The organism is Actinopolymorpha sp. B9G3, assembly GCF_040120725.1.
GTDB lineage: Bacteria > Actinomycetota > Actinomycetes > Propionibacteriales > Actinopolymorphaceae > Thermasporomyces.
The window spans coordinates 1-115,343 of record NZ_JBEEAB010000018.1; the positions used below are offsets into that span (position 1 = coordinate 1).

Annotated in this window: 86 protein-coding genes and 2 pseudogenes; 44 read left to right on the forward strand and 44 right to left on the reverse strand. The window is 68.9% G+C overall.

The window, feature by feature from the left end; all coding sequences use genetic code 11:
- The first annotated feature begins 843 nt into the window (after positions 1-843).
- Positions 844-2,499, forward strand: coding sequence for a glycoside hydrolase family 3 protein (locus ABNF93_RS25855; protein ID WP_349330779.1), 1,656 nt, complete (start codon positions 844-846; stop codon positions 2,497-2,499).
- Between the two features lie 167 nt (positions 2,500-2,666).
- A complete protein-coding gene (locus ABNF93_RS25860; RefSeq protein ID WP_349330780.1) occupies positions 2,667-2,960 on the forward strand; it encodes a mycothiol transferase in 294 nt (97 codons plus the stop codon).
- Positions 2,961-3,069: 109 nt separating this feature from the next.
- Here ABNF93_RS25860 and ABNF93_RS25865 read toward each other — a convergent pair whose 3' ends face one another.
- Entirely contained in the window at positions 3,070-3,585 is a 516-nt protein-coding gene (locus tag ABNF93_RS25865) for a putative immunity protein (RefSeq protein ID WP_349330781.1), read from the reverse strand.
- 567 nt (positions 3,586-4,152) lie between these two features.
- Between ABNF93_RS25865 and ABNF93_RS25870 the strand changes: the two genes are divergently transcribed.
- From ABNF93_RS25870 to ABNF93_RS25880, 3 genes are all read left to right on the forward strand, one after another.
- A complete protein-coding gene (locus ABNF93_RS25870; protein WP_349330782.1) occupies positions 4,153-5,469 on the forward strand; it encodes an MFS transporter in 1,317 nt (438 codons plus the stop codon).
- 45 nt (positions 5,470-5,514) lie between these two features.
- A complete protein-coding gene (locus ABNF93_RS25875; RefSeq protein WP_349330783.1) occupies positions 5,515-5,949 on the forward strand; it encodes a MerR family transcriptional regulator in 435 nt (144 codons plus the stop codon).
- 83 nt (positions 5,950-6,032) lie between these two features.
- Positions 6,033-7,007 carry an aldo/keto reductase gene (locus ABNF93_RS25880; protein ID WP_349330784.1) on the forward strand — a complete coding sequence of 325 codons (975 nt, stop codon included), beginning with the start codon at positions 6,033-6,035 and terminating at the stop codon, positions 7,005-7,007.
- Between the two features lie 3 nt (positions 7,008-7,010).
- On the opposite strand, the gene ABNF93_RS25885 is transcribed toward ABNF93_RS25880, so the two are convergent.
- Positions 7,011-7,727, reverse strand: a complete 717-nt coding sequence (locus ABNF93_RS25885; RefSeq protein ID WP_349330785.1) for a DUF3592 domain-containing protein — start codon at positions 7,725-7,727, stop codon at positions 7,011-7,013.
- Between the two features lie 473 nt (positions 7,728-8,200).
- Here ABNF93_RS25885 and ABNF93_RS25890 point away from each other — a divergent pair, with 473 nt between their 5' ends.
- The 15 genes from ABNF93_RS25890 (at position 8,201) to ABNF93_RS25960 (ending at position 37,751) form a co-directional block, all read left to right on the forward strand.
- Complete coding sequence (locus tag ABNF93_RS25890; protein ID WP_349330786.1) at positions 8,201-8,884, forward strand: SH3 domain-containing protein; 684 nt, start codon at positions 8,201-8,203, stop codon at positions 8,882-8,884.
- 215 nt (positions 8,885-9,099) lie between these two features.
- Positions 9,100-9,228 carry a hypothetical protein gene (locus ABNF93_RS25895; RefSeq protein ID WP_349330787.1) on the forward strand — a complete coding sequence of 43 codons (129 nt, stop codon included), beginning with the start codon at positions 9,100-9,102 and terminating at the stop codon, positions 9,226-9,228.
- Between the two features lie 10 nt (positions 9,229-9,238).
- On the forward strand, positions 9,239-9,877 hold the full coding sequence (locus tag ABNF93_RS25900; protein WP_349330788.1) for a hypothetical protein: 639 nt from the start codon (positions 9,239-9,241) through the stop codon (positions 9,875-9,877).
- Positions 9,874-19,857 (forward strand): DUF6603 domain-containing protein, encoded by a 9,984-nt coding sequence (locus ABNF93_RS25905; protein WP_349330789.1) that lies wholly within the window; start codon positions 9,874-9,876, stop codon positions 19,855-19,857. The genes ABNF93_RS25900 and ABNF93_RS25905 overlap by 4 nt, the downstream gene beginning before the upstream one ends.
- A gap of 5 nt (positions 19,858-19,862) precedes the next feature.
- Positions 19,863-21,908, forward strand: a complete 2,046-nt coding sequence (locus tag ABNF93_RS25910) for a hypothetical protein (RefSeq protein WP_349330790.1) — start codon at positions 19,863-19,865, stop codon at positions 21,906-21,908.
- The gene (locus ABNF93_RS25915) at positions 21,898-22,869 is read left to right on the forward strand and encodes a hypothetical protein (protein ID WP_349330791.1); all 972 of its coding nucleotides are present in this window, start codon (positions 21,898-21,900) and stop codon (positions 22,867-22,869) included. Before ABNF93_RS25910 ends, ABNF93_RS25915 begins: the two co-directional genes overlap by 11 nt.
- A complete protein-coding gene (locus ABNF93_RS25920) occupies positions 22,869-26,777 on the forward strand; it encodes a hypothetical protein (protein WP_349330792.1) in 3,909 nt (1,302 codons plus the stop codon). The genes ABNF93_RS25915 and ABNF93_RS25920 overlap by 1 nt, the downstream gene beginning before the upstream one ends.
- Complete coding sequence (locus ABNF93_RS25925; RefSeq protein ID WP_349330793.1) at positions 26,774-30,577, forward strand: beta propeller repeat protein; 3,804 nt, start codon at positions 26,774-26,776, stop codon at positions 30,575-30,577. Before ABNF93_RS25920 ends, ABNF93_RS25925 begins: the two co-directional genes overlap by 4 nt.
- 236 nt (positions 30,578-30,813) lie before the next feature.
- Complete coding sequence (locus ABNF93_RS25930) at positions 30,814-31,623, forward strand: ATP-binding protein (protein WP_349330794.1); 810 nt, start codon at positions 30,814-30,816, stop codon at positions 31,621-31,623.
- Positions 31,610-32,498, forward strand: a protein-coding gene (locus tag ABNF93_RS25935; protein WP_502877627.1) for an IS5 family transposase whose coding sequence is annotated in 2 segments (ribosomal slippage) — positions 31,610-31,983 and positions 31,982-32,498 — 891 coding nt in all. Because the reading frame shifts where the segments join, the coding sequence is not laid out codon by codon here. Before ABNF93_RS25930 ends, ABNF93_RS25935 begins: the two co-directional genes overlap by 14 nt.
- 111 nt (positions 32,499-32,609) lie before the next feature.
- Positions 32,610-33,989 (forward strand): ATP-binding protein, encoded by a 1,380-nt coding sequence (locus tag ABNF93_RS25940; protein ID WP_349330795.1) that lies wholly within the window; start codon positions 32,610-32,612, stop codon positions 33,987-33,989.
- On the forward strand, positions 33,893-34,168 hold the full coding sequence (locus ABNF93_RS25945) for a response regulator transcription factor (RefSeq protein WP_349330796.1): 276 nt from the start codon (positions 33,893-33,895) through the stop codon (positions 34,166-34,168). The genes ABNF93_RS25940 and ABNF93_RS25945 overlap by 97 nt, the downstream gene beginning before the upstream one ends.
- A 110-nt stretch (positions 34,169-34,278) precedes the next feature.
- On the forward strand, positions 34,279-35,091 hold the full coding sequence (locus tag ABNF93_RS25950) for a class I SAM-dependent methyltransferase (RefSeq protein WP_349330797.1): 813 nt from the start codon (positions 34,279-34,281) through the stop codon (positions 35,089-35,091).
- Positions 35,092-35,266: 175 nt separating this feature from the next.
- The gene (locus ABNF93_RS25955) at positions 35,267-35,845 is read left to right on the forward strand and encodes a dihydrofolate reductase family protein (RefSeq protein ID WP_349330798.1); all 579 of its coding nucleotides are present in this window, start codon (positions 35,267-35,269) and stop codon (positions 35,843-35,845) included.
- Between the two features lie 196 nt (positions 35,846-36,041).
- A complete protein-coding gene (locus ABNF93_RS25960) occupies positions 36,042-37,751 on the forward strand; it encodes an ABC transporter ATP-binding protein (protein ID WP_349330799.1) in 1,710 nt (569 codons plus the stop codon).
- A 63-nt stretch (positions 37,752-37,814) separates the two neighbouring features.
- Here ABNF93_RS25960 and ABNF93_RS25965 read toward each other — a convergent pair whose 3' ends face one another.
- Positions 37,815-38,228, reverse strand: a complete 414-nt coding sequence (locus ABNF93_RS25965) for a hypothetical protein (RefSeq protein WP_349330800.1) — start codon at positions 38,226-38,228, stop codon at positions 37,815-37,817.
- 166 nt (positions 38,229-38,394) lie between these two features.
- Between ABNF93_RS25965 and ABNF93_RS25970 the strand changes: the two genes are divergently transcribed.
- The 6 genes from ABNF93_RS25970 to ABNF93_RS25995 are packed head-to-tail and all read left to right on the forward strand — an operon-like array spanning position 38,395 to position 45,509.
- Positions 38,395-39,936, forward strand: a complete 1,542-nt coding sequence (locus tag ABNF93_RS25970; protein WP_349330801.1) for a phage tail sheath family protein — start codon at positions 38,395-38,397, stop codon at positions 39,934-39,936.
- Positions 39,937-39,961: 25 nt separating this feature from the next.
- Entirely contained in the window at positions 39,962-40,483 is a 522-nt protein-coding gene (locus tag ABNF93_RS25975; protein ID WP_349330802.1) for a phage tail protein, read from the forward strand.
- Between the two features lie 31 nt (positions 40,484-40,514).
- Complete coding sequence (locus tag ABNF93_RS25980; RefSeq protein WP_349330803.1) at positions 40,515-41,252, forward strand: hypothetical protein; 738 nt, start codon at positions 40,515-40,517, stop codon at positions 41,250-41,252.
- Positions 41,249-42,355 carry a hypothetical protein gene (locus ABNF93_RS25985; RefSeq protein WP_349330804.1) on the forward strand — a complete coding sequence of 369 codons (1,107 nt, stop codon included), beginning with the start codon at positions 41,249-41,251 and terminating at the stop codon, positions 42,353-42,355. The genes ABNF93_RS25980 and ABNF93_RS25985 overlap by 4 nt, the downstream gene beginning before the upstream one ends.
- Complete coding sequence (locus ABNF93_RS25990) at positions 42,352-43,608, forward strand: Pvc16 family protein (RefSeq protein WP_349330805.1); 1,257 nt, start codon at positions 42,352-42,354, stop codon at positions 43,606-43,608. The genes ABNF93_RS25985 and ABNF93_RS25990 overlap by 4 nt, the downstream gene beginning before the upstream one ends.
- Complete coding sequence (locus ABNF93_RS25995; protein WP_349330806.1) at positions 43,605-45,509, forward strand: ATP-binding protein; 1,905 nt, start codon at positions 43,605-43,607, stop codon at positions 45,507-45,509. Before ABNF93_RS25990 ends, ABNF93_RS25995 begins: the two co-directional genes overlap by 4 nt.
- A gap of 15 nt (positions 45,510-45,524) precedes the next feature.
- Here the strand turns inward: ABNF93_RS25995 and ABNF93_RS26000 are convergent, their stop codons facing one another.
- The 13 genes from ABNF93_RS26000 to cpt all read right to left on the reverse strand — a co-directional run bounded on the left by ABNF93_RS26000 (position 45,525) and on the right by cpt (position 64,695).
- Positions 45,525-49,310, reverse strand: a complete 3,786-nt coding sequence (locus ABNF93_RS26000) for an eCIS core domain-containing protein (RefSeq protein ID WP_349330807.1) — start codon at positions 49,308-49,310, stop codon at positions 45,525-45,527.
- A 16-nt stretch (positions 49,311-49,326) separates the two neighbouring features.
- Positions 49,327-52,008 carry a DUF6519 domain-containing protein gene (locus tag ABNF93_RS26005; RefSeq protein ID WP_349330808.1) on the reverse strand — a complete coding sequence of 894 codons (2,682 nt, stop codon included), beginning with the start codon at positions 52,006-52,008 and terminating at the stop codon, positions 49,327-49,329.
- 43 nt (positions 52,009-52,051) lie between these two features.
- The gene (locus ABNF93_RS26010) at positions 52,052-54,304 is read right to left on the reverse strand and encodes a phage tail protein (RefSeq protein ID WP_349330809.1); all 2,253 of its coding nucleotides are present in this window, start codon (positions 54,302-54,304) and stop codon (positions 52,052-52,054) included.
- Positions 54,301-56,895, reverse strand: a complete 2,595-nt coding sequence (locus tag ABNF93_RS26015) for a baseplate J/gp47 family protein (RefSeq protein ID WP_349330810.1) — start codon at positions 56,893-56,895, stop codon at positions 54,301-54,303. The genes ABNF93_RS26010 and ABNF93_RS26015 overlap by 4 nt, the downstream gene beginning before the upstream one ends.
- 50 nt (positions 56,896-56,945) lie before the next feature.
- On the reverse strand, positions 56,946-59,531 hold the full coding sequence (locus tag ABNF93_RS26020; protein WP_349330811.1) for a putative baseplate assembly protein: 2,586 nt from the start codon (positions 59,529-59,531) through the stop codon (positions 56,946-56,948).
- Positions 59,528-59,920: a GPW/gp25 family protein gene (locus ABNF93_RS26025; protein ID WP_349330812.1), complete on the reverse strand. Its 393-nt coding sequence runs from the start codon at positions 59,918-59,920 to the stop codon at positions 59,528-59,530. The genes ABNF93_RS26020 and ABNF93_RS26025 overlap by 4 nt, the downstream gene beginning before the upstream one ends.
- Positions 59,917-60,234, reverse strand: coding sequence for a hypothetical protein (locus tag ABNF93_RS26030; RefSeq protein ID WP_349330813.1), 318 nt, complete (start codon positions 60,232-60,234; stop codon positions 59,917-59,919). The genes ABNF93_RS26025 and ABNF93_RS26030 overlap by 4 nt, the downstream gene beginning before the upstream one ends.
- A complete protein-coding gene (locus ABNF93_RS26035) occupies positions 60,234-60,728 on the reverse strand; it encodes a phage baseplate assembly protein V (RefSeq protein WP_349330814.1) in 495 nt (164 codons plus the stop codon). The genes ABNF93_RS26030 and ABNF93_RS26035 overlap by 1 nt, the downstream gene beginning before the upstream one ends.
- Positions 60,728-61,879, reverse strand: coding sequence for a hypothetical protein (locus ABNF93_RS26040; RefSeq protein ID WP_349330815.1), 1,152 nt, complete (start codon positions 61,877-61,879; stop codon positions 60,728-60,730). The genes ABNF93_RS26035 and ABNF93_RS26040 overlap by 1 nt, the downstream gene beginning before the upstream one ends.
- A gap of 5 nt (positions 61,880-61,884) precedes the next feature.
- Positions 61,885-62,190: a LysM domain-containing protein gene (locus ABNF93_RS26045; RefSeq protein ID WP_349330816.1), complete on the reverse strand. Its 306-nt coding sequence runs from the start codon at positions 62,188-62,190 to the stop codon at positions 61,885-61,887.
- 1 nt (position 62,191) lies between these two features.
- Positions 62,192-62,848, reverse strand: coding sequence for a hypothetical protein (locus tag ABNF93_RS26050; RefSeq protein ID WP_349330817.1), 657 nt, complete (start codon positions 62,846-62,848; stop codon positions 62,192-62,194).
- Positions 62,849-63,041: 193 nt separating this feature from the next.
- Complete coding sequence (locus ABNF93_RS26055; RefSeq protein WP_349330818.1) at positions 63,042-63,806, reverse strand: AfsR/SARP family transcriptional regulator; 765 nt, start codon at positions 63,804-63,806, stop codon at positions 63,042-63,044.
- Between the two features lie 355 nt (positions 63,807-64,161).
- On the reverse strand, positions 64,162-64,695 hold the full coding sequence (gene cpt, locus ABNF93_RS26060) for a chloramphenicol phosphotransferase CPT (RefSeq protein WP_349330820.1): 534 nt from the start codon (positions 64,693-64,695) through the stop codon (positions 64,162-64,164).
- Between the two features lie 211 nt (positions 64,696-64,906).
- On the opposite strand from cpt, the gene ABNF93_RS26065 reads away from it, so the two are divergent.
- Positions 64,907-65,728 carry an alpha/beta fold hydrolase gene (locus tag ABNF93_RS26065; protein ID WP_349330821.1) on the forward strand — a complete coding sequence of 274 codons (822 nt, stop codon included), beginning with the start codon at positions 64,907-64,909 and terminating at the stop codon, positions 65,726-65,728.
- Between the two features lie 167 nt (positions 65,729-65,895).
- On the opposite strand, the gene ABNF93_RS26070 is transcribed toward ABNF93_RS26065, so the two are convergent.
- From ABNF93_RS26070 to hisD, 4 genes are all read right to left on the reverse strand, one after another.
- On the reverse strand, positions 65,896-67,263 hold the full coding sequence (locus tag ABNF93_RS26070) for a hypothetical protein (RefSeq protein WP_349330822.1): 1,368 nt from the start codon (positions 67,261-67,263) through the stop codon (positions 65,896-65,898).
- Positions 67,264-67,568: 305 nt separating this feature from the next.
- A complete protein-coding gene (locus tag ABNF93_RS26075; RefSeq protein ID WP_349330823.1) occupies positions 67,569-69,011 on the reverse strand; it encodes a lactate racemase domain-containing protein in 1,443 nt (480 codons plus the stop codon).
- A gap of 68 nt (positions 69,012-69,079) precedes the next feature.
- Complete coding sequence (locus tag ABNF93_RS26080; RefSeq protein WP_349330824.1) at positions 69,080-69,958, reverse strand: NAD(P)-dependent oxidoreductase; 879 nt, start codon at positions 69,956-69,958, stop codon at positions 69,080-69,082.
- 153 nt (positions 69,959-70,111) lie between these two features.
- On the reverse strand, positions 70,112-71,461 hold the full coding sequence (gene hisD, locus ABNF93_RS26085; RefSeq protein ID WP_349330825.1) for a histidinol dehydrogenase: 1,350 nt from the start codon (positions 71,459-71,461) through the stop codon (positions 70,112-70,114).
- Positions 71,462-71,813: 352 nt separating this feature from the next.
- Between hisD and pip the strand changes: the two genes are divergently transcribed.
- Complete coding sequence (gene pip, locus ABNF93_RS26090) at positions 71,814-72,758, forward strand: prolyl aminopeptidase (RefSeq protein WP_349330826.1); 945 nt, start codon at positions 71,814-71,816, stop codon at positions 72,756-72,758.
- A 334-nt stretch (positions 72,759-73,092) separates the two neighbouring features.
- Here the strand turns inward: pip and ABNF93_RS26095 are convergent, their stop codons facing one another.
- Entirely contained in the window at positions 73,093-73,728 is a 636-nt protein-coding gene (locus ABNF93_RS26095) for a DUF2461 family protein (protein ID WP_349330827.1), read from the reverse strand.
- A gap of 390 nt (positions 73,729-74,118) precedes the next feature.
- Between ABNF93_RS26095 and ABNF93_RS26100 the strand changes: the two genes are divergently transcribed.
- Positions 74,119-74,598: an NUDIX domain-containing protein gene (locus tag ABNF93_RS26100; RefSeq protein WP_349330828.1), complete on the forward strand. Its 480-nt coding sequence runs from the start codon at positions 74,119-74,121 to the stop codon at positions 74,596-74,598.
- A gap of 607 nt (positions 74,599-75,205) precedes the next feature.
- Here ABNF93_RS26100 and ABNF93_RS26105 read toward each other — a convergent pair.
- The 4 genes from ABNF93_RS26105 to ABNF93_RS26120 form a co-directional block, all read right to left on the reverse strand.
- A complete protein-coding gene (locus ABNF93_RS26105) occupies positions 75,206-75,643 on the reverse strand; it encodes an OsmC family peroxiredoxin (RefSeq protein ID WP_349330829.1) in 438 nt (145 codons plus the stop codon).
- A gap of 344 nt (positions 75,644-75,987) precedes the next feature.
- Entirely contained in the window at positions 75,988-76,368 is a 381-nt protein-coding gene (locus ABNF93_RS26110) for a VOC family protein (RefSeq protein WP_349330830.1), read from the reverse strand.
- Positions 76,369-76,669: 301 nt separating this feature from the next.
- Positions 76,670-77,284 carry a hypothetical protein gene (locus tag ABNF93_RS26115; RefSeq protein WP_349330831.1) on the reverse strand — a complete coding sequence of 205 codons (615 nt, stop codon included), beginning with the start codon at positions 77,282-77,284 and terminating at the stop codon, positions 76,670-76,672.
- Positions 77,285-77,363: 79 nt separating this feature from the next.
- Positions 77,364-77,531 (reverse strand): hypothetical protein, encoded by a 168-nt coding sequence (locus ABNF93_RS26120; protein ID WP_349330832.1) that lies wholly within the window; start codon positions 77,529-77,531, stop codon positions 77,364-77,366.
- 453 nt (positions 77,532-77,984) lie between these two features.
- Between ABNF93_RS26120 and ABNF93_RS26125 the strand changes: the two genes are divergently transcribed.
- The 3 genes from ABNF93_RS26125 (at position 77,985) to ABNF93_RS26135 (ending at position 80,073) form a co-directional block, all read left to right on the forward strand.
- A complete protein-coding gene (locus ABNF93_RS26125; protein WP_349330834.1) occupies positions 77,985-78,206 on the forward strand; it encodes a hypothetical protein in 222 nt (73 codons plus the stop codon).
- Between the two features lie 303 nt (positions 78,207-78,509).
- The gene (locus ABNF93_RS26130) at positions 78,510-78,935 is read left to right on the forward strand and encodes a VOC family protein (RefSeq protein ID WP_349330835.1); all 426 of its coding nucleotides are present in this window, start codon (positions 78,510-78,512) and stop codon (positions 78,933-78,935) included.
- A 499-nt stretch (positions 78,936-79,434) separates the two neighbouring features.
- Positions 79,435-80,073: a maleylpyruvate isomerase family mycothiol-dependent enzyme gene (locus tag ABNF93_RS26135; protein ID WP_349330836.1), complete on the forward strand. Its 639-nt coding sequence runs from the start codon at positions 79,435-79,437 to the stop codon at positions 80,071-80,073.
- A gap of 209 nt (positions 80,074-80,282) precedes the next feature.
- On the opposite strand, the gene ABNF93_RS26140 is transcribed toward ABNF93_RS26135, so the two are convergent.
- From ABNF93_RS26140 to ABNF93_RS26150, 3 genes are all read right to left on the reverse strand, one after another.
- Complete coding sequence (locus ABNF93_RS26140) at positions 80,283-80,633, reverse strand: ArsC/Spx/MgsR family protein (RefSeq protein WP_349330837.1); 351 nt, start codon at positions 80,631-80,633, stop codon at positions 80,283-80,285.
- Between the two features lie 1,143 nt (positions 80,634-81,776).
- On the reverse strand, positions 81,777-83,027 hold the full coding sequence (locus ABNF93_RS26145) for an RNA polymerase sigma factor (protein ID WP_349330838.1): 1,251 nt from the start codon (positions 83,025-83,027) through the stop codon (positions 81,777-81,779).
- An 11-nt stretch (positions 83,028-83,038) separates the two neighbouring features.
- Positions 83,039-83,431 carry a YciI family protein gene (locus ABNF93_RS26150; RefSeq protein ID WP_349330839.1) on the reverse strand — a complete coding sequence of 131 codons (393 nt, stop codon included), beginning with the start codon at positions 83,429-83,431 and terminating at the stop codon, positions 83,039-83,041.
- 610 nt (positions 83,432-84,041) lie between these two features.
- Here ABNF93_RS26150 and ABNF93_RS26155 point away from each other — a divergent pair.
- Entirely contained in the window at positions 84,042-85,160 is a 1,119-nt protein-coding gene (locus ABNF93_RS26155; RefSeq protein ID WP_349330840.1) for an epoxide hydrolase family protein, read from the forward strand.
- Positions 85,161-85,195: 35 nt separating this feature from the next.
- The gene (locus ABNF93_RS26160) at positions 85,196-85,732 is read left to right on the forward strand and encodes an RBBP9/YdeN family alpha/beta hydrolase (protein WP_349330841.1); all 537 of its coding nucleotides are present in this window, start codon (positions 85,196-85,198) and stop codon (positions 85,730-85,732) included.
- Positions 85,733-86,554: 822 nt separating this feature from the next.
- Here the strand turns inward: ABNF93_RS26160 and ABNF93_RS26165 are convergent.
- The 3 genes and pseudogenes from ABNF93_RS26165 to ABNF93_RS26175 form a co-directional block, all read right to left on the reverse strand.
- Positions 86,555-86,854 carry a helix-turn-helix domain-containing protein gene (locus ABNF93_RS26165; protein WP_349330842.1) on the reverse strand — a complete coding sequence of 100 codons (300 nt, stop codon included), beginning with the start codon at positions 86,852-86,854 and terminating at the stop codon, positions 86,555-86,557.
- Positions 86,851-87,204, reverse strand: a complete 354-nt coding sequence (locus ABNF93_RS26170) for a type II toxin-antitoxin system RelE/ParE family toxin (RefSeq protein WP_349330843.1) — start codon at positions 87,202-87,204, stop codon at positions 86,851-86,853. Before ABNF93_RS26170 ends, ABNF93_RS26165 begins: the two co-directional genes overlap by 4 nt.
- Before the next feature lie 1,163 nt (positions 87,205-88,367).
- A pseudogene (locus ABNF93_RS26175) lies at positions 88,368-89,803 on the reverse strand (ISNCY family transposase).
- Between ABNF93_RS26175 and ABNF93_RS26180 the strand changes: the two are divergent.
- A complete protein-coding gene (locus tag ABNF93_RS26180; RefSeq protein ID WP_349330844.1) occupies positions 89,773-90,516 on the forward strand; it encodes a helix-turn-helix domain-containing protein in 744 nt (247 codons plus the stop codon). The pseudogene ABNF93_RS26175 and the gene ABNF93_RS26180 overlap by 31 nt on opposite strands.
- Positions 90,516-90,731: pseudogene (locus ABNF93_RS35030) on the forward strand (integrase core domain-containing protein); the annotation flags it as partial. The gene ABNF93_RS26180 and the pseudogene ABNF93_RS35030, both read left to right, overlap by 1 nt.
- 64 nt (positions 90,732-90,795) lie before the next feature.
- Here ABNF93_RS35030 and ABNF93_RS26185 read toward each other — a convergent pair.
- From ABNF93_RS26185 to ABNF93_RS26200, 4 genes are all read right to left on the reverse strand, one after another.
- Positions 90,796-91,455: a hypothetical protein gene (locus ABNF93_RS26185; RefSeq protein ID WP_349330845.1), complete on the reverse strand. Its 660-nt coding sequence runs from the start codon at positions 91,453-91,455 to the stop codon at positions 90,796-90,798.
- Complete coding sequence (locus tag ABNF93_RS26190; protein ID WP_349330846.1) at positions 91,448-92,884, reverse strand: arylsulfatase; 1,437 nt, start codon at positions 92,882-92,884, stop codon at positions 91,448-91,450. Before ABNF93_RS26190 ends, ABNF93_RS26185 begins: the two co-directional genes overlap by 8 nt.
- Positions 92,885-93,016: 132 nt before the next feature.
- Positions 93,017-94,231 carry an ROK family transcriptional regulator gene (locus ABNF93_RS26195; protein WP_349330847.1) on the reverse strand — a complete coding sequence of 405 codons (1,215 nt, stop codon included), beginning with the start codon at positions 94,229-94,231 and terminating at the stop codon, positions 93,017-93,019.
- An 82-nt stretch (positions 94,232-94,313) separates the two neighbouring features.
- Positions 94,314-95,417: a mandelate racemase/muconate lactonizing enzyme family protein gene (locus ABNF93_RS26200; RefSeq protein ID WP_349330848.1), complete on the reverse strand. Its 1,104-nt coding sequence runs from the start codon at positions 95,415-95,417 to the stop codon at positions 94,314-94,316.
- Between the two features lie 195 nt (positions 95,418-95,612).
- On the opposite strand from ABNF93_RS26200, the gene ABNF93_RS26205 reads away from it, so the two are divergent.
- The 5 genes from ABNF93_RS26205 to ABNF93_RS26225 all read left to right on the forward strand — a co-directional run bounded on the left by ABNF93_RS26205 (position 95,613) and on the right by ABNF93_RS26225 (position 102,351).
- Positions 95,613-97,211 (forward strand): ABC transporter substrate-binding protein, encoded by a 1,599-nt coding sequence (locus ABNF93_RS26205; protein ID WP_349330849.1) that lies wholly within the window; start codon positions 95,613-95,615, stop codon positions 97,209-97,211.
- Between the two features lie 2 nt (positions 97,212-97,213).
- On the forward strand, positions 97,214-98,164 hold the full coding sequence (locus ABNF93_RS26210) for an ABC transporter permease (protein ID WP_349330850.1): 951 nt from the start codon (positions 97,214-97,216) through the stop codon (positions 98,162-98,164).
- The gene (locus ABNF93_RS26215; protein ID WP_349330851.1) at positions 98,161-99,030 is read left to right on the forward strand and encodes an ABC transporter permease; all 870 of its coding nucleotides are present in this window, start codon (positions 98,161-98,163) and stop codon (positions 99,028-99,030) included. The genes ABNF93_RS26210 and ABNF93_RS26215 overlap by 4 nt, the downstream gene beginning before the upstream one ends.
- A gap of 9 nt (positions 99,031-99,039) precedes the next feature.
- On the forward strand, positions 99,040-101,085 hold the full coding sequence (locus tag ABNF93_RS26220) for a dipeptide ABC transporter ATP-binding protein (RefSeq protein ID WP_349330852.1): 2,046 nt from the start codon (positions 99,040-99,042) through the stop codon (positions 101,083-101,085).
- Between the two features lie 99 nt (positions 101,086-101,184).
- On the forward strand, positions 101,185-102,351 hold the full coding sequence (locus ABNF93_RS26225) for a cellulase family glycosylhydrolase (protein WP_349330853.1): 1,167 nt from the start codon (positions 101,185-101,187) through the stop codon (positions 102,349-102,351).
- Between the two features lie 646 nt (positions 102,352-102,997).
- Here ABNF93_RS26225 and ABNF93_RS26230 read toward each other — a convergent pair.
- Positions 102,998-104,575, reverse strand: a complete 1,578-nt coding sequence (locus ABNF93_RS26230) for an arylsulfatase (RefSeq protein WP_349330854.1) — start codon at positions 104,573-104,575, stop codon at positions 102,998-103,000.
- 50 nt (positions 104,576-104,625) lie between these two features.
- Positions 104,626-105,045, reverse strand: coding sequence for an SMI1/KNR4 family protein (locus ABNF93_RS26235; protein ID WP_349330855.1), 420 nt, complete (start codon positions 105,043-105,045; stop codon positions 104,626-104,628).
- Positions 105,046-105,535: 490 nt separating this feature from the next.
- Between ABNF93_RS26235 and ABNF93_RS26240 the strand changes: the two genes are divergently transcribed.
- Positions 105,536-105,757: a bacteriocin immunity protein gene (locus ABNF93_RS26240; RefSeq protein ID WP_349330856.1), complete on the forward strand. Its 222-nt coding sequence runs from the start codon at positions 105,536-105,538 to the stop codon at positions 105,755-105,757.
- A gap of 18 nt (positions 105,758-105,775) precedes the next feature.
- Here the strand turns inward: ABNF93_RS26240 and ABNF93_RS26245 are convergent, their stop codons facing one another.
- Positions 105,776-106,177: a DUF6228 family protein gene (locus ABNF93_RS26245; protein ID WP_349330857.1), complete on the reverse strand. Its 402-nt coding sequence runs from the start codon at positions 106,175-106,177 to the stop codon at positions 105,776-105,778.
- A gap of 413 nt (positions 106,178-106,590) precedes the next feature.
- Between ABNF93_RS26245 and ABNF93_RS26250 the strand changes: the two genes are divergently transcribed.
- Positions 106,591-106,872, forward strand: a complete 282-nt coding sequence (locus ABNF93_RS26250; protein WP_349330858.1) for a hypothetical protein — start codon at positions 106,591-106,593, stop codon at positions 106,870-106,872.
- Between the two features lie 317 nt (positions 106,873-107,189).
- Positions 107,190-107,546, forward strand: a complete 357-nt coding sequence (locus ABNF93_RS26255) for a hypothetical protein (RefSeq protein ID WP_349330859.1) — start codon at positions 107,190-107,192, stop codon at positions 107,544-107,546.
- Between the two features lie 986 nt (positions 107,547-108,532).
- Here ABNF93_RS26255 and ABNF93_RS26260 read toward each other — a convergent pair.
- The 6 genes from ABNF93_RS26260 to ABNF93_RS26285 all read right to left on the reverse strand — a co-directional run bounded on the left by ABNF93_RS26260 (position 108,533) and on the right by ABNF93_RS26285 (position 115,180).
- Positions 108,533-109,162, reverse strand: a complete 630-nt coding sequence (locus tag ABNF93_RS26260) for a hypothetical protein (protein ID WP_349330860.1) — start codon at positions 109,160-109,162, stop codon at positions 108,533-108,535.
- Positions 109,162-109,704: a hypothetical protein gene (locus tag ABNF93_RS26265; protein WP_349330861.1), complete on the reverse strand. Its 543-nt coding sequence runs from the start codon at positions 109,702-109,704 to the stop codon at positions 109,162-109,164. Before ABNF93_RS26265 ends, ABNF93_RS26260 begins: the two co-directional genes overlap by 1 nt.
- A gap of 97 nt (positions 109,705-109,801) precedes the next feature.
- Positions 109,802-110,155: a hypothetical protein gene (locus tag ABNF93_RS26270; protein ID WP_349330862.1), complete on the reverse strand. Its 354-nt coding sequence runs from the start codon at positions 110,153-110,155 to the stop codon at positions 109,802-109,804.
- A 1,206-nt stretch (positions 110,156-111,361) separates the two neighbouring features.
- Positions 111,362-113,443 (reverse strand): AIPR family protein, encoded by a 2,082-nt coding sequence (locus ABNF93_RS26275; RefSeq protein WP_349330863.1) that lies wholly within the window; start codon positions 113,441-113,443, stop codon positions 111,362-111,364.
- 331 nt (positions 113,444-113,774) lie between these two features.
- A complete protein-coding gene (locus ABNF93_RS26280) occupies positions 113,775-114,602 on the reverse strand; it encodes a hypothetical protein (protein ID WP_349330864.1) in 828 nt (275 codons plus the stop codon).
- Between the two features lie 188 nt (positions 114,603-114,790).
- Positions 114,791-115,180, reverse strand: a complete 390-nt coding sequence (locus ABNF93_RS26285; protein WP_349330865.1) for a helix-turn-helix domain-containing protein — start codon at positions 115,178-115,180, stop codon at positions 114,791-114,793.
- Between the last annotated feature and the right edge of the window lie 163 nt (positions 115,181-115,343).

Sequence of the window (115,343 nt, forward strand, 5' to 3'; positions counted from 1 at the left end):
GAATCGCCGCACCCACCACGTCCTACGGCATCGTCTCAACCCGAACCCAGAACTTCCCCAAGGACAACGTCATGTCCCACGGCACCGTGTGGGTCTACATGGACCCCGCCCCAACCAACCCGTGCCAGTACTTCATCGAAGAGCAGTAGGAGCCACTCTGACCCCTGCCGCAGCGGAGCCGCCCTCCGCCGATGGCCAATCTGCCTCCGCGGTGCGCATCCTCGCCTGGTCCGTTGCGTTCTGCGCGTGGGCCGCAGGGATGAAAGTCATCCTCAAGTCGATCGAACGCGCCCGCCAGGCCTAGCTGGCGGTGATCATCTCCGTATCGGACCGCCCGTCATCTGCGACGACAGAGTGGAGCCGCGAGGCCCTCAGCTTCAGCGGTCAGTGCCCGCGTCGTGGTCCATTCCGCCTCTTGTACAACCGGCTTGTTCTCTCGAAACCGCCCTATTCGCCGGTGAATTCCTAGTCGGCGGACCCGAGATCGGACGTCAGTGTTTCGACGCAGGTGGCCGGGCATAGTCCCATTGCTTGAGTCGTCGCGATTAGCAAGGGCCCGAAGTGGTCGCAAGGAATGTGACCAACGAGAACGTCGCCCGTGTTGACGTCCTGGGAGGACACTTCATGCAGCCGGTTCCGTCACCGCGGTCCCATCGGCAGGGACCGTCAGGCACGGCGCGTCGTCGTGCGTTCCTGCTTGGCGCGGCGGGCACATTTGCCGGACTGGGCACGATCCCTGGCGATGCCTTCGCGTCGCCGCGCGTGCTCGTTCCCGGCGCCGATGGCACACCGGGAGACGGTCGGGGACCGACCGAGTCATGGGTGGATCGGATGATCCGTCGCATGTCCGTGCGGCAGAAGGTCGGCCAGCTCTTCGTCACCCGTGTCTACGGCAGCGCCCCTGACACGGTGGACTCACGTAACACCGCGGATTTCGGCGTCCCGACACCTGCCGACGTCGTTGAGAAGTACGACCTCGGCGGTATCTGTTATTTCACCGTCACCGACAACGTCGTCGACCCGCCGCAGGTCGCCAGGCTGTCCAACGGTCTGCAGCGGGTAGCGGTCGCCTCCGGCGCTGAGCTTCCACTGTTGATCTCGACTGACCAGGAAGGCGGAACGATCGTCCGTATTGGTCCACCGGCGACCCAGTTCGCCGGCAACATGGCGCTTGGTGCCAGCCGCGATGTCAAGGCCGCACGCGACACCGCAGCCATCCTCGGCCAGGAGTTGCGTGCCATCGGGATCAACCAGGACAACGCACCAGTCGCTGACGTCAACATCAACCCCGCCAACCCGGTGATCGGTGTTCGGTCGTTCGGTGCGGACCCGAACCTGGTCAGCAGGATGACCGCTGCCCAGGTCAAAGGATTCCAGCGGGACGCGAAGATTCTCGCCACGGCCAAGCACTTTCCCGGGCACGGTGACACCGCGGTCGACAGCCACACCGGTATCCCGATCATCACCCACTCCCGGGAGCAGTGGGAGGCGATCGACGCGCCGCCGTTCAAGGCTGCGATCAGAGCTGGGGTCGGGGCGATCATGACTGGTCACCTGGTGTTTCCTGCGCTCGACCCGTCGGGCGACCCGGCCACCTTGTCGTACCCGATCATGACTGGCATATTGCGTCAGGAGCTTGGCTTCGACGGCCTGGTCACCACCGACGCACTGGACATGCAGGGAGTGCGCGACAAGTACGGCGACGACCGGGTGCCTGTGCTTGCGCTCAAGGCAGGGGTCGACCTGCTGCTGCTACCACCGAAGTTCGACCTCGCCTATGACGCGGTGCTCGAGGCGGTCGACAACGGCGAGATCAGCGAGAATCGGCTGAACGAGTCGGTCCGGCGGATCCTTACCTGGAAGTACACCTCGGGTCTGGTGCGCAACCCGTACGTCGACGTGGACCGGGTGCCCTCGATCGTAGGAACGCCCGGACACCTCGCCCGAGCCGACCAAATCACCAACAAGACCACGACGCTGATCAAGAACGACGCCTCGGTGCTGCCGCTCTCGCTACGGCAAGGATCGACAGCCTTCGTGTGTGGCAACGGAACAGGCACGCAGGGGTTGGCGGACGAGTTCGAGAACCGGAACGTGTCGACGATACCGCTCAACACCGGAACCCAGCCCACTGACGCCGACATCGAAACTGCCGTTGGTCAGGCTCGGATCGCCGACGTGACCGTGGTGCTCACCCAGCGGGCATGGGACACGAACAACACGGACCCGCAGCAGCGCCAGCAGCTCCTGGTCGAGCGGCTCCTGGCCACCGGCAAGCCGATCGTGGTCGTCGCCATCCGGGATCCGTACGACATCGCGCACTTCACCGATGTCCAGACGTTCCTTGCCACCTATATCGGCAACACTGTGGCCATGCGCGCCTGTGCCAAGGTGCTGTTCGGTGAAGTTGACCCAACCGCGAAGCTCCCGGTGGCGATTCCGAGCGTCACCGAGCCGGGCAAGACGCTGTATCCGCTTGGCTGGGGCCTTTCGTACTGACAGACATCGGCGGCCGGTGGGAAGCGCCACCCCTCACTGCTCCACTGGCCAACTGCCCCATGGCTCGGACAACGGTCGGCCAGGCTACAACCGATCCTCGATACTGGAGCGGTGAGCACGGCTGAGGCTCTTGTGCTCGACGCGAAGCCGGCCGAGGAGCTGATGCAATGAACGTGCACGAGTCCGCCCTGCCCTGGACGAGCGATCTGCGGGTGCGGCTCGACGAGCTGCTCGACGAGCACCGCGCAATGCTGCACGACAGTCTCGACGGCCTTACCGAGGAGGAGGCACGCCGATCCCTGGTGCCCTCCCGCACGACACTGCTGGGACTGGTCAAGCACGTGACCGGGCGGGGTCCACGCGCGTTGTGGGCCATCTATGCGCACATGCTGCGAGAACTCGCACAACACTGCGGGCACGCCGACATCCTGCGCGAGCAGGTGCTGGCTGGGCGCGAGTGAATCCGGTGCCTGCCTGGCACAGGCCACTGTGCGCCGGCCGGCTGGTGAGCTTGCCTGTAGCGCTGCTGGGTCCGTCGTCGCGGACCGGTGCTGGCGCCCCGACGCGCGCTCAGCAGTCAAACACCGACCAGCAGATGTCGTTCCGCAACCGCTGGTCGTCAAGTACGAGTTCGCGAATCGCCTCCGGGAGCTGGTCACGCTGCCACTGGCACTCGAGTCGGCCTGCGGCCGCAGCCTCGTCTTCGGGCGCGGCAGCACGTACGCCCTTGATCGCGTAGGCGGCCGCACCTAGTTCGTGCGCGGCGACGTGGGCGACGGCCCCGGCCTGGCCAGCAGCGTACGCGGCATGCCGTGCTGCCCCACGCAGATCTCTGGCCGCGCCCATCGCGTGGCCGCCCGCCGCGCGAGCCTGCATCATCCTGACCTCGCCACGTACCCAGGCGCGGGCCTGCTCGATCGCCTGACGCGGTCTGGGGTCCTTTGGCTGAGCCGACTCGAAGAGGTGAAGGACGTGCTCGGCGCAAGATGCCGCCCAGAGAGCGAGGAGATGGTGGTCCGAGTCAGTAAGGGTCCCGCCGCGGCGAATCGTCACGAAGCGAGGGTCCCGGACCTTCGGGAGGATCATGGTTCGCACTCCTTCTGCTTGTGCATCCGCCCAATGCCCACGGACGCGCACGCGCGACCAGGCACGCCCCAAGTAAAGCCTGCGTACCCGACAAGAGCAGCGCTGGCTCAGGAGACCAGGTGGCAGCTGCTAGACGTCGTTCGTTCGCCTGCTGCACGATCCCATCACCCTGGACTCGGTGGAGACCCTGGCCGATCTCGCCAGTGGCAGGGATGTCCGATGAGGGATCGGCGGATTCTGGCGGTGGTCACAACACACGGTGTGACCGTGACTCACGCCGGCTCGCCGCAGGATCGGGCAGGTGGCGGCGACGCACCCAGGTCAATGCGGGTCACAATCTCCTTTTGAGCTGGCCTGCCGAGGGGCTAATGTGCGGGCAGCGAGTGACCCACGAGGAGCTGAGAGATGCCCGGTCGTCCAAGCGCGCGTTGACGTCGTAGGCCGTGATCGGCCTGTCATCGCGTGCTGCCCTTGATCTGCGGCACAGCGAGCCTTTGCCCGCCTGAACCGTCGGTGCGACCGTCGTGCGTCCGGCGGGCCTCGTCCTCGGCTACCCAAGAGGTCCCTGTGCCGTTCCCTTCATCCGCTGTATCCGATTCCGTCCGATCTGCTCCGCCAAGCCTGTGGCGGAACAGCGACTTCCGCAGGCTCTGGCTTGGCCAGACGGCCTCCCAACTCGGCGAACACACGAGCCTGGTGATCATTCCGCTCATCGCCGTACTGACACTTCATGCGGACGCCAGCCAGCTGGGCGTCCTTCGAGCGGTGGGACAGGCGCCAATCCTGCTGCTCGCGCTCTTTGTCGGCGCGTGGGTGGACAGGTGGCGGACCCGAACCGTGATGGTGCTGGCGGACCTGGGCCGGACCGTGGCACTGGGCGGAGCCGTCCTGGCTGTCCTCTATGGATTCGGCCTGCAGGCGATGCTCGTGGTTGCCTTCACGATCGGGGCCATGTCCGTGTTCTTCGACGTGGCCTACCAGGCCTCGCTCGTACGCCTGGTGAAACGCGATCAGCTGGTCCGGGGCAACAGCGCGCTCGAAGGCAGCCGGTCCGCCGCTCAGATCGGTGGCCCCGCCCTCGGCGGCGCGCTGGTCTCACTGCTGTCCGCGCCGATCGCCGCCGCGTCCAGCGCGCTGATCTTCGCACTGTCGTGTCTGTCGATCCGGCGGATCCGCCGAACCGAGTCGATTCCGGAGCGCTCGGAGCGACCCTCTCGGGTCTGGCGGCGGATCCACGAGGGACTCCGCTTCGTCGTCGGCGACGCCTCGCTCCGGGCCATCGGCCTGGCGTCGGCGGCCTTTCAGTTCGCCTTCGCGGCCATGATGACCGTCTATCTTCTCTTCCTGCCGCGAGAGCTGCAGCTGTCGGGCAGTGCCGTGGGCCTGGCCCTCGCGGCGATAGGGCCGGGTGCGCTGGTGGGTTCGTTGCTTGCCGCCCATCTGCCGAGCCGGCTCGGTCACGGGCTGGTGCTCGTGTCCGCGGCGGCGATCGGTGACGGCGTGATCCTGTGCGTACCTGCGCTGCACGGCCCCTCTGCGGTGACGATCCTGTCGCTCGTGGCGGTCAACTTCGTGTTCGGGGCGTTCGGTCAACTGGTCAACGTCACGCACATGGCCGTCCGACAGGCCGTCACCCCGGACGGGATGCAGGGCCGGGTGAGCGCGACGATCACCTTTGCCGGCATGGGTCTGACCCCGCTCGGCTCGCTGCTCGGTGGCTACCTGGCCGAGGTGTGGGGGTTGCGCACCAGCCTCCTGGTGGCGGCCGCCGGCATGATGCTGTCCCCAGTGCTGATGGCCCTGTCCCCGCTCGTCCGCCTGGGACGGGAGCTTCCTGCCCCGCATGAAGCGCTGCCGACGGTCGAACACCCAAGACCCACATGACCGACGGCTTGACTTCGAGTGCGCTCTAAGGGCCATTCTGGTCGCGTGAACGAGGAACCGGACGTCCAGACCTGCGGCGTAGCCGAGATCACCCCTGACGTCGACGAGCCGCTCACCGTCGGGCAGGTTGCCACACTGACCGGGCTGTCCGCCCACACCTTGCGCTGGTACGAGCGGGTGGGCCTGCTGGAAGGCGTCGCCCGTGACCGGTCCGGCAATCGCCAGTACACGCACATCGACCTGCGGCGGCTGACGCTGCTGATGCGCCTGCGTGCGACCGGTATGCCGGTCAGCGAGATGGTGCGTTATGCCGAGCTTCTCAGGGCCGGCGCCCATACCGGGCTCGAGCGTGCAGAACTGCTCGAGGCGCACCGCGATCGGGTCCTGAGCCACATCGCCGACCTCCACCGCGATCTGGACGTGATCAACAGCAAGATCGCGGGATACCGGCGAGCGCAGCCACCCGCAGTATCGGCGTAGTCGTTCACGCACGTTCCGGGCTTGACGCCGAGCCCCTCTGAGAAACCAGGCGTCGACACCTCACCATCTCAAGGGAGCACTGCATGCTGTATCGAACCATGGGCAGTCGCCGGACCGTCAGCGCTCTGTGCCTGGGCGCCATGAGGTTCGGCAGCGAGACCGACCCCGACACATCGACGGCGATCCTCGACCGTTTCGTCGAAGCCGGCGGAACCTTCATCGACACGTCCAACAACTACAACCAGTCGAGCGGCCACGGTGGCGAGAGCGAGGAATTCCTCGGCCGCTGGATGCGTTCGCGAGGCAACCGTGACCAGCTTGTCATCGCCACCAAGTGCGGCGCCAGGACGACCACGCCCGGCAACCCTGACGATGCGAACTGGGAAGGCCTTGCCGCCTCAACCATCGACTCCGCCGTCAAGGGCAGCCTCACTCGGCTGGGCATCGAGCGCATTGACTTGTACTACGCGCACATCGACAACCGAGCCACTCCATTGGAAGAGACCGTGGGTGCGTTCGGGCGGCTCGCCGCCGACGGCATCGTGGATCTGGTCGGGTGCAGCAACACCACCAGCTGGCGGTTGGAACGCGCACGGCGCCTGGCCGCCGACCAGGGCGTCGCCGCGTATTCGGTGCTTCAGCAGCGGTACACCTACCTGTGGCACAACCCAGTGCGGGGCCACATCGAACGTCTCGGTACCCCGCATTTTCGGCACGTCGGGATAGAGCACCTCGACTACCTCAGGGAGCATCGGGACATGACGCTGGTGGCGTACGCGCCCCTGCTGATCGGCTCGTACGCCCGTACCGACCGCCCGTTTCCGGCCGAGCTCGGGTACGCGCATCCGACTGCGTACGTACGATTCGAAGTGTTGCGTCAGGTCGCTCAGGAACTGGGCGCCACCCCCAACCAGGTCGTGTTGGCATGGATGCTGCACCACGATCCGGTCGTCATCCCGCTCTTTGGCGCGTCGTCGGTGGGTCAGCTCGATGAGGCGTTGGACGCGCTCGAGATCAGCCTGGACGCCGAGCTGATGGACCGCCTCACCAACGCCTAGGCTCTAGGTGGGCCGCGTTCCCAGCTCGAGCAGGTTCCGGTCCGGGTCTGACGGGTCATACAGCACGCGTACGTGCGTTTGCCCGCGCAGACCCGGTCCCGGATCGTGCCGGACGTAGTCACTGGTCGCGGTGTAGGTGCGGCCACTCTGGTCGTCGTGCCAGGTCGCGTGGACGACGTAGGGATGGCGACCATTCACGCGTATGTTGAACTCCAGCCCGATGTGCGCGATCTCCGCCCAGATCTCCCGGCCGTTCCGCCGTAACCACGCCCGCTGTGCCAGGATCCGCCGGCCCTTCACGAACAGCGCCACCCCGATCGGCGTGAACACGATCCCGAGACCGCCGGTGATCAGCGGGACGAAGTACGCCGCGCCGACCGAGGCGAGTCGGGCGTCGTTCGGATCGTCCGGGTCGTAGGCAACCTCGACGGTGTCGCCCACCTCGTATGCGGGTGGGTTCGATCCTTGGGAGCTCTGGAACGAATAGGCCTCGCCGTCAACGGTGAACTCCACCGTCGGGTACCAGGCGGTGCTGGACCCGTTGCTGCCGCTGCTGCTCGAAGTCCGTTCTGTCAGCTCGACGACCTTGCCGTCGAGGCGCTCGGCAGAGCTCAGGAAGCTCACCGTGGAGACCACGACCCAGACGGTGACGACGAGCAGGATGATCCCTACGAGACCAAAGATTCCGCCCAGCAGTGCAAACAACCGACCCTTGTTCATGGACCAAGTCTGCCTCTTCCGGGGCCGGGACAATTGGTCAGGACGTTGAAGTCGCCCTGGTGCCTGTTCCCGCGGCCCCCACCGGTCACGGCTACAGTGCCGCCGACAGTAGCGACCAGGAGCACAACCGGGGACCTCCCCATGTCCGCCCGGCGTCCTCCTACCACGGGCAGCCAGACGACGCACCCGCTGTACTCCTCGACCTCCGCGACCGTCGCCGGGGCCGTTCCTCGTCTACGTGAGGACCGCGAGGACATCCGGGTCGGCGAAGTGTCCGCGACGTCCTCACCAAGATCATCCGCAACACCGGGTACGCCGCGCAGTCGGCACGCCAGCCAGTTCGAGTCGAAGGTGTCCGAGGGCGACCCTGCTGACTGTGGCTGGTGGTACGAGGTCCCGTCGGACAACCTTCGCGGCGCCTCAAGCATCTACACAGTGCCGAAGTGAGGCAACGATTCGGGGAGAGGCACATCATGAGTAATCGCATCGGTATCACCGCCGGCGGCCGCGGCACTGGCCGTGGTGGGCGGTTCGGTCTTGGCTTCCGTGAGCGCGCAGCAGCCCTACGAGCGCGAGGTCACCTCCTCGTGAGGACCCGCCGCGTCGGTGGGATCGGCGCGGCCGCGGCGGCGGTCCTGCTCTCGGCGACCTTGCTGGCGTTCGTACCGACGCCACCGGCTCACGCCGCGACGAGCTACCAGGGCAGGGTCACCGCGACGACGCTCAACATCCGGAGTGCCCCGACGTCGGCAGCCGCCGACGTCGGCACCCTCCGCTACGGGGCGACCATCAGCATCCAGTGCAAGGTGTTCGGGCCGTCCGTGGGAGGCAACTCGCTCTGGTACAAGCTGTCCACCGGGAAGTGGGTGACCGCGCGTTACGTCGCCAACATCGGGTCCGCGCCACGGTTCTGCGGCGACGGGCAGGAGTACGAAGGACGGGCGCTGTCGTTCCTGAACGTGCGCAGCGGTCCGCACACGGCGAACGCGACGGTGTCGTCGGCGCCACAGGGGACGTTCCTGGCACTGGTCTGCAAGGTCGACAGCCAGTCGATCGACGGCAACCCCCGCTGGTACCAACTCACCGGCGACGGCGGCGGTCAGTGGGTCGCCGCCCGGTACGTGTCGAACGTCGGCTCCGCGCCGCCGTACTGCTGACAGCGCCACGAGAAGAGGTGGCGGGGGCGTGCCCCCGCCACCTCTTCTCGTGCACCGCTCGATACGCGTGGGGCCCACTGACGAGTGCAGGGCGGCACGACCGGAGCGTCGCCCTTGACAGCAAGTGCGTGCGCGACGACTCTCTGGGTGCGAGGCCGAGGTGACCTGCATGAGGGAGCACGTGTGGGCGCCGGCCTGCTGGGGGGAGGACTCTCGTGTTCTTCGAGGAGTATCCGATCGTTCTGCTCGGGGTCATCATCGTGGTGATCGAGGTGTGGTTGCGGATCCGCGAGCCGATCTTCCATCTGGTCGCCCGCGCACTCCGCAGGAACACCCCGTCCTAGGCGGTGGGCTATGCCGGGGCCGGGCTCGTCGAAGCCCACCGCGGCCGAAGGACCGCAGCCCACGGTGCTGGGTGTCGCCATCCGCGACGACAGCTGGTTCCGTCGGGTCGACCCGCGTCTCGAACTCGACCCGGGTGCACGCGCTCCGGACCTGTTGAAGGTCCCGGCCGATGGTGCACAGCGGATCCTGCGCCAGACCGTACGTCTCGTCGCTGACATCCCGCGCGGGTCGTCGCCCGACGTCGTGTGGGTGGACGGTGCCAACGAGTTGCTGGTGCGTACCGGCGGGATCGGTCTGAGCTGCCTCACCGGGCTTGTCACCGTGACCCTCCCGGTGACCTGCGACCAACTCCGCGAGGACGTGGCGACCCAGGTCCCGCTCGGGGTCGGCACTGCCGACGCGCCGAGTGGGCTGGTGATGTCGACGCTGGCCCGGCCGGTCGGACCGGACGTCGTCCTCGACGCATGGTCGACGGCGCTGATCGCCTTCGCATGGGAGGCCGTCGTCCACCTGGCGCAACAGTTGTGCGCGGCGGCCGGCAAGGACGCGTCCGGCCGAGCGCTGGTTCCCGCGTCCATCGCGGCGGAACGCGGGGTCCTGCTGATCCAGCCGATGGCTCGGCATCGAATCGCGTGGAGCCGGCCATGACGCTGAACGCCGAGAGCTTGGATGCGTTCGCCCAGCTCGCGAAGGCGATCGGGTTGCTGGAGAGCAACGGCCATCCCAACCCGTCGTGGTTCGGCGACCCGATCGGCGCGGCCGCTTCCACCGGTAACCAGCACGGTCTGCGGCACCTCCTCGCCGACGACGACCAGCGAGAAGCCCTGCTCGGTTTTGTCGACGAGGCGCTCGGCCCGCCCGAGCGCGGCGAGCGGTCCGGGCAGACGTGGGTGCCGCTGTTCACCGAGTCCGACCCGCACCTGACCGTGTACGCCGTGCTGGAGGAGGCAGCGGGTCACGTCCGCCTCGGCGCGGGGCTGGAACACACGACCGCCGGCGGGCCGCCGCGAGTGGCGACCCGCGTCCACGTACCCCTCTTCCGGTTCGCGCGCCGTGGAGAGCCGGCGCCCACCGAGGCCGGGACGATGCCCGGCTGGCTGCTGCTCGGCACGAACGGAGCGCGGGTCGAGATCGGAGTGGCGGCGACGTTCAGCGAGGGTGCACCACCTCCCGGAGAGGCCGCGCTCGCCGGGATCTGCTTCGACCTCGCCATCCCGACCGCCCCGGGTGACCAGCTCGGCGTGAAACTCGAGCTGCGCGGCCTGCAGCTTCCCGGTGCATCCGCGCCACGGGACATCGCAGTCGACGCCTCCAGCCTGGACGAACTCGGCTCGGACGTGCTGCACCTGGTCCTCGGGCTGGTCAGGGCCCAGGCGGACGCGCTCACCGGTCTCGACCCAGCGCTGGAGCCGTTCCGCGCGATCACCGGCCTGCTCGGTCTGCGCGCGGTGGCAGGGTTGCCGCCGCTGCCACTGGCCGACCTGCCGGTGCTCGGCCTGTCCGCCCTGGTGGGCTGGGTGGAAGAGGTGCTGGCCGACGACTCCGCACGGGACGCGTGGCTCGGTGAGCTGGCCAGCCTGGTCGGCGGGACGGTGGTGGCCGCCGACGACGCCGTACGCATCACCGCTGGACGGCTCGACGTCACGGTGGGGATCCGCGTCGGTTCGGGCGCGGCCGGGCACGCGGTCCTGGTGCCGTGGGTGGAGCTGTCGCTCGACACGCAGGCGGGTGCACGGGCACGCGTGAGCGCCGACCTGCTGCGCGCCGACACCGGCACGGGCGTCTGCACGGCGCTGCCCAGCTTCCGTGCGGAGGCGGTCTTCGGCGCGGACGCGGGCGGAACGGCGCTGCTGGCCGGCACCACGCCGAGTGTCGGCAGTCTGCACACCGGTGTCGCGCTCGACCCGACCGGTCGACCCGCCTTCGTCCTCACCCTGCACGACGTGGTCGCGACCAGCGGCGGTCCGCAGCACGACGTACTCGACGTCTCCTCGCCGTCGGCGGCGCTGGACTCCGTGACGACCGTCCTCGAAGGTGCGCTCGCCGACGCGATCGACGGCCTGGGTCCGTCCGGCGCGTTCGTCAACCGGTTGCTCGGCCTCGACCCTCCGGCCGGCATCGACCCGCTCGACGTGTCCGCGTTCTTCACCGACCCGCTGGGCGCGGTCCGGACTTACTGGAGGGACGTCACCGCCGACCCGGCCGCGGCCGCGGACGTCCTCGGCCGGCTGCGTGCGCTGCTGACCGGCGCTCCTGTCGCGTCCGTACCCGGGTCGGGCACGACGACCGCCCCCTGGCGGGTGGAGCTGGTCGACGGCGTCGAGCTGGACGTGTGGCGGGACGACGACCAGGTCCTCGTCGACGTGGTCGGTCGGGTAACCACGCCGGTCCTTACCGAGTACGACGTCGCCGGGACGCTCGGCATCACCTTGCTGCGCGCCGACCTGTCGGGGGGCACCGCCGCGTTCCTCGTGGAGGCGTACGGCTCGCTCTCGCTCCGTCGGCAGGATTCCGAGCCGGCGAGGCTCGCCCTCGGTGCGGCGGCACTGGAGGCCAGGGCGTTCGTCGCCCGGGCGAGCTGGGTGCCGGGACGCGGGTTCAGGGCGACGTTCGGCGCCGAGGATCTCGCCGTCGTCGTCGGCGGATCCGACGAGCGGATCCCGCTCGGCCTGCCCACGCTGGACACCGACGGGACGCTCGTCCTCTCCACACCGGACTGGGACGCGGTCGAGCAGGCCGCCGGGGTGTTGCTTGCGGAGCTTCGCCTGCCGGTGGTCGAAGCACTGCTCGGTCTGGTCGGCTGGACCGGCACGGGCGCCCACCTGCCGCTCGCCGGACTGGTCGGAGCCGACCCGGGCGCGGCGGTACGCGAGTGGCTGGCCGACCTCGTGCTCGACTGCGACCGGATCAGGCTGGCGCTCGGCCCGGTGGCCGCTCTGCTCAACGGATTCCGCTGGTCGGCGCCGCTCGGGACGGGTTCGGTACGCGATCCGTTCCGCTGCCCGGTGGCGGGCGAACCGCGCGCCCCCGGCCTCGCTGTCTGGACCGAACCTGGCTGCCCACCGAACACCGAGGATCTCCTCCGCAGTCTCGGCTCGCTGGCCGGCGGCGAACGCCCCGACCCGGCCGTGCTCGTCGGCGTGCTGCGCGGTTCCGCGCAGGCGCTGCCGGACCTGGCCGACCTGCTGGTGGGGCGGGACTCGCTCGCCGAGGGACTAGGACTGCTCCTCACCCGTTGGGCGGGCACCGACGGGTTGGTCGGTCGTCCCGCCGCGCTGCCGGACGACGTGACCGCCGTCGAGCTCGACGGCCTGAGCTACGACGAGCTGGTCGCGCTCGGCAGTGTGGGTCACCTGGTCAGCGACGTGCTCGACCCCGTTCCCGTGGCGGTGGTCCACGTCGGGTGCGAGCCGACCTGGGTGACCGACCGGCCGGTGAGTACGGCGTTCGACTGTAGTGGGGCGGACTCGTCCGGGACCGTGCCGGCGGTTGGGGGCGGCACGTGGTTCGTCCGGCTGCCCACGCCTGCCGACGCCGCGACCGCCCGTCCCGAGCGTGGTGGCGTCGGCGAGCAGGCCGCCCGGCTGGCCGGCGTCCTCGCCGACCGGAGCGATCCGGTCGTCCTCGTGGGGTACGGCGCGTGCGGTGCCGCCGTGATCCGGGCCGCGTCCAGCCTGCCCGCCGTCACGGGCGTCGTCACCGTCGGAACGCCGTGGGCGGGCCTCGCCGTCGACAGCCTGAACGGCGGCCTCGGTGGAGACGCGTTGCGGCTGCTGCGGCGACTGCGTCGCGCGGACGAGGAGACCTGGCCGGACCCGCTCCTCGCGCTGGAGGCAACCCCGCTGGAGCAGGTCAGAGGAGTCCTCCGTCGCAGTCTCGACGTCCTTGCTCCAGGCCGTGCCCTGCCGTCCGCCGGCGACGAGGCGCGACGGCCCGGGCTCGCGGTGCACGCGGTGTTCGGCAACCTGGACGAGGAGTCGCTCGCGCACGGCCTTGCCGCGTTCGTCGCGGACGGGATCCACGCCAGGGTCGCGGCGTCCGCCCTCGACACGGCGCTCGATTCTGGCCGTGACACCACGCCGACCGCGGTCCACGCCGGCATGGACCTGCCGGTGACCGACCTGGACCTCGGCGGCCTGCGGGTGGGCGTGGGCGCGACCGTCGAGCTGTGCGAGATCGGCCCGGCACCGGACGGAGCACCGGACGGGCCCGGCCTCGCGGCGTCACCGGTCCGCGGCGTGGTCGTCGACGTCCACCTCGGCGTCACCGACGGCTGGCTGGTCGGCGGGCCGGGTTCCGGCAGCACGGTGGGCGAGCTGCGCTGGATGTCGGCGCGGATCGACGTACCGCTCGACGGCCGACCCGGCGAGACCGAGCTCGTCCTGCACGAGGCGCTCGGGTTCGGCGTGGACCGCGAGCGCTGGGTCGTACGGGCGGACCCGACCGGTGTCGCGCCCGACGTACCAGCCGCGGACCTCACCACCGCGGTACCCGAGGTCCGGGTCCTGCTCGCGGACGTGGTGGCACGGCTGTGCGCAGCGTCGGCGGACCTCGCGACCCTTCTCGACCTGCTCGGGCTCACCCGCGGCGGTGGCCTGGACCCGGACGGGCTCGACCGGCTCCTGTACGACACCGCGGTGACGACGCGTGCTCGGATCGCGGACGCTCCCGCCGAGGTCGCGAGCCTGCTGCGTGCGCTGGTCCCGGCGGCCACCGGTACGGGAACGGCGGTGGGTTGGTCGGTCGGTCCAGCGACGATCGGTCTGGACCTGGCCACCGGCTCGCTCACCGGAGCGCTGCGTGTCACGACTTCCGGCCTGCCGGCCTTCGCGGTCGACGTGGCGATGCGTCCGACCGGCGTGGCCGCGACGGCGAGCCTGGGAGCACTGGATCCGTCGGCCTTGGGCGGCGAGATCGGGGGTGGCCTGCGACTCGTCGCCGGGACGAGCCCGGCCGCCGTGCGCGTCGAGTCGGCGGTGCCGGGCGGGAGTGTCCGCGAGGTGGCGCTGGTGCCGAGTCCTGATCCCGGCGCGGTGCGCGACCTCGCGACGGTCCTGCTGCCCGCGGTGACCGCGCACGGTGTGCTCGGTGCGCTGCGACAACGGGTGTCCACGGCCGCCGCGCCGGCGCTCGACGCCGCCCTCGACGCGGTGGGCCTGCTGGCGCCGCCCGACCCGCTCGGCTTCCGGGACGTCGTCCTTCCGGTCGGGTTGATCCAGGAGCCGGGCAGCTGGCTGCGTCACGGGGTGGCGAGCTGGCGGACGAACGCCGCCGCCAGTGCGGTCGCGTTGCTCGACGCCCTGGCGCCGCTGGTGGTGCCGGACCGTGGAGCCGTGGCCGGTTGGCCGATCGCGGAGGGCGCCGTGGTGAGCTACGCGGTCGAGTCCGGCGACCGGCTGCGCTTCGTTCTCGACCTGTCGTTGGACGTCGATGGCGGCGACGGGACGACGGTGACCACGCGCGCCGGTGGCGGCCTGGTGATCGGGCCGGACGCACAGCCGCGGCCCACCCTGGACGTGTCGGTCGAGGTGGACGGGCGGGGCCTGCGGTTGGCGGTCACTCCCGACACCGACCCCGCCGTCCGGCTCAGCCTGCTCCGGCCGCCGGCCGTCCCGCTGCCGCTCTACCCCGACGGCCCTGGACTCGGTGCCGCACTCGCCGCCGCCGGCGAGATGGTCCTGCCGGCGGTGCTCGACGCGATCGCGGCGCACCGCGACGACGCCGGAACGTCGCTGGTGAAGGCCGTCGGCCAGGCGGTCTTCGACCTCGGCGCGGCCCTCGACCTGCGGGACGGCACCGACTTCACCGCCGCCAGGCTGGCCGCGTTCGCCGAGAACCCGGCGGCCCGGTTGGGTGCGCGGCTCCCCCAGCTCGTCTCGACCGGCGTGGCCGCCCTGGCCGCCGCACTCGATCCGGGCGGGTCGGTGGTCGCGGTCACCGCCGGCTCTAGCACTGGCACTGGCTCTGGCACTGGCACTCTGGCGCTCGGGTTCGGCACCGGCGCACCAGTCGTGCTCGTGCTGGACGCGAGTGGTGCGGTGCCTGCCCTGGAGCTTCGCGCAGACGTGGACATCGACGGCGTCGGCCGGTTCGTCCTCGAGCGGCTTCGGCTCTCGGCCGCGGGTGTCGAGGTGGCGGCGCTGCTCGGTCCGGTCGTCCTCGACCTCGGATCGTTCGCGCTGCGGCCACTGCTCGCGATCCAGGCCGGCAGTGCCCTCGGCACGGGTCGCGTGGTCGGAGTCGGGCTCGCCCTCGACGACGACGCCGCCCGGGCGATCGAGTTCCGCTGGGGTCTGGACGCCGACCCGCCGACGCTCACCGCGGTGCACCGTACGGCGGGCGCGGAGACGCTCGGGTCGGCGACCGAGGCGAGCGGTTGGCTGCTGGCGCTCGCCCTGTCCCTCGCCGGTGGCCTTGTGGCCGACGGCCTGAACGACGTCCTCACCGCGGAGGCGACGGCCGTCCTGCAGGGCGTCGTGTTCGGCGACAGCCTGGGCAGCACCGAGGTCGACACCGGTCTGGCGCTCGACCTCCTCGACGCCGATGCGCTGCTCGCCCGCCTGAAGCGGCTGCTCTGGAACGCCGCACAGGACACCGGCCTGTCGGTCACACTGGGTGGCCTGGTCACTATCGCCCTCTCGAGCACCGGCACCACCACCCCGCAGCTCGGTATGAGCGTGTCCGTCGTTCCCGGCCGCCGGTTCACCCTCGTCGAGGGTGACACCCGGGTCGAGCTCGAGGTCGACGCCAGCTGGGTGGATCCCGACGTCCCGGCTGGCCTCGCCATCTACGTGCTGTCCGGCACGTCGGCGACGACGCTGACGATCGACCCCGCCGTCTCGGTCGCCGGCCTCGGCCTGCGGTTCACCAAGGCGTCCGGGCCGCTGCTGTCCCTCGGCGCGGTGACGCTGGACGCCATCGCCACGCAGGTCTACGCCGAGGCGTCGCCGGCCGGTACCGGTGGCGGCGTACGCCTCGAGCTCGCCGGCCTCGCGTTCTCACCAGGCGGCGGTGGCGGCACCAACGCGGTCGCCAACAGCATCCTGAACGACGCCGGCCAGGCCGGCGCATCCAGCCGCCCGGCGTTCTCCCCCTCGCTCGCCGTCCAGCAGCACCCCGGTCTCGACCCGGCGGTGTCGCTGCGGGCCGGACCGCCGCCGGGACCGTGGTGGATCCTGGTCCAGCGCCAGCTCGGCCCGCTCTATCTCGAACGGCTCGGCTTCGACTCCGTCGAGACCGAGGGCACGGTCAGCCGGATCTCGCTGTACTTCGACGGCCGGGTCTCGATCCTGGGGCTGACGGCGGCGGTCGACCGGCTGTCGCTCAGCTGGACCGGTGGCGACGTGCTCGACGTCGACAGCTGGGCCGTGGACCTGATGGGGCTCGCCGTCGCGGCCGACCTGTCCGGCGCGTCGCTGGCCGGCGGCATGCTCAAAACCATCGGCCCACCCGAAGACGGCCCGGTGTCGTACGTCGGGATGCTGCTCGGCCGGTTCGGCGTCTACGGCCTGTCGGTGTTCGGCGGCTACACCGACGACGCCGGCAACCCGTCGTTCTTCGTCTTCGGTGCAATCAACGGCCCGATCGGCGGCCCGCCCGCGTTCTTCGTCACCGGTCTCGGCGGCGGCCTCGGCATCAACCGCGGGCTGCGGGTGCCGGACGACGCCGCCCGCTTCCACGAGTTCCCGTTCATCGCCGCGCTCGACCCGGCCGCGCGGCCGCCCGAGGACCCGATGGACGAGCTTCGCAGGCTCAACACGTACTTCCCGCCGCAGCGCGGCAGCTTCTGGTTCGCCGCCGGGATCAGCTTCACCTCGTTCGCGCTGGTCGACGGGATCGCCGTGGTGGCGGTGTCGTTCGGTGACGGGCTGGAGATCAACCTGCTCGGCCTGGCCCGGATGGCGCTGCCCCGGCCCGAGGCGGCGCTGGTGTCGATCGAGCTGGGCCTGCTGGCCCGCTTCTCCACCCGCGAGGGCGTCTTCCTGATCCGGGCCGCGCTGACAGAGAACTCCTGGCTGCTCTACCCGGACGTACGACTGAGTGGTGGCTTCGCGTTCGCGACCTGGTGGAAGGGACCGCTCGCGGGACAGTTCGTCCTGACCCTCGGCGGCTACCACCCCGACTTCCACCGCGACGGCTACCCGGAGGTGCCGAGGCTCGGGCTGGCCTGGCGGGTCAGCGACCAGATCGCGGTCAAGGGCGGTGCGTACCTCGCGTTGACGTCCGAGGCGTTGATGGTCGGTGTCGACGTCGAGGTCACCGCGAACTTCGGCTGGGCGTGGGCGCGCGTCGCGTTCGGCGCCCACGGCATCGTGTTCTTCGATCCGTTCTGGTACGAGGTCGAGGCCTACGCGCGGATCTCGGCGGGCGTGAAGATCAGCACCTTCTTCGGCACGGTCAGGATCAGCATCTCGACCAGCGGCCGGATCACGGTCTGGGGACCGGAGTTCTCCGGTCGGGCGAGATTCGACGTCGGACCGTGTGGCATCACCGTCCCCTTCGGCAGCGGACGCCGGGTCGAACCTCGGACCCTCAGCTGGCCCGAGTTCGTCGCGAAGTATCTCGAGGACGCCGGCGGCGGGACCGCCCGGGTCCTCTCGGCGATCACGGGGCGGGGCACGCTCCCGGCGGCGACGGGCGGCGACCGTTCCGCGCCGACCTCCGACGGCACGCCGGAGCGGCCGTTCGAGGTGTACGCCGAGTTCGAGCTCACCGTCGTGACCACGGTGCCGACCTCCGCTGTCGACGTCGACCTGGCCGGCGGACCGGTGCCGGTTCCGGTGGTCCGCTCCGACGGCCTGCCGGCGACGCTCGGGCTGAAGCCGATGCGGGCCGGCAGTCTCACCTCGACCCTGCGCATCCGGCTCGCGCGGAGGGACCCGGTCACCGGCGTCTGGACCGCGCTCTCCGACCAGCTCCGGGTGCTCGGGGGCAACCTCGCGGCCGCGCAGCCGCGGCCGGAGGGCAGCACGGTCGGCCGGGAGTCGTTCCCGATCGGGGCGTGGGGCGCTCCCGACGCGCCCGGCCTGCCCGCGGCGCCGCTGCCGAAGGGGGACGTGGTCCGGGCCGGCAACCAGGTCCGGCTCGTCGCCGAGGCGACGACGATGGCGCGCGGCCCGGAGATCGACTACTACCGGGTGGAGGCGTCCCGGCGGCCGCTGCCGTTGCAGGCCGGTGGCCCGTCGCGCGGTGACCTGCTGGCGACGGCCGGGACCGTGGCGGTGCCGCAGCCGACGACCGTCGCGGCGGCACTGCAGGCAGCCGGCGAACGGCTCTTCGCGGTTCCTGTCGAGGCCCTGCCGGCGGGCGTACTGTCCTCCGGCCCGCGCAGCGGCCTGGCGCGGGCGTCGTACCAGGGCGAGGTCGCCGCGCCACCGCTGTTCGGCACCCTCGCCGACGGGATGGTCGAGGAGAACGCCGAGGACGCGACCGCCGCCCGCACTCCACCCGCGCCCGCACCAGAGCCTCGGCCGCTCCGGCCCCCGGTGGTGGTCGGCTACCTGACGGCTGGGAGCGGGGTGGCCGCCCGGGCGTCCGGCACCTCCGTCTCCGACCGCCGGACCAAGCGACGTCCAGCGCCGACCCTCGACTCCGTCCAGGCCCGCCTCGGCACCCATCTCCCCGTACGCCTGCACACCGTCGCCGCGCCAGCGACAGAACGGTCCGGCACGCTCGCCGTCGAACGGGTGCCACGGACCGAGGCGACGGGAGCGGCCCGGTCCTACCCGCTCGGGAGCAGCGGGGTGGACGGGATGGTCGGCGGCCTCACCGGCGGTTTCGAGCCGGTCGGCGCCACCGCCGGCCACGCCCGCGCCGACCGCGCGGAGGCGAGGACAACCGGACGGCCGCTCGCCTCCGGCGAGTTAATCGTGCTCGCGCTGCCGGACGCCTCCGTCGACGTTCCCCGCAGCGGCTCGGGGCCGCGTCCGATGCTGGTGGTCGACGGGCAGGCCAGGGTGACCATCCTGCGGGGTGACGGCTCAGTGGTCGTCGACACCACGACAACGGACCGGCTCCCGCTGCCGGCCGGAGCCGCGTTGGTTGCCGTGCAGGCCGACGGCCTGGTCGATGACGGTGACGGGGTGGCCGGCTGGCACATCCGGTCGCGCGTCTGCGCGCTCGGCTCGCACGCGGCACTGGCCGCCGGTTGCGTCCTGGCCGCCGACGGCGGCCCGACCACCCGCGGCGCCACCTGGCTGACCTCGGGCGAGCTGCTGGCAGCCGCCGCCGCCGTATGCACGCGGTTCGCCCGCCCGGTCCGAGCCGTCGCGATCGTGGTCGAGGAAGGCGACGCCGACCGGGTCGACGCGGTGTCGCTCGACCTGTCCGGCGCGCGCCGCGCGACCGATGCCAACGGCGACGAAGAACCGCCGACCGTCCTGCTCAGCGGTGATCAGGCGGTGCTCGTCTATCCCGTGGAGCCCGACGAGCCCGGCAAGCGGCCCGTCACGGTCCGGGTGCGGGCGGGGGGCGACTGGCAGGTGACCGGCGTACTCGGCGCCGAGCACGGCGTCGACGAGCTGACCAGACAGGTCGTCCGCAACGGCGTCGTCGCGGCCGGCGGCCGGCTGCTCGCGGGCACCGGGAAGGGCTGCCGGATCAGCTGGGACGACCAGGGAACAGGGTGAGGCGCATGGCCGTCGGTGAGGGAAAGTTCGTGCTGTACTCACGGATCGAGCCGCCGTTGCAGGCCGGCGACTACCGCTTCACGACCAGCCAGGTGATGAGCGCCACCGGGCACGACCCGGGCCAGTTGCCGGTCGCCGAGCTGCCGACCCACGTCACCGTCCGCGCGCCGCGCTACACGCTGCCGCCCGACCAGGTGCTGTCGACGTTCCCACCGGCCGGCAGCGAAGGGGCGTACGGGACCCGACTTCCGCAGATCGTGATCCGCCGCCGGACTCTGCCCTGGGAACGCCTGGTGCAGAACGGCGTCCCGCCCTCGACCCCATGGCTCGCGCTGGTGCTGGTCGCCGAGGGCGAAGCCGAACTCCAGCTCAACCAACCGGTGGCCGAGTGCGTGACGCCCGGCCGGACCCTGCCCGGCAAGTCGGACGTCGAGCTCGGCAACTACCTGCAGATCCGCAAGTCGATGGTCGACCGGATCTTCCCCACCCAGCTCGACGTACCACTGCTGGCGCACGCGCGCGAGGTGGACATCCACGACACCGAGCTGATGATGGGCGACGACGACGGCTTCCTGGCCGTGGTGATCAGCAACCGGCTCCCCCTGCAGGGCCACGACGCGGACGGCACCGAGGTCCCCGTGAAGTACCTCGCCTGCCTGGTCAACCTCGAAGGACAGTTCACCAGCCTGCTGCCCAGCGCGCCGCAGCCCGCGCCCTTCACCCCTCTGCCGGTCAAGGTCGCCACGACCTACGCCAACCAGGCCCAGTGGGACCACACCACGATGGGTCGGCAGCCGTACGACGTGAACGTCGCGCCCACCGCCGGCACCGCCGGCACCGTCGGCACCGTCACCGCCGTCCCCAACCCCGGAACGAGTGCCGTCCGCTCCACCCAGCAGGCGAGCTGGTCGGCCCAGCCGACGGTGCGAGAGCACGCGGACGTCTACGCCGAGATGGCCCGGGACTTCCGCGAGGCGGTGATCTCGGGCTATGTCGCGGGCGAGTTCGTCGCCGTGGACCCGACGTTGCGGTTCCCCGTGCTGCTGCACTGGAGCTTCACGTCGTTCGGCACCATGACGTTCCGCTCGCTGATCGAGGGACTGGACTCGGGCCTGCTCGGCACGGTCGCGGACGCGGATGCCGCCGAGGGGACGGGCGCTCCGGGCGTGACGGGGCGGCCGCCGATCGAGGTCGTCGAGACCGGGCACACCGGGCTCGCGCACCGGACCAGACGCGGCGACCCGGTGCGTTCCTGGTATCGCGGCCCGTTCGTCGCGCATCCCACCACCGATTCACCAGGTGACCGACTGCCGCTCGCGCACGCCACCGACCAGCTTCGGATCGTCGTACCCGACGGCCGGGAGGACATCTCGCTCGCCGCAGCGTTCGAGATCGGCCGGCTGCTGGCGCTCGCGCGGCCGTCCATGATCGCGGCGCTGATGCGGTGGCGGCAGAACGGCTACCAGACCGCCCGCCGGAAGGCGGTGTGGAGCGACCACGTGCGCTTCCTCGACGAGGTGCTCGGCGCAGATCGGGTGCTCGGCGCAGACCGGGTGCTCGACGGACACCTCGGTGTGCGGCTGGGTAGGAGCCTGGGAAAGGCCGTCGCTACCAGGCCGGGAGACTTCCTCGGCGACCCCGCGCCGCTGGTGTCGCCCGGCCGACCGCTGCCGGTGGACGAAGGGCCGGAACGCCTGCTGGCCAAGGGATTCGGGCTTCCCGCCGACCTCTTCGACGGTGATGCCGTGACGGTGCTCGACCGGCTGCGCGACACTCCGGTGCTCCGGCCGGACGGTCCCCGCGACGCGATGACCTCGCAGGTGCGGGACGCACTGGCCCGCACCCTCCACCGCGAGGTCGACCGCCTGGTCGCCGACACCCTCGCGGGCGACGCCCGCCGGCGGGACGCGTTGGAACGGCTGCTGGCCGGTCTCGAAGCCGGCGCCACCGAGGCGGCAGAGACGAGCGTGACGGGCGAGCCGGGCGAGGCGGCAGAGACCAGCGTGACGCCGCGGTCCGGACGCGAGGAGGGGGAGACCGGTGAAGGTTGATGCCCGAACGGTGCTGAGGGAGCTGCCGCTTGCGATCAGCGAGCTGCCGCCGGTGGCGATCGCCACCGAGGACGACGGCGACGGCGCGATCCCGGCTGAGCTGCGGGAGTGGCTGGTCCGGCTCCGCCTGCTCGACGGCGTGCCGTTCGCGTATCTGGTCGCCGACTCCGAACTGCTGCCACCGGAGTCGATCCGCTGGTTCTACGTCGACCGGCGCTGGACCGATGCGCTGGTGCAGGGCGCGCTCGCGGTCGGAACGGTCAACAGCGACGACCGGACCCAGCTCTCGAACCAGTACCCGCAGGTGCGCGCCGAACTCGACAACGAGGAACGCAACCTGCGCCGCCAGGCCGGCTCGAACCGGTACGCCGGAGAGGCCGGGCCGATCAGCGGCTTCCTGCTGCGTTCGCAGGCGGTGTCGGGGTGGCCGGCGATGCACGTGCGGGCGTTCAGCATCGATCCGGGCCCGGACGCCGACGAGGCGAGGGTGCCGGAGGACCAGCCGGGACGGATGCGGCTGCTGCGGTTGGAACGCCTCGCTCCGGCGGTGCTGCTGTGCCTGTTCGACGGCGTGCCGACGGTGGTCCATCTCGAAGAGCCCCGCCAGGGCGTGCAGTTCGGCTTCGACGCCACGGGCGAGGACGAGAACGTGCGGGCCACGCTGCGCCCGCGCGACGCGACCACGTTCGACTACCTCCCGGGCGCACCGGTCGACGTGCCGTTCCGGGCCGGCGCCACAGGTGTCGTGGACATCCAGCAGTTGGAGCGGCGGCTCGAGGAGCGGGCGGGTAGCGGCGCGGCCGACGGCCTGGACAGTTCGGAGTACGCCCTGCAGCTGGTGCGGTTCCCGTTCCGGCAGGTGTTCGGCGATCCCGCACCGACGCCGGTGCGGTTCGTGTTCCGACCGACCGTGTCGTACCAGGCGATGGTCGACCAGGTGTTCCGGACGGAGGGCCCCTGATGGTCGATCCGCAGCGGCGCCGCGACGCCATCGTCGACCGCCGGTTCACCGCACTCGTGCAGGCCGGCGCCGCGCTGTCCACGATCGGCACCTGGGACGACGGGCTCTCCCGCCGCACCCGGATCCTCGTCCCCGTCGACGTCCAGGCGTTCGTCGTACCGGTCAACGGCGGCGAGGCGACCGTCGCGATGACCGGCGGGCCGGGTGATCCGCCGCCGTTCGAGCCCGGCAGCGTCCGGCCCGCCGGCATCCACCTGCACTGGGCGATGCCCGACGCCCTGGTCGCGGGCGCGAGCGATCCGACCGGCGAGGCTCTCGACCTGCCCCGCCTGCCCGACCGTTGGGTGGTGGTACGCACTCTCCAGCCCCTCGGGAGTCGCGAGGTACGCCCGCGGGGCTGGGTGATCGACGCCCGCACCGGATCGGTCACCCCCCTCGCGACCTATGTCGGGACACCCGATCCCGCGCCACCCGACACCCCGGTCCTCGAGCCGTTGGACGCCGCGGCCGGTGGCTCGTTGATGTGGACCGCGTCGTACGAAGCGAGCGCGGGCCGGTTCGGCTTCCACGACCCGCTTGACGACCTGACCACCGGAGAGAAGTTCGCCGGCGACCAGGCGGCGTACACGGTGGCCGGCTGGTGGAGCGACCTCGGCGAGGACCCGCTGGCCGCCACGACCGGGCCGAGACGGCTCGACGCGCGCCTCGCCGATCTCGGCTGGTACGTCGTGCACGACGCCGACGACGAGGCGCTGGTCGAGGAGGACCCCCGCCTGACCCGGATCCGCGACGGGATGGGCATGCCCTCGCCGAAGGACGCTGCTCCGGCGAGGATCACCGGCGCCGACGGGAGGACCGTCTCCGGCGCGCTCGACGACATCGCGTTCACGGTCAAGTCCCCGGTGCGGGCCGCCGATCTGGTCGTCATGACCCCGGCGCTGCCGCGTTACGCGACGCTGGTGCACGGCAGCGTGCTCGGCGTACCGGTCACGGGTGCCCTCCCGTCGGCCGACGACCGGCCCGATGCCGCTGACCTCGGACTCGCGCTCGGCCAGGACGTCGACGACGTTGTCTCGGCGTTCGGCGCCGAGGTGCTCGGCCTCGACCCGACCCACCGGCGGTCGGCGGAGACCCTGGTGGCGGCCTTCACCAGTGGCCTGATCGAGCAGATCGGCAGCCCCGACGGCCTGGAGAACCTTGCCGAACGCGAGCACGGCGACGGGTTCTGGTCCCTGCCCGGCGCTCCACTGCCGGCGGCGAAACCGGACCGCCTGCGCACCGAGGACACCGCTCCGCTCGGTCCCACGCGCGTGGGCCGCAAGGGCCGGGCCGCCCAGCCGCCGCACCGGCTGGGCACCAGGCTGGGATGGGCCGACGTCGAACTCACGTTGACATCCGGCACCGGAGCGAGCGCAGCGGCCTCCCGGCGTACCGAGGAGACACTGCCCGCCCCGGGCGGCACGACGCCGTCGGAGTCCCGCGAGGTCATCCGGCCTGCACCTCGCTACTTCCGGCCGCAGCCGCCGATGCTCGCGATGCGCGGCGTACGACCGAACCACCGGCACCACGGCGACGGTCTCTACGACGAGCAGGGCCGGCTGCGCTGCCGCTACCCGCGCGAGTGCGTACCCGCGATCGACGGTGTCGTCACGGGCACTGCCGTGCTCGGCTCGCTCGGCTCGGGCGCGGTGCCCGACGAGGTGCTCACGGTGGTCCGCGAGGCCGTGCTGCTGAACCTGTACGGCTTCCACTGGCTCGCCGAGGCGGGCGCACCGGACGCGTCGATGGTCGAGGTCTACCGGACCAGGCTCGCCGCCGAGATGGTCCGGCTGTACGGCGTCGACGGCCGCTACGACGGCACGAGCCACCTGGCGGCCGCGGCACCCGCGCCGGCCCTGGCGCCGGGCGATCCCTGGGAGGGAAGGTCGACGAGGGACGAGCTGCTCGACCGGCAGATCACCGCCGAACTGGCCGAGCACGCGCTGGTCAGGGGCGCCCCGCCGAGCCCCGTGGCGATCACCACCTGGCGGCAGCCGTGGGTGCCACTGTGGCTGGAGTGGAAGGTCACCCTCGACGGGCACGACTCCACGGCCGGCTGGCAACTCGCCGGGCTCGACCTGGAACCGACCACCGACCCGCCCACGGATCCGGGCGCCGAGGTGAGCCGGACCCTCGTCGGTCGCAGTCCCCTGAGTCAGGGGGTGTCGCGGGCGCTGTACGAAGGAATCCGTCGCTGGCGGGAGGCCGAACTCCAGCGCGACGCGACCGGGAACTCCACCCTGCCGACGTCCGACCAGGACCTGCTGGGGCGCCTCGGAGATCTGCTCGCCCCGCTCGACCTGGTGTCCGCGTCGCTCGACGGCCTTCGCGAGCAGCTCCTCGGCATCCCGTACGTCGGCGTCCTCCACAGTGCCGACGACAACGACAGTGCCAACGACAACGACAGTGCCGACGACAACGACGGCAGCGACGGGGCCGACAGCCTGCCGCGGGCGACCGGCGCGCCCGTCCCGCTCTTCGGTGGGACGCTCCGGATCGACGCTCTCCGGTTGGTCGACGCGTTCGGCCGGGTGCTCGACATCCCGCCGGAGGCGGTCGCCGGCACCGCCACCACGCTCGACCTCGCGGTGGAAGGACTCGCGGGCGGCATCCGGATGCGCCCACGTATCCAGCACCTGGCCAGGGCGCTCTTCCGTCTCGTCGACCCGGGTCAGCCGGCCGGTACCGACCCCACCGAACTGCGGGAGGCGTACGTCGACCAGCTCGACCCCGCCGCCGCGGTCAACCCGGTGGCAGGGTTCCTGCTGCCCGACCACATCGACGAGGCGTTGGAGGCGTTCACCGTCGCCGGTGAGCCGATCGGGCAGCTCGGCCACGACGCCGTGAACGGCGCGGTGACCTGGGAGACAGCACCGGGCCGGCCGCTGCCACCCGACGCCGGCCCCTTGGCCGGCCTCGATGCCCAGACACGGATCACCGGCGAGATCGCCGCCGGCCTCGTGCACGCCGACGTCGCGGCGCGCGACCTCGACCCACCACCCGGCATCAGCGCGTTGTCGGCGCTGCTGCGGGTCATCGACACGACGCTGTGGACCGTCGACACCTTCGCGGCGATCGGTTCGCCGACCGTCGCCGGTCTGGTGGGCAGGCCGGTGACCGTGGTCCGGGCGACGCTGCGGTTGGACGCGCCCGACGACCTGGACGAGGTGGACGTGGTCGCGCCGGGCGGGGCGGCGGCGCGCCGGGCGGCGTACGACGCGATGCGCGAGCAACGGTTCGGGTTCCGGCTGGGTGCGCTCAGCCGGACCGACGACGCGCTGCTCGGGTTCTACCTCGATGACGACTACGCCCTCCTGCGTCTGGTGGACCGGACGGTCGCCGCCCAGGCCATCGACAGCGGCCGCCAGCGTGGGCACCTGGGCCTGCTCGGCCAGGTCGCGGTGCCGGACGTCGACCCGCTCGTCCATCCGTACGTCGTTCCCGACGGCACGATCTGGCTGCGTCCCGGCCAGACGGCGCGCCTCACCCTGCTGATGTTGCCGGTCGGCCGGGTGCACCTCACGTCCGGGGTCCTGCCACGCAAACAGCTCACGCTGTCCGACGAGTGGACCTCGCCCGGGCTGCGACGGCTGGTCCCCTCCGTGCGGGTGGGACCGGTCCTCGTCGACCCGGCCGAGATCCGCCTGCCGCTCGTCACGCTGCTCGGCGACAAGCAGACCTTCACCCGGCGGACCGGGCCGCTCACCTGGCGGGACGACCCGATCGTCGCCGCCACCCAGACCGCCTACCTCCCCCGGCTGCCACACGAGGCGCAGGAAGGCTGGATCCGGGTCACGCCCACCGAACCAGGCAACGGGCCAGGCAACCCAGGCAACGGACCGGGCAACGGACCGGGAGAGACGCCATGACCGAGCCGACGCCTCCCTCCACAGGTACCTCACGACCGTCACGACCCAGGACCCGACGGTCGGGAAGGGCGGCCGAGCGGCATTCGTTCGTCGCCAGCCGGGTCGGTGAGTACGACGCCACCGCACTCGCAACGGCGATGTCCGACCGGCTCGCGGCCGAGGCGTCGGCCGCCGGCGTCCCGATGGAGCTGTTCCCCTCTGGCGACGAACGCCGGTGGGTGCCGATCGGCCCGTCCGTGACCCGCGCGTTCTCGTGGTTCTTCGCGCCGTCGTTCCCCCGCGCCACCGGCCGGGTTCGCGATGTCGCGGTGAGCGGCGACGGCCGCCGGGCCTATGCCGCGACCGCGAAGGGTGGGGTCTGGTACACCGACGACGGTGGCGCCACCTGGTCGCCCGTGGGTGGCTGGGCCGCCAGGTCGGCGGTGGCCGGCGGTGTCCACAACGCGCAGTCCTGTGGCGCGCTGCTCGTCGCGTTCGCCGATCCGCCGGGCCCTGACCCCAAGGCCGACGCCGCACGGGATTTCGTCCTGGTCGGCACCGGCGAGCTGCAGGGCTTCGGCCGTCCACCCGCGCGGCCCGCGCTGGCCGGGCGGGGCGTCCTCGCCGCGTTGGGGCCGGCGACCAAGCCTGGCAACGACCCCACCTGGGAGCCCGAGGCCGGCAGCGGTGTCTTCGAAGGCCTCGGCATCTTCGAGCTGGCGCGGGACCCGGCAGCGACCCCCGGCAGGACGACGGGTCCCGGCCTCGACCGCGTGGCGGCGGGCACCAGCGCGGGCCTGTTCCTCGGCACCCGGCGCCCCGCGGCGGCGCCGCACAACGGGGAGTTCACCTGGACGGCGAAGCCCGCCCTCGGCACCTTCATGGGCCTTCCCGCCGGACGACAGCCGATCGTCACCGAGGTGCTCTGGATCGCCCGCGGCGGCGATCCGGACGGCCGGATCCTGGTGGCGGTCGCGCTCGGACTCGAGACTCCCGCGCGGGCCGGCGTCGCACCGCCCGGCAGCGGGGTGGCCTACACCGACGACCTGGGCGCTACCTTCCACTGGGTGGCGGGTCTCGACCCCACCGCATCCGGAGCGGTTCCCATGGTCGGGCGGATGAGCTTCGCGAACCCCGAGGCGGACCGGGTCTATGTGCTCGGCGACCGCCAGCCCGCCGCGCCGACGGCCACGGTGGCTACCGTCTGGCGGATCGAGACCGCGGCCGCCGCCACCCCGTCGGCCGACGTGATCGCCGGCGTGCCCGTCGTGTGGGTGGCCAACTCGCTCGGCAAGAACCAGCGCGACTACGACCAGGCCATCGCGGTCGACGTGGTGGGCGGAGTGGACCGGGTCTATCTCGGCGGCAACACCGGTCCTGGCGGTGCGTCGCTGTGGTGTCTCGACGTCAGTGTCGGTCCGGCGTTGGTGCCGACCGCGGGAGTCTCCCGCACTGGTTCGCCACCAGCCGGCGACGGTGCGGCCACGGGTGGACACGTCGGCGGCAGCATCCACCCCGACGTCCACATGATCCGGCTGGCCGGCACCCATCCCAACCGTCAGGTCTGGGTGGCGACCGACGGCGGCGTCTTCGTGTCGACCCAGGCCGGTCGCGCCCACACGTTCGCCCCCCGGGCGACGGGCATGGCCGCGCTGGAGGTCAACTTCATCGCCGCCCACCCGACGTCGAGCCATTTCGCCGCCATCGGTACGCAGGACAACGGTCGGCAGTCCCGGGTCGGCGACCAGGTGTGGCACGACACCATGGATGGCGACGGTGGCGGCATCGTGATCCACCCGAACGAGTCGCAGGTCATCGTCTCGCAGGCGTTCTTCGCGGCATGGGACTGCGATCCGTTCGCCGGTTTCGTGAACCCCCTCACCCAGGGAGCGTTCGTCGACCCCACCAGCGACCGGGAGAGCGAGGCGTCAGCCTTCTACTCCGGTGCCGCGGCGGTCCGGCACGGTCCCACGTCCGCCCGGATCGCGCTCGGAACCAACCGCGTCTGGCTCACCGACGATCTCGGCGTCGCCGACCCGAACACCTGGAACGTCCTGCCCTATCCCGGTGGACCGCTCACCAACCCACGCGCGGGCGGGAGCGACCCGCCGGCCAGCCGCAACGTCGGCATCCCGGGAGGCACACCGCTGCCCGTGGTCAGCGGCGGCAAGGGACCCCTCGGCGAGGTGGTCACCATGAAGTGGGTCTCGTGGACCACGATCCTCGTCCTCTTCGCGAACGGGCTGGTGCGCTGGACCGAGGACCCGGTCACCCACCAGTGGACCTCGCGGCTCCTGGTCGCACCAAGCAACGTCACGTTGACACCGCCGGTCATCGACGCCCCGGACCCGGCCGTCAGCATGCTGAGCGACGTCGCGCCCGTGCCTGGGACGGACGACTTCTACCTCGCCACGACCGGCACCCTGGGGAACGCCGCCGACACCTGTCTGTACTTCCACGACGCGAGCAGCCGGTTCTTCGCCACGTCGCTACGTACCCAACTCTCCGCGCTCGATCCGGCGTACGCGGTGGTCGTCGATCCGGTGGAGGTCTCCGAGGTCTATGTCGGCACGGTGACCGGCGTGTGGAAGGGAGTGCGCGGCGCGGGTCCACCCGCGCCCGGCGCACACTGGCCGCACACCTGGGAGACCGACATCAACGGACTCCCACAGGTGGCGGTGCAGGATCTCAACATCTGGGTCGACCCGGACGGCTCCGCCGACAGCCCGCGACTGCTGCGAGCCGCTACACAGTCGCGGGGCGTCTGGGAGCGCGACCTGCGAGCCGCACCCGACCCGAAGCGTACGTACCTGCGGGTGCACGCCCGCGACGACCGGCGGCGGCTGCCGACGCCGATGAAGAATCCCCGGGTCAAGCCGGGCCGGCCGGACGTCGTGCCGTTCGCGAGCCGGGACATCATGATCCGGCCGCGAGCGAACCCTGCCGCGGCGCCACGGTGGCCGCTCTCGCCGGGTGCGTCCATGAACATCGGCAACGCACCCGCGTACCAGCTGTGGACGTTCCAGACCGCGTTCCGCTGGCTCTATCCCTCGGTGCACCCGGACGGCCAGTGGCCCGCGACCTTCGGTGCTCTCCTGGAGCTACACCGCAGCACCGCTCCAGCGCTCGGCCCGGTCGAACCCACGATCAACAAGGCACTGTGGGACGCGGTGGTCGGCGGCGCGCGCCTCGACGCCGCCGGCGCCGTCACCAGCAGCCCCTCCGATCCCCTCGCCGTGTACCGCCCGGCGTGGCAGACGCCGCTCGCGATGGACGCGGTCGCCACGGAAATCGACCTGCTGGAGAACGTCGTCCCGCCGAAGGTCGTGAACGACGTCTTCCACGTGTTCGCAGAGCCCAGCACGGTCGATGTCCTCATCCACCACCGCGACACCGAGCCGGTGCCCGCCGGGAACGCGTTCGCCATGCTGCTCTGGCGTTCCGGCCCCTCCCGGTCGGCGCTTTTGGCGACCAACGTCTCGCCGATCCCCGCCTACGTGAACGGGGTCCTGAGCGGCGGGCCCGTTCCGCCCGCTCCGGCCGGGTGGAACCGCGCCGAGACTCCCGGGGGCTCACCGAAGATTCCGTTGCCGGTGCCGCTGGACGCCCGACTGCCGCGCGCGGTGCCGATCGACGTGGACCTGTCCAGCCCCGGTATTCCGGCCAACCACTTCGTGCTGTTCCTCGCGGTGGCCGGATCCAGCATTGATCCTTGTGGCGAGGCGCCCGTCGGCCTGCCCGCGGTGCCCAAGCCCGCCGACCTGGTCAGGGGTTGGCCGTACGCCGCCCTGCGACTGGTCAAGGTCTCCGCTCGGCCCTGAGCCGCGGGCGAAGTTCGGCGAAACGCTGGGACTGTCGCCCGGCCCCCGCGTGGCGATCGAGGATGACTCTGAGGCGGGCGTGCGCGCCCCCGCCGGCGTGCGGCTCCTGGCGTACGCTCGTAGACAACGCAGCATGAATCAGCGTGGAATCAGCGGGGTCCGAATGCGGTGAGCGGATTGCGTAAACCGCATGGAATCGCCCTTCATCGTGGATATGTACTTGGTGAAATAGGCGCATGCCGACATTGGCAACAGATGCGGCCGACAGCCTGACTCGGGAGCTGGGTGGCCTTCCGGTCGAGGTGACGAGTTTCGTCGGCCGCCGGGAGGCCGCAGCCGGGGTGAAGCACGCACTGGCGCGGTCGCGGCTGGTGACGCTCACCGGCGTCGGCGGTGTGGGCAAGTCACGGCTGGCGTTGCGGGTGGGGCGCAACCTGCGACGTGCGTTCACCGACGGGGTGTGCTGGGTGGACCTGGCGAAGCTGCAGAACCCGGGGATGGTCGATCGTGCGGTTGCGGCCGCCCTGGGCCTGCGGGACCAGTCGGCACGTACGTACGAGACCGTGCTCGCGCACTATCTGGCCGACAAGACCATCCTTGTGATCCTGGACAACTGCGAACACGTGCTCGGCCCCTCCGCCAGCCTGTGCGCCACGTTGCTTTCCACCGCGCCGGGCCTGCGGGTGTTGGCGACAAGCCGGGAGCCGCTCGGAATCGAAGGCGAGCACATCTGGCCCGTTGCACCGCTGTCCCTGTCAGAGGTGGCCGAGTCGGCTCGGGGGATCGACGAACCGACCCGATCGGAGCACGGCTCGTCGGCGCTGAGCGGAGCGGATCGAAGTGTGGTGTCCACATACTCGGAGGCTGTGCAACTGTTCGAGGATCGAGCCAGATCCGTCTTGCCTGGCTTCGTCGTGGACCGGACTAGCGAACGTGTGGTGAGTCGCCTGTGCCAACGGTTGGACGGTGTGCCGCTCGCCATCGAACTAGGGCGTGTCCCGTGGATCTTTATGGGGGGTGGTCGTGTAGTTCATAGGTGTGTTTGATCGTCATGACCTGACTGATGAGGAGTGGCAGCGGCTTGAGCCGCTGCTGCCGGATCGGGCGCCTTGTCGGGGTGGGCGCTGGCAGGACCATCGGCGGCTGATCGATGGTGTGCTGTGGCGGACGCGGACGGGCAGCCCGTGGCGTGATCTGCCTTCCTGCTATGGGAATTGGAAGACCGTCTACAACCGACACCGGCGTTGGTCGGCGGATGGGACGTGGGTGCGTGTTCTGGCTGAGCTGCGCCGTGGCTGTGATTGCGTCGATGCCGATGGTGAGTGGACGACTGCGGTTGACTCGGCGATCGTTCGTGCACATCAACACGCGGCCGGTGCGCGCAAGGAGCTCCCGCTTGATCCGGACACAGGGGGCTCTAGCGAATTACAAGAATCTGGGCGGTGACCGGGAGGCGTTGGGCCGTTCTCGTGGTGGCCTGACTACCAAGATCCATCTCGCTGCCGACCTGCGATGTCGCCCACTGGCACGGGTCACCACCGCTGGTCAGCGACATGATTCGATCGCGTTCACCGCGGTGATGGACGGGATTGACATCAAACGCTGGACCAGCGGGCGGCCACGCACGAGACCCAGCAGAGTCCTTGCCGACAAGGCCTACGCCAACAAGACCATTCGTGCGCACCTGCAGAGCCGAGGCATCAAAGCCACCATCCCGCAGCCGACCAACCGGCTACGCCGTGGCCGGCCACCGGCCTTCGATGTCGAAATCTACAAACAGCGCAACGTCGTCGAACGCTGCATCAACAAACTCAAACACAACCGAGCCCTCGCCACCAGATACGACAAACGCGACTACATCTGGCGCGGCACCATCGACGTCGCGTCGATCAGAATCTGGCTCCGCGACCCAGTTCCATGATCCACGGGACACGCCCTAGCCGCTGTGCGGATGCGCGTGTTGGCGCCGTAGCAGATCCTTGCACGGCTGGAGGACCGATTCCGACTGTTGACCGGGGGGAGTCGTGCCGCCTTGCCGCGGCATCAGACGTTGCGGGCGACGGTGGACTGGAGCTTCGACCTGTGCTCGGAGTCCGCGCGGGAGCTGTGGGCTCGATGCTCGGTGTTTGTCGGCGGTTTCGACCTGGCGGCCGCGGAAGCTGTGTGTGCCGACGATCAGCGCTCCGCCGCCGAAGTGCTGGACGGGATCGCCGGCCTGGTCGACAAGTCCATCGTCATCCGGGACCAGCGCGGCACGTTGGCGAGATACCGGATGCTGGACACGATCCGGCACTATGGCCTCGAGCGACTGGCCGAACGCGGCGAGCGAGCTGCGCTTCTGCGGCGGCACCGGGACTACTTCCTACGGCTGGCCGAGGCCTCCGACGCGGAGTCGTGCGGCTCGGGACAGCTGGAGTGGCTACAGCGCCTGCGGTGGGAACGTGCGAACTTCTGGCAAGCCTTGGACTACTGCTGCAGCACCCCAGGTGAAGGACGAACAGGTCTACGAATGGGTGCAGCGCTCTGGTTCTACTGGGTCGGTTGTGGGTTCGTGCGCGACGGGGGTTACTGGCTCGACCGAATCCTGGCCCTCGACGCGAGCCCGACGAAAGAGCGCGCCAGGGCACTGTGGCGGGCCGGCTGGATCGGATACCTGCAAGGCGACAACGAGGCAAGTTTGGCCCATCTCGAGGAGAGTCTTTCCCTCTCGCGCGCGTTGGGCGACGAGACCGAGACGACCTACGCCATGCAGTTCCTCGGCGAGGCGGAAACGTTCGACAACAACGTGGTCCGCGGTGAGGTGTTGCTGGACGAGGCACTGGACCGCCAGCGCAGCTCCGACCGCTGGACCGCTCCTGGTCTCCTGGTCTTCGCACAACGAGCCTGGGTTGCCGCACACTTAGACATTGAGTACGCCGTGGCGCTTCTGTCCGAGGGTCGTGCCATCTGCGCCGCGTTGGACGAGCGCTGGACACGCTCGTGGATCGACTGGCACCTCGGCGCCATCCTGTGGATAGGCGGCAGGCATCAGGAATCGGGCGTCCACCTGCGAAAGTCACTCCGCACCAAGCGGGAGTTCGAGGATCCACTGGGCTTCCCCTTCGTCATCGAGCTTCTGGCCTTCGTGTCCTCATCGGAGGGAGATGCCGAACGCGCCGGTGTGCTGTTCGGGGCGGCGGAGAAGATGTGGCAACTCATCGGCAGGCCGCTGGCAGGCATCAAGGTTCTGCTCGCAGGGAGCGAGACGTGCAGGACGCGTAGCCGGAATGCCCTCGGAGACCAGGCATTCGAGGCCGCGATCCAAAAGGGCGGTCGATGTCACAGAAGGATGCGATTGCCTACGCCCTCGGCGAGAAGGCGACACCGACCGCCACCGAGCCAACAGGTGCGCACCCACCCCAAGCCGGACTGACCAAGCGGGAGCAAGAGGTCGCCGACCTCATCGCACGAGGCCAGTCCAACAAGGAAATCGCCAACACCCTGGTGATCTCGCAGCGTACAGCCGAGACCCATGTCGAGAACATCCTCATGAAACTGGGACTCAGATCCCGCACGCAGGTCGTGACATGGCTGACCAGACGCCACCGATGACCGCGGGGACGCGCGCACGTCGGACGGCCCGGTTCAAACTGCGCGAGGTTCAACGGTACGGAGGCTTCCCCAGGGTCGGCAGGCGGCGACAGTTTCGGCAGGATGGTGCGATGGCAGAGGCGGATCGACGTGATCTCGGTCGGGTGTTCAACGAGGTGCCGGAACTCTACGACCGAGTTCGACCGAGCTATCCCGATGAACTGTTCGCGGACCTCGTCACTGTCACCGGCATGGACAAACGGTCGTCGGTGCTCGAGGTGGGCTGCGGTACCGGCCAGGCGACGCGCTCGCTGGCGGCGCTCGGGTGCTCAGTGACCGCCGTCGAGCCGGGCGCGGGAATGGCCGCACTCGCTCGCCGACGGCTCGCTACGTTCGGCAACGTCGACGTCGAGGCGTCGACGTTTGAGACGTGGGACGACCACGGTCGACGCTTCGACGCCCTGGTGGCTGCGTCGGCGTGGCATTGGGTCGACCCGTCGATTGGCTGGCGCCGAGCGCACGACGTGCTTTACCCCGGTGGTTGGATGGCGCTGCTCGGCAACGTCGTTGTCCGCCGGCCGGGAGAGCCGGAGGTGTACGCCGAGACCGCCGATCTCCACGAGCGGTTCTCCCCCGGGAACCCCGGCTGGGGTCATCCGCCACTCGAGGACGACGTACGCACCACCGACGAGGGTTGGGGACTCGTCGACGATCCCGGCGGCTTGTTCGGCCCCACGATCGTGCGCTGGTACCCGACCGTTCAGTGGTTCAACGGCGACGGCTTTGCCGATCTCCTTCGCTCGACGTCGCTGTACCGGAGGCTCGACCGCGACGTCCGTGAGCCCCTGCTCGACGCCATCGCCGAACGCATCCGCACGCGGATGGGCGACCTGGTATCACGCCGTTACCTGAGCGTCCTCCGTGTCGGACAGCGCGCCGAGTGACCAAAGAGGTGAAGGATACGTCCTGGAGGTTCTCTTCCGGCATCGGCAGCTATCCGGTGCTGGAGGAACCGGTAGCGGTGCTGCGTGGATCGGCAGCCCGAGACCGATGAGTTCCCTTCTCGCCATCGGTCACCACACTGACACTGCACGCCCGGCGGAAGGAACGGAAAGAACGATGTCGAGCCTCATGGTGGACTTCATCATCTCCCTCGACGGTTACGCGTCCGCGGACGGCTGGCCCGGCTACTGGGGCATGGAAGGGCCTGAGTATCTGGCGTGGCTCAACGAAAGCGCCGAAAGCGAGCACACCGCCCTCATGGGTGCGACGACGTACCGGCTGATGTCCGGGTTCGCCGCCGAGATGGCCGACGATCCCGGCTTTGCCGCGTTGACCGCGCTGCCCAAGGTGGTGTTCTCCTCCACCTTGAAGGCACCACTGTCGTGGGCCAACACGGAGTTGGTCGACGGGGACCCCGTCGAGGCCGTGCGGGACATGAAGCGGCGCGACTCCCGACCGCTGCGCACCTTGGGCAGCCTCACCTTGTGCCGGTCGCTGCTCGAAGCCGGCGTGGTGGACCGCTTCCGTGTGGTCGTCTTCCCTGTTATCACCGGCGCCACCGGGAAGGAGCGCATCTTCGACGGGTACCGCGACATCGCACTCGACCTGGTTGACAGCCGTACGTTCGACGGCCGGCTCCAGTTGCTCGAGTACGTTCCCACGGTGCTGGACGGGCCGCCTGGTGTCGGCGGCTGAACTGGCCTTCCGGCGGTCAGCGGACGCGGTGGGAAAGTTGTTTGTCAGGGTTCCCCGGGCGTTGCTACGGTGCGGGCGTCAGGTGTGGAAGGGGGTGACGATCATGTCCGATCGAGTGACAGCGTCGCCCGAGAGCCGCCACCAGCCCTGACAGAGAGCCTGGGCCTCGCTGCTGACATCACAGTGGAGGCTCCTGATGCATCTTTCCCTTCTGCTTCGCCTGCGCCGTTTCCTGGCCGGACAGCGGTCGAGGCTTGCTCTGTTCATCGCGTTGTTGCTGGCGTCGGCGCTCCTCGCCGTCGCGGTCCCACTGGCATTCCAGCGGGTCGTCGACGATGGACTGGCGGTGGGCGCCACCACGGTCGCGATGACGTGGACCGGCGTAGCGCTGGCACTCGGCCTGATCGCCACCGGGGTGGGTGCCGTTGCGAACGCCTGGGGCGCCGAGGTCGGTGCCAGGATGTCCGAGGCGCTGCGGTTGGCGCTGTTCGACCAGATCACCGCCCAGCCGTACGCGTTCCATGCCCAGTCCAAGGCCGGCGCAGTGGTTTCCCGGCTGACGCGCAGCCCCTCAGCGGCCAACAACCTGATCCAGTCGATCTTCGGCGCGTTGGTCGGTCAGGGAGTGCTGCTGGTCCTGGCTGTGGTCACGTTGGGCAGTATCAACGTGAGCGCGGTCGTCGTCGTGCTGGCGATGGTGCCACTGTTCATGATCCCGTTCCGGGTGTTCACCAAGCGCCTGTTTACGGCCGGGCGCGACCAGACCGCCGCCACGAGCGAGGTCGAGCACTTCCTCACCGAACGGCTCAATGTGGAAGGTGCCGTGTCGAGGCATCTGCTCCATTCACACCCCGCCGAATCCGCGGAATTCGCCGCACGGGCGGCCAAGATCACGGCGGCCGTGATTCGACGTAACAACAACTTCTACGGATCCCAGTTCTTCACCTCCGCCCTTGCCGCTCTGGGCGTGGCCGGCGCCTATGCTGCCGGCGCGCTGCAGGGTGCCTCGGTGGGACAGGTCGTCGCGATGGCCGGCCTGGTGAAGTTGATCTACGACCCGCTCGTGCAGATCAGCGTCCAAGGGCTCAGCCTGAGTGGCGGCATCATCGAACTGGAGAAGATCTTCGCGGTGCTGGACATGCCGGTCCACCAGCCGGCAGGTCAGCAAAAGCTCGACACGTCGGCGCGACGGCTCACGTTCGAGCACGTGTGGTTCCGGCATCCCGCGCCCGGAACAGCGACCCTGCCTGACCTCGCCGCGGAGACTCCCACCGTCGGCGAACACGACTGGGCGGTCGCCGACCTCACCTTCTCTCTCGTGCCTGGTGGTACGACGGCTCTGGTCGGACCCAGCGGAGCCGGCAAAACCACCACGGCACTGCTCGCCGTCGGGGTGCACCAGCCGACCCGAGGTCGCATCATGATCAACGACCTCGACCTGGCCGAGCTGTCTCCGACCTCGCGGCACCGGGCCATCGGCATGGTGACCCAGGACGTCTTCGTCCTCCACGCCAGCCTCCGGGACAACCTCACGGTCGCCCGGCCCGGGGCGACCGACCGCCACCTCAAGGAGGCCCTGCGTCGCGCCCAGCTCGCCGCCCTCATCGACACCCTCCCGCAAGGACTCGACACCACGGTCGGTGATCGCGGCTTCCGGCTGTCCGGCGGAGAACGTCAACGACTCAGCCTCGCCCGGCTCTTCCTCGCCGATCCGGCCATCGTGATCCTGGACGAAGCAACCGCTCACCTGGACACACTGACCGAAGCCGCGCTCCACAACGCGATGACCCACCACCTGGCCGGGCGCACCACGTTGATCATCGCCCACCGGCAGAGCACGATCGAGAACGCCGACCAGACCATCCATCTCGACAAGGGCCGGGTCGTCACCCCATTCACCGTCTGACGGCTGGCGATCCTGGTCGACGGGGCGCGGGTGGCGAAGGCTGCCCTTGGTGCACAGGGAAAGCTAAGGGGTGTCGAGACAGACGAGAACGTCCACGGCGACCGGATCGGGGCCGTCGTTCTTCACCGTCAGACCACGCGGTCCGTCGGTGACGAGCGCCGCGAGCACATGGGGATTGGCCACGAGGAGCGTTCCGTCGACGACGATCGGGTCGCCGCTCGTCGTCCCGTGGCTCGGAGTCACGGTGACGGTCGCGGCGGAGCCCTGCCCCGAACCACCGCTGGTTGTCGCCCTCAGCGCCAGCAACGCGACCGTGCCACCGTCGGGCAACAGCGGGACCTCCACCTCGTCGGCTCCCCCTGCAGCCTCGAGCGAGCTCGACGCGAAGGTGTACGAGTCCGGAGCCAGGCTCGCTCCGAGCGGCATCGTGGGCCCGCCCTGCACCTTGACCGACGCGGTCACGGAGACGTCGACCATGGGGACCTCCTCGGGACTGTCCTGCTTTCGTACGTCCACAATGCGCCGGCGCCGTCAAAGCGGTGTCACCGCCGCGTCACCGAGCCCGTGACGCGGGTGTGACGAGCAGGTGACGGCACTCGGGCACCGTGAGGAGCCGAGGCGATCATCGTCGAAGGAGCCTGCGATGCCTGCAGCACTCACCTACCCGGGCGTGTACGTCCAGGAGATCCCCAGTGGTAGCCGCGCCATCACCGGCGTCGCGACGTCGATCGTCGCATTCGTCGGGCGGGCCGCGCGAGGGCCGGTGGACGAACCGGTGTCGATCGCTTCCTTCGCGGAGTTCGAGCGCGTCTTCGGAGGCCTCTGGCGCGAGAGTGGCCTCGGCTACGCGGTCCGCGACTACTACCTGAACGGTGGTAGCAGTGCACTCGTGGTCCGGCTCGCCGGTGGCGCCACCAGCGCCGAGCTCGACGTCGACGGCCTGGCACTCACGGCGTCCGGGCCGGGCTCCTGGGGAAACGTGCTCGAGGTGGACGTGACCCATCCGTCCGCCGGTGACGCGGCCGAGGTCGCGGCCGCACAGGGCGTGGACGCCAACGACCTGTTCCACCTGACCCTCCGTGAAGGGCCGGCAGAGTCCCCACGGCTGCGCGAGGATTTCCTCAACCTCACCGTGGTCGAAGGCCCGCGCCGCGTGGACCTGGTGCTGCGGGCCTCGCAGCTCGTCTCGACCGCGGGAGCGCTGCCCGCCGACCGGCCGGCCGCGGGAACCTACGTGGTGGCGTCCACCGCTCAGGGCGACGACGGTGCCGCTCTCCAGGCCGACGACTACGACGACGGTACGACGTTCGCGAGCGGGAAGAAGGGCCTCTTCGCGTTGGCGAAGGCCGACCTGTTCACCCTGCTGTGCCTGCCGCCGTCGAGTCCGGCGGGAGACCTGCCGGACGCCCTGTGGGCCACGGCCCTGTCGTTCTGCCGGGACCGTCGCGCGTTCCTCCTTGTGGACCCACCCGGTACGGCGACACACACAACGGTGGAGGCCTGGCTCGCCGCCCGAGGCCTCTCGGGGGAGATGGCCCGCAACGGTGCTCTGTACTTCCCGCGCATCCGCCGCCCCGATCCCCTACGCGACGGCGCGGTCGGCGAGTTCGTACCCTGTGGCGCGGTCGCCGGTGTGATGGCGCGGACGGACGCGTCCCGGGGCGTCTGGAAGGCGCCGGCGGGCATCGACGCCGGCCTCGCGGGGGCCAGTGGGCTGACGGTGAACCTGGCCGACTCCGAGAACGGCGCACTGAACCCGAAGGGCATCAACTGCCTGCGGACGTTCCGTGGCGTCGGCTCCGTGGTGTGGGGAGCGCGGACCCTACGCGGCGCGGACATCCTGTCCGACGAGTACAAGTACGTGCCAGTGCGACGGCTGGCGCTGTTCCTGGAGGAGAGTCTCTACCGCGGCTCGCAGTGGGTGGTGTTCGAACCGAACGACGAACCCCTGTGGTCGCAGGTCCGCACCACGCTCGGCGCGTTCATGCAGGACCTGTTCCGGCAGGGCGCGTTCCAGGGTCGCACGCCGCGCGAGGCGTACTTCGTCAGGTGCGACGGGGAAACCACCACGCAGTACGACATCGACCGCGGGATCGTCAACATCCTCGTCGGCTTCGCACCGCTCAAGCCGGCCGAGTTCGTGGTCATCGGCATCCAGCAGAAGACCACCAGCGCGTCGGCCTGAGCGGCACGCGGAAAGGAGGGGCGGCATGGCCGAGTTCACGGTGAACGCGACCCGCTTCGACCCGTACAAGAACTTCAAGTTCCGGGTGAAGTGGGACGGCCGGTACGTCGCCGGCATCAGCAAGGTGGGTGCCCTCAAGCGGACGACCGAGGTGGTGGCCCACCGGCACGGCGGCGACCCCAGCAGCAGTCGCAAGTCACCCGGTCGTTCGGAGTTCGAGGCGATCATGCTCGAACGCGGTGTGACCCACGACCAGGACTTCGAGCAGTGGTCGAACAAGGTGTGGAACTTCGGCTCCGGGCTCGGAGCCGAGACCTCGCTGAAGGACTTCCGCAAGGACATCATCATCGAGGTCTACAACGAGGCGGGCCAGCTGGCCCTTGCGTACAAGGTGTTCCGCTGCTGGGTCTCGGAGTTCCAGTCACTGCCGGAGCTGGACGCCAACGCCAACGCCGTCGCGATCCAGAGCCTCAAGCTGGAGAACGAGGGATGGGAACGCGACTACGCGGTCACCGAGCCGACGGAACCGTCGTTCGTCGAGCCCTGACCTCTCGGCACCTTGACCGGAAGGACGGCCAATGGGCGCTCTCCGCGATCCCGGGCGGTTGCTCGTCGCGTGGGAGGACGCTGCCGGTGTGCCGCCGGCTGCCCGCGGCACGGTCCTCCTCCACCGGGCAGGGCTGGTCGACGACCTCGACACCGCCCTCGACCTCCCGATCGGGGTGGTCGCGTCGCTGGCCGCCCGGCTCTACGCCGAGGAGTTCGGTGCTGTGGTTCCGGGGATCCTGACGTGTCACAGCTGTGGGCAGCTGCTCGACGTGGAGCTACCGATGGCCTCCGTCGTCGCCGCGTCCCAGGACGAGTCCGTGGGCGCGGAGTCCGCGGTCGCACTCGCCGGCGGCCGCAGGCTGCTGGTCCGCGCACCGACGACGAGGGACCTGGTCGCCGCCGGCGGTTCACACGACCCCGCGCGGGAGCTCCTGAACCGCTGTGTCCGCGCCGAGGACAACGCCCCGGTCGATGCCGACGGCCTCGACGAGGCCGCGCTGACGCTGGTGGACGCCGCGGCCGAGGAACTCGCCGGGTCCGCGGCGGTCGTCGTGCGTACGGCCTGCCCGTCCTGCGGCACCGAGGTGGCCGCGCCGTTGGACGTCGCCGCTCTCCTCTGGGACCGGGTGGCGTACGCCGCACCCGCCATCCTCGCCGAGGTCGCCGAGCTCGCCGCCGCGTTCGGATGGGCGGAGGCCGAGGTGCTCGCGCTCACACCGGTCCGACGTCGCACCTACCTCGAACTCGCCCGAGGAGGTGCCCGGTGAGCGCGTTCTTCGCGCGGATGGCAGCGCGAGCGTCCGGCCAGGAAGTGCCCGTCGCGGTGCGCCAGCCTCAGCCGTACGAGACAGCGACGGACCCAGGTACCGGCGGGCCGGCGCGAGGATGGCTTCCGAACGGCACCCAGCACGCAGACGTGACGGAGCTACCCGCTTTCGTGCTGCCCGAGGTGTCGAGTGAGACCCGTGACCGTGCCATCGACCCGCGGTTCCCGGACCGGCTGAGGTCCAGTCAGCCCGCGTACGGCGTACCTTCGCACCCGTCCGCCCCGATCGACGGTGGGCGGGCACGCCCCGGACCAGCCCACCCTCCGGCCGTCCTGCCCCTCCGGCGCACCACCCCACCCGACGTCGCACCGCGTCCCGGGACAGATTCGCCGGGCGGCCCGCACCCGTCCACGCCACTGATCGCCGCGACCCGCCCGGAGCGGGACCGACCCGGTGTCGATCCCTCCGGAGGGGCACCGGCCGGATCAGAACTGGACGGCCGACGGCAGCCGCTGGCTCAGGAGGCTTCGACACCCACCACGCCCCCTCCGCGACCCGCCGGATCGACGCCCGCCGTCCAGCAGCAGCCCGGTTCGCGGCGTCGGCAGCAGCCTCGCGGAGCACCCGAGCCGGCCAGTCAGGCAGCTTCGGCGGCCACGTCGGGCGAGCCACTGTCGGCCGCGCGACGCGCCACGGGAAACACGCGTCCACCGGTACCCGATCTGGCGACCCTGCTGCGAACCCACGTCCTCCCGCACCTGGCTGACCGGGGTGCGGTGTCCCGCGACGAGATCGTGGTCGTCGACGACACCCCGAACGGCTCGCCGGCGAGACACCGCGACCCACCGGCGGCCGGGACCGTGAGCGTACGCACCGGACAGGTCCGCAGCCACGGGTCCGAGGCGTCCGGACCGCGAGCCGATCGTGGCGCTCCGGCAGGACGTGCAGCACCAGAGGTGAACGTCCACATCGACCGCGTCGTCGTGACCAGGGCACCGGCGCCCCCACCCACCCCCGCTCCGGTGTCGCCGCCCACCCCACGGTCCGGCCGTACCCGTGTCGACCACGCCGGCTACCTCACCCGCCGCCGGGAGCGCGGATGAGCAACTCATTGGCGATCGCTGCGGTCACCTCGGCCATCAGGTACGTCCTCGACCGGGCCCTCGAACGTACGCACCCCGGGCAGGTCGGAGACGCGGCCGTAACGACGCTGCACCCCGCCAAGCTGGTGACCACCGATCTCGCCGGCAGTGCGGGCATCAACGTGTACTGCTACCAGGGAACCCCCAACCACGCGTGGAACCTCACCGACCTGCCGACGCGACGCGGCGACGGCTCCACCGTCAAGCGTCCGATCGCCGCCCTCGACCTGCACTACCTCCTCACCTGCTACGGCGAGGAGACGCGGCTCGAACCGCAGCGGCTGCTCGGCCGGGTCGTCGGCGCCCTGGCCGCCACCTCCATGCTCACCCGGGGCGTCGTGACCGCCGCCCTGGATCTCTACAGCGGCGACGACACGGAGACGCCGTTCCTGGCCGCGTCCGACCTCGCCGACGAGGTGGAGCTGGTCAAGCTCTCCCCGGCGACGCTGTCGCTGGAGGAGATGTCCAACCTGTGGGGAATGCTCGACACGCCGTACCAGCTGTCGTTGACCTACCTCGCCACAGTGGTGCTGATCGCCGCGGACGTGACACCGAAGGTGGCGTTGCCGGTTCGTCGGCGGGCTCTGACGGTGAGCCCTTCGGGGCCACCCCGGCTTGCGAGCGTCACGACCGACCCCGCGGACCAGGCGGTGGGGACCGGATCGACGGTCGTCGTCCGCGGCAGCCGCCTCCTCGGGCCTGGCGCGGGGGTCAGGATCGGCCCGGTGGCCCTCGCGCCGCAGCCCGGAGCCACCGCGGACGAGGTGCGGGTTGTGGTCGCCGACACGGTGCCAGCGGGCGTACACGCGGTACAGGTGACCCACCGGTCCCCGGCCGGCCCGGCCGGAGCACCGTCCCGAGTCGTCGCAACCTCCAACGCCGTCCCTCTCGTCGTCCGCCCCTCCGTGAACGTGACGGGCATCGACGCCGACGCCGTAACCCTCGCGGTCAGCCCGCCACTGCAGGCCGGACAGCGTGCCACCGTGGTCCTCGGCCGGCTGTCAGGCGGTTCTCCCGAGGATCCCACCGACGTGACCCTCGTCCTGCCGCCGCTACCCGACGATGAGGCACCGCAGCCGTCGCTCGTCGTCCCCTCCGACGACATCCCGGAGGGTCGGTGGCTCGTGCGTCTCCAGGTGGACGGGGTCGACAGCCTGCCCGGCCTCGTGGGTGAGACCTACGCCGCACCGTCCGTCACGCTTCCGGCGCCATGACCCAGACCACCAGCGCCACGTGGGAGCAGGCCAACCGGGACGCTCTCGTCGCCGAGCTCGGCGTCCTGCGCGCGCTGCTCCGGCACCGCGCCGGGGAGGTCAACGGACCCGGACCTGACGAAGCGCGGGCGGCCGCAGCGTGCGCGCAGGAGCGGTTGCCGGGTCCGAGCGCCCTGGACCAGGTGGTGCAGGGTTTCGGCCTGACGACGTTCGAGCGGTCGGCTCTGCTTCTCGCGGCCGGGCCCGAACTCGTCGCGGCGACCGCTGACGAGATCGCGGCTGTCGGTGGTGACCCGCGGCCCACGTTCGCACTCGCTCTGTCGACTCTTCCCGAGGCCTCCTGGGGCGCAATGACGCCGACCGCCCCGTTGCGGCGGTGGCAGTTGTTGCGGCTGCTCGACCCGACCTCGCTGACTCGTACGCCGCTGCTGGTGGCCGAACGGGTGCTCCACCACCTGGTCGGCGCGGGCTACCTCGATCCCGAGCTCGCCGCGGTCGCCCGGCCGGCAAGCACCGCGGTCGAGCTCGCCGACTCTCTACGTGAGGCGGCCGACGCCGTCGCGGCAGCCTGGGCCGACGGCCGGCTGGTCGTGCTGAGCGGACCACAGCGGGAGAACCTCACCACCGTCGCGGCAGCGGCGGGTCAGGCGGCCGGTGGCCAACGGCTCTTCGTCGTGTCCGCCACGGACCTCCCGCGTGCACCAGCCGACCGGGACCACCTCCTGCGCCTGATGGAACGCGAGTCCGTACTGGCCGGGTGCGCGTGGGCAATCGATCTCGACGGTGCCCGAGCGGACGAGGTCGGCGGGCTCCTGCGTGCGCTTCCCGGCCTCGGCGTCCCCGCCGTGCTGCTGGCGACGGACGACACGACCGCCCCCGCTGGGGCCGTCCGGGTCAGTGTTCCCCGCCTCGGAGTCCAGGAGCGACACGCGATGCTGTCGGCCGCGTTGCGTCGGCACCGCGGCACGCGGCCCGGCCCGGACGACGCCGCGACGCTCGCCACCGCGGGCGTGTTCGACCTGGCCGTCGCCGACATCGAGGCGGCCGCTGAGGACGTCGGGCGCGGGCGGGCACTCTGGGAGGCCTGCCGGACGCGGGCACGGAGCAGGTTCGCGGGGATGGCGCAGGTCGTCGAACCCCGGGCGGGCTGGGACGACCTCGTGCTCCCGGCGGGTCGCCTCGACCAGTTGCGCGCGCTCGTCGCGGGCGTACGACACCGGGCTACGGTGCTCGACGACTGGGGCTTCGCCGACCGCTCGGCGCGCGGACTGGGGACTGCTGCGCTCTTCGCCGGGCCCAGTGGCACCGGCAAGACGCTCGCGGCCGAGGTCGTCGCCGGTGCCCTCGGGCTGGACCTCGTGGTCGTCGACCTCAGCCAGGTCGTGAGCAAGTACATCGGCGAGACCGAGAAGAACCTGCGCAGGGTCTTCGACGCCGCCGAGGACAGCGCCGCGGTGCTCCTCTTCGACGAGGCGGACACACTGTTCGGCAAGCGGACGGAGGTGCGGGACAGCCACGACCGCTACGCCAACCTCGAGGTCGGCTACCTGTTGCAACGGATCGAGTCGTTCCGCGGCCTGGCGGTGCTCACGACCAACGCGAGATCCGTTCTGGATCAGGCGTTCCTGCGGCGGCTCCGGGTCGTGGTGACATTCCCGTACCCCGACCTCGCCGCCCGCGAGGCGATGTGGCGGCGGGCGTTCCCACCCCAGACGCCGACGGCCGGACTCGACCCGCGCAAGCTCGCGGGCGTCGACCTGCCGGGTGGCGGGATCGCGGCCGCCGCACTGACAGCGGCGTACCTGGGGGCTGACCGCGGCGAGGTCAACGCGGCCGACGTCGCCGCGGCGACCCGCTGGGAACTCGCGAAGACCGGCCGCACCGTCCCCGGCCGGAAGTAACCGGTACGCCGGCAATCATCGCACCGGTACGGCACGCGCGTTGGCGGCTCGGCTGGCCTCCTCCGCAGTGGCGAAGAGGGCATCGGGTCCCGTCCGGATGACGTTCGGGCGCTCCAGCAGTTGGAGGTCCGAGGTGGACGTGGGGAAGTCGACGAAATCCCCCAACTGCTCTGGGTGCGTGTGGGTCCAGGTCAGCGCGACAGTCGCACCGGTGAACCGGTCGAACCACCCGGCCAGTGTCTGACAGCACATCGCGCACGGCATCCGGCTGATCTCCAACTCCACCGAGTGCAGCGCGGACCAGTCGTCACGAGGAACGTCCCTCAGTACCTGGTGAACGAGCTTGTACTCGGCGTGGGAGTGGTTGTTGTGCTCGCGGGCGTTCGGTGGCAGCCGGAAGTTCTGGCTCACCACCTGGAGGACGTCGGTGGTGAGACGCTCTCCAGCCGGGACCGTTGTCCGGCGCTCCGGCCCCGCCTCGGGATGCACGAGCTGAGCGCCGGGTAGGTCGAAGTCCCCTTGTGCCACCTGGACCGCACCGCCAACGTCAGGGTGTGCGATCGCGCCACGTCTGTTTGTCGCCGCGTAGAACTGCCGGGGTGATTCCAGCGTGACGGCCCGGCTGAACCGCAGCGTGGCGGCCGCGCGAACGGTCCAACCTGGTCGGGCGAGCCGCATGAGCACCGCCGGTTCAAGTGGACTTGCCTCGACGAGGATCGGATAGCCGCCCGTCTCGTCGGTTTCCCCGACGACGATCCGGTGCACGCCCAGTGACTGGAACCGCTGCTCGACCCCCGCGACGATCGGTGTGACCTGCTCCCTCGTGTGCGCGGCAGAGAGTTCGGTCAGCAGGGCGGCCGCCACTTGGGAGCGCACGTCTCCGGCCGCGCCGGACGCTGGCTGTGTTCCGGCCGGTTCGGCAGCACCACCGCCTGCGCCGGTCAACGCCGCGAGGGCGGCGGAGCCGAGGCGGACGGCCTGCTCGAACAGCCAGTCCAGCGCCTGGTCGATCAGCTGGCGGAGACTCTGGATGATCTCGACGATCTTCTCCGGGACGTTGCCGATGCCGACCTGGTTGGCGAGGAAGCCGATGGCGATCGGGACGGCGTTGGCCAGGCCCTGTTCGATCATCTCCGCGCCAGGGACGATATTGCCGGCGGCCACCTCCGCGAATGTCGTGACGTACTGGTTGACGATCTCGAGGATGTCCCGCAGGTACTCGATCGCGGACTGCACGGCATTGAAGAACGCGACGAAACTGTTGACGATCGCCATGACGCCGGTCGGGTCGAGCATCGAGATCAGCCGCGCTGTGACGTTCTGGACGATCTCGGTGAGGATCCAGTCCCGCGCCATCCCGAGCAGGGTGTCCCAGAGGCCGCTCAACTGGTCGACGACGTACTCCCAGATCGCCGTCAGCCCGCGTTCCTGCACGTCCCGGATGAACGACCAAGCCCCGGTGAGCGTGTCGATCGCGCCGCGGATCATCGCGACGCGTTCCTCGCCGATGTGCTCGCCGAGCTTCTGCCAGAGCATCTCGACGCTGACGCCGAGTACGTCGAGGACGAGACCGAGGATGGACTGCAGCGACAGGTCGGTGGGCAGCGTGATGCCGAGCTGTCCGAGGCCGCGGAACAGCCAGTCGACCAGGCCCTGCAGCAGGTACGACCCGATGTTGTCGAAGAAGCCGGTGAACCCCGCCTTGAGGGCGTCGAGCATGTTGACGAGGAATCCAACGGGGTCACGTTGGATGTCCTCGATGGCTCGCATCGCGTTGGCGATGATGCTGGCGAGCAGGTCGGACGGGAAGTTCATCAGCTGCAGGACGAGGGTGAGGACCACTTCGACCACGACGGTGACGAACTCCACGATCCGGGCGAGAGGGTCGCCGAACCGCTCGACCACGCGGACGAACGCCCCGATCGGGTCGAGCAGGTCGTCCAGTGAGAGCGTGTCCCAGATTCCGAGGAACGTGCTCGTGATGAGTTCGACGGAGATGCCGAGCCTGGTCATCTCGGTCTCGATGCGTTCGGCCGCCGACCCGATGACGCCGGACTCCGCGAGTTGGTCGTACGTCGCCTCGCCGCCCGGCAGGAGGGTGATGAATCCCTTGATGAGGTTCTCCGCCGTTCGCTCGACGACGTCGCCGGTGAAGGGGTTCTGCTCCAGGATCACGGTGAGCAGGTGGAAGCCGGGGATCTGGTGTGCGTACGTGGAGAGCCAGCCGAGCAAGGAGTGCTTGACAAGTTCGAGCACCTTGGCGATGACGGTGGTCGCGAAGTCGGCGATGCCACGGACGAGGTCGAACGCACGTGTGGCAAGGGATCCGAGGTTCGTCAGGAGGTCGGGGAGGTTCTCTGGCTGGATCGCCTCCCACGCATCGCTGAACAGTGCGCGCAGTGCGCCCAGCAGGGTGGCGAAGGTGGCGAACTGGATGTCGAGCCAGTCGGCGGTCTCCTGGAGCGTGCCGCGTTCCTGCATCTGCGCCAGCACGTCCTCCTGCCCGATCAGCCGCAGGAAGTCGCCCAGGATGTCGACCGTGGCCGCCTCGACCGGCTGGTCCCGCAGCGGGTCGTGGTGCAACACCTTCCGGACGAGGTCCCACATCGGAGCGATCTCCGGTGTCTGCAGGAGCGGTTCGACGACTCCGACCGCCGCGGTTCGGACGATCTCGATCACCCGTCCGACGATGGCCGCGACGAAGTTGCGGACGTCTGTCAAGATCGCGTTGACATAGCGGCGAACGATCGCCACGTTGCCGTCGATGCCCTCGGTGACGGACAGCTCGGCCCAGGCCGCGTCGATGTCCCTCCCAATGCGGGCGGTCGTGAGGTTGTGCTGGGCAAGGGATTCCGTCACGAGGTCGAACACGTCGCCGAGCACGTCGACGGCCGAGAGCACCTGACCGACGGCCGCGCCGAACGGGCCGTACGCCAACAGCTCCTCGACCAGTTGCTCGCGGCTGACCTGGACGGGTTCGTCGGTGAGGGGATCGCTGCCGGTGATCTGGGTGAGGAGGGTGTAGCCAGGAATCGACCGGGCCGCGGAGGTGACCCCGCGCAGGACGAAGTCCGGGATCCCGACCTCGGGGAGGGAGACGTCGGGCAGCGAGAAGTCGAAGTCCCGCATGAGGGTCGAGCGGTGGACGGTGAAGGCGTTCTGCTGGGCGACGTGGGTCGCCTCGTGCGCCATCAGCGACGCGTCCGACGCGGACTCGCCGGCGCGGAGGTAGATGGTCCCACCGGACGTGAATGCCCGGGCCTGCAGAGCGGCGGCCGCCGCGTCGACCTCCGGACCCCGGCGGACGCGGACGCTACTCAGATCAGTGCCCAGGTGCGGCTCGATCCGCGCTCGTACGCCCGGGTCCAGCGGCTGACCACCACCCGGCCGGGCGACGAGCGCCTCGACCGACCGCGGAACACCGGGTCCGCGGGCGGGCACCGGGCCACCCGTCGATGCCGGTACGTCCGCGGGGCCGACCTGCCGCAGGACCTGCCCGGGCGTGGAGGGCGCGTCGCCCGGTGGCGCCGACGGGACGGCAGCGCCACGGCTCACCCGCGCCGCCACGGCGTCCGCCTGCCGTTCGAGCGGATCGCCGGGGCTGCTCACCGACAGCTTCGCCTGCACCGGCCAGGCAAGGGCGACTTCGCGGGGCGCAGGGGCGGGTAGCGCTGCGAGATCGTGCCCGCCGTGTGCGCCGTTCGCGGGTTCGGGTTCGGATGCCGGTGCACGTGCCCGCTCGGCCGGCCGGTCGTGGGACCGGTCGGCCCGGCGGGTGCGGGTCGGCGTCAGCGCGGCCATCGGATGTTCGCCGCATTCATTCGGTGAGCCGGAACCACTGGACGAACGGGCCGCCGGTTACCGCGTCGTCGCTCGGCAGGAGGTACTCGGTGCGCCCGCTGCCGTCCAACGCCGTCACGACGTGGCCGTTGAGGTGCAGGTCGGGATCGCGTTCACCGACGATCGCCCAGCCGTCCAGGACGAATCGCCCGATGAGCGGACGTTCCCAGCCGACGTGGCGCCGCAGACCTTCGAACAGCCGCTCCGTCAGCCACTGCACGGTCTCGCCGGCGGGCCTCCAGACGATGATGTCGTTGTCGGCGTTCCACTCCGCGTCGAGCTCGATCGGCCGGAACCCCACCGGCGGCATGTCCGGCCAGACCGTGTCCATCTCGCCCGGCAGCGGCCACGGCAGGTCCAGGACCACGCGGACGACGGGTTTTCCCCGGACCGTGTCCTGGGCGACCGGGCCGTCCAGCTGGACCAGGATCCCCTCGGCGAGTTCGCCGGCCTTGACGACGTCGTCGTTGGCGAACTCGCGGACTCCGAGCAGCTCCAGCCCCGCCACGTGCACGCCCGGGAGGTCGGCGCGACCAGACTGCGGCCGCTGCGCGGTCACCACGACGGGTGCTCGTGTCCCGTCGCCGTCCACGCGGATCGTCAGGGTGTCGCTGGCGGCGCCCTGGGCGAACGACGGCTGCCACCAGAACGCCACGCCCCCGTCGGACTCGGCGGCTGCCCTGGCCAGCTGTTCCGCGTGGACGGCCTCCAAGCTGTCCGGAAGTGCCTCGCCCGGCTTGGCCGGCGCGACCAGAGCGCCCTCGGTCGCCTCGGCGGTGACCTCGACACCCTTGACCGGGCCGCACGGGCTGTCGAGGATCACGCGGACCGGCTCGGGCAGGACCTTGCGGTTCGGCGGGAGGTACTGCCCGTCCCCGCCCTGCAGCCGCAGTTCCACCGTGGTGGCGAGCTGGCCGAGTGCGTCCTGCACCGTCGTCGTGCCGTCGAAGCCGTCGCAGACCGGCGTCCACGCGACCTGCGACGCGACGCTGCGCCGCCCGGTGACGATCACCTGGACGCCGGTGCCGACGCCGTGGTCGTCCAGGCGTTGCATCACCAGTCGTTGCGTCGAAGCCGCGCCGGTCGCATTGCTGAGCGTCCACCGGACGGCGGCGACACCGTCCGGGCCGGTGGGTACGTCGCGCTGCGATCCGGATCCCGTGGCGTCGGCGACCGTCCCGCTCTGCGCCGTGAATCTCACCCGCGCACCGACGACCGGGAGCCCGCCGTTGCGGACCACCACGCGGACCGGCTCCGGCAGGGGCGTACCCGGAAGGGACTCCTGCCCGTCGCCGCCTGCCAGGTCGAGGGTTACGAGGTCGGTCAGGGACGGTGCGAACCTGCGGCAGTCCGACACCCGCGTCCAGCCGGACGACGTCCGTTCGACGACCGCGAGCGGTGCCACGTGGTGGACCGGACCGAGCGGCCGCGCCGGCACCGGGTCGCCGTCGGCGTCCGTCGGCCAGTCGAGCGTCCCGGACAGCGCGGTGAGGCCGTACGCGAGCCGCACCGTCCGCGCCGGAACCAGCCAGTAGTCACCGGTGCGGTAGGCGCCCCCGCCGTCGAACGTGACCCGGATCCCGCCCTCCAGGTCGTCCGGGCTGGTGTTCGCGTCGCGTGGCGGTCCCTCCCACCGGCGGACGATCGGCGCGCGGCCCAGTGCGGCCCGGCTGGCCGGCGCGCCGTCGGTCCACGCCACCGGGAGCCTCAGCCCGTCGGGAACGCCGACGGTGGCGAGGTGTCCGGGCAGGCCGCGCAACTGCCGGTCGGTGCTGGTCACCTCCACCGTGTCGCCTTCGCGGATCGACAACTCGTCGTCCCGGCCCACTCGGTCGAGACGGAGTTCGGCGTCCATCCCGGTCGCGACCGTGGCCTCGATCGCGGTGAGTCCGGCCACGACGCTGCCGTTCTCTCGTGACCAGAGGTAGCGCGGCGTGCCGCCCTGCTCGTCGTGGATCTGGACGCGGTAGAGCTGGTTCTCCAGCCGCGTGTACCCGCCGGACGTCGTGATCCGGCACGGGTCCTCGTCGGGAGCCGCCTGCCGCAACGACGGCGTCATGGTGCCGCGGGTCACCTGGAGCCAGGTCGGGTCGTTCAGGTCGGAGCACTGCAGTGAGCCCGAGATCTCGACGGCGCGGACCTGCCAGACCGTCCTGGCGCGGGTGGTCGTGTCCGGCCCGCCGAGCGCGGGCTCGCGCAGGGACGGTTCCTCGTCGGCGGTGACGTGGTGGGTCCACACGTCCAGGTAGAGCGCGTACCGCGCACCGGCGGTCGTGGACGGCTCGGACAGCCCGGCGGACGAACCGATGGCGGCGAGGTACGGCTGGTCGGTGAGCGGGACCCCTGGACTCCCGGTCCCGTCCGGGCCGGCCTCGCACAGGATGCCGTCGACGTAGTAGCGGCCCGGCGTGATCCGCAGATCGGTCCAGGTCGTGCCGGATGGTGCGCCGCCGGCGGAGTCGACGATCCCGAACCCCGCGTCAGCGGCAGGACCGCCGGTGCGTCCCACGATGTCGCGGGTGCGCGTCTCGTCGTGGTACGCGGTGAGCTCGACCTGCTCGTTCCAGTCCGCGTCGAGAAGCACCCGCCCCTGCTGGAGCAGCACCGAGCGGTAACCCTCGCGCGGGTCGAAGGTCCAACGGCTGAAGTCACCCTGCATGTCCGCTCCCCTAGCTCCGCATCCGCGTTTCCGTACTCCGCGCTCAGCTTCCGAAGATCCCGATCTCGACACCGACGGGCACGTACGGCGCCAGCGCACGTGCGGCCGCCGCGGCGCGCAGTGGCCGGCGTAGGTGGTGGTGCACGCCCATCTCCGCCTCGCCCTCCCCGCCGGTACGGATCACCGACGGACAGGTGGCCGCCAACGCCAGGTACACCGGCGACCCCAGGTCACCCGACGCATAGACGGGCGCGATCGCCTCGCCGCCAGGCTCGGCCGGCACGCACTGGTACCGGCGTGGGGTCCGTGAGCCAGGTCCGGCGAACGAGTAGCGCAGGCACCCGACCTGCCGGTGCTCGACGGTCACCGCGCCGTCGAGGAGACAGCTCGACGCGTCCATCGACCGCACCTCCACGTCTCCGCGCACGGTGCACCCCTCGAACGACGCGTGCACGGCGGCGCCGCTGACCGCGGCGGCGCCGGCCAGCGCCATCGCGTCCCGGCGGGCGTGGGTCCGGGGCAGGAGCGACGGGGCAGCACCGTCGACCACGCTGTCGGTCATCGAGAGGACGGGAACCGGCGCCGTGAGCTCGATCCCGGACACGATGCCGCGCACGATCCGGACCTGGAGGTCGCCGTTCGTGCCGCCGTCCGCACCCTCGACCTGGATCCGGCCCGTGACAGTCGCATGCGCCACGGTCAGCGCACCCAGCCGACCGGGTTCGACCACCAGGTCGCCCTCGACGGCCAGGCCGTCCAGGACCAGGCTGCTGCCGGGTCCACCGGTGACCGTCAGCGAGCCGAGGACGTGCGGGCGCAGGCCGTCAGGTACGTACGCGCCGGGCGTGGGTGCGAGCACCTCACCGCTACGCATGATCCGCGTCGGCCAGCTGGCCGCGACGAGGACCAGCCGGGTGGCGGGCGGGAGGTCGACCCGCAGCGAATCGACGTACGACGCGCTGTCGCCGACGGAGACGACGTACGTGCCACCCGCGGGAGAACTGCCGTCGACCGCTGCCCACTCGTCGTGGACCCGGTCGAGCGCGTCGGTCAGGGAGCCGACCTCCACCATGGACGCGACCGCCCCGGCGCGGACCGACAACTGCCGGTCGGTGCCGGGCCGCCCGTCGTAGCGGTCCGCCGCCAGGAGAGCCTCGTGGCCGTCAGACCGGTCGTAGCTGCCGGCGCCCACGTCGGCCAACCCGCCGTACGCATAGCGGACGAAGACGTTCGCCGGTCGGATGACCTCGCCACCCTCGTAACAGGTCAGGTGTCCGGTCTGGGCGTCCACCATGACCGCACGGACGCCCGGCGTGGAGTCGACGTCCTCCAGCCCGCAGACCCGGATCCGGTCCGGGGGAAGGGCCGTGCCGGTGACGCCGATGCGTACGCCGATCGGGAGCTGCGCGTCGTCCAGGTCATCGCGGCGCGCGGCCTGGAGCAGAGAGAGGAGGCGGCGCGGTCGCAGCGGCACGGGCAGGTCGGCCTCCCCGGCCAGGTGCTCGATCCCTCCGGCCGCGTCGTCGCCCGCGGGTGCGGCGAACAACGGCACTTCCCGTCCGAGCGGGTCGACCTTGAACCCGCTGCCGGATGCGCGGGCCTGCGACCATCCGCCGGCGGCGCCGGTGTCCGCGGCGAGGTCCGACGCGGTGCCCGATGCACCGACCTCGTACACCTGGACGGGGTAGAGGAACACGCCGATGTCGGGGATGCCGTACCTTCCTCGCCGGCTGGCGATCCGGCGTACCTCGGCGGTGTGCGGCAGCGGGTCTAGTCCGGGCGCGAGCGTCGCCGTGCCGGCCTGGTCGAGGGCGAGGAGCTCGAGCCGCTGGGCGTCGCGGAGCGATGCGGTCGCGGGGCGTTCGAGGTGGACGTGGTTGACGTGGGTGGTCGCGGCGAGCAACCGGTAGAACTCCACCGCCCGGGCCGGCCAGCCGGTGACGTCGCGGGCGACCTGCTCGAGGACGGCGGCGGTGCCCTTGCGCCGCCGGTACGCCACCGTGTTGGCGACGACCGAGCGACGGGTCGTGCCGGTGCCGAGGTCGGGCGGCACCTCGGCGAGACCCACGAGATCCGCGAGGTACGGCACCACCCACTCCGCGCAGGTCTCGACGAACCACGCGTCGTACAGGTCGTCCAGGTCGTTCTCGAGCAGGTCGAGCTCGGCCGCCACCGCTGTGAGCAGGGCGCGCAGGACTCCGCCCGCCTCGGCATCCCGCGCCACCACATGGGTCGGGAGCCGACTCAGCAGGGGGGCGAGCGCGTCCTGCGCCTCGAGCGCACCGGACCCGTTCACTGGGCCATCACCCCGATCTCCACGCCCCCGGAGGAAAGGCCGAGCACCTGGGCGGGGAGCAGGTCGCCGTCCTCCCACCGGGCCGGCAGGGCGGACAGCACGTCGGCGGCGCTCGCGTCGGTCGGCAGCACCGGAACCGCGGCGGACGGGTTCGCGCTCCCACCGGGCAACGGCAACAGCCGCGGCATCGTGCAGGCGACGACACCGGGCGTCGACCGCACGGTGACGAGGACGGCTGCCGCGGTCACGGGGGCGGCGAACGCTCGCAGCGCCGGCGCGAGCGTCCCGGCCAGCGCCTCGCGGACGGCCAGCTCGACCCCGGCCCGTTCGTACGCCGGGTCGTGCCGGATCTCGACCCGGATCCCGAACCAGCGCAGGTCTCCGTGCAGCAGTTCCAGCGGTGTGCCCGGGTCGCGGGCGGCGGTGAGCGCGGTGCGGAGGTCCTCCACCAGACCTGCACTTGCCGGTGTCGCGGCCGTGCCGAGCAGGCTGACGGCGACGATCGTCGACCGGCCGTCCCACACGGCGTCCGCGCGTGCCGTTCCGACGCCGGCGAAGCCGCTGGCGAAGTCCTCGTGGTCGGCCACCGAGACGGCCCGGTCGAGGGTACGGATCCGCAGCGGCGCGTTCCGCCGGGCGTCCGCGAGCGTCTCCGGTGGTGCCCAGTCGTGGGCCGGTCCGGGATTCGTGACGCTCCGGATCCCGAACGGGCGGCGGGTGAGCAGGCTGAGTTGACCCGGCGTCGCCGCGCCGTCGGCTCCGATACCGACGCGGTACGTGGCGGTGACGTTCTCCGCGCCCGTCGACGCCCGAGCGCCGTGCGTACCGTCGCCGAGCACGAGCCGCACCGCGCCGTCCTCGCCGTGGCGGACGACGAACACCCGGTCGGAGCCGGTGGCGGTGTCCAGCGACTCCACCTCGGTCCACGCCACGCCGTCGACCCGGAGCTCGAGGGTGCTGCGGGACCCCGCCGCGGTGGTCGCGCGGACGTACGTGAGCGGAGTACGGCGGGGCTGGAACTGTGCGAACGGCGCCCGGCCGTCTCCACTGCCGAGCACCTGGCCGACGGTCTCGCCATGGGTCGCGTCGACGGTGTTGGCCAGCACCCGCAACGTCTGGGGATCGACCGCGGTCGAGAGCTCCCGGTCGAGGGTGACACGCATGAGCGGTTCGCCGGCTGGGTCGGGGTCGTCGACCACCACACAGGCGAGCACGGTGGCCGGTTCGCAGATCGGCGGTGGGTGCGCAGCCGCCGCTGTCGCCGGTCCGGGTGCAGGGGCGCCGGGCGGGTAACCGGTGACGAGCACCCTGCGGCCGGCCGGCAGCGGCGGGTCGGTGGCTTTCAGGTCCAGCTCGGGACCGCGGCCGCCCTCCAGCCGTGGCGCCCGCGTCGCCGGCAGCAGTCGCGACTGGCAGTGCACCAGCGTCTCCCGCCGGCCGAAGGTCGTGAGGTTCTCGGTGAGGTCCACCCGGACCCGGGTGATCCGGCCGCTGATGCCGTAGCGGGCGGTCCCGTCGGCGACCACCTGCTCGACGCGGTACAGCTCGCGGTAATCACTGCGTTCCAGTACCACCCAGGCAGCGTCCGCGACCCGGGTGTGGTCGCCGCCGACCAGCCGCGGGTGGTCGCCGTCCAGCTCCACCACGTCCTCGTCGCCGTGGTCGGTCAGGCCGTACTTCTCCCACTCGAGGACGCCATCTGAGTCGGGGTCCGTCGTGCCGGGCACGCCGGTGTCGCCCGGCCCGCGCAGCAGGTTGGGGTCGGGTGCGTTCCAGCCGAACACGTTGGCTCGTTCGGCGAACGCGAAGACCTGGACGTCCTCCTGCGCGACGAGCTCGGCGCTGCGCCGGTAGCCGATGCGGGGTCGCACCCGCATCAGAGTCCAGCCGGTCAGGCCGTCCGGGTCCTCCCTCGCGGTCTCGACGACGCGGAAGTCCCAGCGCTCATCGTCGTGCGGGACCCGCGCCGACTCACCCGCGCGGCCGTACCGTACGCGCTCCTGACCCACCACCAGCACGGCGTCGCCGGGGCGGACACCGAGGCCGGTGCCGCGCAGCCAGATCTCGGTGTCACCGAACTCGGGGACCTGCCGGCGCGTCGACGCTCCCGGTATCGCGTTCCACACCGCCCGCGCCGGAAGGTCCTGCGAGGTCTCGAACGTCTGCGGCAGCTGTCCCGCACCCGGCACGGTCTGCACCGGCGTACCACCCGGCACGTGCACCTCCACCGGTGCGCCCGGCGCGTCCTCGACGGTGAAGGCCAGCTCCGCGGTCGCCGCGACGCCGGGCCGCAGCTCGTAGCCGAGGGTGCGGGCCAGCTCGCGTACCGACGACAGCTCGGTCGCGGTGCGAAGGAAACCCTCCGCGGCGATGCGTTCGGTGTAGAACGACACCACGTCTGCGACGTACGCCCACGCGTCCAGCACCGCGACGGCGGGTTCGTCTGTACCGTGCCGGGCGAGCGCACGCACCGCGGACGGCTGGTCGTCGCCGGCCAGCACCGCGCGCATCCGGAGCACCGAGGCCGAGTGCGGGGCGACCCGCCAGCTGAGCCCGGGCTGGCCGGGCGGGTTGTCCACGACCGGGGCCACCGGCGCCAGCGAGTCACACCCGCAGCCGCCGCCACACCCGCAACCGGCGTTCACGCTCGCCCCCGCAGCAGAGGGGTGAACCGGCCGTTCTCCGGATTGCTCGGGTCGGTGTCCGCCCGCAGCACCTCACGGGCCGCGGCGTCGATCCGACCCCGAGCGACCTCGCCGGCCGGTGCGCGGCCCAACCGCCGGAACCGCAGGCCGGTGCCGTCGTCCCCGACGTCCACCCATGCGACCCCCGGCACCGCCATCGCGGTGGCGACGACGTCGCTCAGGAACAGCGACTGGCCGAACGTGAAGTTGTCGGGGTGGAAGAAGCCGCGGCGACCGTCAGGCAACCGACCGGCGGAGAACGCCCGTGCGAGTGCGGCGGCGATGTCCGCCCGCTGATAGCCCGGCGCCACGCACACGCCGAGCACGATCTCCAGGGGTACGTACACCGGCCGGGCAAGCTCCACGTCGACCCCCGCCATCCGGCGAACCTCCAGGACGGCCGAGATCGCCGCGGGCACGGCAGGGTCGCCGGCCCGGTCGGCTCTCGGGTCGACGGTGACTTCCTGGGCGTACCACGAACCGCTCCAACGGCGCCGGGCCACCGCCCGCTGCACCGCCGGGTCGCGCATGGCCACCGCGGCGTAGTCGTCCGAGGTCACCGCGCGCAGCTGGGTGCGGAACGCGTGCGGTGCGAGTTCGCGGACCTCGGCGATCGGTTCGGCGTCGACACCACCGACGGCCGGCAGCGGATTCGTCACGGTCAGGCCGTCGGGCACGGTGGCACCCGGGCGAGACAGCAGCCGGGCCAGCGTTCCGGGTCCGACGTTGCCGGCCGTGCCACCCCCGAGCCGGTACGTCGCGGTCGGCGTCGTGCCGGCGACGGGACGACGGCCCGACACCCCGTCCCCGAACCTCAACCGGCTGGCTCCGTCGGACTCCGTCTCGACCACCACATCGGCCGCGAGCCGGCCGCTGGCCAGCAGGTCCGGTCGGGGCAACCAGGTCCGGGAGTCGTCGTCCAGCTCCAGCTCGGCGACAGCCGTCCGCGGATCCGGCACCAGGGCCCCGGCCGCACTTGCCAGGACGACGGGCGACGGATCCGCCCAGGCCAGACCGATACGTCGTAGCCGTGGCCGGTAGGTCGCACCGACCGGGACCTGGGGAGGGTCGAGCCGCTCACCGGCAACGGTGCCGCCGTGGTCGGCGAGGACGACGTTCGCGAGGGCTACCGCCACGACCCGGGCGCTGCCGTCCTCGGCACGTTCGGCGACCGGCAACGGAACGGGAAGAGCGTCCGCACCCGACCAGTGCAGCTCCAGCACCACCGACCGCTCCGACAGCGGATCCGTGTGCACGACCGGGTCCCGGTCCAGCCGAACCGCGTGCCGCCGGGTCGGGTCCCCGGTGAGCACGGAGCCGTCCGGGCCGAGCGGGGCGAGGACGAGGACGTCGCCCGCTCTCAGCTCGGGGTCGGCGTCGCCGGGTTCGCGCGCCACGAACGCCGAGGTCGCGCCGGCCGGCAGGCAGTGCTCCGGGTCGCCCCAGGAGTGCAGCCAGAGCTGGTTGCGGGCCGGGCGCACGCGCACCGTCGCACATGTCTCGAACACGACTCCGCCGCTCTCCACCACATCGACGGCAGTCACCGGACCGGTCGCGGGCGGGCTCGACGGGTCGGGTGCGTCGGCGGCCGGTGTCCCGGCGGGGAGGACGACGTCCGCGGCACTGGTCAGGACCAGCCAGGTGCGCGCGCTGCAGCCGTCGTGCATCCGGTAGTCGAGCAGCCGCGCGTGCCGGCGTACCGACGTCCGCCGCCGGGCGGTGCCGAGGTACGCCTCGGCCGCGACCCCGTCCTGCCACGCGGCCAGCCGGTCCCCCATCGCCGCGAACAGCTCCACCAGCATCACGCCCGGGTCCGCCGGGTTGCGGTCGGTCCAGTCCGGCACCAGGGTGGCCACCCGGTCCAGCAGCCGGGTACGCAGGGCGTCGTAGTCGCGGGCGAGGTAGTCGAGCACCGGCGAGGTCGCTTCGACCGGCGGGCAGGCCAGGTCGATCCGGCAGTCGAGGTCGGACGGGCAGTCCACGGTGAACGTGAACGCGGCCTGGGCGAGCGGCTCGTCGAAGCCGTCGGGGACACCCACCCCGCCCGGCCCGAGCAGCTTCAACACGTAGGTCGACCAGTCACCACTGGACGACGTACGGATGACCAGGACCCCTGCCCGCTCACCCGCCCCCGTCGTGCGTTCGACCAGCCTGCGGTCGGCGGGCGTCACGCCCGGGAGCGGGTCGACCGGTGCCGAGGACTCACCTCCGGCCAGCGCGTCCGCCGGGTACGCCCACTCCACTCGGACAGGCTTGACCAGCGGGTCCGGGCGTACCCCACCGAGCACCAGCACCTCGTCGGCGCCCAGTCCTGCCGGCACCGGGCCCCGCAGAAGACGCACCAGCAGGGTGCGCTGCCGCGGCGCACCCGCCACGAAACCAGGGGTTCCGGGGGCGTTGGCGAGCACCTCGATCGCGTCGATGCCGTCGAGGGCCGGCGTGCTGGTCCCCTCGACCAACGCCCGCCGGGCGTCGACGTCCACCGCGGTGGTCAGGGTGACGCCTGTGCGCGCGTCGTTCGGGTCGGGGTACGGCGTCGTCACGGCGCACCTCCGGGCGGTCCGGTGACCGTGAGCGTGCGGCGGCTCGCCACCGCGCCGCCGACCAGCGGGGCGTACGTCACCGTCACGGCCAGCGTGGACTCCGCGGCTTCGACCGTGACGTCCTCGACCCGCAGGAGGTCGCCCAGCCAGTGCTGAAGGGACCCGTGCACGAGCGCCTTGGTGGCGCCGGCCAACTCGTCCCCGCTGGGAGCGAACACCAGCGCGCTCACGCCGCTGCCGAAGTCCGGCCGGTTGACCCGTTCACCCGGACGGGTGAACAGGACGGACTCGACCAGCCCGCGCAGGTACGCGTCGAGGTCGACCAGCGCCATCCGTCCCCGCCCGTCCAGGCGGAGCGGGAACGCCAGATGCCGACCGCCGCGGGTCATGAGAGCTTCACCCGTGGCTGGGCGACCACGACGTTGAGGGGCACCCCGGTCGGCACGCAGGTCGCCGTCCCGCCCTGGATCACGAGCGGCTGGCCCATGGACATCACCCGGGTACTGCCGACCGCCCACATGGCGGCCGTACAGGGCCCGCCTGCGGCCGGCGGCAAGGAGCATCCGGCGACGGTCCATGGCGTGGCCAAGCCCACCGCGGCCGCCCCGCCGAACTTCACCCGCGGGTGGGGAACGGTCGGCTGTGCCTGCCCGCCGTGCGCGCACAGGACGGTCGCGCCCTGCTGGACGCCGAAGCCAGGCATCAGATCACCTCCAGTGCGCCGTCGTTGACTGACACCGAGGCGGCGGTGAGCTTGACGCTGGCCGCACCCATGGAGAGCTCCATGCCGCTCGCGGTCATGGCCAGCTTCATCGGCACCGGAACGGCGGGCGACCCGACCTCGATCGTCACGCCACCGGCACCGGGCAGGTCGCTGAGGGTGATCGTGACCGCCCCCGTCTTCCAGACCTTGACGTCCGGCAGCCCTGGCGACGGCGCTTCACCCGCGTTCCACATGGCGCCGGCGAGGATCGGGTAGTCGGGGTCGCCCGCCTCGAACTCCACCCACACCGCCGCTCCCACCGGCGGGACGGCGAAGAAGCCGACCCCGGACCCGGCGTACGGCACACACGGCTCGGCCCAGCTCATCCGCCCGTCACCGAGTACCGCGGGCACCGACACCTGCACCCGCCCACGAAGCATCGGGTCGATGTTGTTCTCGACCTTGCCGCGGTACTTGCCGAAGAACGTGGCCATCAGCCCGCCCTCCCGACCGGCACTGCCGGCACGGTCGATCCGTGGCCGTCGCGGGTGAGTTCGAACCTCTGGTGGTAGGAGCCGCGGGACAACTCGTGCTCCACCTTCCGTACGTACCAGAGGCCGTCGTGCGACCACCCCGCACCGCGGACGCCGACCAGACCGCGCGGGCGGAGCACACCTCCGTACCGCGCACCGTCGAGGGTTCCCTCGGCGATCACGGCGTCGGCGCTCCGGTCGACCTCCGCCTGCGCGCGGGCGACCGCGCCGACGGTGTTGCTGCTCGCGTCCCGCAACCGGCGCTGGCGTACGTCGCCCGCGTGGGTGGCCAGCAGCGGGAGAGCGGACAGTGGAGGCCGCAGGCTCGCCGGGCTGCGCACCGGGGTCGCGGCACCCGTGCGCCGGTCGGTGACCGCACCGCTGACCGTCGCCGGTGCGAGCGCCTCGACCCGGAAACTCATCCCGGACACGTTCGTCTCAGGACCCAGGTCCACCGACAGCGCCGGCTGCGGAACCCCGACCCGGACCGGCGGACCCCAGTAGAACGTGCTGGTGCCCGGCGCGGGCCCGGGAACGACGTACGCGACGTACCCGTGCCGGCGGGCGAGCTCGGTCAGGTGCGCCAGATCGGTGCCGTGCTGGGTCGGCACCCGGTCGATTGGGAGCGGCGGGTCGAAGTCGACCGGTGGCAGTGCCATCGGCACGATGCCCTTCGCCGCGTACGGCGCGAGGATCGTGAGCACCTGCGGGTAGTCGTCGAGTGCCGGGTGTTCGGTGTCACGTTCCTCCCGGTCGAGGAGATAGGACACGTCCTCGCCGGTGACGTCGAGCGTGGCCCCGCCTGGTTGGTCGCCGGGAGTCAGGCGGACCTCGGTCACGATCCCGTCCAGGAGGACCATCGGCACCAGCCCGAAGGTGAGCACCACGACGACCCGGGAGAACGCCGCGACCGGCGAGGACTGCAGCCCGGGTACGTCGAGCGCACCGTCCGCGGCGGACCGGCCGGCATCGAAGGTCAACGTGAAGACCGAACGCTCCTCGTCGTTCTCGGTCACCACGACTGAACGCAGCCGGGCGGTGAACGGAGCCGGCAGCGGTACCGGGATCGTCGGACCGGCTAGGACGGTCAGCCGCAGGCCGAGGGCGGGCACCGGGCTCACATCCCCGGAACCGGGATGACCAGGAGGGCACCTTCCGCGTCCGGCCCGACCAGCGCGTCCGGGTCGAGTGCGGCGTTCGCGTCGGCGATCCGCCAGAACGCCGCCGGGTCACCGAGGTACCGCGCGGTGACGAGGTCCAGCCGGTCGTCCGCCGCCACCGCGTGCAGCGCCATCGGCGCGGCCGCGGCGGGATCGGGCACCGCCCGCCGGCGGAGGTAGCGGACCTCGCGGGAGCCGCCCGCGCCGTCCGGCACTGTCGCGGTGGCGATCTCGACGCCGTCGTAGCGACTGCCCGCGGCCATGTCAGGCCCCCGCGAGCCCGGCACCGGCGGAGACGACACCGGCGACACCCGCCGCGGTGGCCATCGTCTCCTTGAGGACCTGGTGGACGAGGAACAAGGCGTACCCGGGATCGGTGACGGGCAGGTCGTTGTACGACAGCACCTGCGCCGACAGGTCGACCGTCGCCCGGATCGGATTGAGCGCCGGGTCGAACGCGTCCTCGGTGACCGTGAGACTTTCCAGTCGGACCGGCACCACCCTGGCCGGTCCCCAGACCAGAACCGTCAGCGGGCCTTCCGGCGGCAGGATCTCGATCGTTCCGGCCATCAGCAGGCCGGCGTTCGTGATGACGTGGACGCTGCTCGGGTAGAGCAACATCTCCAGGGCCGCCAGGTGCCCCGCGATGCCGGTCGTGGCGGCGAGCGGGTCACCGGTCTCGAGCTGGTCGGACGCGTCCACCTCGACGTTCATCGAGATCGTCTCGACCGGCGCGCCCCACACCCGGTGAGCGTCCGCCGCACCGACCTGTGCGTCCGACGGCGCTTCCCTCGGCCGCAGCGCTCGGGTCACGGTGTCGGGGTTGTACTGGAAGACCACCACGCGGGAGAGCGGGCTCGCCGGGTCGACGGCGACGATGGCCCCCCGCAAGGTGCGCGGGCTCCCCGGAAAGCTCCCCATGCGGTGCAGGTTGGCAGTGCCGCGTCACCGCGCTGTCACGCAGGTGTCACCCGCGTCCTGCACCACCGCGTTCATCGACTGTGCTGCTCCTGGTGACGCGGATTGCGGCATGGTTGCGCGCTCGGCGATTTACCAGGCCGTGTCAGCGTCGGCGTACTCCTGGGACACGAGCCAAGGCATGATCCGCCAGGCCTCAGGCGCGCTGTCGTAGGTTCTCACCGACAGCTCCCTCCGACCGGCCGGTTTCCCGCCACGAAAAGAGGCCGCGGAGAGCTGGCGAGGGCTCTAGACCGAGTTCGGTCCTCAGCAGATCGCGGCAACGTTCGTATTGACGGGACGCCTCCCAGCGATTCCCGGCGGCCAGATGGGCGCGTACAACCGCATAATGGGCGCTTTCGCGAAATGGCTCCGCACAGACCACGACGAGTCCCGCGTCGACCGCCTCGCCATACCGACCTGACTGCCTGAGTCGCTCACTCAGAGCCTCGAGAGCGTGGAGCCGCAACTGGTGGTAGCGCTCGCGTTCGACGGTGAGCCACTCATCGCCCCAGTCTGGTAGGAGCTCCGCGGACAGCAATGCGCGCGTCCCGACTGTCAGGATTTCGTCGCATGGCCGTGCAAGGTCGAGAAGCCGCCGCGCACATACCTCGGCCTCGTGGACGTCAACCGCGACATCTCTCGCCAGGCCAATTCGCTGCGCGCCCACCTCGACGAGGTCCCGCGCCGACTTGTGCGCCCGCCACAACGTCGATCGCAGGTTGGCCGCAGCCTTCGCCGACGTCGTGTCCGGCCACAACACACCCGCGACACGCGCACGACTCAGCGGCCTGCCGTGGAGGGCGAGAAGGACGAACAGCCGCTGCACACTCCAGACCAGTGGAATGGTCTGTCGGCCGACAGTGAAGGTGAATCCATGAAGAAGGCTCAACGCCGCCGCTGACGTATGGATTCCGCCCATGCATGGCCCCCCACGAACCTGCCCTGCGAAGCCGATGACCGGCGTCGCGCGATCCACCCCTCATCCGGCATCAGCATGAGGGATCAGGATCTCAGCTTTGTGCGGGACCACCGCTTCGGCCTCGGATGGCTCCCGTGAGCAGGACGCTACAGGAGTGGGCAGGCGTCGTCAGACGTTTCGCGATCAAGGCCACCGGGAATGATGCTCTGCTCGCCAACTTGCTCTCGAGGAGACGCTGAGCTTGTTGCCACAGGCATCGCTCGCCTCGTCACCGTCGACCACCGGGGCGCGTCCGCACCGCCGCAGCTCGAGCGGCCCGCGGCTGGCGGCCCTGTAGCCGGGAGCCGACCGGCGCTCAGCTGACGAGGGCAGCGATGGTTCGCGCACACACCAGGGACTCGGTATGCGTCGTGTCCACTTCCAGGTCATAGGACACCCCCTGGTGAACCACCTCCGCCTGCAACGCGGCCATCCCCTGGATGCGATCTCCTCGTGCGATCTCACGGCCTGCGGCGACCGCCCTTTCACACCTGACGCCGACCCACAACACGGCCAGTCCACCAAGAACCTTCTGCCACCGCTGCTGGGACCCCGCTCCGCCGAGGAAGACGTCATCGATGATGACCCTGGCGCCCGCACGGGCCATCGCCACGACGCCCTCCATCCAGGCCGCCTGCAGCGCCATGAAGTCCGCCCCGACGCTCACCTCGCCATCGGCAGCGAACGTGATCCCCTCGTCCGACGTCCGCATTCTCGCGGGCAGCGCGTCGACGAACGAGTCGCACCCGAACACCGGCCACGGATCCGGCAGTACTGCCTGCAGGCACCGGACGATCCCGGACTTCCCCGAGCTGGAACCACCGTTGAGAATGATCACCTGAGTCGTCACCGAGCCACAGTAGGGGCGCTTCCCGCACGGCACGAAACGAATATCGGCACACTGCTCTGCTGTCACCACTCGGTGAACGTTCCCGGTCACGCTGCTCACAGCCGCGACCGAGGCCTGGGGCGTGCCCACCGATGAGTTTCGCCTGCGGGCACGGTCTGTGTTGTCGTACGTTACGAGCCAACTTCGGATTGCAAGGAGTACGACTGTGGGCATGCAGTGGACGTCGGAGGCATCAGGGTCTGGCAGCTACGCGGAAGTCAACGGGATCAGGCTCTACTACGAAACCCACGGTTCCGGGCGGCCACTCGTGCTCCTGCACGGCGGTCTGGGCTCCGGGGAGATGTTCGGCCCGACCCTGCCCAAACTGGCTGAGCGTCATCAGGTCATCGCTCCCGACCTGCAAGGTCATGGCCGTACGGCCGACATCGACCGCCCGATCGACGTACGCCTGATGGCCGACGACATCGCGGCGCTGATCGACCACCTCGGGCTGGACAAGCCCGACGTGGTCGGCTACTCGATGGGCGGCGGGGTTGCCCTCCAAACAGCGGCGAGGCACCCGGGCAAGGTCGGCAAGCTTGTCGCCTGCTCCGCGAACGTCTGGCGCAACGCAATCCCCACCGAGATGCTCGAACAGCAGGGCCAGGTGAACGCCGCCGCGGCGGAGTTCATGAAGGACACGCCGATGTACGAGCTCTACCAGCGGGTAGCGCCACACCCGGAGGATTTCCCGAAGCTGCTGGACAAGATCGGGCAGGCGATGGCCAAGGACTTCGACTTCTCCGACGACGTACGCAGTCTGCAGGTGCCGACTCTCCTCATGGCCGCGGACGCCGATATGGCGCCGCCGAGCCACTACATCGAGGTCTTCAAGCTGCTCGATGGTGGACTGCGCGATGGCGGATGGATGGGCGAAGGTCGACCGAAGGGCGGTCACGCGCTGGCGATCCTGCCGGGCCTGACGCACTACAACCTTGCCGTCTCACCACTTTTCGCCGCCACCGTCCTCGCATTCCTCAACGGTGAGAGCTAGACAGGCACAGGCGCGGAGCCCGAATGGCGCCGCTCTGTGTCAAGTGGTTACAGCGGCCGCGCCCACATCCTCGCAGCGCACCTGCGCCTCACTCGTCGACCGAGCACGACACTTCGGGTCAGCGGAGTGGGTGAGTCCGGCGACTCGCCCACTCCGCTGACAACCCCCTACGACTGCGGGGCTGCGGAGAGGACCAGCCGTCCGTAGTCGCCGAACAGTCCACCCGCCTGGATGTAGTACGTCGTGCCGGCGACGGTCGGCAGGTCCACCTGCGCCTGCAATGTCGAGGCGGGCAATGGGAAGCCCGGCGCGTCATCGTCGCCACATACCACCGGCTCCATCACGCCGTCGGTGAGAGCGTAGACAGCCACGACCGTGTCGAAGTCACTTCCGGCGGTGTCGATGTCGAGGGTTTCGCCGTTCCCCTCGACGGAGTACCACAGGGTGCGCTCGACAGGCGCCCACGCGCACGGGACGTCCGCTTCGGCCTCGAGCGCCGCGGCACGGTTCGTGTCGCGGACAGTCTCGTCGAGAACGAGGGGCGTAGCCGCCTCCGGCCGGTCGTTGACGGGCAGCGGACCGGCCGGCTTCGGGCCCTCCGGCGATGTCACCACGGAACGGGTGACGATCTCCAGGTGCTCGCAGGTGGCGCTCGCCGCGCCCCAGGGCAGGTCGACGGTCGCGCTGACGTCGTACGGCGTGTACTTCTGCACCACTCGGGCAATGGACGTCCGCAACTCACTGACTGTCGTCTCGCCGGTTGCGGCCATGGTGACAGAGACCGGGAGCTCGGCCACGAACTCGCCGTTCTCGGAGTCTCGAAGCGGAAGCACCGCGGTGAAACTGTCGGCTGATGGGTCGACTGGCCCGAAGAGGTTGTACTGACGCCCGTCGTGCTCGACCTCCATGGACAGGAAGTACTCGCCCTCTGCCGGGCCGAACACACCCACCACGGCATCGCCTTCACAGCGGGCCGAGTCGAAGAGCATGCGCTCGAAGCGGACCGTGGACTCGGGTGCGTTGCGCAGGTAGGTCGACTCGACCGACGACCCGGTGCAGTCCAGCGATCCAAGGTCATAGCCCTGGAGCGTCAGCGTGGCGTCAGCGGCGAGCGTCGAGGCCACCGACTCCGACCGTACGTGCTGGTTGCCGTTTCGGGTGTTGTCCGTGGTCTCGGTCTGCGCCGTGATCGAGGTCGTGGCCGCGAAGTCGCCCGTACCCACGAACTCGCCTTCCGGGCTGTAGACGTCGAGCACGAACCGCAGGTTTCCGTCGTTCCAGGAACCGGTCCCGAACGCCTCCACCAGCGGATCGTCGTCGGTACCGACCCGCACGAAGGCGAAGTCCCCGAAGTCGGTGGACGAGCCCGCCGTAGCGAAGACCGGATCGCCCTTCGTCGTCGCGCCGGTGCAGGTGACGCCTGCCTGGAACGTGGTCACCGTGTAGGTCGGACCGGCAAAGGACGGTACGGCGGTCGCGACGCTCACCGACCCCGCTACCGCCAAGCCCGCGATGGCGCGGACGAACATGTTCATCGGACCCCCCTCTTCACGGGTCCAGCACCCGCGCGCCGAGATCGTATGTCGGCGGCGCCACCTTGGAAGGTGGATTGACAAACTTCCCTGATGCTTGGTGCGAGCCTGCGATGATCTCTTGCCATGGCGGTGGTGAGGATCGCGGTCGCGCAGGGTGTCGGAACACAGGACTTTCCGGACCCGGTTCCATTCGGGAGCAGGGGCGTCGGGTTCGTGAGCTGATGGGGCTGGCGATAGCGATGCGGGAGTTGCGGGATGCGACGGCGTTCGGCACCAGCCACCTGCTAAACCGTCGGCAACTGGCACTAGACATTCCTGGCTGAGCGGGTGCCCTCATGTGTGACAAGGTGGTAGGCCGGCTTGGAGAGTTCGGGTATGACGATGAGGCGTGGATCTCGTCCGACCAGCGCTGTCGCGTCGGCGAGCGCGTCGCCGACAGAGTCGATCGGCGTTGCGCCCATCCCCCTCGCGTGCTCCGGGCTCTGAGCGCCGGCGATGTAGACAGCCTGCGCCAGGTCGCGGGCAACGCTGCCCATGTAGATCATGGAGAAGGCGTGGAACGGATGGTAGCCGTGCTGGTTGCGGTAGGCGGAGATCCACTGCGGCTGGTTGCAGAAGTTGTCCTCGTGGGCCGTCATCTCGTGCGGGTGCCGGCACGACTGCAGCAGGTCGTAGGCGGCGGCATAGGGCGGGAACTCGCGGCTGTTGAACCAGCCGTCGCAGATCGAGGTCGCGATGACGACCGGGTCAGGTCGTAGCGCGGCGCGGGCGCGGATCACCGAGGCACCGATCGCCTGCATCATCAGGATCGGGTTGGTACCCATCCCGGCGCCGTAGTGGAAGTCGCGCGGCATCCCGATGACCAGGACGTCTGCTGGCGGCCCTGGGAGGCGGACCTCGGTACGCTCGGTCGCCATGCCCCACGACGCCTCCTCGACGGCACCTATGGCGCCGGCCCTCACCCGGAGCTGGCGTGACTGGCTGTCCAACACGGCGTCGACCGTGAAGAACGGCTGCGGCATCGCCGACTCCATTCGTTGCTGGATGGCAGCGAGCTGAGACCGGAAGTAGCTCCCCGTCGTCGGCGGAGCGAAGTCCCCTCGCGTCATCGACGCCGGCGTGTGGTGGCATCGGATGGACCGCCAGCCGGTGAGGCCGGTGGACGGCATCTTCGACCCGCCACTGAAACCGCCGTACGGGTTGCCTGACGCATGGCCGACCAGGATCGTGAGGTCCGAGTCCACGACGCATCGGTTCACCTCGACGGCGTCGCCGTGGTCGGACCGCTCCAGGGTGACCATGCCCTCGGCATCCTCGGCGTCGTGGTTGACAATCCGTTCGGGGCCGATCCGTCGAACGACGTGCTCACCGAGCAGCTCGGCCATTTCGTCCATGGTGTTCTTCCGGTGCAGGCCGATCGCGTTCACCAGCCGAACGTCGCTCAGCCGCACGCCTCCGCGTTCCAACTCGTCGAGCAGGAGTGGTACGGCGACCCTGCGGTGCGCGGTGGCGTGCGTGCCTCCCTTGACGCGGTCCGGGAACGCGATCGTCACCCGCGACCCCGGGCGGACGAGGTCGCGGACCCGGTCAGACCCGAGCGGGTTCTCGAGCGCGGACCGCGTGGCCTCGACCGGGTCGTCCAGTGGCCGCGGCTCCCGATGCGGCTCGCCGGTTCGAATCACGACGGCACTGTCCGGGAGATCGACCTCGACATGGCCGGTGCCGTACTCGAGCTGGACACGCCGCATAGGTGGTGTCTCCTCTCGTGCAACCGATTCCTCGGTGGGTTTCCTGGAGTGCGGACGGGCCCGCGTCGTCACTGCCCGGCGTCGGCCGACAGCGCGCGATAGAGCTCCAGCACGGCGCCCGAGTCCTGGCCACCGTGTCCGAGATGCACCGCGAGCGAATGGACCTGGTCCACCACGGTGGCGATGAACGCCGGTGCGCCGACCTGACGCGCCATCTCCATGGCGAGTCTGTTGTCCTTCTGCAACAGCGCCAGGGCGAACGTCGGCTCGTAGTCGGCGACACTCATCCGCGGACCAAGCTCCTTGAACAGGTTGGACACTGTGCCGGCGCCGGAGTCGGCGACCGTCTCGACGAACACCGCAGGGTCCAGGCCCGCCAGCCGGCAAGCATTGAGTGCCTCGGCGGTGACCGCGTTGATGGCACCGAACATGAGGTTGTTCAGCACCTTGAGGATCGACCCTGCGCCGACATCGCCGACCCGGCGTACCTGACGCGCCACGGTCCCTTCGAGCAGGTCGCGGACCGCCGCCACACCGTCCTCGCTACCTCCGGCCGGAAGCGTCCATACACCGCACCTGTCGGGACGGCCGAGTACCGGTGCATCGACGTACTCCACGCCGCAAACGGCGAGTCGCTGCGCCGCCTGCCGTGCCGTATCTGGATCGATGGTGGACAGGTCGGCCACCACGGTGCCGGTCGCCGCACCGGCGAGCGGTCCGTCCACGCTGCTCAGCACATGCTCCGGCCCGGGCAGTGACAGCACTACCGCGCGGGCCCGCGCGACCGCATCAGCGGGGTCGTCGCAGGTCTTGACGCCGGCCGCCGCCGCAGCGCGAAGCGCAGTCGTCGACGGGTCGAAACCACGCACCAGATGACCGTTCTCCACGAGCTTCGCGGCCACCCGTCCGCCCATGGTGCCGAGTCCGAGCACACAGATCTCGTTCACTTTCCCACTCCGTTCCCACACCCCTGGTCTGTGACGCGGTGCGGTGGCCTCTCCATCGGGCGACCATAGTCGTCGACGTGGTCGAGTGCTGTCTCAAGAGCCTTCGACCAACGCCGAACACACTGCGCTCCGGCAGCAGCCGGAGACGGGCCGCTACGCGCCGTCGCTCTGTCGGACGGTGACGGTCGCGGCGTGCGCGGGGAACCCCTCGTGCCCGGCCAGCTCGGTCACCACCGGGGCCAGCCGCCGGAACTCGGCCTCGTCCAGCTGCGCGACCGCTGCCCGCACCAGGTAGGTGCTGGCGGTCACCCCGCTGGAGACCTGCGCGAACCCGCTGGTGGGCAGCGTCGCCGGGGTGCCGATCGCGAAGTTGGAGGCCGCGAAGGTGGTCCACTGTCCGAGCAGCACCGTGCCCGCGTGGCGGGTCAGGGGCAGCCAGTGGTTGGGGTCGGCGACGGCAAGTTGCAGGTGCTCCGGGGCGTAGGCGGCTGCGATCTCCATCGCCTGTTCCCGGCTGTCGGCCAGTACCAGGCCACCGTTGTCCGCGATCGACGTCGCCGCGTACGTACGGCGCGGCTCGGGCAGATCCGCAAGCTGCTGTGCGACGTGCGCGCGGACGGCCTCCAGCACTTCGCGGGAGGTGGAGACCAGGACGGCTGAGGAGTCGGGCCCGTGCTCGGCCTCGTTGATCAGGTCGGCGGCCAGCCACCGCAGGTCGGCGCTGTCATCCGCGACGATCAGAGCGTCGGTGGGGCCGAAGCCGACCTCCACCACGCAGCCGAGCCGCTGCACCTCCAGCTGCGCGTACGCCACTGCGGGCGAGCCAGGGCCAACGATCTTCCGCACCTTGGGGACCGTCTCCGTGCCGCACGCGAGCGCGGCGATCCCGGCCGGGCCGTTGCTGCGGTACACCTCTGTCAGCCCGAGCTCTTGTGCGGCGACCAGGGTCGCCGGGTCGACCTGGCCGGCGCCGCCGGGCACGGGCGGGACCATCACCACGATCCGTTCCACTCCGGCGACCACGGCCGGGGTGGCGATCTGGATCAGCACGGACGGGAAGGAGCCCTTGCCGGAGGGCACGAACAGCCCGACCGAGGGGATCGCCGTGGCCCGCTCGCCAACCACCAGTCCCGGCCGAGGCTCAGCTGTCCACGAGGCACGCTGCACGATCAGCTCGTTGAACGCCCGCACCTGTGCGATCGATGTATGGATAGCCTCGACCAGCGGCTCGCTCACCGCAGCGCGGGCGTTCGCGAACTCCTCCTCGCTGACTCGCAACCGGTCGGCGGACAGGGTCACCTTGTCGAACCGGTCCAGCGCGTCGATCAGCGCGTCGTCCCCGCGCCTGCGGACATCCTCCACGATGACAGCGATCGAAGACTGAAGCGTCTCACTCACACCGTCGTGGTCACCGCCCCGGGACAGGATCCGATGGCGCTCCACGGCGGTCGCCGTACTCCAGTCGACCAGCCGCAGCTCCGCCACGTTCACAGTCCCAGCCATCCGTCCGCTTCTCATCACTCGTTCGTACGGGGTCCCATCTCTGCCGCGCGCACGCACTCCGGTGGGGGCGCTTTCGCGGCGGCCGCAGTTACCACCAGAGGGTAGCCACCAGACCTTCCCGCCACGCGTCCCGCCGCAGACGTCCTAGCCGCCGCCTGGACGACGCTTACGACCAAATGACCCGCCGTGCGCGAGGGCAAGGCCGTGTCCGCCGGTGCTGATCGGAGCGGGTTCCGCGTGATTCTCCTGAACTGGTTTGCGTGGGCGCCAAGGACGTCGGGTGGGACGTCACGGCGAGAATCACGGGGCTACAGCACTTATGTTAGTGCTGTCATTTCTGATGGGAGGACGGATGTACCCCAAGCTCGAGCCCTACGACCACGGCATGCTCGACGTCGGCGACGGCCACCGCGTGTACTGGGAAACGTGTGGCAAGCCGGACGGCAAGCCCGCGCTCGTCGTGCACGGCGGCCCCGGCTCGGGGTGCGGGAGCCCGATCCAGTTCGATCCCGCCGTCTACCGCGTGGTCTTGTTCGACCAACGCAACTGCGGCCGGAGCACTCCGCACGCCAGCGAGCCCGTGATCGACCTGTCCACCAACACCACCGACCACCTGATCGGTGACATGGAGCAGCTGCGCGAGCACCTGGGCATCGACAAGTGGCTGTTGTTCGGCGTCTCCTGGGGCTCGGTGCTCTCGATCACCTACGCGCTGCGCCACCCGGAGCGGGTCTCGGAGATGATCGTGACCGCCGTGGCCACCGGCAGGCACTGCGAGATCGAGTGGCTGATCCGCGGCTTCGGCGCCCTGGCCCCCGAGGCGTACGAGCGCTTCCTCGCCGGCGTCCCCGATCCCGGCGAGGACATCTCGGCCGCCTACCACCGCCTGCTCATGGACCCCGACCCCGCCGTGCACCGCAAGGCAGCAGACGACTGGTGCGCCTGGGAGGACGCCATCGCCACCGTCCCGCCCGGCCGCGACATCGAGCGCGAGCCGTGGGAGCCCCGGTTCCAGCTCGCCTTCGCCCGCCTCGTCACGCACTACTTCAGCAACCGCTGCTGGTTGGCAGACGACCAGCTGGCCCGCAAAGGACACGTGCTCAAGGACATCCCCGGCGTCATCGTGCACGGGCGACTCGACCTCGGCGCACTCGCCGGTGCTCCGTGGGTGCTGCACCACGCGTGGCCAGGCTCCGAACTGGTGATCGTCGAGCACGGCACGCACGGCACCGGAACGACAGAAGCCGTCATCGCTGCGACCGACCGCTTCGCCAGATCCCAAGCGTCGTTCTCATAGCTGCCCGTGCGCAGCATCGGGACCTGAAGGTCGGATCCCTGTCACCTGAGGTGTACGTCCGAGGGATCCACATACATACACCGGGCCCGGGGTGGCGCGCATACGTAAAGCCGTTCGGTCGGCTGCGGTCAGGATCGGCGGGTAGCTAGGCCAATCGGAATCCCGGTGTCGGGAGCGTCGATCGTCGTGGAGGCCGACCACCTGCTGCTCAACGCTAACGAGAGGTTGTCCCGGACAAGCTCCCCTCGCCCACGCTGGCGTTCGCGCCTACGGAGTAGGGCAATCGGTGGCTTCGGACGTCAGGTGGTGTCTGGACGCCCGCGGCCGGGCAGACTCACCGGCTGCCGGCAACATTGTTCGCGAGCCAGGAGGTCAACGGGCGTAGCTCGGCGAAGGCTGCGAGCACCCGGTCGACCGCTTCTGGTGTGTGCAGCCAGTCTTCGCATCCGAGCGGTCGTTTGGCGATCAGCGACCGGTGGCGCAGCAGGTCCGCCCGCGGATGGCCGACTGCGTATCCGCGGGGTATCCGCTTCATGACGCGACCCGCGACCGCGAAACCCTTCTCCTGCAGGGATCGCAGGAGGTCCGCGAGCTCGGCACCGCTCGCCTCGGCCGCAACCGCAGTCCGATAGCGCTCCATCTGGGCAGCAGGAGACAATCGTCCACCGCCGTGGACCCTCAGACCGTCGAGATCGAACCCCAGGCCGAGATCGACGAACGGGGCAATCCGTACGGTTGCGTACTGGTGCTGCCAGCGTCCGTACGCTGGCGAGTAATAGCCGGCGACGGAGAAGTCGTCGTACGCCGGATCAGTATCCGCGACATCGTGCAGCAAGGCGATCATCGGTTGCCGCACCAGCTGCTCGCGGTCCTTGCGGCATCGTTCGCGTACGTCCACCGGCGGGTCCCCGTCGAGCTCGAGTAGGACGTCGTACGCCTCCTTCGGCCATCCAGTGAAACGTCCGATCATGGCGAGCATTGTGCTCGGTGCGATAGGACATCGGCAACGATGGCCGCGCTGGCCGCGACAGCTCGGTGAACCAGCGTCCGTCGCGGGACCGGCGTCCATCGTCGTCCGAGCGAGCCGAGGCGGCGGCACTGGCACTCACCCATCCGGCGCCGCCGATGGCTCGACCAGCTCCACGCGTCGCCCCAATCACGAGCGCGACCTATCCTTCGAGTGGTTTCGACATGATCGCGGACGGTATCAACGGCCACCGACCATCCCTACGAAATTCCAGCCCGGCTCAGCACCGGCGACTCCCGGCGGCCTCCAAGCTGGCGGCATACTGCTGGGCGCCATCAAGCGTGGGCCTGTGCGCAGGCGATGATTCCTGCCTGCCAAGGCTAGTGTCCTCGCATGGGTGCGGAGTCGCAGTGGTGGGAAGTGATTGCGCGGAAACGGGAGGCAGCTGATGCACTCCTGCTCGACGAGGCCGGTCGTCCGCTGATCGTGCAAAACTCGTGGGACGACGCGTGGAACATCCCCGGAGGCTGTCTCAACCCTGGCGAGCCTCCCCGGCTGGGCGCGGAGCGAGAGGTCAAGGAGGAGCTTGGTCTGCGGATTACGGTGGGCAAGCTGCTTGTAGCCGACTGGGAGCCTCCCTCTGAGACGCTGCCTATCGATGGGCTGATGACCATGTTCGATGGCGGCGTCCTGACGGCCGCCCAAGTCGCGGCGATTCGCCTGCAGGAGTCGGAGATCCAGGCCTACCGCTTCGTGGCGCCCGATGAGTTCCCGGCCACACTGCCTGACAATCTCGCCAGGAGGCTGCGAGCAGCGTTGAGCGCTCGAGAGTCTGGGATTCCCGTTTATCTGGAGGACGGTTACCCAGTCTGACGACGGGAATGTAGGCGTTGCCGTCGGCGCGGGCTTGTCACGAGCAGACACGTGGCACGGCGTCTCGCGACGACGAGACTGATCCCAAACCGCGCAACATCTTGCTCTCGCCCGCGTAGAGCGTCCTCACCCGCTCGTTTGCTCGCCGCGACAGGCTCACACTCAGGAATCGTCGACCGGCTGTGGAAGTAGTGCGCCTGATGGCTGGTCACGAACACGACCCGGCTGCCTTGCGGCATGATCGGCGTCGCCAGGTCCACCATGCGCACTTGTGCGTCCCTGTTCAGTCTCATGGCGTAGTCGGCGCGTTGCAGTGCCATGGCCCGCGGGTGTCGAGCCGCTGAAATCCGATGACCCCGAACGGCTCAACTCGTTCAGTCAGCCACTGTTCGATCTGGGCATGGCTGATCGGGCTGCGTCCTCCTCGTGTCGTGGATCAGGCTGGACGCGAGAAACTCGTCCCAGTCGTCGGTTCCGACCAGTCCATCTCTGGTCGGGTACGGATCCAACTCGGTGCCCCGCATCAATGTTGCGCTGAATGCAACGGAGGCAGTGAGCTCGAGTCTGCTGCGACCCTCGCCGGCAGGCCGCAGGCTCCTCAGGTGGTTCAGCCGTTCAGTAGCGTGGTGGAGGTCAGGCTGATCGTCTCGACGCCCTGTAGTGCCCGGGAGACGGCGCAGGCCTCCTTCGCGGTCTCCGCAAGCTCGCGGAAGCGGGTTTCGTCGAGCCCTGGGGCGTCGGCCTCGGTGTCGAGGTCGATCTGGTTGATCGTCGGAGCGCCATCGACCATGCGCAGGTAGGAGCGCGCCGTGGTCCTGATCAAGCGCGGCGTGTGTCCTGCCTCGGTGAGCATGTGACAGAGCGCCATTGAGTAGCAGCCGGCGTGCGCGGCCGCTATCAGCTCCTCGGGATTTGTGCCGGCGCCGTCTTCGAAGCGTGAAGCGAACGAATAAGCGCCCGTCCAGACGCCTTCGCCGACCGTCACTTCCCCGGAGCCGCTGCTCAGGTCGCCGTTCCATCGTGCGCTGCCGTTGCGTGGTGCCATCGTGGGTCTCCTTTTGGTTTGTTGTTGTTATTACTTGGCTGGTGGTCTCGTGCCCGCGAGTCGGCGATCATGACCTTGCCGAAGGGGCGGGCGGACTCGTAGTAGTGGTAGGCGTTGACCGGCTCGTCGAGTCCCTCCCACATGCCCTCGGTGAGCATGCCGGTGTACGTGTTCTGCTGGCTGGGATGGAGCCTGCCCACCGGCAGCACTACCCGCGGCTTTACAGCACGAGTGGCCCCGGTCGTGGTATTCCGGGTCCTCCGGCGCTATTCGCGGCAGTATCACGGGAGGCTGCTGGAGACGAGTCGGAGGCAGGACGACATGGCGACTTGATTCCCGCACGATCAGAGTTGTTGGGTGAGATTGACCGGGTTGCCGTCCGGATCAGTGATGTGCGCGACCCGATGTCCCCACGGCATGTTCTTGGCCGGGCCGAGCACCGTTCCGCCAGCCGGCTCGACCCGTGGCAGGAGGTCGTCGACGGACTCAACGAATACGGCCAGGATGACCCGGCCAGGAGCGGCGTCGGCTCCCGACTTTGCCTTGACGATGCCGAGGTCGGCTGCGCCGAATCTGACACAGACGTAGAACGGTCCGCCGCGTCCATCGGGAACACGCATGTACTCCTCGGCCCCGAACAGTTCGCCGTAGAACGACTTCAATCGATCGATGTTGTTGGTGGACAAGTTGGACTGGATCGCGGTAACGATGGGCTTGTTGGTCATGCCTAATAGACACAAGACAAGTCGGAAACTCATCGCTCCCCGACGGAGATGCCCGACCACCGAGCGACGGACCAGCAGCAGCACCGCGTGCGGCCCCCGCAGCACGAGTACCCCCGGTCGCTGGCATACCGGGGCCTCCACGCGCTACTCGCCGCAATAATTCGGACGGGTGGAGACACCGAAGATGGGCAAAACCCGCCACGTCCCGGGCTCCCTGGCTGGCGTCCCCCTGTATTGGTGGAGCCATGTGCTCCGCCCGCGCGCCGCCCGACGTTACTGGCAGGCACGCCAAACGCAACCCCTACTTGCTGGTGACTGCTCCGGCGTAGGCGACTTCGGCGTAGTCAGGGCCGGCGGAGGCTTCGATGGTGATCTGGTCGGCGGCCTTGCGCGGTACCCACCACATCCAGTCGGCGGTCAGGGTGTTGCCGGGCCACATCCCGCCGAGGAAGATGCCGCACTCGGCGTCCACGCAGGTCGGGCGGATCTCGTCGCCATCGACGATCAGGTCCAGGCTCGCAGTCGGGTCGATGATCTTGTCTGAGTTGTTGGTCAGGGTGATCGCGGCCTTCACCGGCATCACGGCGTCGAAGTCGGTGCTCGGGTCGAGCGCGAGGTAGTCCGCCCACGGCGTGCCCTTACCCGCGTCCGGCATCACCTCCGGAGCGCTCACGACGATGGAGACCCCATCGCCGTAGCTGTGCACCGCACCCCACGCCAACGTGTGTGCGGGGGTAGCCGTCGGCGTGACATCGACGGCCGGCTCGACCGGGTGGACCTCGGGTCGAGCGGCTGCCCCCGGCGTCGTGGTGATCACCGGCAGCACGGTCACCACCAGGGCCGCTATGCCTCCAATGGCGACTAGTGCCACCACGCAGGCGATCGCGAACGCGCCCATCTTGTCGGTAAAGGACATGACCTACCACCCCCGTGTTGTGGAGCGGTGCCGCTCCGCCCGACCCGCCACGCCCGCTCGTGGTGGACCGGACGCAACCTCAACGCTTGCGGTCCTGCTTGGAGACGATCTCGAACTCACCTCCGACCACCTGCACGGTGATCGACGTGGTGCCCTTCGGGAAGCGGGAGCCCGCCAACCAGCGGCTCAGCGCGGCCTCCTCGGTCTGCCGGCGAAGCCACTCGGTGTTGCCGATCCGTACCAGCACCAGCGCCGCAATACGGGCCACATGTTCCGCCGATCGGCGGTGGGCACCATCACGCTGCGGGTCCTCCAGTCGACCACCACCTGGTCGGCAATCTGCTCGACCACCTGGCGCCGATCGGTCAAGCCGCCCAACGGGCAGCTGCCCCGGGCAGCCATCGCGGCCAGGTGATCCTGCGGACGCTCACACATCTGCGTGGCGAACTCCGGGCCCAGATCACTCATGCCGCCAACGCTATGGCTTGGCAGACGGCTTGGCAGACGGATTCGTAGCACTGTGACATGCGGCGTAGATCGACCGCGGACCCCAACGCGCTGTACGTGTTGCGGGCGCGGCGCTCCGCGAGCTGCACGAATCTCTCCCTGTCGCGATCTACCCATTCGACTGGTCGATCTCGACGTCTCCCCATCGACCCTGCCGGCAGACGAACGCTTCGACCGCGCCGGCCAACACGGCGTGGTCGCCGACCAACCCACCATCTGGACGTTCGTCGACATCGAAGGCCCGAACTCCCTAGCCGACGATCTTGCTCAGTCTCTCGCCGATGCCCTCCAATCAGCCCTCGGCTGGTGGGCCGACTTCACCATCGATGACACCGAGCACGTGGTCGTCTTCTCCGGACGGTCCTTTCGCTACCGCATCGGAGACAAAGCAGGCCGAGCAGAAGCAGTCGCCTGAGGGCCACTCCACCGGAACACCCGAACATCAAACTCGACTGGGGCCCATAACAACCCGCCACAACCCGGTGAAGCGGCATCACGCCATGGTCGACCGCTGCGTCGACCACCGGGGTGGCGGATCGACTCTGATCTTGTCCGGTGAGGGATCCGCTTCCGTACGCCCGGCAAGGGTCCCTGGCGGACATACGGCGTCATGTACCAGGGGTGCCAACGTTCGACTGCCGGTCGACGGCGAGGGACACGCGAACGTCCTGGACGTATCGAGCCTGCACCCCGTGGTCGAGTGCCCTACGGTGATGCCATGGGACTGCGCATCGGTGCCTTGGTCGTCGATTCTCAAGATCCCGGGCGACTGGCCAGGTTCTGGGCAGAGGCACTGGGTTGGATGATCAGCCAAGCCGAAGATCCTGAGTGGGTCGTCGAGCCACCCGAAGGTAGTCGCGAAGACTGCGTGGTGGCCGACCTCTTGTTCATCAAGGTGCCCGAGCCCAAGACGGGCAAAAATCGCCTGCATCTCGACCTGCGACCGGAGGATCAGTCCGCAGAAATTGCCCGCCTTGAAGGGCTGGGAGCTACCTGCGTCGATGTTGGCCAAGGCAACAACCAGACCTGGGTAGTGATGGCCGATCCGGAAGGCAACGAGTTCTGCGTACAACACGCTCATCCGCCGCAGATCCGAACACAGTGGCTACAGCGGTACGAGGCCTACCAGCCGGTTCACACCTGAACGTGACGGTCCAGATGGCCGGCGACAAGCGGCGTCGGTATGCGGCGCTGTCGGCGAGCGATGTGCGGCGACTGGCGAGCACCGGCAGAGACCGTCCGCCTCCTCGGCATCCACCGGTCGCCACGCCGGACTTTCCGCGGGCGATCTGGACACCCGCATCGCCGACATGGGCTGCATGGCATCGGGCACTCCGCGGCTACAGGACACAACGGCATCAGGCACCCTTGCTCTGGTCGGATCACGTCACCGGAGCCTTGTCGACCTGAATGACACGACCTGTCCGATTACCGATCCCCATCCGTACGCGGGAGGTTCGCCAAACGGGCAGCGTCCTGCGATGCCTGATCGCGGGTGTCGCAGCCCGCTGTCATGATGCTGCCATGCGCAGGACCAACTACGAGAAGATCCTGATCACGGTGTCGCCGGACCCCAAGGCCGCCGCGGGGACGGCACCACAGACTGGCAAGGCGGCGGTTGCGGGGCCGCAAGCTGGTCCAGAGTGCGTGACATCGTGGTAGACCTCAGCGAACTGGCGACGGAGGAGCGGCGCGACCTTGCCGACTTTCTTGACACCCTCACGGAGGAAGAGTGGGAGCAGCCGTCGCTGTGCCCAGGGTGGTCCGTGCGCGACGTGGTGGGCCACATTCCGAGCTATGACGCGCTCGGTTGGCCCGCGGTGCTGGCCCTGTTCGCCCGCTCGGGGTTCTCGCTGGGCCGCTGCAACCAAGTCGGCGTCAACCAGAGCCGCCGGCTCGGCACGGAGGAACTGGTGGCTAGGCTGCGTGCGCATGCCGTCCCTCGGGGCATCACCGCGATGTTCGGCTGCGCCATCGCCCTTACCGACGGGGTGATCCATCACCAGGACATCCGCCGAGCACTCGGCCATCCACGGACGGTGCCTCAAGAGCGACTGGTCGCCGCTTTGGAGTTCGCACCCCGCGCGCGTGCGCTGCCGGCACCTGCGAACGTCCGCGGGCTCCGGGTGATCGCGACCGACGTCAACTGGACTCACGGGACCGGCCCCGAGGTGCGCGGCCCGGGTGAGGCCCTGCTCGTCGCCCTCGCGGGTCGGCCGGAAGCCCTGGCGGACCTCGAAGGCCCCGGTCTCGACGCCCTGGCAGCAAGGCTGCGCCAGTGACCAGCAGGTGTCAGATCTTGCCACCTCGAACGAGTGGACGAGGCCGCGTCGCGGCGGCTCTGACGGGAGTGGCCCCGATGAGCGATCCCTTTCCGTATGCCCGGCGAGCGTTCCCCTACTAACACCAACCGCCGGAAACGCCGTTCGTGTTACGGCCCGCGACGCGTTCCTCCAAGCAGCGTTGGACAAGCTTTAGCACGGGCAAATGGTCAGGGGAGGAACTTGGAGAGGGTTTCGGGGTCTCGGGCGACGGCTGTAGTGGAGTCGTCAGCGGTGACGATAGGGCGTTGGATGAGGATCGGGTGGGCAACCATCGCTTCGATCCAGGTCTCGCGATGTGCGGGCTCGCGGGGGAGGTCACGGAGGGGTTCGGCGTCGGGTTCGTTGTGGCGTACGAGGTCCCAGGGTTCGAGGTTCAGGCGTGACAGGACATCGGTCAGCTCGGCCGCGGTGGGCGGGTCGTCGAGGTAGCGTCGGACCTTGTAGGCGACCCCAGCCTCGTCGAGGGCCTTGGTGGCGGTGCGGCACTTGGAACAGGCCGGGTTGATCCAGATCTCCACAGGTGCGGTCCTCCGGGTCAGCAGTGGTCTCGGTCGGCTGTTAGAGCATCAGTAACAGCAACACGACGTGAACCGCCAGCGCGACGCCGTACGACCACGTGCAGCAGACCAGTCAATGATCCGGATGGCGTGATCGCCACTGATCAGCTCTGCGCACGGCGGTAGTACGGCTGTTCGACCTCGGCGGGCGGCGCGCGCCGGGACTTGACCGGGCCGACAACTCTCGTCACACAGAAGGTCACCGAGTCACCGCGGGTGAAGCACCTCGCCTAACAGGTCGTCTCGGACGAGGCGCCGCGGAGGTCCCGCGGCGGAACGCCGGCCGCCGGGCGGAAGGGACCTGGCCTGCTGCCAGAAACGTCGCCGCGTATTTGCCGCAGACAGCCGCTGAGAGGCGTTGACGGCCGGACAAGATCAACATCCGCCATCACGCATCGATGCACGTCAGCGGCCGTTCTCAGTCTGGCGGAGGGCGTGGGATTCGAACCCACGTGGCGGGGGGTTACCCCGCCTAGCGGTTTCAAGATCGGTAGGGACTGTGGGCCTGACCTGCGCTCTCCTGTCGCCGCGGGTGGCGAGCCGAGCGGATTCCCCGCGATCTGTCCGCTCCGGGCTGACTCCCCGCCTCGACAAGCCAAGCTTCCGTTCCACCTGGGTCTTCATGATGTTGTCGATGCGCTAGCAGTCGTCGGGCTGCTCGCGGTTCGCGACGCGTATGTGATCAGTCAGGCCGCTTTGTCCGCCGGCCGCTGCGAGGCATGCGTGTGTGTGGTCACCTGAACTGGCCCCGGTTGGGTTGTTGTTCTTCACGAATCTTGGCCCCAGCTGAGTGGTGATCTGGCTGTTCGTCGGCTGAGGTGTCGGCGCTCGCGTCCCGCGAACCGCGGGTTGAGGATCTGGCCGAGCAGCGGCTCGGCCACCGGGGGAGTGGTCCTGGGAGCCATTTCTGGCCCCACCTGCGGATGAGTTTTGGCCCCACCCCGGATTCGGCGGAAACAGTTCCAGCGAGTCTTGGCCCACACCGGACACAGTTCGCCTTCCTCGCTCGCGCCCAGCCTGCGAATCATGTTGACCGGGTGACGGGTGAGCCCCGGTCGCCACAACCACCATCTCGGCGCGGGCTGGAACGGCTTTGACGCGGCACTAACCGCACGCGGCTGCGAGCTGAGCGAGCCGCCGGTTGAGGTAGCGCTGTTCGGGCAGGCTCGCGGTCAGTCGCGCGGCCCGCCGATAGTTTTCGGCCGCGGCGGTCGGGTCGCCGTCGAGCTCCAGCAGGTGGGCGCGTACGGCATATAGCCGGTGATGCCGCCGCATGGTGGGATCGGCCAGCAGTGGGTCGAGCAGAGCTAGGCCGACCGCCGGTTCGTGGGCCATGGCGACGGCGACGGCGTGGTTGAGCGTGACGGCCGGGGCGGGGGCGGCCCGGCTCAACATGTCGTAGAGGACGCTGATCTGCCGCCAGTCGGTGGCCCCGTAGGTGGGGGCCTCGGCGTGGACCGCGGCGATCGCGGCCTGAAGCTGGTACCGGCCTACGTGACCCCGTGGCAGGGCCTGCTCGACCAGCGTGACACCCTCGGCGATCAGGTCGTGTCGCCACTGTGAGCGGTTCTGCTCGGCGAGCGGCACGAGGTCGCCGGTGGCGTCGACCCGGGCGGGCGACCGCGCGTGTGTGAGAAGCATGAGTGCCAGGGCGCCGGTCACCTCGTCATGGTCCGGCAGCGCGGCGTGGACTTGGCGGGTGAGCCGGATCGCCTCCTCGGCGAGGGTGACGTCGACCAGGGACTCGCCGGAGGTCCGCGTATAGCCCTCGGTGAACACCAGGTGGCATACGTCGAGAACGGCGGCGACGCGGGCCGGTAGCTCCTCCACCGACGGCATCGCGAACCGTGCCCCCGCCTGGCGTAGCGTCGCGCGGGCCCGGCTGAGGCGTTGGGTCATCGTGCGGGCCGGCACCAGGTACGCGGCGGCGATCTGGTCCACGCCCAGGCCGGCCACTGCACGCAGGCTAAGCGCCACCTGTGACGGCCTACTCAGGGCAGGGTGACAACAGAGGAAGAAGAGGCGGAGCGTGTCGTCAAAGTCGGACGTCGGTATCTCGTCGGCGCCCGGCGCGACGTCGACGTTGGCCGGCCGTCGTGCGGTGTCCAGCGCCTCGCGGCGGGTCCGGGCGGAGTCTGCGCGGACGCGATCGATCAGCCGCCGCGACGCGACCCTGATCAGCCATGCCTTCGGATCGTCGGGCACCCCGCCGAGGGGCCACTGGGCGGCGGCGGCCTCTGCGGCATCTTGGACCGCCTCCTCGCAGTCGCCCAGGTCGCCGTACCTGTGGAGGAGCGCCCCGAGGACGTGCGGCGCCTCCCGACGCCACACGTCCTCGAGGATATGCAGCACCATGGTGGCGATGGCTACTGGTCGTCGCCGCCGGGCCACATCAAGGGCCGCAGCTCCACCGTCTCGCCAGGGCCGGAGAACCTCGCGGCGACCTCCTCGGCGCGAGCCTGGTTCTCAACATCGATGAGAAAAAAGCCCGCGAGATGTTCCTTGGCCTCTGAGTACGGGCCGTCGCTCGCCAGCGGCGCATCGTCCTGCCATCGGTACAGGCGTGCGGTCGCCGGATCGCCGAGCGCCTCACCGCTGATCAGCTCGCCGTTGGCCTGCAGTTCGGACATCACCTGCTCGAACTCGGCGTCCAGCCGCTTGCGTACCTCCTCGGGCAGTCCCTGGTAGGCGGCAAGGTAGTCGCCGGTCGGGTGCCCCCACGGCTGGGGATTCGAGTGGATCATGATCGCGTACTTCATTGGGATCACCTCAAGGTCGTACGACGGCCGTTCCGTCGTTCGACCGGAACGTCGGTGCGGCCCCCTTCGATGTCGACATCACCTGCGAGTCACATTTTCCCTGGCGGCGAACGTCGGAGTCCTTCGTGGTATCCGGCGCCGGCGGCAGCTCTGCGCGACATAGATGCAAACGAACACATATCACCCGATCCGGCGGGCCTCATGTCGCCCGCGAAGCCGCGGTCAAGGTGAAAGGCCCGCAGCGAAGCAAGGACGAACGGCCTTGACGGCCCGGCAAGCGGCAACCACACGCTCCGCCGAGGAGTGGCGGACGGTGGGGCCAGTTCTCGTTCCCGCGAACGGCGTTCCATGATCGCTGGCCGGGGCCAAGACTCATCCGTAGGAGGGCCAAACTCGTCCGCGAAATCAGGGGAGGGCCGGCTGGACAGCAGGGTCGGGGTTCGGTGCGTTCATGGCCCGGGGCTTAGTTTTCTGCTGGAGGCTGTCGATTCCGGCGCCAGTCGTTCGTCATCGTCGGTGAATGCAACTGACGATCTTCGGGAGTCTGTCGAGATTTGGCGTTTGGCTCCGATGTCTCGTGAGATGCCCGCGAAGGAGAGGACCGCCGGTCATGATCGAGCTCCGCCCGTACCGCATCGACGTGCCCGATAGGGATCTCGCCGACCTGCGCGACCGCCTCGACCGGGTGCGGTGGGCGCCGGAGCCGGCCGGCGGCGAGGTGGGGTATGGCGTGTCGGTGGCGGCTGTCCGGGAGCTGGTCACCCATTGGCGGCAGAGCTACGACTGGCGCCGCTGGGAGTCCCGGATCAACGCCTACGACCAGTACACCACCACGGCCGACGGCACGAACGTGCACTTCCTGCACGTGCGCTCGCCGGAGCCGAACGCGTTGCCGCTCGTGCTGAGCCATGGGTGGCCGGGCACGCTGGTGGAGTACCTCGAGGTGATCGGGCCGCTGACCGACCCGCGGCGGCACGGGCTCGACCCGGCGGTCGCGTTCGACCTGGTGATCCCGTCGCTGCCGGGGTTCGGTTTCTCTGGGCCGACGCCCGATACCGGCTGGGGACCGCACCGGATCGCGCGGGCGTGGGCGGTGCTGATGGAGCGGCTGGGGTACGCACGCTACGGCGCCGCCGGCAACGACTGGGGCTCCTACATCTGCGCCGAGCTCGGCCGCGTCGCGCCTGCCGCGGTGGTCGGGGCACACGTCACTCAGGTCTGGCCGACGCCACCGGCCGACGAGCCCGACTGGGCGGACAAGCTGACCGGGCGCGACCTGCAGACGCTGGCGCAGTTCCAGGACTTCCAGGCCAGGCACGCCTCGTACGGCGCCGTCCATCATCAGCAACCGCAGACCCTCGCCCACGCCCTGGCCGACTCACCGGTCGGGCTGCTCGGCTGGAACGCCCAGGCCATGGGCGGCCTTGACCCAGACGTCTTGCTCACCCACGTCGCGATCCACTGGCTGACCGGCACCGCCGGCTCAGCGATCCGCATCTACGCCGAGCATCCCCGCGAGCCGCTGCCAACAGCCCCGACCACCGTGCCACTCGGCGTGGCGCAGTTCGCCGGCGATCTCGGCTCGATCCGCTACCTGGCCGAGCGCGCGCACTCACAGATCGTGTCGTGGCACGAGTACGACCGCGGCGGCCACTACGCCACCCACGATGCGCCAGACCTGTGGCTCGGCGACATCCGCGACTTCTTCGCCACGATCACCGCCGACTAGTGCGGCCGCCTCGCCCCTGACGAAAGGAACCTCCCGTGAACCGAACGGCCATCATCTTCCACGGCACCGGCGCGAACCCCGAGGTCGTGTGGCTCCCGTGGCTGCGCGACCGGCTGACAGGCCGCGGTTACACCGTCGAGAGCTCGCACTACCCCGACCTCAACGTCGAGCCCATCGACAGGTTTCTGCCGAAGGTGCTGGCCAACCACACCTTCAACGAACACACCGTGCTCGTCGGTCACTCTGGCGGCGCCGCGCTGCTCCTGGCGATCCTGGAGCACATCGACGCACCGGTGGCCCAGGCCATCCTCGTCGCCGGCTACTCCACCCAGCCAAACACCAGCGACGAACCCGTCCTGCAGGCCGACTACGACTGGGCCGCGATCAATGCCCACGTCCGCGACCTGTACTTCATCAACTCCCGCAACGACCCCTACGGCTGCGACGACCGGCAAGGACGGGCCATGTTCGACCGACTCGGTGGCACCCAGATCATCCGCGACGACGGGCACTTCGGCGACTACAACCAGCCGTATCCCACCTTCGAGCTCTTGAACAAGCTGATCGATTGAGCCCATGACGACCGTTGACATCGGCACCGAGCGCTACGGATCGTCGCGCAGCATCTCGGGCTCACCGCCGGGTTCTGGCTCGCCGGCACCTCTATGCTCGCCATCGCGGTCCTGGCCTGGCGCCCGCTCGCCGCCCTTCGGACCTGAGCGACGAGGGCCGCATTCGCGCAGGCAGCGACTGAGCTCCAAAGCGTCCAGGCTGGAGAGGGGGCCAGCTACCACCCAACGCTCGTCGCATTTTGCGCACGTATTTGGCACAGCCAGCCGTAGATGGTCGTACACAGCCGTACGCCGCCGGACTCCTGCCTTGTCCGGCGGCGTAGATAAACGTGCAGGTCAGAGGGGTACTTCTGCTGATCGGCGGAGGGCGTGGGATTCGAACCCACGTGGCGGGGGGTTACCCCGCCTAGCGGTTTTCAAGGAGGCTGTTTCGCCGCATACGACCTGCGGGTTCGTCGATCAGCAGCGAACTCCGCCGAGAATACGCCGAAGGACCGGCCGCGGCAGTAGCAGCCGCCCGTGGACGGCCGGATCTGCGACGAGCCAGCTCGTGTATCCACCGAACCGCTGCAGCAGGTGGGCGCAGGCTCCTGGCCACAGGCAACACGCGCCGGCAGCCGTGTTGCCCGTCGGGTCCCTCCCCCACCTCAAGGGCAACCCGGCGAGCGCCCGTTTACAGTAGGGCCGTTAGCTGTCGTACGGACTGTCCCACGCTTGCTGACCTGGACGTTCGTCTGTCAATCCTGTGATGCGAGGCACTCGCAGACGGTATTTCATTGACAGAGCCATTGACAGACGTGAGTACCGGCGGGGGTATTGCGGTTACGCGGCGGACGGCTTGGGCTTGAAGTTCACTGCAAGCTCGACGTCGAGCGCGTGGGCGATTCGCTCGAGCACGGGCAGGGTGGGGACGGTACCGCCGGCTTCGAACCGGGCGACAGCGGATTGGGTCATGGACGCTGCCCGGGCCAGCTCGCTCTGACTCCAGCCGCGCTGCTCACGTAGCTGACGGACCGCGGCACCCAGCTCAAACGCTAGCCGGGCAGCCTCGTAGGCCGCTTCTGCACCCGGCTCGGCCATCCGCCGGTTGCGGATCTCCGCCCACTCGGTTCGCCCGCTCACCGCTCCTCCTCAGCTTCGACCGTGTGCGCCTCGGCCACACACCGCGCCCACGCTCGCCTTGCCCGGTCGATCTCCCGATCCTCCCGCATCCGGGTCTTACGGAACACGGTCAGCAGAATGATCCGCCGACCGGGCGCGATCCAGTACGTGATCCGCACCGCGTCCCGCTCCAGGTGGAACCGCAGTTCCCGAAGCTTCCCGTCCAGCTGCCTGGTGTACGGCTCTTTCAGCTGTGCCCCCTGCTCGGCCAGCAGATCAACATAGAACGCCGCACGACCAAAATGCCCACCCGACAGCTGCTCCAGCCACTCCCGGACCTCCGGTTCCAGCTCCACACTACCCCAAGCCATAGCAATGATGCTATGGGGTCTTGGGATCGCCGTACAGTCAAGATCGGGTAAGCAGCGCCGGCGATAGCGGTGCCTGGTGGCCGGAAACCGCCGTCAACGCGGTTGCAGACGCGTGGACTGATTGCCCTCGGTGCGTCCACACGTAAGGGCGTCCGCGCCCCTCCCGCACCCGTTCTTGCACCGCGCCTGACGGCATGCGTCGAGAGCAGCTGATGACCGAGCCGATCAACGCCGCCTGACGGGTGGTGGCGCCGATGCTGGCTGGTGAGGCCGATCGTAAGCACTCCAAGACACAAGAATTAGGAACCCATGCTCTCTTGTCCAGATCAGTCCAGGCAGTGCTGTTTCAGGCGGCCAGGCAGGCGTCCAGGGAACTCGTTGTCCGGAGCGGTCCAGATCCGTCCATGCCGCTATTGCACGCGGGTTGCACGCCGACCTTCTGTTCCGTAGAGGCAGGCAGGTCGATCGCGAGCTGCGCTTCTCCGCTTCGGAGTTCGTGGGCCTGGTGCTCATCGTCGCCTGGCGTAGCAAGTCGTTGCGGTCAGGCTGGGGTCATCTTGGGGTCAGCGCGCGTTCGATGCGCTTAACCGTCTGCGGTCGTGGCGTGATGAGGTAGTGCCCGCAGAATCCAAGTAGCTGCGGCTCCGGAACTCACGCCTCCCAAGAAGACGCCACAGAGCAAGCTCCACCATGGGGTGCTAGGCATAAGGCACATCAGTAACGGGGTTCCGTCCGGCGTGATGACGTCGTTGCAGCCAGGCGGGGCAAAGAACTGCATGTACACGAAGTCAGCAAGCCATCCGCCTCCGCTCGCTCCGAGGATGGCGGCAATCGCAACGATGGCGATCGACACTACGCGGGGCATGTGCCCTCCCGAGTCGGCAGAGGTGCCCTAGCCTAGCGATTCCGTGCCAGGCTACTCCTCGACCGAGTGCAGTCAGCGATCTCCTCCCGGCGCCGTGAAGTCGGCCAACCACTCTTCTCCGTCGTCCTCGCAACTAGCCAGATTGAAGGTCGGAGCGGAACGGGTCAAGAGTCGAGCTTGCTCGATCGCGAAGCAATGCCGCGTAGTTACTTCGACCTGAAAAGCGCTGAGCCTTGGTGAGCAGGTGCTGGCGGTCTGTCGGGGTTGGGTGGCGGCGTGCTCCTGCGATGGGTGCTTGTCATGCTGCCAGGGTGCTGATCGTGACCAGGTTGTGTGTCAGGACGCCGTGGCCGATCCAGATCATGGCTCCTTCGGTGCCATCGATCTGGGTGCGATCCCAGCCGTATCCGCGTTTGAGGGTGCTGATTCTGCCTTCGATGCCGGTTCGCCATTTCACGGTTCGTCGGAACGCCGGGCGATGTTCGTGGGCTCGCCGGGCGGCTGAGGGTTTGCCCTTGCGGGGGATGACGACGTTGCGGACGCCGAGGTCGGCCAGGTCGTCCTCGACGGCCTTCTCGCCGTAGCCACGGTCTGCGGTGACGGTGCGGGGTGGGCGTCCGGCGCGGTTGCGGATCCGGTCCACGGCCGGCGGGAGTTGGGGTGCGTCGGCCGGGTTGCCGCGCTCGACGATGTGGTCGACGATCACGCCGTCGTCGCCTTCGACGAGCTGGGCCTTGTGCCCGAACTCCACCGGCTTGCCGAGCCGGCCATTGGCGATCGGCCTGGCGTCGGCATCGTGCAGGCTGACCCGCCGAGTCGAGCCATCTGGTGTCTGCCCGGCAAGTCGCTGTCGGGTCTGTGCGGCGACCTGCCTGGTTGCGGCGATCAGGCCAGTCAGATCGTCGATGGCGCGGACCAGTCGTCCTCGTCGACGTCCTGTGGCCGCGTCGTGCTGACCCTTGGCCTGCTGGGCCCTGGCCTTGGTGCGTGCCCGACGCAGCGAGCGTTTCGCGTTGACCAGCAGCCTTTCAGCCTCGGTGGCGGCGGTCTCGGCCAGATCGGCCAGCTCCCCGGTCACCCGCCGCACCACTGCCAAGGCCTCGTCCCGACCGGCGGCGCTGCGCGACCGCAACCTGAACCCGATGGCGTGCGCCCGATTCCCCGCCGCACGGGACCGGTCCCGGCTGGTGCGAGTCGCCCCGCCGGCGGCCTGGATCCGCCTTTTCGTGGCCGCGATCCGACCGATCGCCTTCGCCAACAGCCCCGAGTCGGTCGGGTAGGCCACGTTGGACGGCACCACCGTCGTGTCCGCCCGCAGCTTCGTGGTGCGCAGCACTTTGGTCTCGGTCGCCTTGGCCAGCAGGGCCTCGTTCAGCCCTCCACGGCCGCCGGGCCACAGCGCGTGGTCAGCTTCATCAGAGTCGTCGGATGCGGCACCGATCCCTCCAGGCCGATTCGGCAGAACCGCCGCCAGGTGATCGAGTCGCTCACCTCCCGGCACAAGCTCTCATAGCCAAGCCGATAGCGGAACTTCAGGAACATCAACCGCAGATAAGTCTCCATCGGCGTGGACGGCCGACCGATCCTCAGATCGAAGTACGGCACGAACGGCACAAAGAACGCTGGATCATCCAGCAGCGCATCGACCCGAGCCAGCTCCCCGGGAAGTCGCAGCAGCTGCTCCGGCAACACCGACTCGAACAATGACGGCTGATCGCCTACGGTACGAAACACGATGGCCTCGATCCCTTCTAGCCCAAGGGGTCGGGGCCATCCTTCCGTTCCACAGGCGGCCGCTCACGCACCGCCACGCGCCGACTTTTTCGGGTTCATCGGTGACGGAGGTAGCTGCGGCGGCTGGTGTGTCGCGGCAGTCGCTGCATTCGTGGCTGGCCCGGTATCTGACCGATGGTGTGGCGGGTCTGGCGGATCGTTCGCATCGGCCGGGTTCGTGTCCGCATCAGGCTCCTGCGGCGGTGGAGGCACATGTTGCGGAGATGCGGCGGAAGCATCCGCGGTGGGGTGCGAAGCGGATCCGGTTGGAGTGGTTGAAGAAGCCGCCGAAGGGTCTGGTGGTGCCATCATCGAGGACGATCAACCGGATCCTGACCCGGCAGGGGCTGGTGGTGCCTCGGCGTCGCAAGCGTCCGCGTGAGTCGTATCGGCGGTGGGAGCGGCACGGTCCGATGCAGCTGTGGCAGATCGACATCGTGGGCGGAGTGATGCTGGTCAACCCGACGACCGGTGAGCTGCGGGAGGCCAAGGTCGTCACCGGTGTCGACGACCACTCCCGATTCTGTGTGATGGCGGCGGTGGTGGAGCGGGCCACCAGCCGGGCGGCGTGTTTGGCGCTTGCCCAAGCCCTGCAGCGACTCGGCGTTCCCGACGAGGTGCTCACCGATAACGGCAAACAGTTCACGGATCGGTTCGGTAAGGGCGGGAGGTAATGTTCGACAAGATCTGCCGCAAGAACGCCATCACCCATCGGCTGACCCAGCCGGCCTCGCCGACCACGACCGGCAAGATCGAGCGGTCCCATCTGACGTTTCGACGTGACCTGCTCGACGACTGCGGCCCGTTCGAATCGGTGGAGGCCGCCCAGGCCGCGATCGACGGGTTTGTGGTGGAGTACAACACCGACCGGCCACACCAAGCACTCGACGACCGGACGCCTATCAGCCCTGCCGACCGGTTCTCCCCGGCTCCAGATGAGCAGCGGGAGTTGCTCAAGCTGTGGACACCGCCGACACTCGCCCCGGCCCCACCGGCCGCTGCCCACGAACCGGCTGGTCCCGTGCCTGAACCGGTGTTGACGCCGGCACCGCTGGGCGGGTGGTCCGATCGAGTTCGACCGGGTGGTGCCACCGAGTGGGAACCTGCAGGTCGCCGGCCGGCAGTTCTGGCTCGGGCCGGTCCGGGCCGGCATGGTCGTCCGGTTCTGGACCGACGTCGACCTGATCCACCTGCTCATTGCCGGTGCGAGGGTCAAGGCCGTCCGCTCCCACCTCACCATCAACGACCTGGCCAGGCTCGTGACCGAAGGCGCCGTCAACGCCGGACCCTCCCCACTGCGACCAGCCGAACGCAAAGGCGGCGCGGTAGAGATCGAACGGATCGTCTCCCGCGTGGGCATCGTCTCGCTGGGCTGCAGACAGATCCTCGCCGCCGAAATCCTCGCCGGCCGCCGGGTTGGCATACGCGTCGAGGCAGCCACGCTGATGTTCTACGACCTGGAAACCCGCGAGCTGCTCCGCACTCGACCCAACCCGCTCACCGCCGCCGAGATCCGCCGACTCCTGGCAGCGTCGCCCGCACCTAACCCAAGGATGAAAGGGCTCGTCCGACACGATGAGGATGACGTTTGGCGCACCGGTTGGTTCAGCCATGATCAAGCCAGGTCCGGGGTGCTCGGCCCGTCACGAGACCGGCCCCGTCGACGTAACCCTCCTCGCGCCCGCGCAGCTGTTCGACCAGGAGGCCGCGGAGACGGTCCATGTCGGACGAGCAAGCGGGGTCGGCGGCCAGATCGTGACGCTCCTTCGGGTCCACGGCCAGATCGAAGAGCTGCTCTTGCCCCGAGTGCGACCACCAGATGTACTTCCACCGATCGTCGGCGATCCAGTGCAGCGTCTGCCGGAAGTGGGGGTGCTCGCCGTGGAGATGGTCTCGCCAGGACGCGGCTGGTGGATCGGCCAGCAGCGGTAGAACGCTTCGCCCTTCGACCGTGCCCGGAGGTTTCAGCCCGGCGGCGTTCAGCAACGTCGGCATCACGTCCCGCAGTTCGACGATCTCGTCCCGAACCTGGCCCGCTTCGATGCCGGGACCACTGAGGAGGAAGGGAATCCTGGCTGCCCCCTCGTACGGCAGGCCTTTCTGGAAGAGATTGTGTTCGCCGAGCATCTCACCATGATCAGAAATGAAGCACACGATCGTGTCCTCTGCCAGTCCGAATTCGCCGAGGATCTCGAGGAATCGGTTGATCTGGAGATCGAGATGTGCCAGGTGCCCGTAGTACCCCGCGCGGGCACGATGCAGGACACCCGGCTTCATCCGCGCCGCGAACGGGTTGTGTCGCCAATCCTGGTAGTAGGGTTCCAGCGCCTCCACCCAATCTCCGACGACCGGGTGGTACGGCTCTTCGGCCAGGTATTGCTCATACGCCCACGCCGGTGGATCGAACGGCGGATGCGGGCGGTCGAAGGAAAGGTAGAGAAAGAAAGGACTCCGCGGATCGCGTCGATAGAGCCATGACATCGCTTGGGTGACGGTCCACGAGGTCGGATGCCAGGCCTCCGGCTTGTCCCAGGGCCGCGCCACCATGGAGTTGCTGTTGACCCCGTTGTCGCAGAAGTCCTCCACCGCGCTTGCCCCGGCCTGCATCCGCAGCCAGGGAAGGTAGTCGTCGAACTCCTCGTACGGCCGCTGCCGCTTGCGGACGTAGTGTAGGTAACCATCGTGCAGGATCACATCGTCGAAACCGAGCCTGGTCCGCTCGGGATAGACGTGCATCTTTCCGATGGCCTGCGTCTGATAGCCGGCGCGGCCGAACTCTCCTGCCATCGTGGTCGAGTAGTCCCAGGGACGGCCGTTCTCGAAGCCGATGCGCCGATGTGACCGCTGCGACAGGCCGGTCATCAGCGCGGCTCGGGCCGGGATGCACGTCGGGGTGGCCGAGTAAGCCCTACGGAAGCGGGCCCCTCTGGCGGCGAGGGCGTCGAGATGTGGCGTATGCACCAGCTCATGGCGGTCCGCAGACAGGCAGTCTCCGCGCCATTGGTCCACGCAAATCAACACAACATTCGGCTGGCCAGCCATGGAGCCCCTCCATCGATTCAGATAATTCGGTCCGCTCCGTCTCGCCCCTCGCCCGATCGCGTTGGGGGAGCTATGCGGATCCAATAAATCTGATCTGTGCGTATCGATCAACAACGTCGGGTGCGCTGACGATCAGACGAAGGCGAAGGGGTCGGCGTAGAAACGGTCGAGAACCGAAGTCGCCGCCGCGATTACTGGTGCGTTGTCGTCGAGGGCACTCGGTGTGATCATTCGATCGGCGTCGAACCCGGACCGAGCCCATCGGCGAGCCTCAGCCCGGACTTCGGCTAGGTGTTCCGGCACTCGCAGCGGTGTTCCGAAGAGGATCACCTGGTCCGGCGCCATCATGTCGTGCACGATGGCGATCGACTCACCCACAGCGCGGGCACGATCCCGCAGTAAGTAGTCGGCCAACCGATCCCCTGCTTTGGCTTTGGCGATCAGGTCATCCAGCAAGTGCCCTGGCGGAAGCACCCCTTCGCGTTCTGCACGTCGTACGATCGCGAGGTCGCTAGCCACGGAGGTCGCGCATCCGGACCGGCCACACTCGCACGGCACCAGCGCTGGTCGCGAGAGTGGAAGGTGCGCGATGTCACCAGCGCCTTCATCTCGTCCGTGATAAACCCGTCGATCGACCACGATGCCGGCACCGATCACGTTCCCGACATAGACATGCAGGAAGTTGGGAACTTTGAGGGCGGCGCCAAACCACATTTCAGCGCGGGCAAGCGCTCGCTCGGTCGAGTCGACGCGGAGCGTGCCGGGAAACTGGCCATCGGCGAGCGCCGCTACGTCCACGTCGGTCCACCCGAGCAATGTGTGTGCGCGGACGACGCCATGCCGCGAGTCGACCCGGCCGCCAGTCGCGAAGCCGGTGCCGATGATCCGCGCTGGACTCTTGGCTGTCATCTGCTCGATCGCTTGCGATGCTTCGCGGACGACCAAGCTTGGATCGAGGCGTCCATCGTGCTCCACTCGCATTGTCTGGTCTACGAGTGAACCCCGCAGGTCAACCAGTCCGATGGTCGTCCAGCGCAACCCCACATGGATTCCTACGACATGAAAGCGATCAGTCGACAAGTCGAGCGGGACCCGCGGTCGTCCCCCTGCGCCTCCAACCAGGCCGGGCAGTTCACGCAACAGCCCAGCTTTGGTGAGCTCGCCGGTGATCCGCGTGGTGGTTCCGGAACCCAGCGACAGCATCCTGGCCAGATCGACCCTGGGGGTTGGACCGTGTTCGAGTAGCACCCTTAACAGTGCGGCGACATTGTGACGGCGTACGTCGGAGCGGCCAGCCGCCATGCGCGCCGGCTCAACTCCAGTCTCTCGGGTAGCGATGCGCGTCATCGTCTCGTATTACCCCGCATTACCTCGTGTCGCTCATGGTAATCACTGACTGCGAACGCCAACGACCAGGGATTGACCATGATCAATACCACCCGGGGTGATCGAGGTTGAGTTGGAGGCCGACACCAGGCCGCATCGGCAGCTCCAGAGCACCATCGCACGGGGCGGGCTCTGGCGGCAGTGTGACCGCCGACCGGTCGACGTCCTCGCCGTAGATGTACTCCACCAGCGTGAAGTCGGGATGGATGGTAGACAGGTGGGCGGATACCGCTGTGCTCACCGGGCCGCAAGGATTGTGGTAGGTCAGCTCGACACCACTGACCCGCTCCGCCAGTTGTTGGAGCTGAACCGGACCGGCCGTGTACTTGGGGTCGAGAAGCAGAACCCGGAGGTGCCCGGTCGACAGCGCTGCCTCGATCTCCTCATGGGTAGACAAGGCTTCACCACCAGCGATGGGTGCCTTCGTGCGAGCCCCCAGCCACCGCATTGCGTCAGGGTCGGTGACGTCTACCGCGTCTTCGAGCCAGGCGATCCCCAGCTCGTCGAGCTGCGGTATGGCGTTCTCCAGCTGGTCGTGGCTGAGGTGATGATGAACGTCTACCATCAGGTCGACGCTCTCGCCGATGGCATCACGGACCGCCCGCACGATCGCCACTCCAGTGTCGACGATCGAGAGCCCATTCAGCACTGGTCCGTCAAAGGGCGCCACCTTGACCTTGCGATGACCATCGGCCACAGCCTGCGCCGCCTTTGCGGCGAGGTCGACCGGACGTCGTTGGCCGGCACTGCGGTTGAGGTTGGCATACACCGGCACGCGATCACGGCGCGTGCCGCCAAGCCACTGCCACAGCGGAACACCTGACGCATGCGCGGCGATATCCACCAGTGCCATCTCCAGACCACCCAGGATCGTCCGCTGCATGAACTGTCGCCGCGGATCGGCAACTGCTGCGCATGCTTGCCTGAGCTGCGTCGTAACAGCGTCGCGATCGGCGATCGCGTCGATCCCACGCAGCGGGCTAAGCACCTCTCGCACCGCTGAGGGGACCATCTCCGGCCACATGCTGTCCGAGCACTCGCCAGTGCCGACCAGCCCGTCGTCGGTCGACACCTCGAGGAACATCCAGGTCGAGCGCTGCGTCGCCGCCAGGCGTCGCAGCCTGACGTTCGTGATCCGACTGCCCATGGACGTCGCCTCCCCAGTTAAGTTGCTTATCGAAGCTAACTAGCGCGGGCCGGCCCGTCAACTCCCCTAATGGCCGTCAACTCCCCGCTCAGAACCGCGCCCGATCCGGGGTTGACGCCCGGCAATGACCCACATTAACTTCGTTACACAGTTTTCATCCGATGGCGTTCGCTCAGTGGCGAGAGGAAGCACACGATGCGACCAGTCTCCCGAAAGCTCACCGCGGACCCGACCCGGCGAGACTTTCTGCGTCTAAGCACCGCCGGAGCCGTGCTGGCCGGCATGGGTGGGCTGGCAGCTTGCGAATCTGCAGTTGAGCAGCAAGCTTCCGACAAGACGAACAGCGGCAGGAACCGCCCACGGCCAGGGGGCGAACTCATCGTCGCCCAGCCGCAAGACATCGTTCCGAACGCGGTTCGAAACCAGGCCGCTCAAGACGCGAGCTGGCGACGCTCGATCTTCGACACTCTGATCGGCATCGAACGGAACAGTGGTGAGATCCAACCCTGGTTGGCCACCGAGTGGGAGACCAGCGACGGTGGCAAGGTCACGACGCTAACCGTCCGTGACGATGTGACCTTCCACAGCGGCCGCCCATTCACCGCCGACGACGTCAGGTTCACCCTCGAGTTCATGCGTGATGAGCAGCCGGCCTGGTCATTCCAGTGGCTGCTCGAGAGGGCGACCAGCATTGACGTGCCGGACAAGACCACCGTCAAGATCGCGTTCGACCAGCCCATCAACAACCTTTTCGACGCGCTGGCCTTGATGATCATCGTTGACAAGGAGACGGCACCGAATCTGCTCGCCGCGGAGGCCAGCAACGACATCATCGGCACGGGGCCCTTCGCCTGGGGCGAATACCATCAAGGGGAAAGCCTGACGCTGCGGAGGAACGACAGGTACTGGCAAGACGACCAGCCTTTCCTCGACACCATCCGGATTCGAATCATCCCGCGCCCCGAGGCGCTGATGTCTGCACTGCGCTCCGGTCAGGTTCATCTCGGCACCAACATCAGCCCGCTCAACACCACCCAGGTGAAGAACGACGGTCGGTTCGAGATCACTGCCTACGAGACCTACAGCGCAGGCGTCTACCTTGGCGGAAACGTCAAGTCGGAACCGCTTGACGACAAGCGGGTGCGGCAGGCGATCAACTACGCCATCGATCGGCAGCGGATCAACGACGACCTCTACCTCGGCCAGGCGAAGGTCACGGCACTGCCATGGTCCAGCGCGAGTGACGCCCACAACCTCGAGCTTGCTCGGCACTACGAGCGTGACCTGAACAAGGCCAAGGACTTGCTGGCCGCCGCAGGCGCTGAAGGCGCGACGGTGGTGCTCGAGACAAACGCCCAGTTCAGCAAGGTTGCGGAGATCGTCGAGTTCAACCTTGAGGAAGCCGGCGTCAAGCCACAGCTCCGCGTTCTGAGTGCCGACCAACAAGAGGATCGGTTTCAGAACCGTACATTCGAAGGACTGTGGATCGGCGTGCATGGCTACAACGCACTGTCCCCGGTCGACCTGATCTACAGTGCGCTGCCGTACAAGACCCAGCAAAACCTGTTCAACTTCGAGTCTGCTGAGTACACGCAGCTTGCGGAGGCCACGCTCACCGCCAACAGTGATCAGGACAAGCGCACCGCTTACGACGCAGTCAGTGAGTTTCTGCTCGACCAGGCCTTCTGTTGCGACCTGGTGCAAGGAGCGAGCACCGTGGTGAGCTCGGGTGTGACCGGATGGGACTACACCGTCTGGGACGACCTCATGCTGCACCGGGCCGGCCTGGAGTAGCTGTGCTCAACTTCGTAGCTCGACGCGTGCCCGCGGCGATCGTCACGCTTGTTTTGGCGTCGATTGCCGTCTTCTTCCTGATCAAGATGCTGCCCGGCAGCCCAGCGACAACGATTCTGGGCGACCAGGCAACGCCAGAGGCGGTGCGGGCACTCGAGGAGAAGATGGGCCTAGCCGATCCACTGTGGCAGCAGTACTGGGACTGGGCGCGCGGTCTCGCAACCGGAGACCTCGGTCGGTCGTACATCTCCGGCGAGCCGCTGGTCGAGACCTTCCTCCGAGCAGGTGGCGCCACCCTCGAGCTGGCCCTGGGCAGCCTTGTGGTCACTGTCGTGTGTGGCTTCGCCTTAGGGATGGCTGGTGCAACGATGCGGCTGCACGGCATACAGAGCATGCTGAAGGCCTTCAATGCAATCGTGTTTGGCGTGCCGGAGTACGTCGTCGGAATCCTGCTCATTCTCGCGTTCGCCATCAACGTTCGCTTGTTACCTGCCGGCGGACGAGAGCCGCTGCTGGAGGACCCGGAGATCGGGATCCAGTACCTGCTCATGCCGGCGATCGCCCTGGGTTTGCATTCGGCAGTTGTCATCGCGCGCTTTCTGGAGACTGCACTGCGGACGGAACTAGACGAGGAGTACGTCGAAACGGCGTTCGCCAAGGGTTCGTCGAGGCGCCGCATGTTGTGGCGACACGCCCTTCCGAACGCGCTTCCTTCCGTGATCACCGTGTTGGGTCTGCGAGTCGGACATCTGTTGGGCGGCGCTCTCATTATCGAAGCCATCTTCGCGTGGCCAGGGTTAGGGCAGGTGCTCGCCAACGCTGTCATCGCTCACGACTACCTGATCGTCCAAGACCTCGTGGTGTATTTCGTCGTCGTCTTCATTGCCATGCAGGTGGCGACTGACCTCGTCCACGCGACTCTGGACCCGCGCGTCCGCTTGGAGGGCGAATGACAGCTATAGAGGTGACGCAGCTCGCGCCAGCTCAGGGCGTCGGCGCCCGAACCGGGCGATGGTCCCGAGCGCTGCGTACGCCCTCTGGTGCGACCGGCCTGGTGGTCGTGACGGTGCTCGTTGCGGCCGGCCTGATGGCGCCAGTGCTCGCGCCATTCGATCCGGCCTTCCAGTCGACCGGCGCATCGTTGCTCGGCCCATCCAGCCAGCACTGGCTCGGCACCGACGAGCTTGGGCGGGACATCTATTCACGCCTGCTGTACGGCATCCGGCAGGACGTCATCATCACCGTCTTAGGGGTCCCGCTCGGGCAGGTCATCGGAGTCGTCTTAGGCCTGGTTGCCACCGTGGATCGACTAGCTGACGGCGTAGTCCAGCGCCTCCTCGACGTCAAGATGGCGTTCCCACAGGTCATTCTGGCTGCAACGCTGGCCACGATCATCACACCAGGATTCGCAACAGTGCTGATCGTGATCGTGATCGCTGGGATTCCGGTGACAGCACGGTTGACCCGTTCGGCCGTGCTGACGCAGCGCGAGCGCGACTACGTGGTCGGCGCTCGGGTGGTCGGTGCTGGCCGGGCGGCTATCTTGTTCCGGCACATCCTGCCGAACTCGCTCGACGCCCTCATCGTGCACTTCGTCATGGTGGCCGCGGGTGCAATCTTCCTCGAGGGCGGGCTTGCGATCATCGGCTTTGGCATCCAGCCACCCAATCCATCCCTCGGCGGCATGATCGAGACTGGCCTGCCATTCCTCGCCGAACAGCAGTGGTACGTACTCGGCCCGATCGCTGTGCTGACTGGCCTGGTCATCGGTCTCAACCTGCTGGCCGACGGCATCAACGCCGCATTGCGGCGGGGCTAGGGGTACGTGATGACTGAAGCCGTTCTCCAGGTACGCGGGCTGCGAATCGCGTTTCCCACGCGCCTAGGCGTGGTGCAGGCGGTGCGAGGTGTTGACTTCGACGTGCACGCAGGTGAAGCACTGGCGATCGTCGGCGAGTCGGGCTCCGGGAAGTCTGTTACCGCGCGGTCATTGGTTGGGCTGGTCCGTGAGCCGGGGCGAATCGTCGACGGGTCGGTGAAGTACCGGGACGAGGACGTCTTCGCCATGTCGGAATCGGCGCTGACGGCATACCGCGGCGGCGAGGTGGCTCTGGTGTCCCAGGATCCACAGTCCTCGCTGAACCCAGTGATGAGTGTTGGTGACCAAATCGCCGAGGCACTTCGACTGCACGGGGCTGACCGACGCGCGGCCCGCCGGAGGGCGGCGGAGCTGTTGGATCTGGTCGATGTCCCAGACCCCGCCAAACGGTTGGCCGGGTACCCGCACCAGTTTTCCGGCGGCATGCGCCAGCGGGTCCTGATCGCGATGGCTCTGGCAAACGACCCGTGCGTCATCATCGCTGACGAGCCGACGACAGCATTGGACGTCACCGTCCAAGCGCAGGTTCTCGATGTCTTCGCCCGACTCAACAGGGAGCTGGGCACGGCGGTCGTCGTCATCACCCACAATCTCGGCCTGGTCGCCCGGCTGTGTGACCGGATCCTCGTGATGTACGGCGGCAAGGTCGTGGAGCAGGCACCTGTCGATGCGTTGCCGAACGATCCCCGCCATCCGTACACCTGGGGTCTCCTCAAGTCCGTGCCGAGGATCATCGGGGCCGACAAAGGTCGACTTCCGGCCATCGAGGGCAGTCCCCCTGATCTGCGCCAGCCACCCGCCGGATGCCCGTTCGCACCGCGCTGCGACTTCGCCGACAATCGCTGCCGCGCCGAGATGCCGCCCATGTACCAGCACGGGTCCGGCCATGTTGCTGCATGTTGGCGAACCGCCGACGGCCTGCGCCTCGACCCGCCCACCCCAACGCCGCTACACGTGGGCACCACGAACTCGGACCTGTACGAGGCGAGGCCCGACGTCCTGGCTTTGCGTGAGGTGCGCAAGACATACGTCGTTCACAAGCGCAGGCTGGTTACCCGCACCAGCGAGGAGGTACGCGCGGTTCGCGGCGTCGACCTCCACCTACGAGCAGGCGAGACGCTCGGGCTGGTGGGTGAGTCCGGCTGTGGCAAGTCCACGCTGGCGAAGATAGTTCTTCAACTGGAGCGTCCCGATGGCGGCGAAGTGCTGGTCAACGGCAAAGACCTCGCTGACACGCACGGGGCCGAGCTCAAGAGATTGCGTCGCCAGGTGCAGCTGGTCTTTCAAGACCCGTACGCCTCACTGAACCCACGGCACACGATCGGCGACCTGGTCGCCGAGCCGCTACGCGTCCACCGGATCGTGCCAGCGTCAGAGGTGCCAACCCGGGTGAGTGAGCTGCTCGAACTTGTGGGTCTGGAGCCGTTGATGGCCAGCCGGCTCCCTCGGAACTTCTCTGGCGGCCAGCGGCAACGCATCGCCCTGGCGCGAGCTCTGGCCGTTGAGCCAACCCTGCTGGTGCTCGATGAGCCGGTCTCGGCGCTGGACGTGTCGTTGCAGGCGCAGATCGTCAACCTGCTGCAAGACCTCAAGGTGCGGTTGGGTATCTCGTTGCTGTTCGTGGCCCACGACGTCGCCGTCGTCCGCCACGTCAGCGATCGCATTGCCGTGATGTACCTCGGGCAGATCGTCGAGGAGGGATCGGCCGACGAGATCTGTGCAAGCCCCCGGCACCCGTATACCGCGGCACTGCTGTCTGCGGTACCGGAGCCGGACCCGGCACTTGAGCGCAAGCGCGATCGAATCGTGCTCCGAGGCGAAGTCCCCAGCCCCCTCGATCCGCCGGCCGGATGCCCATTCCACCCCCGCTGCCCGATCGGACCGACGGCTGTGTCCGGGCGCGAGGCGTGCGCGTCGGAGCGCCCGAGGCTTCGCCTTCTGTCGACGGGACACCGGTCGGCCTGTCACTTCGCCGAGGAGCTCGACCGGATATGAGGCGAGTCGTCGACGCGGGCGCAGCAGGCCGGCGCACATCCCGACCATAAGGAGGTTTGCCACACCGCCCCGAGACCCATCTGCACGTGAGGAGGATCCATGCACAGGTTACTCCGTACACTCGCAGCATCGGCGGCACTTGCCGTCGCTCTCGCCACTACCACTGCCCACCCAGCCGCCGGCGTAGAGAAGGACGCCGGCGTGGTAGGCGTAGCGGCCGGCGACGGCTCGCTTGTCATTGCAGGGACTGATACCCCCTTCGTACCGCTCGGGTTCAACAGCGTTGGCGTCCTCTATCCGGAGATGTACCCGCAGCTGTGTGACTCGACCGGGATGGACGCCGCCACCCGAACCGAACTCTCCGCCACCCGCGACGCCATGGTGAACCACACTGCACGAGAGCTCCGCGCGATGGAGAGCTACTGGAACGCCAACACGGTGCGGTTCCAAGTCAGCCAGGGGGCGCTCGCGCTCGAGGCCAACAACTCGGGGGCCGACCCGTATACGAGCAACGTGCTCGACGTCGTGGAGACGGCCCGAGAGCTCCGCCTCATAGTGATCGTCTCACTTCAGACCCAGGGCTACGGCTGCACGCCACACGTCGACGGCGAGCAGGTCAAGCTGCCCAACCACGACTCGGTTGTCTCATGGCAGCAGCTGGCTACTTCGCTTGGCTCCGACGAGGGCGTGATTCTCGAGATCTTCAACGAGCCGCAGACCAAGCGAGCATGCGACACAGGTGTGGACTGGTCGTGGCCGGAGTGGATGTATGGCTGCGACGGCGCTCCGACCGGCGACATGGGGATGGTCGGACTGGGCAAGCAGGTACGAGCGATGGCGCCGAACAACGTCCTGCTCTTCGACGGCGACAACAACGGCGGAAAGTTCACCGAGTTCGTCCCTCCGCCTGATATCCCGGACAACTCGGCCTACGCTCCACACACGTACTTCTATGCCGACGGTCCCACGGGCAACTCGTTGGGTGAGGGCTGGGACGCCCGGTTCGGGCACCTACAGGAAAGCGGTGAGGCGCTCGTCGTCACCGAGTGGAACGGCTCGGCGTCCTGCAAGGCGTTCGACCTCGCGCCGGTACTTGTGAAGGAGTATCTGCCAGCTCACCAGATCGGCTTGTTCGTGCATTCGTGGGACGCACCGGCGGCGGACCTCGTAGACAAGAACTACCACCCGGTCGACTCCGTAGCCAAGTGCCCAGAGTTCACCGGAGCGTCGCTCGCCTACGACTACTTCTGGTCGCAGACCACATAGCCCGTTCCGAACCCTCTGCTGATGGTGGGGCTATCCCTGTTTGCCTACCCGCAGGCAGGGATGGCCCGTCATCTTTATCACCGTGTTCCTCGAGCAGGTCGTACAGCACGCCTGACCGCTCCCTGCCGGTGGGGGTTCGCCGTGCTCGACCACGAGCTTGTAGCGGTCGGTGCGGTACATCGTTGTGCAGGCAGGCGGATCGTACGCATAGCCCGAGTCAGGTCAGCCACCACTTCCCCAGACTCTCCATAGTGATGGCGGACTCAGGATCACCCGGCCTCTCGACTGTCGCGCACCTGCGATGCTGAGCCTCGCCCGGTTCCCGTCCGACGACGTGGCCACCCGTGACCTCCCACTCGTGCCAGGAGTATGCCGACGGCAGGCTCGGCAGGACCGAGTCCCTGAGGCTGCACAGGGAGGCGTACGCCTCGGGTGAGCGGCTTCGCCAGGCAGTCCTACAGTGCTCTCCCGCTCGATCAGTCTGAAGTCGGCGACGACCTGCTGAGCTGGGCGGCCGGTGCCCGCAATCCGGTCGGCCAGCATCTGAAGGGCGGTACGGGCGATGCGTGCAGGCCCGTCCGCCCTCGATGTTGCCGATTGGTTTCGGCTGGCACCATCTGCGGTCAGTCAGCCAAGGGCTATCCGATCACCGACGGTTCAGGATCCGCTCACGCGGTACGACGCCACACCGATCCGCCCAGGTCTGGTACGCAGCGGCGAGCCGGTCGATCACATCCGGATGCTCCGCGGCCACGTCGAGCAACTCGGTGCGGTCAGCGGTCATGTCGTAAAGCTCCCATTTCTGTCCAAATTTCCGGACGAGCTTCCACCTGCCCTGCCGGACCGCCGCGTTCCCCTCGTGCTCCCAATACAGCGTGCGTTCTGGCCCAGCGGGCTGACCGCGATTGCCGCGCCAGGTTTCCAGCATGCTGGCGCCCTCGGGCGGCAGTACCTCGCGGCCGGCGTAGACCGAGGGATATTCGGTCTCGGTCAGCTCCAGGACGGTGGCCATGACGTCGGGCAGCTGATGCGGCTCGTGCCGGATCGTGCCCAGCTCGAGCCCGCCCGCCGGCCAGTGCACGATGAACGGAGTGGCGATCCCGCCCTCGTGGACCCAGTGCTTGTACTCCCGGAACGGCGTGTTCGACAGGTTGGCCCACGCGGTTCCGTAGCTGGCGTACGTCTCCTCCGGCCCGGGCATGACGTCCGGGGTGTTGCCGCGGAATACCCGCCGTCCGTCGCGCGTGCATGCCGGAAGGTGGATCGGCCGATTCGCCACCTCGTCCGTCCAGCCCGGCGGCAGGTTCTCCGCGCAGCCACCGTTGTCCGACAGGAAAATCAGCACCGTGTCGTCCAGCTGACCCGTGGCCTCGAGCGCGGCGACGATGCGGCCGACCGCGGCGTCCATGCGGTGTACCTGCGCGGCGTACACCTCCATCCGGCGCCGCTCCCACTCCTGGTTGGGTGTGTCCGTCCACGGCTTCACACTCGGGTCGCGATCACTCAGGTCCCAGGACGACTCCAGTAGGCCGAGTTCGACCAGCCGGTGGGCACGCCGCTCGCGCAACACGTCCCAGCCCTCGTCGTACTGTCCGCGCATGGCTCCGATGTCCTCTTCGGGCGCGTGCAACGGCCAGTGCGGCGCGGTGAATGCGACGTAGAGGAAGAACGGCGCCGTGGGATCGTGCGCGGTGACGAAGTCGGCGGCGCCGGAGCCGATCGCGTCGGTGTAGAAGAAGCCAGGCTCGAGCTCATGATCCTCCACAGGTGTCTCGTTCCGGGTCAGCGTGGAGGGATTCCAGTAACTGCCGCCACCGGCGATCGTTCCGAGGAACCGGTCGAATCCACGCCTCGTCGGCCAGGCGTCCTGCGGCCGGTCCATCTGCCCGCACAAGTGCCACTTGCCGCTCATGTACGTGGCATATCCGCCGGCTCTCAGCACCTCGGCCATCGTGACGCACCGGTCGTTGAGTGTGCCGGGGTATCCGTACGGGCGCTGGTCCTCGGTCAGGATTCCGATGCCTGTCTGGTGCGGGTGCAGTCCGGTCAACAGCGACGCCCGGGACGGTGAGCAGCGCGCCGTGTTGTAGAACTGCGACATCCGAACCCCGCCCGCTGCCAGCCGGTCGAGGTTCGGCGTCGGGATCTCCCCGCCGTAGCAGCCGATGTCGGAATACCCCATGTCGTCGACCAGGATGACGACCACGTTGGGTCTTCCGGTCATGTCTGTCTCCTGTCCTAGTCCGGCCGGTTATCAGGCGCCGCTTGCCTTGCTTATGCTGGCACCTCGATCAAGGTGATGGAGTGGGCGGGGAAGGGGTGGGTGAAACCAGACCCGGTCCGCGGTTCGGTCGTGGTTGTCACGCTGATCTCGTCCGGACCCGGTCCGAAGCCCCCGTTCGCCACCGAGTACAGGTCCTTGAGAAGCGCTGGAAGCGGGGCGCCGACCAACGACTCGGCTTCCTCGATGGCGGCCCGATCCGCCGAAGGAGGAGGCGGCAGCAAGCGGTCGAGAAGTCCCCTCTCTGCTGCAGAGGCGTACTCGTCGGTCCCGCGGGTGTAGATACGACGGTCGCCGCTGAACATGCCGGCACCCTCGAGCTCGACGCCCGGAAGTCCCGGCACTTGGTCTCGATGCTGGCCAGCCGCGATCAGTCCTCGCACGCGCCGCAAGATGTCCTGTGAGTCGGTCATGCAGGCGATTCTCGATCCCGCCACTCTGCTCCTGCAACGCACAGCGCCGCTCCCGGCGCATCCCCGCGCCGATCGAGGGCGAATCAGGGCTGCCGTGGTGGGACGCTACGCCCCGACAGCGGCATGTGCGGTCGGTTCTTGCTACTCGGACGTCCGTCCGCGTGCCTTCGATTCGCGGTGTCTGAGTCTCCGCCGCAGTTGTCCCTTGAACCGTCGCTGCGCCGTCTCAGTCGAAACAAACTGCGGATCGTTGGCCCTTTCGAAGTAACAGCTCTCAGCTTCGTCGCGCCCCTGATCGGCATCAACGAGCCGGGCCAACTCGTCACGCAGGGGCGGTCCGGTCGGCAACCGATCGGCCCAGTCGGACTTCGGCGAGTTCGTGTCCACCCGTCCAGTCTGGCTCATCGGTGGGGTTACCGCTCGTCGCCGCGACCGCGCGATCAGCGGCATGTGGGTGGCGCTACTCGCGGCTGGCTCCCACCCTAGATGCGTGTCTGAGCGTGAACGATTGATCGAGATCGTCCAGCAGCTGATGGATGGCGACTACTCCAGCGACGAGGAAGTCGACAGTCTGGTCGCCGAGTTTCAGGGTGGTGTTCTCGACCCCGCAGCTACCGAGCTGATCTTCTGGTCGACGGACCATTTCGATCACGAGCCCACGGCGGCCGAGGTTGTCGACCGAGCCCTGCGTTACCGTCCAATCGAGCTCTGACAGCGGCATGAGCGGGCGTTACGAGTCGAGCGATTCGCTGAGAGCGGCGACTGCTGCGGTGAGTTCCTCACCCGCGTCGATTGTCAGTTCGATCTCAGCAGACCAGTCGATCGAGTCGCGAATCTGGACTAGGAGCCGAACGTGGCCGTCGTGCTTCGCCGTGAGGGTCAGGTCGCCTTCAAGGGATGACCAGGTGCGCGCGCCGTCCCACCCTCGCCACGACTTGGCCATCGACCGGAAGAAGTCGGTCAGGCCGTCGAAGCCGTCGCCGTTGTGGGCATAGACCCATGACTCCGCGGTCAGACCACCCTTCGCGACGGCGAAGAGAGCCTGGTCCGCGACGCCATCAGAGAGACGCCTAACGTCCCGGAGGGCGAGACCGTTGCGCGTGTGGCCGATCACTTGTACTACATCCGACACGGCGCCAGTCTGCCTGCGATGCGTGACGACCGCACGCTCATCGGCACGATCGCGCCTCACCATCCGCGGCATGAGCGGGCACTCGGAATGCCATGATCTCCGGGTGAACCCGTGCCCAGCCTGCGGCCATGAGCAAGAAGAGCCACCCTGGCAAGGGGGCGTCGGCTCTCAGGAGGTCTGCGAGTGCTGCGGTCTTCAGTTTGGCTACCAAGATGCGTGTGGAGGCCGAGAGGACTTGCGGGCCGGCTTTTACGTCGGATGGCGTGTGCGCTGGATCTGGGAGGGACACCCTTGGCACGGTGCCGCAGGCCCGCCGCCTGGCTGGTCCCCTCAGCGACAGTTGCAACGAATCGGCTGGCCACCGACGTCCTACCCGTCCTGAAGCCGACTCACGGCGGCAGTAGCCTGCGGTTGTGCCTGCGCGGATGGAGTGGAGGCCCGAACATGGCTCCGGGCCGATGTGGGTTGATGGCGTTGCGGTTGAGCCTGCGTCGCTCTTGCCCGAGGAACTCGCGGCTCGCGTAATCGCGTGGAACGACGCCTTCGTCGACGAAGACATGTTGCCCATCGATGGCCCAGGCGACGCGGTGTGGCTTGCGGAAGGGAAGCAGCTCCTGGCGTCCGTCCGGGAGGCCCTGTCGGAATCGCACGAAATCGTCGGCACGGAGCCGTGGTGGGGTGAGCCGCCCGCGTAGATGCCGACCCGAACAGCCGGCATCGGTCGTTGCCCGGCCGCGCTCGCTCATCGGCATGGTCGCGCGGACAGCGGCAAGAGCGGATGACTTTTGAAGCTCGCCCGCACTACGATCTCCATGGCTGAGTTCGTCGCCGTGACCGTGTGACCGGTAGCGCCGCGCCAGCAAAGACGGGTGGTCACCTCTGCCTTGCGGATGCCCGTACCAACAACAACTCTCAGTCGTGAACACGTATCGCGGCGTGGCCGGCCGAGCGGAGCCGCCCACTACCTGGCATGAGCGGTCGTTTGGCGTTCCCCCATGGAAGACTCCGGCCCATGACCGACGAGACGGGCCCGACGAGCGCCATCGGCTCTCCTGTCCTCGCCAAGATCCGAAGCCAGGTGCCTGAGTTCGAGGAGCCGTTCCAGCGAGAACTCGACGCGGAGGGGCCAGAGATGGGCGCGTTCCAGGGCATGAGCGTGTTCGCAGGTTGGCTCCGTGCCCGCGTCGAGGCATCCCCGGCAGAACCCGACGTACAGCGAGCGTTCCGAGTGGTGGAAGAGGTCGCGTCCAGCGACGACCCGATGGGGCACCCGATGGGGCGTCTATTGGTGACAGAGTTCGTCGAGGCCCTGCGAGACAACCCGTGCGCGGTCGCACTGATGGGGTCGGAGACCCTTCGATTTGGCTGACGGAACGACCGCACATCGGCTGCAGATCCGTGTGGCTCGGATGCCAGTCAAGTGACCGGCAGACTTCTACGCCTGCCGCAGATCAGGTGGCGGAGATGTGTCGCACATCAACCGACTGATCACGGGCGCGCAGGTGCGTGGAAACTGGGAGGCGTCTCCCGTACGACGGCTCTTCTTGCTCCTCCCAGGAGGCAAGATCGCGGACCGAACTGGGCCGACGGCGTGGCTCCGGCCGAGCGCATTCCGCGCAACCACCCGTTTCCAGCCGCAAATCACTGCACACGGCTGGACGTGTGGGCGGTCATTGCCGGGGTCGAGACGGAGCTTCAGACCGGCTCTGACCTGCGGAAACGCTGGTGAGCGGAGGGCGTGGGATTCGAACCCACGTGGCGGGGGGTTACCCCGCCTAGCGGTTTTCAAGGAGGATGTTTCGCCGCATACGACCTGCAGGTTCTTCGATCAGCAGCGAACTCCGCCGCAAATACGCCGAAGGACCGGCCGCGGCAGAAGCAGCCGGCCGTGGACGGCCGGATCTGCGACGAGCCAGCTCGTGTATCCACCGAACCGCTGCAGCAGGTGGGCGCAGGCTCCTGGCCACAGGCAACACGCGCCGGCAGCCGTGTTACCCGTCGGGTCCCCCAACCTCAAGGGCAACCCGCCGAGCGCCCGTTTACAAGTGGGCCACATCCTGTCGACAATGCCCTCTACCTGCGAAAACGCCAACACGATGACCCGCATGAGCTACCTCTGACCTCACCTGTTGACAGCACCTCGCGTCACATGAGGTGTCACACCGCCGAGCGGTCAGGGGTCGATAGGTATCGCCCTTCACCGGCGGGGCCTTGGTGTGGTTGGGGCAGACCGAGCATGCGTGGCAGTCGTTCATGGCCGGTCACTCGGTCCAGAACGCATGCCGCTCCGGCCACGCCGCAGACACCACGGCCGCACAGATGGCCAGCAGGATCGCCACGAGGATCATCTTCTTCTTAGTGATCATCTACGCCGTCCAGAGCCCGGCTGGACGGGTCGTACGGGCAGTAGCCGGACAGCCAGATCACCTGGTCCGTGCCCGGTGAGTCGGGTGACTGGTCCGGGTCCGGCGCACCGGGCAGGAACAACCCGAGCTGGAACGTGCCGCCGGCAAACTGGTGCTCGGAGTCACGCTCCGGGCTGGAGCCGGGTACGGGCGCGATCGTCTTGTTCGCCCACTCCAACGCCTGGATCACGGTGCAGTGGGCCAGGTCGTAGCTCTGGTAGCCGTTCTGGTGCGGGTTGGCCCGCCAGAACCGGACCCGGATGGCGGTCTTGCCGCCGTCCTCGGCCATCTCGCGGATGTCTTCCTCGGCAGGCTGGTGCGGCGGGTAGAGCGCGTCGTAGTCCCACTCCACGTCGACCTCGGAGACCTTGATGCCGTCCACGAAATACGGCGGCGGCACCTCCGGCTGCTCTTCCTCGGGGTGGTCGTGCCACCGGGCGTGCTTCGGGCAGAGCCACATGTCGTGCGTCTTGTCTGGCAGCCGCCTCAACCCGAACAGCCCGCCCCTCTGCTCCTCGTAGTAGGGCCGGTTCTCCGTCGCCGGCAGCCCGCACTTCTTCCACGGGCACTTCTCAGTCATCAGTCGCCCACCTGCGGGTCGTCCGGGCCTGCCACCCGGAGCAACGAGTCGCCGCTCTCCACGTCCGGAACGACCACATCAATCTGGAAGAACGCGGCGTTCTGTTCCGCCGTCTTCCCGACAGCCCACTCGATCACCTCGGTCACGTCGCCGTTGGAGATGCCGACGAGCTGCTGGCCCTGGAACCATGTATCCGGCGCGACCTTCGTCCAGAACGTGACCAGATAGCGTTCCGCCACGAAGGACCGGTCGAACGAGTATTCGTCGTCGAGCACGTCCACCTCGTGCGCCCTGGCTCCGGTGTCGTAGCCGGCGTGGCGGCGGGTCTCGCCGGTCCCGGTCTCGGGCGCGTCGGACTCACCGTCGCCGGGCTCGGCGTCGAACGGGTCGCCCGCGCGGTCCGCCACCCGCCCCATCTGCCGGGCCGCTTCCAGCGTGGCGTACACCTGCGCCGGCTCCCACTCGCCACGCTCGGCGTGCTGCCGGGCAACCGACTCGTAGTCGACGAAGCTACCCACAGCCCAGCCTTCAGGCTCAGTCATGATGTCCCCCACTTCATCTGGGCAGTATGCGGCCGGGACGGGCTGTCAGACCGGCATTTCGCTGCGTCGCGCGGGCACAGAAAGCCCCCGGAGGAAGTCACGAGGGCTCCTGCAGCGCTGGCCCACGAAGTCCAGGCATATGGATGAGGTCAACCGTACGGGGCTGCACCCCCAGGGCTGACGTCAAGCCGCGCAGCCCGGCTGCGTCGCCGTGGAAGGCTCGGAGCATCTGCCGGCCCTGCTGGAGGCCTTCTGACACCTCAGCGAGGGCCTTCACGGTCTCGTAGACGGGTGAGAGGCACGTCGGGTCCACTCTGAGGCGGGTTTCCGCATCGCGAGCGAACGCCACCACTCCCCCAGCGAGTTCCACGAACATGGTCTTGAGCGCCAGGAGGACCTGGTCGAGCTCGGCGCGTATCTGAGCCTTGCGGGTCAGTGCGTCCAGATCCATGGGGATGTCCTGCTCCTCCGATGAGCCGTCCTGTGGGGCGGGTGGAGCCGCGGTGGCAGCTCGGCGACCGCGGCGCCTACCCAGTCATCGGGGCCATGAGATGCGTTCCTGTGGCTGTGGAGCCAAGGTCGGCGACTCGTGGAGCCGGAGGCGTACCGTCTGCGCCATGAACGAAGCGAACCCCCCCTTCGTACGGCTCGAACGACCCCGAGTCGTACGTTCCACTCATCCTCCAGTGGTTCACCGGCACGTACCTGCCGGAGAGAGAACGCCTGGAGGCGCAGCTGCGCCTCGCCGTGAGGGCTCCAGACAATGTCCGCTCCTACGAGAAGCAGCCTGGCCCCTGCTCGGTGGATGGATGCGGCCGGGCGCGGAACAAGCGTGGACTCTGCGCCCCGCACTAGCTTCGACTCGTGCGGACTGGAGCGGTCGACTCCTCGCCGATCCGAGTTAGCGTCTCCCCCCGAGCGAGGCTGAGCAGTGGGTGGCTGTGCCCGCCCGCACAAGGCCCGCGGCTACTGCATGGGCCACTACCAGCGGTGGCAGGACCATGGCGATCCGGGTCCATCCGAGCTGCAGGAGAAGACCCCCGCGGCGATCGTTGCAAGGCGCCCGATTGCCCGATTGTCCAGACCCTGTGCGCGCCAAGGACTACTGCGCGGGCCACTACAGGCAATGGCACGAGGGCCAGCCCATCGTCCCCAAGAAGAAGGTCGCGCCCGCTGGTAGCGGCTACATCGACGTCAACGGATACCGGAGGATCTCAGTCAACGGTCGTCGCGGCGTCGGCGAGCACCGACACAACGTCGAGCAGCTACTCGGGCGGGAGATTCTTCCCACGGAGACCGTCCACCACGTCAACGGGATCCGCGACGACAACCGCGTAGAGGGGATCGGAACGGCCGCGCCCCGGCCACGCGTCGACGACGGCGCCATGCTGACTGGAACCACGCTGGAGAGCAGACGCCCGGCGACGTCCTTACTGATTCCCGCGCGTACCCTCGCGATCATGGGGATCCGCTCCAACTACGGGTGCTCCTTGGGCTCGCCGAACTGGGTGCCTACACGGGGCTTCCAGCTACCGTCGTCGACATTCTTGGTGAGAAGGTGGCTTCATCCGCTGACTACGGTCACAGGCATTGGTCCGACGTCGGCACCCTTAAGATCGCATGCCCGAGCGCACCTGCCGGTAGACACCGAATACGACTACGCGTCCTGTGATCGACGGACCGAGTCGGCCAGTTCAACCAGCGAGCCCTCACCGACCACGAACCAGCGGCTCGTGCCCTGCACCGCCTTCGGCGCGCGACCCGGAGCATCCTCCAGCATCTTCTTCACCAGAGTGCTTGGCGCGTAGCGCCGGCCGTCAGCCTCCCAAAGCAACGGCTGTAGGCGATGGTTCGCCCACGTGGCGCGTCCACGTCGTGGATCAGCGGCCAGCCATGGACCGAGGTTTCGACGCTCGTTCGCAGTCTGCCCGCGGAACTCGAGCATGGTGCCATCAGGAATACGCCTCGCATCCACAAGGACACTGACTGCGGTGGCCTTTCGCAGCCCACCATCGTCGGGCAAGGGTCGATAGGACGGCGGAAGCGCAGGGACAGGATGGCCCTCGCCGATGTCGGCTAGGACCTTCTCCGCCAGCATCCGGCAGCGCTCGGCGTTCTTGAACATCGGGATCGGGTAGCTACTCGTGCCGAACTGTGCGTCGACATGGTGGAGGAGCCAGTCCGCCGTAGCCTCGACGAGGTTAGACAGGCTCTCGATCTCGGCGTCGTGATTCTCTGAGTCCAGGCGGAAGTCGGGTTGGATTTGCTGCGCAACTAGGTGAGAGACCAGCAGATCGCCCTGAGCAAGTATCTGTTCCGCTCGGCCTTCGTGTCGGGACTGCAGAGAGTAAAGAGCCTTCCTTACCTCGCGTCGAAGCAGTACTACCTGCCAGACCCGCTGGGCACTTAGCCTGGGCCCGAACAAGGAGCTATAGGTCTCGCGCTCCCACAGGCGGTCCCGATCCTGCTTGATCCTTGTCGTCATCACAGGATCGCGGTGGGCACACGCCAGGGCCACGGCGGCTTCGGCCACCGTGCATCCGTTGTCCGCCTCGGGCGGAGTTTCACCGCGCTTTATCACGTAGTGCTTGCTGAGTTCTATGGCGAACTCTTCGCGCAGGCGCTCCTGCTCAGAGTCGAGCGCAGCGTAGTCCTGAGGCTCGACCCGGTTCTGCGTATTGGTCGCCCTGGTTACGTCGGAGGCGAAGCCGGGAGGGCAATCCTCGAGAGAGATGACGCGGACCCAAACCTTTCCAGCGCCGACCTTGCCCGGAGCTGTTCGGAGGCTCCGTTCGATGCTCGTCACAGTCTGAGCGCCGTTCACCACGCTCGCTCCATGGAGCCGCAGCTGGACCGGCCCACCCACCGTGCCGGCGTTGCGCGCTGATCGCTTCACGGAATCGCACAGCACAGTGATGCCGTTGTTGAAGTACCAGAAGTGATCCGGAGTCTCGGTCAGAGTTTGGGTGATTGTCAGATTGACCTGAGTGCCACCCAGTCCACCCCTGATGTTCTGGCCGAATAGCCTGCCACCGTGCCCGGCGAACCACGCGGCTATGTCGATAACGGATGCTGTTCCGAAGTAGGAGTCATAGGGGTCCGCCAGCCTTCCCCAGCTCTCCAGTGTAAGGTCCACATCAATCTTCGGTGTTGTTGCACTGCGCACCATGTGGACGAAGTCGGAACGCGACAGAACCTGTAGGTCGAACATTTCCTGGTCGGCGTTGAGCTTCTCGAGGAGATCATCGAGGGCCTCTTGGACCGGCTTGCTGAGTCTCTCTTCACCGAACAACGCGATCACGAGTGTGATGCGGATCTGGAAGTCCTCAAGAGCTCCACTGATGCGATCGGCCATCGCCTGAACCTTGGCGTTGAATCGCTCGAAAGACCCACGGGCGACCAGGTCCACACCTTGGGCGAACTTTACTGCGCTGTCCAGCGAAAGGCCTGCGGTCCCGGCGTCGCTCCACTTCGCTTGAACCAGCCACATCCGCGACGACTCTTCGCTCACCGCGATGGCGTCGATGCCCTGATCGTCGTAGCCATCGATCACGGCAGACACCGCCGCGCCGGGGTCGAGACCGGCAAGGTGGCGGACAGTCTGTGCTGCCAGCGCACGCGATAGGAGCATCTGCTCCCGGTCGCGCTCACCACGCCTGGTCATGTCGCTGAGATCGATCAGTTCGCCGAAGTCGTCCAGAAGGTTCTTTCGAACATGACGCAACTGGATCGGATTCACTCTGCCCCCTCAAAGAGCCGTCCAATTTGCACACTCGGTGGCGGTGCGATCGAGTAGTCGGGTAGCCAGGATTGGGCCGACTGCCGAAGCCGGTCCCGCCGAGCCGACATCGCTCGCTTGACGATGTACCGGAACCACGTGGGACGGAGGCTTCTGGTAGCCAATCTGGGCCCGGCACCCCGACGTTTCCGACGCAATTTGATCATCTTAAGATCCACTTCCGTCGCTTGTCCGTCGTTCAGCACTGTTGGCCTGACCCGGTCGGTGCATCTCGGGCTCCCACGATGCCGGTCTTGCAGCGCACGACGGATGCCTCTCGCTCGCCTAACGCTCAGCCGACGGCCCCGACCGGGATCTTCACGTCGTACGTATTGAAGTCGTCGTTCTCCGGCTCGAAGGACAGCGTGACCGCCCCGCCGACATCGACGCCGCGGAACCACATCGTGACGACAGCGTGCGACTTCGGAGCGATGGAGTCCGGGCCGCCACCCGTGCTCGCCCCCCGCTGCGCCCCAGACGGCGCCCGGTACGTCGCGGTGTACTGGTACGGGTCGACCTTCCGGTCGCCGGTCGTCACCCGGACCGACACGATGAGGTAGCCCTGCGACGACTTGAACGCCGAAAGGAGCTCGAACTTCACGTCGTGACTGGTGACGGTCTTGCCATTGCCCATTGTCAGGCGCGGCCCCACCGGGTCGCTATTGATGCTTAGGTCGGTCAGCTTGCCGCCCTGCTGCTTGAAGCCGGCGTACAGGAAACACACGTCGTCGCCGTTGTCGTCGTAGGTGCAGAATTGGTAGCCATCGTCCTTCTTCGTGACATTCCCGAGGCCGGTCGCGTCGCTGCCGCCGTCCAGGGACGCTGTTGCCTGGTGAGACTGCTCCAGCAGGTACGCGTCGGCAACCGAGCCGGGGACGGTGAACTTGCGGGCGGCCTCCAGCTGCTCCGGGTCCATGCTGGCGACGGCCTCGACGTACTGCTTGGCTCCCTCAACCTGCACGGTCTTCGCCGGCTTCGGCGTCGGCTTCGGCGTCGCCGGCATCTGGGTGGTTGCCTTCGCGGGCCCTCCCTCAACGACAGCCGGCGCTCCTCCACCGCCGCACCCCGCCAGGACGATTAGCCCAGCCGCCGCAGCAGCGACGATCACCTTCTTCGACATCTGCCTGCCCTGCCTCCTCCGGCGCCGCCGGGTGCGTCGTGGTTGACATGTGCCCAACCCTTCGATAGGCCCGCGGGGCGAACGGGAATCGAACCCGCTCTCGCGCACACCAGGCACCCCCGCCCCCCGCCTGCCTTCCCGGCAGTCGCCCCCTGCTGCGACACGCCGTAGTTGAAGGCAGCGGAGGTCTACCTTCCTTCCGAAACTGATGCCTCGCCCGACTGGGCCGCCCCGCGCTCGAGCTGGTCGAGGATGAGTAGACGCCGCGTCGACTCCGAGAGCGTCTCGAGCCTCCAGATCGCCTCGACCGCCTCCTCCACCGGGAGGAGTCCGGACCCTCGCCGCACCGAGGCGGCGTCACCGGTGTCCTTCAGGTCCTCCGGGCGCAGATGGCCGGCAGCGACGAACGCTTCGGCCACCGGGCGCCCAAACGCGACGGCGAAGGCCCGCACGGTTTCAGGTCTGGGGTCGGAGGACTTCCACCGGTTCACACTCGACGACGCAATACCCAGCCTCCGAGCGATCTCCTGCTGACTCGCCCGACCGGTGACGTCCTGCACGTACTCCCACCAAGCCATACGCCGTAGCGTACACGCAACGGTCTGCCTCGTGCAACTCACGCAGGCCACACAGGAGACCCTGGCGAGGTCGCTTTCAAGTCCATTGCGTATACGCGATGATTCAGCGTGTGCGCACCACTCGGGCCGTCGGCGAGCCGACCAAGTGCGCGGCACGTCTGAG

Bases quoted from the DNA above. Each gene is read 5' to 3' on its own strand.
- ABNF93_RS26265 (WP_349330861.1), bottom strand. From the start codon at position 109,704: ATGACTGAGCCTGAAGGCTGGGCTGTGGGTAGCTTCGTCGACTACGAG.
- ABNF93_RS26170 (WP_349330843.1), bottom strand. From the start codon at position 87,204: ATGGCTTGGGGTAGTGTGGAGCTGGAACCGGAGGTCCGGGAGTGGCTG.
- ABNF93_RS25860 (WP_349330780.1), top strand. From the start codon at position 2,667: ATGAACGTGCACGAGTCCGCCCTGCCCTGGACGAGCGATCTGCGGGTG.
- ABNF93_RS26185 (WP_349330845.1), bottom strand. From the start codon at position 91,455: ATGGCTGAACCAACCGGTGCGCCAAACGTCATCCTCATCGTGTCGGAC.
- ABNF93_RS26230 (WP_349330854.1), bottom strand. From the start codon at position 104,575: ATGACCGGAAGACCCAACGTGGTCGTCATCCTGGTCGACGACATGGGG.
- ABNF93_RS26105 (WP_349330829.1), bottom strand. From the start codon at position 75,643: ATGGCACCACGCAACGGCAGCGCACGATGGAACGGCGACCTGAGCAGC.
- ABNF93_RS25920 (WP_349330792.1), top strand. From the start codon at position 22,869: ATGGTCGATCCGCAGCGGCGCCGCGACGCCATCGTCGACCGCCGGTTC.
- ABNF93_RS26070 (WP_349330822.1), bottom strand. From the start codon at position 67,263: ATGAACATGTTCGTCCGCGCCATCGCGGGCTTGGCGGTAGCGGGGTCG.
- ABNF93_RS26050 (WP_349330817.1), bottom strand. From the start codon at position 62,848: ATGGGGAGCTTTCCGGGGAGCCCGCGCACCTTGCGGGGGGCCATCGTC.
- ABNF93_RS25970 (WP_349330801.1), top strand. From the start codon at position 38,395: ATGCCTGCAGCACTCACCTACCCGGGCGTGTACGTCCAGGAGATCCCC.
- ABNF93_RS26195 (WP_349330847.1), bottom strand. From the start codon at position 94,231: ATGACGCGCATCGCTACCCGAGAGACTGGAGTTGAGCCGGCGCGCATG.
- ABNF93_RS26095 (WP_349330827.1), bottom strand. From the start codon at position 73,728: ATGATCGGACGTTTCACTGGATGGCCGAAGGAGGCGTACGACGTCCTA.
- ABNF93_RS26270 (WP_349330862.1), bottom strand. From the start codon at position 110,155: ATGGATCTGGACGCACTGACCCGCAAGGCTCAGATACGCGCCGAGCTC.
- ABNF93_RS26150 (WP_349330839.1), bottom strand. From the start codon at position 83,431: ATGAAGTACGCGATCATGATCCACTCGAATCCCCAGCCGTGGGGGCAC.
- ABNF93_RS25965 (WP_349330800.1), bottom strand. From the start codon at position 38,228: ATGGTCGACGTCTCCGTGACCGCGTCGGTCAAGGTGCAGGGCGGGCCC.
- ABNF93_RS25890 (WP_349330786.1), top strand. From the start codon at position 8,201: ATGAGTAATCGCATCGGTATCACCGCCGGCGGCCGCGGCACTGGCCGT.
- ABNF93_RS25990 (WP_349330805.1), top strand. From the start codon at position 42,352: ATGAGCAACTCATTGGCGATCGCTGCGGTCACCTCGGCCATCAGGTAC.
- ABNF93_RS26075 (WP_349330823.1), bottom strand. From the start codon at position 69,011: ATGCGGCGTGTCCAGCTCGAGTACGGCACCGGCCATGTCGAGGTCGAT.
- ABNF93_RS26045 (WP_349330816.1), bottom strand. From the start codon at position 62,190: ATGGCCGCGGGCAGTCGCTACGACGGCGTCGAGATCGCCACCGCGACA.
- ABNF93_RS26130 (WP_349330835.1), top strand. From the start codon at position 78,510: ATGGGACTGCGCATCGGTGCCTTGGTCGTCGATTCTCAAGATCCCGGG.
- ABNF93_RS25910 (WP_349330790.1), top strand. From the start codon at position 19,863: ATGGCCGTCGGTGAGGGAAAGTTCGTGCTGTACTCACGGATCGAGCCG.
- ABNF93_RS26155 (WP_349330840.1), top strand. From the start codon at position 84,042: ATGATCGAGCTCCGCCCGTACCGCATCGACGTGCCCGATAGGGATCTC.
- ABNF93_RS26200 (WP_349330848.1), bottom strand. From the start codon at position 95,417: ATGGGCAGTCGGATCACGAACGTCAGGCTGCGACGCCTGGCGGCGACG.
- ABNF93_RS26145 (WP_349330838.1), bottom strand. From the start codon at position 83,027: ATGGTGCTGCATATCCTCGAGGACGTGTGGCGTCGGGAGGCGCCGCAC.
- ABNF93_RS26030 (WP_349330813.1), bottom strand. From the start codon at position 60,234: ATGCCTGGCTTCGGCGTCCAGCAGGGCGCGACCGTCCTGTGCGCGCAC.
- ABNF93_RS25885 (WP_349330785.1), bottom strand. From the start codon at position 7,727: ATGAACAAGGGTCGGTTGTTTGCACTGCTGGGCGGAATCTTTGGTCTC.
- ABNF93_RS25960 (WP_349330799.1), top strand. From the start codon at position 36,042: ATGCATCTTTCCCTTCTGCTTCGCCTGCGCCGTTTCCTGGCCGGACAG.
- ABNF93_RS25905 (WP_349330789.1), top strand. From the start codon at position 9,874: ATGACGCTGAACGCCGAGAGCTTGGATGCGTTCGCCCAGCTCGCGAAG.
- ABNF93_RS25975 (WP_349330802.1), top strand. From the start codon at position 39,962: ATGGCCGAGTTCACGGTGAACGCGACCCGCTTCGACCCGTACAAGAAC.
- ABNF93_RS26065 (WP_349330821.1), top strand. From the start codon at position 64,907: ATGCAGTGGACGTCGGAGGCATCAGGGTCTGGCAGCTACGCGGAAGTC.
- ABNF93_RS25930 (WP_349330794.1), top strand. From the start codon at position 30,814: ATGCCGACATTGGCAACAGATGCGGCCGACAGCCTGACTCGGGAGCTG.
- ABNF93_RS25995 (WP_349330806.1), top strand. From the start codon at position 43,605: ATGACCCAGACCACCAGCGCCACGTGGGAGCAGGCCAACCGGGACGCT.
- ABNF93_RS26005 (WP_349330808.1), bottom strand. From the start codon at position 52,008: ATGCAGGGTGACTTCAGCCGTTGGACCTTCGACCCGCGCGAGGGTTAC.
- ABNF93_RS25900 (WP_349330788.1), top strand. From the start codon at position 9,239: ATGCCGGGGCCGGGCTCGTCGAAGCCCACCGCGGCCGAAGGACCGCAG.
- ABNF93_RS26225 (WP_349330853.1), top strand. From the start codon at position 101,185: ATGCACAGGTTACTCCGTACACTCGCAGCATCGGCGGCACTTGCCGTC.
- ABNF93_RS26180 (WP_349330844.1), top strand. From the start codon at position 89,773: ATGACGGCTGATCGCCTACGGTACGAAACACGATGGCCTCGATCCCTT.
- ABNF93_RS26255 (WP_349330859.1), top strand. From the start codon at position 107,190: ATGACCGACGAGACGGGCCCGACGAGCGCCATCGGCTCTCCTGTCCTC.
- ABNF93_RS26115 (WP_349330831.1), bottom strand. From the start codon at position 77,284: ATGTCCTTTACCGACAAGATGGGCGCGTTCGCGATCGCCTGCGTGGTG.
- ABNF93_RS25855 (WP_349330779.1), top strand. From the start codon at position 844: ATGTCCGTGCGGCAGAAGGTCGGCCAGCTCTTCGTCACCCGTGTCTAC.
- ABNF93_RS26035 (WP_349330814.1), bottom strand. From the start codon at position 60,728: ATGGCCACGTTCTTCGGCAAGTACCGCGGCAAGGTCGAGAACAACATC.
- ABNF93_RS26260 (WP_349330860.1), bottom strand. From the start codon at position 109,162: ATGACTGAGAAGTGCCCGTGGAAGAAGTGCGGGCTGCCGGCGACGGAG.
- ABNF93_RS26215 (WP_349330851.1), top strand. From the start codon at position 98,161: ATGACAGCTATAGAGGTGACGCAGCTCGCGCCAGCTCAGGGCGTCGGC.
- pip (WP_349330826.1), top strand. From the start codon at position 71,814: ATGTACCCCAAGCTCGAGCCCTACGACCACGGCATGCTCGACGTCGGC.
- ABNF93_RS25880 (WP_349330784.1), top strand. From the start codon at position 6,033: ATGCTGTATCGAACCATGGGCAGTCGCCGGACCGTCAGCGCTCTGTGC.
- ABNF93_RS25955 (WP_349330798.1), top strand. From the start codon at position 35,267: ATGTCGAGCCTCATGGTGGACTTCATCATCTCCCTCGACGGTTACGCG.
- ABNF93_RS25945 (WP_349330796.1), top strand. From the start codon at position 33,893: ATGTCACAGAAGGATGCGATTGCCTACGCCCTCGGCGAGAAGGCGACA.
- ABNF93_RS26190 (WP_349330846.1), bottom strand. From the start codon at position 92,884: ATGGCTGGCCAGCCGAATGTTGTGTTGATTTGCGTGGACCAATGGCGC.
- ABNF93_RS26220 (WP_349330852.1), top strand. From the start codon at position 99,040: ATGACTGAAGCCGTTCTCCAGGTACGCGGGCTGCGAATCGCGTTTCCC.
- ABNF93_RS26280 (WP_349330864.1), bottom strand. From the start codon at position 114,602: ATGTCGAAGAAGGTGATCGTCGCTGCTGCGGCGGCTGGGCTAATCGTC.
- ABNF93_RS26110 (WP_349330830.1), bottom strand. From the start codon at position 76,368: ATGACCAACAAGCCCATCGTTACCGCGATCCAGTCCAACTTGTCCACC.
- ABNF93_RS25925 (WP_349330793.1), top strand. From the start codon at position 26,774: ATGACCGAGCCGACGCCTCCCTCCACAGGTACCTCACGACCGTCACGA.
- ABNF93_RS26205 (WP_349330849.1), top strand. From the start codon at position 95,613: ATGCGACCAGTCTCCCGAAAGCTCACCGCGGACCCGACCCGGCGAGAC.
- ABNF93_RS26055 (WP_349330818.1), bottom strand. From the start codon at position 63,806: ATGGGCGGAATCCATACGTCAGCGGCGGCGTTGAGCCTTCTTCATGGA.
- ABNF93_RS25980 (WP_349330803.1), top strand. From the start codon at position 40,515: ATGGGCGCTCTCCGCGATCCCGGGCGGTTGCTCGTCGCGTGGGAGGAC.
- ABNF93_RS26100 (WP_349330828.1), top strand. From the start codon at position 74,119: ATGGGTGCGGAGTCGCAGTGGTGGGAAGTGATTGCGCGGAAACGGGAG.
- ABNF93_RS26000 (WP_349330807.1), bottom strand. From the start codon at position 49,310: ATGGCCGCGCTGACGCCGACCCGCACCCGCCGGGCCGACCGGTCCCAC.
- ABNF93_RS25950 (WP_349330797.1), top strand. From the start codon at position 34,279: ATGGCAGAGGCGGATCGACGTGATCTCGGTCGGGTGTTCAACGAGGTG.
- ABNF93_RS25865 (WP_349330781.1), bottom strand. From the start codon at position 3,585: ATGATCCTCCCGAAGGTCCGGGACCCTCGCTTCGTGACGATTCGCCGC.
- ABNF93_RS26285 (WP_349330865.1), bottom strand. From the start codon at position 115,180: ATGGCTTGGTGGGAGTACGTGCAGGACGTCACCGGTCGGGCGAGTCAG.
- ABNF93_RS26025 (WP_349330812.1), bottom strand. From the start codon at position 59,920: ATGACCCGCGGCGGTCGGCATCTGGCGTTCCCGCTCCGCCTGGACGGG.
- hisD (WP_349330825.1), bottom strand. From the start codon at position 71,461: ATGGCTGGGACTGTGAACGTGGCGGAGCTGCGGCTGGTCGACTGGAGT.
- ABNF93_RS26235 (WP_349330855.1), bottom strand. From the start codon at position 105,045: ATGACCGACTCACAGGACATCTTGCGGCGCGTGCGAGGACTGATCGCG.